The organism is Microtetraspora malaysiensis (genome assembly GCF_001528665.1).
Lineage (GTDB): Bacteria > Actinomycetota > Actinomycetes > Streptosporangiales > Streptosporangiaceae > Microtetraspora_A > Microtetraspora_A malaysiensis.
Map to the genome: position 1 here is coordinate 1 of NZ_BBYJ01000015.1, position 112,754 is coordinate 112,754.

Below are 112,754 nucleotides of genomic sequence, written 5' to 3' on the forward strand. Positions count from 1 at the left end.
CAGCTGCATCTTCAACTCCGGGTCGAGCAGCCCGCTGACGCGGCCCATCCCATCGGTGGTGTCGGAGATCGTCAGGTGCTGGCGTTCGGTCTTGGCCGCCGCCCGCGCCAGCCTCCCGCCCGGGTCGATCGTCTCGATGATGGTCTGACCGGCGCGGGCCACGTCCTCCACCGTCGACGCCGACGCTTGTGCCAACTGGACCAGGATCGGTTCCGCCAGTTCGGTTTCGGCGTCATCCAGATGCCGGGTGGCGGACGCGATCGTCGCCGCATACCCGAACGACAGACGGCCCGAGGCGAACAGGCGGGCGGTGTGCGGCAGGCGCGGAAGTTGCCGGGAGAGTGTGACACGTTCTCCAGCGCGGGCGGTGCGTGACCCGGTGGCGGCTGCCAGCCATGCTCCGATCGACCGCCGCCCGAACAGGTGCTGACCTTTACCCGCTTCGGCTATCGGGAGGCGGGTAGCGATCGCGGCTTCGGCCAGATCGATCGCCCGGGCCAGGGCGACGATCTCTGCCATCGCCACCTCAACCTCGGCACCGGAGCCAACCCCGGAACTGGTCCCTGCACCAGTCTCAGTCCCAGCCCCTGCCCCAGCACCGGCACCGGCGTTAACACCGGCCCCAGCGCCAGTCTCGGTCTCGGCTCCAGCCCCGGTCTTGGTTTCGCCTGGAACCCTTCCCGCAGCCGCGGCCAGCCGCTCGGCACGGGCGAGCAGGTCGATGACGTCGCGTCCGGCCAGGTTCAGGTCGGGCCAGTCCGCTACCCGGCTATCACCACCAGTGGCCGGGCCCGCACCGTCCTGCCCAGCACTGCCTGCACCAGCGCGTCGGCGGTCGGTGGCAGCGCCCCGGTCAGCTGCGTCCTGGTCATCCCAACCAGCGCTCCGGCGGTCACCACCAGCGGCCGGGTCAGCATTACCGACACCCCGGTCATCAGCGCCCCGGCCATCGGCGGCGGCATCGCCACCGGCCCACCAGTCACCGCCACGCCGACCCGATCCCTGTGCGTTTGTGTCCTGCGGGGCGCGGCCCGGACGCTGCTCGTCCTCGCGAACGCGGCCCACACCCAGCTGATCCCGGCCCCGCCGGTCCTTGCCCTGTCGGCCCGTGTCGTTCTGCTGCCGATCATCCCGACCAGCCCGCAGGGGAGGGCTCGCGGGCGACTCATCGAGGGTGGGGCGGCGGCCTTGCCAGATCCCGTCCCAGGCCGACAGGTCGTCACGGCCGTACCCGGGCCGCGGCTCGTCTCGACCGGAAAGAGCGCCGCCATCGTTCCCGGGATGCTGCGGCTCGTCCCCGCTGTTGGCCTCTTCCCTTGGGTCGGCCGTCTTCGCGCGGGACCGGGTGGGATCTGCGGGAGCGGGCGCGATCGGCGATCGCGCTGGATCTGACGGCCCTCCGCCGCTGTCAGGCTTCTGGTCTTCCGCAGCATCCGGGAGGCCGAGCAGCCGCCGCGCCCAGGGCATCGTGGGCGACCTCTGACCCCAGGCCACGCTGCCTGGCCACGACGTCTCGCTCGGCTCGCCGCGTCGCCCATCTCGCCCGTCAGAGCGTGCCGTGGCGTCCGGCTGGCCGCGTCGCACGGCTCGCTCGTCAGGGTGGGCCGGGTCGTGTGGGGCGGGATGAGTGGCTCCTTCGCGGCCGCCGGAGCTGCGGCCGTCATCGAGGAGCCCGGCACTGTGAGCGCGGTCGAGGAGCACCGCTCCGTAGGAGTCGCCGGAGAAACGATCCGATCCGATGAACGGCGTGTGCCGCCTGGACCCGCGCCGCCGCCGCGGGGATGCGGAAGGCGCGTCGGACGGTCGGGACGGAGGTGTGTCCTCCGGTCGGCATGACAGCAGCACGCCACCCGAAAGCATCATCTCTTCGCACCTCCCTTCCCGGTCTGGCGGTCGAGCCTCTGCGAGGATATCGTTCACGCGTTCGATAGGCAACTCTAAGTAGTCACGCTTGCACTATTTGTGAGAACTGTGTGCGACATTCCGTTTGGTGGGTGTTCGCGAGAGGCGCCGCCGCACCGCCCGAACGGGGCCTGCGGCTGGGGCGCGCAAAGGCCGGCGTCTCCGGCGTCAGCGTCATCGCTATTGGTGGGTGCCGCGTCAAGGATCGCCGACCGCTTGTTTTCGCCATGGCCCACTCCATTGCCTGGAGGTAGTGCTGCGCAATGCCTTGCGCGGTCAGTTGGCGCAATTGTTCGAGAGGGGTGATTTGTGTGCGGACGCCCTGGGGGGCGGCGGCGCGGGACTTTCCCGGAGTGTCAAGAAGGCCTTGACGGCGAGGCGATGTCAACGAATCCTTGACAGTATGACTCGTCGCATCTCGCCGGCCCAAGTCGCCGGGCTCGTGGCCGTCTCCATCCTGCTGCCGCTGTCGGGCGTCCTGGCCCTGCTGCAGGCCACGCTCGACAGCACGCTGCTGTGGGCCTTCTCCGTCGTCACCGGCTTCACCGTCGCCGTCCTGGCGGTGGTGACGGGACTCTCCATCGCGAAACGCCTGGCCGAGTCCGCCGCCGACGCCGCCCTTCCGAACGGGCCCGCCGAGTCGAACGGGCCCGCCGAGCCGAACGGGCCCGCCGAGCCGAACGGGCCCGCCGAGTCGCAGTCGTAGCCGGTCCGGCGGAGCGACCACCGAGTCGCGGCCGTAGCCGGTCCGGCGGAGGGGCCGCCGAGCGGCGAACCGCGCGCCGGCCCACCGCTGCGTCGACCTCGGCCGTTGCCGTCAGAGTGTCGCTGCCGTCGGAGTGGGACCGTCGGAGTGGGGTGGGGCCGTCGGAGTGCCGGGGCTGTATCGCATGGTGAGCGGGGTCCCTGGTCAACGGGGGAGTCTTTATGGTTCACTCAACGGACCATTTTCCCTTTCCGGAACTTCCCCCGTTAGGAGTGCCTCGTGGAGGTGTCCTTCTCCCCGCACGCGCCCGCCGAGGTCCGTGCCGATCTCCTCGTCCTGCCCGCGTCCGCCGGCCCGGACCTGGGCATCGAGATCCAGCTCGCCGGCTTCGCCGGACGGCCGGGCGAGGAGCTCCTGCTGCCGCGCCGGGCCGGGGACCCGTTCCAGGCGGGCGCGGTCCTGCTGGTCGGCCTGGAGCCGGACGCCGACGAGCGGGCGGTACGGCGGGCCGTCGGCCACGCCGCGCCCAGGATGGCGGGCTTCGGCACGGTCGCGATCGCGCTGCCGTACCCGGAGGCGGTCGTCGAGGGCGTCCGGCTGGGCGGCTACCGGTTCGACCACTACAAGAGCGCGCCGGAGAACCGGGCGGTCGAGCGGCTGCTGCTGCTCGCCCCCGAGGACCGGGACGCGGTGGCCCGGGCCGAGGTGGTGGCCGAGGCGGTGACGTTCACCCGCGACCTGGTCAACACGCCGGCCGGGGACCTGGTCCCGATGACGCTGGCCCGGCGGGCCGTGGAGATGGCGGAGGAGGCGGGCCTCGACGCGCGCGTCCTCGCCGCCGACGAACTGCGCGAGGGCGGCTTCGGCGGCATCCTCGGCGTCGGCGCGGCCAGCGCCAACCCGCCGTGCCTGATCGAGGTGAGCTACCCCGGCGACGGGAAGAGCGGCGTCGTCGGCCTGGCCGGCAAGGGCATCACCTTCGACGCGGGCGGCCTCGGCATCAAGAGCCAGAAGGCCATGGCGACCATGAAGAGCGACATGGCGGGCGGCGCGACGATGCTGGCCGTGGTCCGGGCCGCGGCCCGGCTCGGCCTGCGCACCGGCGTCGTCGCGGTGGTCCCGGCGGCCGAGAACATGGTCAGCGGCTCGGCCACCCGCCCCGGCGACGTCCTGCGGCACCGCAACGGCATCACCACCGAGGTCGTCGACACCGACGCGGAGGGGCGGCTGGTCCTGGCCGACGCCCTGGCCTACCTCGCGGAGCGTCGTCCGGACGCGATCATCGACGCGGCCACGCTCACCTACTCGGTCATGCACGCGCTCGGTGAGGACATCACCGGCGTCCTCGGCAACGACCGCGCCCTGCTCGGGGCGCTCGCGGAGGCCGCGGAGACGACCGGCGAGCCCGTGTGGGAGATGCCGATGTGGCGTCCCTACCTGGAGCGCATCAAGTCGGATGTGGCCGACTTCAAGAACGACGGCGGCGCGCACGCCGACGTGATCCTGGCCGCGCTGTTCCTGGAGAACTTCACCGGCGGCGTCCCCTGGGCGCACCTGGACTTCGCGACCACGGCCTACCTGGACAAGGCGACCGACCTCGGGCCCGCGGGAGCCACCGGGGCGATGGTCCGGACCCTGATCAGCTATCTCGCGAGTCGCTGAGACCGCGTTCGAGCATCGCCCTGATCACGTCCGCGGTCAGGGTGAAATGGCGCTCCGCGATGGACCCGGCCCGTTCGGCGTCCTTCGCGGAGATCGCCTCATACAGCGCGCGGTGCTCGTTCAGGGCCTGCTGGTACGTCTCCGGGTCGTCGTCGCCGTACGGCTCGGTCGGGAAGCCGAGGCTGACCCGCATGAGCAGGTCGCGGCTGAGCGCGTTGATCTGGGGGTTGCCCGCGGCCGTGACCACGGCCGTGTGGAACGCCGCGTCGGCCTCCTGCTCCTCGCGGAGGCTGGCCGCCCCGGCGTAGGCGTCGAGCGCGACCCGCATCGCCTCCAGGTCCGCGTCTGTACGGCGCAGCGCCGCGGCGCGGGCCGCCATGCCCTCGACCAGGCCGCGCAGGTCGAAGAGCTGCTCCAGCTCGGGCCAGCGCGGCACCAGGGTGCGCCGGACGGCCGCGGCGGTCGCCTCGGTCCAGCTTGTGCGGACGTAGGCGCCGCCGGTGCGGCCGCGCCTGATCTCGACGATGCCGACGGCCTGCAGCCGTCCGATCGCCTCGCGGATCGTGGCGCGGCTGACGTCGAGCAGCCCGGCCAGCTCGCGCTCGCCGGGCAGGCGCTGGCCGGGTAGGTAGTCGCCGATCGCGATGGCGGTCATGAGGCGGTCGGCCACCTCGGTCGCCACGGACGGCACCCGTACCGGGCCGAGCACGCCCGACGGGCGGCCGCCGTCGAGCACCTGGCCGAGGACGCGGGTCAGGTCGTCCGCGGGGGGAGCGGCGGCAGGCGCCTGCGGAGGGAGCCGGCGGGGCGGCTCGCGGTGCGCGGGCGACGGTTCCTCGGCGGGGGTCCGGGGAGTCAGCGAAAGGTCCTTTCTGCGGGCATGGCGTGGACCGCACCTTACTCGACCGGCGGATTTCAAAAAAGGTCTTGTGTCCAGGCCATTTATCCATATGCTGTCCAGACAACGGACATCTGTCTCATCTGGCGACATCTCGTCTCCCCTGTACCCCCTTGGAGCTGCGCCTTGGCCATCCCCGAACCGACCGCGCAGGGCTTCGCGCCCTTCGGCGAGTGGCAGACCTGGTACCGGGTCACCGGCGACCTGGACTCCTCCAAGGCGCCCCTCGTCGTGCTGCACGGAGGGCCGGGCGCGGCCCACGACTACACGCTGCGGATCGCCCGCCTCGCCGAGCGCGACCGGCCCGTCGTCCACTACGACCAGATCGGCGTCGGGCTCTCCACGCACCTGCCGGAGAAGGGCGCCGGCTTCTGGACGGTGGGACTCTTCCTCGACGAGCTGGACAACCTGCTCGCCCACCTGGGCATCGCCGACCGATACCACGTGCTCGGCCAGTCCTGGGGCGGCATGCTCGGCGCGGAGCACGCCGTACGCGTGCCGTCCGGGCTGCGCGGCCTGGTCATCGCCAACTCGCCGGCATCGATGGAGCTGTGGCGCGAGGAGTGCGACCGGCTGCGGTCCGAGCTGCCCCCGGACGTGGAGCGCACGCTCCGCGAGCACGAGGCGGCGGGCACCACGGACAGCGCCGAGTACCGGGCGGCGGAGAAGGTGTTCAACGCGCGGCACGTCTGCACGATCGTGCCGAACCCGACCGAGGTGCTCGCCAGCGACGCCAAGACCGCCGAGGACCCGACGGTTTACCACACCATGAACGGCCCGACCGAGTTCCACGTCGTCGGCACACTGAAGGACTGGTCGGTCGTCGACAGGCTCGACAAGATCGCCGTCCCCACCCTGCTCGTCTCCGGCCGGCATGACGAGGCGACCCCTCGCACCGTCCAGCCCTTCGCGGACCGCATCCCCGACGTCCGCTGGGAGCTGTTCGAGCACTCCAGTCACATGCCGCACATCGAGGAGGAAGAGCGCTACCTCCAGATCGTCGGCGACTTCCTCGACTCCACCGACTGATCGTGAGGGATCCCCGCATGAAGCGCATCACCGCCATCGCCGGCGCCGCACTGCTGGCCGTCGGCGTCGCCGCCTGCTCCGGGGGCGGCGGCGCCGCCACCTCCGGCACGGACACGGCCGGACAGCCCGCCCAGACCGCCTCCGCCGCCGGGTTCCAGGAGCAGCACAAGGGAGGCACGCTCCGCCTGCTGGCCAAGTCGGGCGACGGCACGCTCGACCCGCACATCAACTACAGCAACGGCAACTGGCAGGTCTTCCAGGCCCTCTACGACGGCCTGGTCTCCTTCCGCAAGGTCGGCGGCAATACGTCGTACGACATCGTCCCCGACCTCGCCGAGGAGATGCCGCAGGTCAGCGCGGACGGCAAGACGTACACCTTCAAGCTGCGCAAGGACGTGAAGTTCACCACCGGTGAGCCGGTCACGGTGGACGACGTCGTGGCGTCGTTCCAGCGGATCTTCCGGGTCTCCGGCCCGACGTCCGGCACCTTCTACTCCGGCATCGTGGGCGCCGCGGACTGCGTGAAGAAGCCCGCGGGCTGCACCCTGGACAAGGGCGTCGTCGCCGACGCCGCGGCCGGCACCGTCACGGTCAACCTCGTCGCGGCCGACTCGGAGTTCCTCCAGAAGCTGGCGCTCCCGCACGCCGCCGTGCTGCCGAAGGGCACCCCCGACAAGGACCAGGGCACCACCCCGATCCCGGGCACCGGGCCGTACAAGGTGGAGTCGTACAACCCCAACAAGCAGATGAAGCTGGTCCGCAACCCGAACTTCACCGAGTGGTCGCGGGACGCGCAGCCGCAGGGCTACCCCGACGAGATCGACTACAACTACGGCCTCACCCCCGAGGCCGCGGTCACCGCGGTGCAGAACGGCCAGGCCGACTGGATCTTCGACCCGCTGCCCGCCGACCGGCTCACCGAGATCGGCACCACGTACGCCGAGCAGGCACACGTGAACCCGCTCGCCGCCTTCTGGTACATCCCGGTCAACGTCAACCTCGCGCCGTTCGACAAGCCCGAGGCCAGGGAGGCGCTCCAGTGGGCGTTCGACAAGAACGCCCTGGTGAAGATGTTCGGCGGCGCGAACGTGGCGCAGCCGGCCTGCACGATCCTGCCCCCGGCCTTCCCCGGTCACGCCGACGTCTGCGATTTCCCGCAGCAGGACCTGGCCAAGGCCAAGGATCTGGTGCAGAAGTCCGGCACGTCCGGCCAGGAGGTCTCCGTCGTGGTCTCCGACGACGACGTGAGCAAGCAGATCGGCGAGTACGTCCGGAGCACCCTTGAGCAGATCGGCTACCAGGCCAAGCTGAAGGTGATCTCCACCAACATCCACTTCACCTACATCCAGAACACGAAGAACAAGGTCCAGCTCAGCGTCTCCCAGTGGTACGCCGACTATCCCGCGGCCTCGAACTTCATCAACGTCCTGCTCTCGTGCGCCTCGTTCCGCGAGGGGAGCGACGCCAGCATCAACATCTCCGGCTTCTGCGACAAGGACGTGGACGCCAAGATCGCCGAGGCGATGAAGCTGGACCAGAGCGACACCGCCGCCGCGGGCAAGGTCTGGGGCGAGCTCGACCGCGAGCTCATGAAGCGGGGCCCGATCGTCCCGCTGTTCAACCCCAAGCAGATCGACTTCGTCTCCAAGAACGTCGGTAACTACCAGTTCCACGCGCAGTTCCACGCGCTGCTCGACCAGATGTGGGTCAAGTGACCTCCCCGGTCAGGGCCACAGCCGAGCAACCGGCGGCCGGCGCACCGGCCGCCGGGCCGCCGGCACGGCCGTCCGCCGGGCCCTGGCGGCGGGCGCTCGGCCGGCTGCGGCACAACCGCTCCGCGATGATCGCCGGGGCCGGGCTGCTGCTCATCGTGCTCGCCTGCGTGCTCGCGCCCGTCTACGCGAACGCGATCGCGCACACCGACCCGTTCACGTCCAACGCCTCCGGCACCGTGGTCGTGAACGGCGAGCGGGTGCCCGTCCTCGCCCAGAGCACCGAGGGCCTCGGCCTGGGCGTCACCCCGGTCGGGCCGACCTGGGATCCCGGCAACTACTTCCTGGGCGCGGACAACCAGGGCCGCGACGTGATGGCGCGGCTCCTGTACGGCGGGCGCAACAGCCTGCTGATCGGCCTGTCCTCCGCGGTGGTGTGCTGCGCGCTGGCCACGGTGCTCGGCGTGCTGGCCGGATACTTCGGCGGCTGGATCGACGCGGTGCTCTCCCGCTTCTTCGACGTGATCTGGGCCTTCCCGGTCTACCTGCTGGCGATCTGCCTGTCGGTGGTGCTGCTCACCAGCGGACTGCATCTGGGGCCGATCCACATCGACGCGGGCAGCCTCGCGCTCCCCGTCGTCATCATCGCGCTGATCTACGTGCCGTACGTGGCCCGGCCGTTGCGCGGCCAGGTGATGGCGCTGCGGAACAAGGAGTTCCTGCACGCCGCCGTCGGCCTCGGCGCGTCCGACCTGCGGATCATGCGGCGCGAGGTGCTGCCGAACGTGCTGCCCACGGTCGTGGTGTTCCTGCCGCTGATGACCGCGCTCAACATGCTGACGGAGTCGGCCCTGTCGTTCCTGTCGGTGGGCGTGCAGTCGCCGGACGCGAGCTGGGGGACGATCATCAACGACGGCCTCGCCCTGCTCTACACCCGGCCCGCGATCACGATCGCGGCCGGCCTCTGCGTCGGGCTGACCGCCGTCGCGCTCAACGTCCTCGGCGACGGCGTGCGTGACGCGCTCGACCCGAACGCCCGGCTGCGGGGAGGCGCCTGATGATCGGTTACATCCTGCGCCGGTTCGGCGCCGCCCTGCTCGTGCTGTTCGCGATCAGCGTGCTGGTCTTCCTCATCTTCTTCGCCACACCCGGCGTGGACCCGGCCGCCCGCATCGCGGGCAAGAACGCCGACCCGGCCACGCTGGCCCAGGTGCGGGCGTCGTTCGGGTTCGACCGGCCGCTGCCCGTGCAGTACGCGCTGATGATGAAGCACCTGTTCATCTCGCACGACCTGACCTCGTTCGTGAACCGGGGCACCCTGGTGATCCCGCAGATCATCGAGGCGGTCCCGGTCACGCTCTCGCTCGTCGTGGGCGCGGCGGTGATCTGGATGGTCCTGGGCGTGGGCATGGGCACCCTCGCCGGGGCCATGCGCGGCACGCTGGTCGACCCGCTGGTCATGCTGCTCGGCGTCTTCGGCGTCTCGCTCCCGGTCTACTGGCTGGGCGAGGTCGTCAACCTGATCACCCAGAAGCAGCTCCACGACTCGGTCTTCTCCTGGGTGCCGCCGCTCGGCTACGTGCCCATGTCGGAGGGCATCGGCCAGTGGGCGCTGCACCTGCTCTTCCCCTGGCTCACGCTGGCCCTGCTGTACGCCGGGATCTACGCCCGGCTGCTGCGCGGCGAGCTGATCAACGCGCTGAACGAGGACTACGTGCGCACCGCCCGCGCCAAGGGCCTGTCGGAGCGGCGCATCCTCGTCAAACACGCGCTGCGCTGCTCGCTGATCCCGATCGTGTCGCTGTTCGGCCTGGACTTCGGGGCGCTGGTCGGCGGCGCGGCGCTGCTGACCGAGGTGGTCTTCGGCCTTCCGGGGGTCGGCAAGCTCACCTACCAGGCGCTGCAGAACCTCGACCTGCCCGTGATCATGGGCACGGTCCTGTACGCCGCCTTCTTCGTCGTGCTGGCCAACGCCGTGGTGGACGTCCTGTACGCCCGGCTCGACCCGAGGGTGCGCCGTGCCTGAACCGTTGCTTGAGGTCAGCGACCTGCGGATCCGCTTCGGCGGCTTCACGGCCGTCGACGGGTTGTCCTTCTCCGTACGGCCCGGCGAGGTGCTGGGCGTGGTGGGGGAGTCGGGCTCGGGCAAGAGCGTGTCGATGCTCGGCGTGCTCGGCCTGATCCGCACCCCGGGCGCCGAGGTCTCGGGGCAGGTCGTCTTCCGCGGGCGTGACCTGCTCGCGCTGAAGAACGCCGAGATGCGGGCCGTCCGGGGACGCGAGATCGCCATGATCTTCCAGGACCCGATGACCGCGCTCACCCCCGTGTACACGATCGGCTGGCAGATCGCCGAGCAGATCCGCGCCCACGAGAAGGTTTCCCGGCGGGCCGCCCGTGAGCGCGCGATCGAACTGCTCGGCGAGGTCGGCATCCCGGCCCCCGAGCAGCGCGTGGACGCCTACCCGCACGAGTTCTCGGGCGGCATGCGGCAGCGGGCCGTCATCGCGATGGCGCTGTCCTGCAACCCCGCCCTGCTCATCGCCGACGAGCCGACCACCGCCCTCGACGTCACCACGCAGGCGCAGATCCTCGATCTCATGCGCCGCCTGCGCGCCGATCACGGCTCGGCCGTCGTGATGATCACCCACGACATGGGTGTGGTGTCGGAGATCGCCGACGAGGTCCTCGTCATGTACGGCGGGCGGGCCGTCGAGCGGGGGAGCCGCCGCCAGGTCTTCCACGCCCCGCGCCACCCGTACACCTGGGGGCTGCTCGACTCGGTGCCGCGCGTCCGCGGCGCCCGGGCGCGCCGCCTGCCCACCATCCCCGGCACCCCGGGCGCGTCCGGACAGGGGTGCCCGTTCGCCGACCGATGCGCGCACAGCTTCGCCGCGTGCGCCGAGGTCCCGCCGCTGACCGGCGGGTCCGGCCACCTCGACGCCTGCTGGCTGCCAGAAGAGAAGAGGACGCGTTGAGCACCCTGCTGAAGGCCACGGACGTGGTCAAGCACTTCCGCGCGGGCCGCGGCCGCGTACACGCCGTGAACGGGGTCTCGCTGGAGGTCCGCGCCGGCGAGACGCTCGGCGTGGTGGGCGAGTCCGGGTGCGGCAAGTCCACGCTCGGCCGCTGCCTGGTCCGGCTCACCGACCTCACCTCGGGCACGGTGGAGTTCCAGGGGCAGGACATCACCACGCTGTCGCGCCGCGCGCTGCGCCCGCTGCGCCCGGCCATACAACTGGTCTTCCAGGACCCCTACGCCTCGCTCAACCCGCGCCGCACGGCCGGCGACGCCGTCGCCGAGCCGCTGCGCATCCACAGGTACGGCGACGCCGCCGCGATCAGGAAGCGGGTCGCCGAGCTGTTCGACCTGGTGGGCCTGGCCCGGGCGCACCTGGACCGCTACCCGCACGAGTTCTCCGGCGGGCAGCGCCAGCGGGTCGGCATCGCCCGGGCCATCGCGCTCAACCCCAAGCTGGTCGTCGCCGACGAACCGGTCTCGGCGCTGGACGTCTCGGTGCAGGCGCAGGTGCTCAACCTCTTCGCCGACCTGCAGGAGGAGCTGGGCCTCACCTACGTCTTCGTCGCCCACGACCTGGGCGTGGTGCGGCACGTGTCCGACCGGATCGCGGTGATGTACCTGGGCGAGGTCGTCGAGGTGGCCGAGGCCGAGGAGCTCTACGCGAGCCCCGCCCATCCGTACACCAACGCCCTGCTGTCGGCCGTCCCGGAGATCGACGACGGGTCGGACGCCCCGCGTCGCGAGCGCGTCGTGCTGACCGGGGACGTCCCGAGCCCCATCGACCGGCCGAGCGGCTGCTCCTTCCACCCGCGATGCCCGCTGGCGCGGGAGCGGTGCCGCACCGAACGGCCCGCCCTGCGTACGGCGGACGCCGCGGGCCGCCAGGTGGCCTGCCACTTCCCGATTTCCCCGCCGGCTCGCGGTTAGAGATGTTTACACACCTCTCCAATCGCTTGGGGCTGTCTGCCACAATGATCGGCGATTGCCCCCCTTGATGTGGAGATCGTGATGACTTCGCCAGAGTCGCGTCCCGGGCTCACACGTGAGCGTGTCAGCGCCTTCGCCGACGCCATCCTGGCGATCGCGATCACACTTCTCGCGCTGGAGCTGCCCCGGCCCGCGGCCGAGGACTTCCGGGATCTGGGCGGGTTCCTCGGGGGCCACGTAAGCGCGTTCGTGGCGTTCGCCGTCGCCTTCCTGATGCTGTGGTCCATCTGGCGGGTGCACCACTCCCTGTTCGACCAGCTCGACCGACTGTCACCGGCAGTGCTCCTATTGCATCTCCCGATGCTGCTCCTGGTGGTTCTCCTGCCGTACGCGACATCGATCTTCGGAGAGGCGAGCGCGCTGGCGGAAGACGCCGCGGCAGGGCATGCGCTGGCGGTGGCCATGTTCGCCGGCACCGAGGCCGTTCTGCTGCTGTGCCAGGGATTCATGATCGTTCTTGCGCTCAGGCAGCGTCTCCATCGACCGGACACCGACGTGGACCGCCTGGCCACCAACGCCTGGGTCTACCTGGGGATCGGGATCTTCTGGGTCTTGACCGCCGTCATGACCGCCTGGTCCGCCGACCTGGTCCCGTTCCTGTGGCTGGCGACCCCGCTCATCGGCGTCGGCATAGCCAGGGCCGTCAGGATTCGGCGCACCCTCGCGGCACGTTCCTGACGGCAGGTGAGTCCGCACGCGGTGTCGCCACCCGCACTGTCGCGGCGAGCACGTAGGCCCACTCACGACGGTGCGCGTCGGTGACCGCCCGCTCGACAGGGGTCAGCGCTCCTCCACGACGTCGAAGCCGATCAGCGGCCTGATCTCGACACCACCGTTCATGATCGGTGTCAGCTGGGCCAGCGTCAGCGCGTGGTCGAGGTCGCGCGCCTCCAGGACGAAGACCCCGGCCAGCGCCTCCTTGGTCTCGATGAAGGGACCGTCCGTCACCAGGTCGCCGCGGATCGAGGTCGCCGTACCGGACTGCTCCAGGGCCAACCCGGCGACGATCCGGCCGCCTCGCTCGGCGACCCGTGCCGGCAGTTCCTCATGGGCCCGCGTGACCTCCGGCGGGATGTCGGTCACGCCACCGGGCGTCTCGCGCTCGTAGATGAGCACCGCGTACTGCGCCATCACACCCGCTCCTCGCTCGTGAACACCTCTTCCAGCCACGCGCCCCACCCTTGCCGGGCCGCCGCCGCGTCGGCGTCCCCGGCGAACAGGTGGTGCGCCACACCGACCGGTCACCCCCACGCGTCCCGGCCGTAGAAACGGTAGAGCGCGTCAGCGGACCGTACGCCGAGGAAGACCGGGGTGGCGTAATCGACCACACCTTCGATCGGCGTGAGACCGGCCGGCGGCAACCTCACCTCGTCGCCCACTTCTACCCGGTCGGAGACGCCCAACGCCCGGCGCGCCTCGCGAAGCCTCCGGACGCGGAGATCCACCATCGCCAGGTCGCCCCGGCTCCGCAGCATCAAGGACCCGTGACCGCGATCAAACGCCGACCGCGTTCGTGGATCCGCGCGGGCTCGGCCATCGGGGCCGGCGTGACATGGCCGGCCGGATCAGGCGCCTCGCACCGCGGCGCGCCGCACGATCCGCGCCACCGGAGGAGATGTCCCAGGTGGCCCGCGGGATCGTCCGGCGCGTCCCGCGATGCGGAGGTGAGGGACGCCTCAGCCGGCTGTACCGGCTACCGGCTAGTTCTCCCGGCCGCGTGTCTCCCGTTCGAGCCGGGCCAGATCAGACTCCATCCGCCTGATCACCCGCTGGTAGCCGTCCCATCCGTACATCCTGATCAGTTTGGCCTTCACCCTGCGGGTCTCCTCCGCGACCATCTCCGGGCTCCGCTGCTTCAAGCCGAGCAAGGGATGGTGGGGGCGGTTCATGATGGCGATGTCCTTCCATGGCAGCGACAACGTCGTACCTATCCAGGACGCGCCGGGCGGCGAATCGGGTGACCGCCACCAGAACCTGAAGAAAACCTGGAAGAAAACCTGGAGAAAACGCCGATCAGCCCATGCCGGCGTACTGCCGAGGCCGCAGTGCCTGCGAGCGCAGCGCGGCGAGCGCGGCCGCCCGGCCCACCGTCGTGAGCTGCCACGGCTCCCGCCACGAGCAGCTGGTACGCAGATCGAGCGCGTCGAGCCGGCGCTGCAGCTCGCCCAGCGGGGCGGACAGGTCGAGCGGCGCCACCTTGGATCCCGTGGCCGAGCGCCAGCCCTCGCCGTTGACGACCTCCAGGATCCGGTCCCGCAGCTCCTCGTACGGCAGGGCCGCGCCGTCGGCGAGCAGCATCAGCGCCGCCTCGCGGACCGAGATCTCGAAGTCGTGCTCGCCCTTGGCCGGGAGCAGCAGCGTGGACGTCGCCGCCGCCCACAGGTTCTCCGGTCGCTGGACCAGCCCGCGCCCCGACGAGGTGAGCACCAGCTTCCTCCCCGTACGGCGCAGCGCCCGCAGGTCGTGGACGGCGATCTCCCTGAGCGTGGTCAACGTCGGCACGTCGGCTTCACCGCGGACCGAGCCGGTGGTCATGGCGTCCCAGCCGAACCTGTCCAGCGACTCCGTCACCATGGCACGGGACACGTTGAACTTCTCGGTCAGCTTCACGCCCTCGACCGCCATGCCGAGCAGCCACCACAGCGGTTCCAGGTACGGCTCGGCCGGCATCGGGATGGGCGCGTGCAGCCGCACCTCGAAGGGCTGGGCCAGCTCGCGGCGGGCGTTGCCCCGGCCGAGGACCCAGCGGTTCAGCCGCTCGCCGTGGACCCGGTGCAGCCAGCAGTCGCCGCCGAGCTCGGGCCGGGGCGAGGTCAGCCAGCGCCGGGTCAGCGCCTCGCGGCCGACCGGCTCGCCCGACATGATCGCCAGTTCGAGCGCGGCCGCGCAGGCGACGTGCGCGCCCAGCTCCTCGGGCCCCATGATCGAGCTCCAGGCCAGCTCGGGGACGTCCGGCGGCAGTACGCCGGTGGCCTCGAGCGCCTCCTGGTAGGCCGCGGTCCCGGCCTCCTCGCCGTCCTGGGCGTACGCCTGCAGGATCTCGGTGGTCGCCGATGAGTCACACAGCGCGGCGTAGCGGTTCATGCCGCCCAGCCGCAGTAGCCGTCCGAGCGCCCGCGCGATCACCGGGCGGTCGCCCGTGATCTTGACCGGCAGGGTGTACCAGAGGAACTCGCACACGTCGAGCTGGCTGATCGTCTCCAGCGCCTCACCGCCCGTCAGCCACTCGACGGCGACACGGGCCGGCTCTGCGGCCTCCGGCTCGGAGCGCTCCAGCTCGGCGAGGAGCGCCGCCACGTCAGGTGCGGGCATGACTCGCAGTCTGCCGTATTGCGCCCATCGTCCGCGACGACCCATGGTCACTCGCCGCCATCCCCTCGGACCAACCATATGAGGGCCTAGATCCAGCCCTTCGAGCCGCGGATGAGCATGCGGGCGAGCCAGTCGGTGTACGGGATCACCTCGGCGGCGATCACGGGGTAGAGCCAGGCGAAGTTCGCCAGCGCGAGCAGCGCGAAGACACCGACGCCCACCGACCCGGCCAGCCGCCGCCACTGTGGCGCGGCCGCCGGCCCCAGGATCAGTCCGCAGGCCAGCACGATCGCGAGGATCATGAACGGGACCACCGGGATCATGTAGTACAGGAACATCGTCCGGTGGTCGGCGATCGCGTAGTAGAACCACGGCAGCCAGCCCGCGACGTATGACAGCAGGACCGCGCCGGCTCGCCAGTCGCGGGTCGCCACGTACCAGGCGATCATGCCGATCAGCGCGGCGAGCCCGCCGTACCAGATGATCGGGGTGCCGGTGCCGAGAATCGCCTGGGAGCAGCTGTCGGCGCCGCAGCCCTTCGGCGACTCGTAGAAGAACGCCACCGGGCGCAGCAGCAGCGGCCAGCTCCACGGCTCGGACTTGTAGTTGTGCGTCTGGTCCAGGGACGTGTGCGAGCTCAGGGTCTGCACCTGGTAGGCGATCCAGGAGCGCAGCGAGTCGAACGCGAAGAAGAAGGGGTTCCCCTGCGACGTGGCCTGGTCCCAGTGCCGGTTCCAGCCCTTGTCGGTGAAGAACCAGCCCGCGAACGAGACGATGTACACCACCCCGGGCACCACGGCCGTCCAGGCGGCGGCGAGCGGCAGCTCCCGCTTGAGCGTCTCGACGTACGGCCGGTCCAGGCCGATCGCGCGGCGCGCGCCCGCGTCCCACATCAGCGTCATGATGGCGAAGGCGACGATGAAGAAGACCGTCGTCCACTTGGTCGCCAGGCCCGCGCCGAGGCACAGCCCGGCCGCGAGCCGCCATGGACGCCACCCGAGCCGGGGGCCGATGTCGAGCGAGGCGGCGGACTCGCGCCACTCGACCAGTGCCTGCCGCGCCCGGTCCCGGTCGACGACCAGGCAGGCGAAGCCGGCCAGGATCCAGAACATCAGGAAGATGTCCAGCAGCGCCGAGCGGGACAGCACGAAGTGCAGGGCGTCGAGGGAGAGCAGGAGCCCGGCCAGGCAGCCGAGCAGGGTGGACCGGGTCATCCGGCGGGCGACCCGGGCGATGATGAAGATCGACAGCGATCCGATCAGCGCGGCGGCGAACCGCCAGCCGAAGGGGTTCAACCCGAAGATCGCCTCACCGGCGCCGATCATCCACTTGCCGAGCGGCGGGTGCACCACGTACGCGGCGCAATCGCTGACCTGCGCACAAGTCTTGAAGATGCCCGTCTTGCCGGCGACCATCAGGTCGTTGGCGTTGTCGACGAACGACCGCTCGGTGCCGAACTTGATCGTCGAGAAGGCGTCCTTGGCGTAGTACGTCTCGTCGAAGACGACCGCGTTGGGCGTCCCGAGACGATAAAAACGCAGGAACGCTCCGAACGCCGCCACGATCAACGGCCCGAGCCAGCCCCACAGAGGGCTGCCGGGCATCGGCGGCACCAGCCGCTCCCGCAAGGACACCGGCGCCGCGGCATCCCGATCGGATTCGGGCTGCTCGAACGCCTGATGTGAGAAGTCGGTCACGGCCACCTGGACAGACTACTGTCGAGTCCTCGTGGTGACCATGAAGTTCGGGTCTATTACCGGCATCCAACTCTTCAATGATGAACCTTTCATATGGTGGGAAACGTGCTAATTCTGGCGGGAGCTCCGATCGGCCAAGTGGGGGACGCGTCCCCCCGACTGCGGGAGGCCCTGGAGACGGCCGGTGTGATCGCCGCCGAGGACACGCGCCGGCTCCGGCGGCTCGCGTCCGACCTGGGCGTGACCCTGACCGGGCGGGTGGTCTCCTACTACGACGCCAACGAGGCCGCGCGGTCCAAGGAGCTGCTTGACGAGCTGCTCCAGGGTGTGACCGTCCTCGTGATCACCGACGCGGGGATGCCCGGCGTGTCCGACCCCGGATACCGGCTCACCCGGCTCGCCGTGGAGGCGGGCGTCCGCGTCACCGCGCTGCCCGGCCCGTCCGCCGTCACCACCGCCCTCGCGATCTCCGGACTGCCCAGCGACCGGTTCTGCTTCGAGGGCTTCCCGCCGCGCAAGCAGGGGGAGCGCGCCCGCCGCCTGGAGAGCCTGGCCCGCGAGGAGCGCACCATGGTGTTCTTCGAGGCGCCGCACCGCCTGCACGCCTGCCTGGCCGCCATGGCCGAGGCGTTCGGCCCCGACCGCCCCGCCGCCGTCTGCCGCGAGCTCACCAAGACCTACGAGGAGGTACGCCGGGGGCCGCTGGCCGAGCTGGCCGACTGGGCCGCGGGCGAGGTCAGGGGAGAGATCACCCTCGTCGTCGCCGGGTACGCCCCCGAGGCCACCGAGCCGGACATCGACGACCTCGCCGAGGAGGTCGCCCGGCGCGAGGACGCGGGCGTCCCCCGCAAGCAGGCCATCGCGGACGTCGCGAAGGCCGCCGGCGTCCCCAAGCGCGACCTCTACAACCGCGTCCACGGCATTACGTGATCGCCGCGCCGCCGCGGGGTCACGAGGCGGGTTCGGGCCTCCTGCGCGGCAACCGCAGGTGGCGCAGCGAGATCGCCGCCGCGAGGCACGCGACCGGTACGGCCGGCAGCAGGTAGCGGTAGTCGAACTCCGCCGTCGCGGCCGGGGCCAGGATCATCCCCACCGCGGCGAGCCACGGCAGCAGCACCGGCCCGCCGAGCCTGCGCCACCGGACCGCCACGCCGTACAGGCCGGCGAGCAGCAGCAGGCCGAGCACCGTGCCGGGCAGCCGCACGACCTTCTGGTAGCCGATCATGATGTCGGACCACGGCTTGACCTCGCGGGTGGCCGCCGGGCCGTTCTCGTACCGCTCGGCGTCCTTGTCCGTCGTGCCCTTGTACGACGTCCAGGTGGGCAGCCGCTGCGTGTAGTAGTTGCCGAACTGGTACTGCAGGTACGTCTTGGCGTCCGGGAACAGCGGGCGCCCCCAGCCGAAGGCACGGAAGAAGTCCTTGCCCACGGCGGCGAGGTAGTCCCCCGGCTGCGCGAGGATCGCCTTCTTGGCGAACGCGCTCGCGTTGGCGTTGATCTCCGGGGTGAACTTCATGCCCGAGCCGAAGACGTGGAGCTGGTTCTGGTCGTCCCACCACAGGTACGCCTGCGCCGTACGGCCCCGCTCGGCGGGTGGAGTGTTGATGCACAGGAGGGCGAGCTCCAGCTCGTCGCGCTTGTCGAGCTTCATCTTGTGGCAGTCGGCGAAGAGGGCGGTCCGCATGTAGAGGATCACCCCGTCGCTGTTGGTCATCGCGAACTGCCCGTTGACCGCCTTGAACCACCCCATGTACGCCAGGACGGGCAGCGCGCAGACCGCGATCATCGCCGAGATCGGTTTCCACCCGGCCCGCTTGATCAGCAGGTAGGCCACGACCAGGGCGAGGATCGGCAGGCCGATGCTGCGGGTCAGCGCGGTCAGCGCGAGCAGCGCCCCGACCGCGGCGCCCACCGGCCAGGACATCTTCCTGTGCCACAGGACGAGCGTGACCGCCGCCGTCACCAGCAGCGTGAACATCGCGTCCGACATGACGAGCTGTTCGAGCTGGATCTGGTACGCGTCGAACAGCACGGGCACGGCCGCGAGCGTCGCCCCCCAGCCCGGCAGGCCGAACTTCCTGGTCAGCAGCAGGTAGACCAGCAGGCCGGAGGCCAGGCCCATCAGGTGCTGCGTGAACACCACGAACGCGAAGCTGTGCAGCGGTTGGAGCAGCAGGAGCCAGAACCCGTAACCGTCCGGGCGGATCGAGTGCGGGCGTGGGTGCAACGCCACCGAGACGTAGTCGAAGGAGTCGTTGAACCACATGGCCGGGCCGAAACCGACCATGGTGACGACGCGCAGGAGCGCCCCGACCCCGAGGGCCACCGCGAACACCCGGTGGCGGACGAGCGCGGCCAGAAGGCGCTTCCACCTGCTAACAGGGGGGGCGTCTAATGACGAAGGCTCCGCAACCGCGACCATGGGTACAGAATGCCAGCCGTTTCGGAGACTTGCCCCGGGCACCTCCGGACAGAGGGCATCATGTTAGGGCGATCACAAATGTAGACGAAGGGTTGCGACGTGGAACTGACCGTAGTCATGCCCTGCCTCAATGAGGCCGAGACCGTCGAGACCTGCGTACGCAAAGCCCTCGCCTGCATGCGTGAGAACGGCATCGACGGCGAGGTGGTGATCGCCGACAACGGCAGCACCGACGGGTCGCAGCAGCTCGCCCGCGACGCCGGAGCCCGTGTGGTCCACGTCGACGCCAAGGGGTACGGCAACGCCCTCATGGGCGGCATCCGCGCCGCGCGTGGCAAGTACGTGATCATGGGCGATGCCGACGACTCGTACGACTTCACGAACCTGATGCCGTTCGTCGAGCAGTTGCGGAACGGCGGCGAGCTGGTCATGGGCAACCGCTTCAAGGGCGGGATCGCCCCCGGCGCGATGCCGCCGCTGCACCGCTACCTCGGCAACCCCGTCCTGTCGTTCATCGGGCGGCTGTTCTTCCCCAGCGCCATCGGCGACTTCCACTGCGGGCTGCGCGGTTTCCGGCGCGACTCGATCCTGCGGCTCGGCCTGCAGACCGGCGGCATGGAGTTCGCGTCCGAGATGGTGGTGAAGGCCACCCTGCAGGGGCTCGACGTCCGCGAGGTGCCGACGACGCTGTCGCCGGACGGCCGCTCCCGCCCGCCGCACCTGCGCTCCTGGCGGGACGGCTGGCGCCACCTGCGCTTCCTGCTCCTCTACAGCCCGCGCTGGCTGTTCTTCATCCCCGGCCTGGTGCTCACCGCCATCGGCCTGATCATGGGCGCCGCGCTGACGTTCGGCCCCGTCTACATCGGCAAGCTCGCCTTCGACGTCGACACCCTGGTCGGGGCCTCCGCCATGGTGGTGATCGGCTTCCAGGCGGTGCTGTTCGCCCTGTTCACCAAGGTGTACGCCGCCGAGGAGGGCTTCCTGCCGGAGGACAGGCGGGTCCGCAAGCTCGTGGACATCGTCAGCCTGGAGAAGGGCCTCGTCGCGGGCGGCCTGCTCGCCCTCGCCGGTCTCGTCGGCCTGGTCGCGTCGCTGGCCCACTGGGGCGGCAGGGGCTTCGGCGAGCTGATCCCGGCCGAGTCGCTGCGCCTGGTCGTGCCGTCCGCGACCGCGCTCGTGATGAGCTTCCAGACCATCTTCGCGTCGCTGTTCATCAGCATCCTGGGCATCCGCCGCTCGAAGGAGACCCCGGTGGACATCGCCGCCTCCGCCGCCGAGGAGGCCGCCGAGGCCGTCAGCCGCGAGTCCTCCGAGCCTGCCGCGAAGCCCACCGCCCACTCCTGAACGATGCGCCCCGAACGGGACCGGCCCGCGGAGTCGATCGCGACTCCCGGGCACGTCCCGAGGCTGTGGCCGACCGAACCGGCCGGTCGAATATTTGAGGGAGGCATCGTCGAGGGGCCGATAGGATTTCGGCATGGCGGCTACAGGATCGAATGCATCTGAGGAGTCGGCGTTCTACGTCTCGACGCCGATCTACTACGTCAACGACGCTCCTCACCTGGGCCACGCCTATACGACCGTCGCAGGCGACGTGCTCACCCGCTGGCATCGCCAGCGCGGCGAGAAGGTGTGGTACCTCACCGGCACGGACGAGCACGGTCAGAAGATCATGCGCACCGCCGAGACGAACGGCGTGTCCCCTCAGGAGTGGTGCGACAAGCTCGTCCAGGACGCCTGGAAGCCGCTCTGGGAGCACCTCGAGATCGCCAACGACGACTTCATCCGCACCACCGAGCCGCGCCACACCGAGCGCGTGCAGGAGTTCGTGCAGGATCTCTACGACAAGGGCGAGATCTACCGCGGCGGCTACAAGGGGCCTTACTGCGTCGGCTGTGAGGAATACAAGGCGCCCGGCGATCTGCTCGACGGCGACCTGTGCCCCATCCACAAGCGGCCCGTCGAGTGGCTCGAAGAGGAGAACTACTTCTTCCGCCTCTCCGCGTACGGCCCGCGGCTGCTGGAGTTCTACGAGCAGAACCCCGGCTTCATCCAGCCCGCGTCCGCGCGCAACGAGGTCCTCCAGTTCGTACGTCAGGGCCTGCAGGACCTCTCGATCTCCCGCTCCACCTTCGACTGGGGCATCCCGATCCCCTGGGACTCCAAGCACGTCATCTACGTCTGGGTCGACGCGCTGCTCAACTACGTCTCCGCCGTGGGATACGGCTCCGACCAGGCGAAGTTCGACTCCACCTGGCCGGCCGACGTGCACCTCGTCGGCAAGGACATCCTGCGGTTCCACGCGGTGATCTGGCCGGCCATGCTGATGGCGAACGGCCTGCCGCTGCCGGGCAGGGTCTTCGCGAACGGCTGGCTGATGGTCGGCGGCGAGAAGATGAGCAAGTCCAACCTGACGGGCATCTCGCCGCGCCAGCTGACCGAGCACTTCGGCGTCGACGCGTACCGCTACTACTTCCTGCGGGCGATCCCGTTCGGCCAGGACGGCTCGTTCTCCTGGGAGGACTTCTCCGCCCGCTACACCTCCGAGCTCGCCAACGACTTCGGAAACCTGGCGTCCCGGGTCGCGGCCATGGTCGGCAAGTACTACGACGGCACCCTGCCGGAGGCCACGGACGCGGGCGCGGCGGAGCAGGCGGTCGCCGAGGGCCTCGCCCGGGCGGTCGCCCAGGCCGACACCATGATCGGTGACAACCTCGACTTCGCGGGCGGCATCGGCGCGATCTTCGACTTCACCAGGCAGGTCAACGGCTACCTCTCGGAGCAGGCGCCGTGGAAGGTCGCCAAGGACGAGTCGCCGGAGGGCCGGGCCCGGCTGGGCACCATCCTCTACACGGCCGCCGAGTCCCTGCGGGCCGTCGCCGTCCTGCTCAACCCGATCATGCCCGGCACCGCCGAGAAGCTGTGGGCGTCCCTCGGCGCGGAGCCGCACCTCGGCCCGCTCGCCGAGCAGCGGATCGCCGACGCCGGGACCTGGGGCCGGCTGCCGGCCGGCGCCGATGTCGTCAAGGGCGAGATCCTCTTCCCGCGCCTTGAGGAGGTCAAGAGCTGACGGGCGGTAGGTTGACGGATATGTCCCGAGAGCTTCCCGTGCTGCCTGAGCCGCTGCCCGCTGAGGTGTTCGACAGCCACTGTCACCTCGACATCATGGTGGGCGACCGCAAGGCGTCCTCGGGCGACCAGGTCGCGCTCGCCGCGCAGGCGGCGGGCGCGTCGGTCGAGGCCATCCTGGCCGACGCCCGCCTGGTCGGGGTGACCCGGCTGGTGACCATCGGGTACGACCTGCGCTCGTCCCACTGGGGCGCCGAGATCGCCGCGCGGCACGCCGACGTCTACGCGGGAGTGGCGATCCACCCCAACGAGGCCCACGCGGCCACGCCGGAGACGCTCGCCGAGATCGAGGAGCTGGCGCGGCTGCCGCACGTGCGGGCCGTGGGGGAGACCGGGCTCGACTACTTCCGCGACCGGGCCTCCCGGGACGACCAGCACGCGAGCTTCCGCGCGCACATCGAGATCGCCAAGCGCACCGGCAAGGCGCTGGTCATCCACGACCGCGACGCCCACGACGACGTGCTCGGCGTGCTGGCCGACCAGGGCGCGCCGGACGTCGTGGTCTTCCACAGCTTCTCCGGTGACGGTGAGATGGCCAAGAAATGCGCCGACGCCGGCTATTTCATGTCGTTCTCCGGGCCGGTGACGTACAAGAACGCGGAATATCTCCGTGCGGCGGCCCGGGTGGCGCCCGCCGAGCTCATCCTCGTGGAGACCGACGCGCCCTACCTTCCGCCCACCCCGCACCGGGGCAAGCCGAACGCGCCCTACCTCATCCCGCTGACCCTGCGCTGCCTGGCCGAGGTCAAGGGCGTGGACGTCACCGACTTCGCCGGCGCGATCATGACCAACGGCGAAGCCGCCTTCGGCGCGTGGTGAGGAAACGGACATCATGAGCCTGCTCGGCCCTGTTGAGGTGCGCGCGCTCGCGGAGAAGCTGGGCATCCGGCCGACCAAGAAGCTCGGGCAGAACTTCGTCATCGACGGCGGCACCGTCCGCCGCATCGTCCGCGTCGCCGAGGTGACCCCGGACGACGTGGCCATCGAGATCGGGCCGGGCCTCGGCTCGCTCACCCTCGCCCTCCTCCCCGAGGTGGCCCAGGTCGTGGCGGTCGAGATCGACCCGGCGCTCGCCACCCAGCTCCCCCTGACCGTCGCCCAGATGGACCCCGAGCACGCCGACCGGCTCACCGTCGTGCACGCCGACGCGTTGAAGGTCGGCGCGGACGACCTGCCCGTGCTGCCCACCGCATTGGTGGCCAACCTGCCGTACAACGTGTCGGTGCCGGTGCTGCTGCACCTGCTGGAGATCCTGCCGTCCCTGCGCCGCGGGCTCGTCATGGTGCAGGCCGAGGTCGCCGACCGTCTCGCCGCCGCCCCCGGGTCGCGCATCTACGGCGTTCCCTCGCTCAAGGCCGCCTGGTACGCCGACGTGCGCCGCGCCGGGCCGGTGGGCCGCAACGTCTTCTGGCCCGCGCCCAACGTCGACTCCGGCCTGGTCTCCCTGGTACGACGCGAACCGCCGGAGACGTCCGCCACCCGCAGGGAGGTCTTCGCGGCCGTGGACGCCGCCTTCGCGCAGCGCCGCAAGACGCTCCGGGCCGCCCTGTCCTCCTGGGCCGGTACGGCCGCCGCCGCCGAGGAGGCGCTGGTCAGGGCGGGCGTCGCGCCGTCCGCGCGCGGGGAGCAACTCGGCATCGCCGATTTCGCCCGCATCGCCGAAAACCGCCCGCGCCGCTAGGCGACGCGACGGGGCAAAGGCTGACGGGAGGGGCACTAGGCTCGGCTGCTGTGACTGCTACGCAGAGGGTGACGGTGCGAGTCCCGGCCAAGGTCAACCTGCAGCTCGCCGTCGGGCCGCTGCGTGACGACGGCTACCACGACCTGGTGAACGTCTTCCACGCCGTCTCGCTCTTCGACGAGGTGACGGCGACCGAGCCCGGCGCCGCCGGCGCGTTCACCGTACGCGTCGAGGGCGAGGCCGCCTCCCAGGTGCCCGCGGACGCCACCAACCTCGCGATCCGCGCCGCCGAGGCCCTCGCCAAGCACGCCGGGCAGATCGGAGCCGACGGGCGTCCGTACGGCGTGGACCTGCTGATCCGCAAGGCGATCCCGGTCGCGGGCGGCATGGCCGGAGGCAGCGCCGACGCGGCGGCCGCCCTCCTCGCCTGCGACGCCCTCTGGGGGCTCGGCCTGTCCCGCGAGGAGCTCATGGAGATCGGCGCGGGCATCGGCAGCGACGTGCCGTTCGCCCTCCTCGGCGGCACGGCCGTCGGCACCGGGCGCGGTGAGCGGCTCACCCCCGTCCCGGCGACCGGGGCGTTCCACTGGGTGTTCGCTCTGGCCGACGGCGGCCTGTCCACTCCCCGGGTGTACGGCGAGTGCGACCGCATCAGGGCCGAAGCGGGCGAGGAGGTCGCGTGGCCGTCCGCCGACGAGGCCCTTATGGCCGCCCTGCGGGACGGGGACGCCCGCGCGCTCGGCGCCGCCCTCGCCAACGACCTGCAACCCGCCGCGCTCGCGCTCCGTCCGTCGCTCGCCCGGACGCTCGACGTCGGCCGGGACGCCGGGGCACTGGGGGCGCTCGTCTCCGGTTCCGGGCCCACCTGCGCCTTCCTGGCCGCGTCCGCCGGCCACGCCCGCGAGCTCTCGGAGGCGCTGACCTCCGCCGGTGTGTGCCGGGCCGCCGTCACCGCGGACGGGCCCGTCCCCGGCGCCGAGATCGTCGCGTAGGGGCCGCCCGTACCACCCCGGATCCGGGGCATGGGGCTGAAGCCGTTCCGCGAGACCGCCCTGACCTGAACGCTCTGTCCGGGCTTCGTCGCACGGCCCCGCACGGAGGGCCGCCGGTGCTAACGTGATCTTCATGCATCGTCTTTCGCGCGTGGTGTTCTGGTGGCCGGAAAGGAAACGGCCATAGCGCACGCGTGATCAGGGCCGTCTCGGAGATCGGCCTGCCACCTCTCGGTTCTGGACCGGCTTCCGCGGCCCCGACCCGACAGGAGGATCCCCCGATGTCCGACCCCACTTCTCCGGCCCAGGCCCCCATGATCGCCGATTTCGCCGATCGTGAACCGGCCGAGCACCGAGCCGGTGCTTCCTTTCGGGCCGCCGGCGACGGCCAGGACGGAGAGCGCTGATGGTGACCGCGGGACAGGTGATCGCGTTCGCGGCGGTGATACAGCTCGGCGCCATGTCTCCCGGCCCCGACTTCGCTGTCGTCGTACGGCAGGCGGCCGTCACCGGACGGCGGGGCGGGATGGCGGCGGCGCTCGGCGTGGCCGGCGGTGTGTTCGTGTGGGCCGCCGCTGCCGCCCTCGGCGTGGCGGCCCTGCTGGCCGCGTCGGCGACCGCCTTCACGATCACGAAGATCGCAGGTGCCGCATACCTGCTCTATCTGGGCGCAAGATCGCTGCAGGCGGCGTACCGGGGTTCCGAAGCACCGCTGGAGACGATGACAGAAACGGTCACCGGTGGCGGCATCCTCGACGGATTCCGTCGCGGGCTGCTGTGTAACCTGCTCAATCCGAAGGCGGCGGCGTTCTTCGTCGCGTTGATGCCGCAGTTCCTCGGGAACCACCCGGCGACCGCCGACACTCTTGTGCTTTCGGCGATCGCCGTGCTGGTCACCGCGATCTGGTTCGTCGTCCTGGCCAACGTGGTCGGCTCGCTCCGCGCGTTCTTCACCCGGCGACGGGTCCGCCGCGCCCTCGACGCCGGGAGCGGAGCGGTGCTGATCGGACTGGGAGTGCGTCTGGCCGCCACCTCCAGCTGAGCGCGCTACCGCCTCCGCTCGGGACGGCGGGCTCAGGCGTACGAGGGATTTTGGGGAATCGGTAGGCTGGGCAGGCGATGAATCTGGTCAACCTTGAATCGGTCTCCCACGCCTTCGGGCCCAAGCCACTGCTCACCGACGTCACGCTCGGCATCGGGCAGGGCGAGCGGATCGGCGTCGTCGGACGCAACGGTGGCGGCAAGTCCACGCTGATTTCGATCATCGCAGGGGAGCTGAAACCCGACAGCGGACGCGTCACGCACAACCGCGGCCTGCACGTCGGCCTGCTGTCCCAGCGGGACGACTTCGATCCCGCGGCGCCGGTCGGCGACCTCGTGCTGTCCGGCCGGGCCGAGCACGAGTGGGCCGGCGACGCCACGATCAGGGAGATCCTCGCCAACCTCCTCGGCGACATCGACCTGACGACGCAGGCCGGCGCGCTGTCGGGCGGTGAGCGGCGGCGCACCGCCCTCGCGAAACTACTCATCGACGAGCACGAGCTGATCATCCTCGACGAGCCGACGAACCACCTCGACATCGAGGCCATCGCCTGGCTCGCCGGGCACCTCGCCCAGCGCAAGTCGGCGCTGCTCGTCGTCACGCACGACCGGTGGTTCCTCGACGCGGTCGCCACCCGGACCTGGGAGGTCGTGGACGCCTCTGTCGAACGCTACGAAGGCGGGTACGCCGCGTACGTGCTGGCCAAGGCCGAGCGCGCCCGCATCGCGCAGGCCGCCGAGGAGCGCCGCCAGAACCTCATGCGCAAGGAGATCGCCTGGCTGCGGCGCGGCCCGCCGGCCCGGACGTCCAAGCCCAAGTTCCGCATCAACGCCGCCGAGGCGCTGATCGCGAACGAGCCGCCGGCCCGCGAGACCGTCGAACTGATGAAGTTCGCCTCCGCGCGGCTCGGCAAGACCGTCTACGACCTGGAGGACGTGACCCTGCACGCCGGAGGGCCCGGCGCGGGTCCGGTCGTGCTCGACCACTCCACCTTCCAGTTCGGCCCCGGCGACCGCATCGGCCTGATCGGCGTCAACGGCTCGGGCAAGTCGTCCGTCCTGCGCCTGCTGTCCGGATCCGTCACGCCCGACTCCGGCCGGGTGGTCCGCGGCAAGACCGTACGGCTCGCGCACCTTTCCCAGGAGCTGGCCGAGCTCGACCCGTCCCGCCGCGTGCTGGAGACCGTCGAAGAGATCCGTAAGTACATCCAGGTCGGCAAGAAGGAATGGTCGGCCTCGCAGCTCCTCGAGCGCCTCGGCTTCAAGGGCGAGGCGCAGTGGAAGGTCATCGGAGACCTGTCCGGTGGCGAACGCCGCCGCCTGCAGCTCCTGCGGCTGATCATGGACGAGCCGAACGTGCTGCTCCTCGACGAGCCGACCAACGACCTCGACATCGAGACGCTCACCGAGCTGGAAGACCTGCTCGACGGATGGCCGGGCACGCTGGTCGTGGTCAGCCACGACCGCTACTTCCTTGAGCGGGTGTCCGACCGCTGTGTCGCCCTCCTCGGTGACGGCAAGCTCTCCATGCTGCCCGGTGGCGTCGACGAATACCTCGCGCGGCGTGCCACCGGCGGCGCCCTGTCCGCCCGTGCCGCGTCCTCGGGTACGGCGCTGGCTGTACCGGCCGGGGCGGGCGCGGCGTCGGAGACGGCCGCCGGCGGCTCCACCGGGGCTGCCGCTTCCGGAGGGTTGTCGGCCAAGGAGCAGCGCGAGCTGCAGAAGGAGCTGGGGCGGCTGGAGCGGCAGCTCGACCGGCTCGGCGAGCGCGAGGCGAAGCTGCACGCGCAGATGGCCGAGGCCGCAAGCGACTTCGAGCGTCTCGGCGCGCTGGACGCCGAGCTGCGCGAGGTCGCCACGCAGAAGGAGGAGGTCGAGCTCGAATGGCTCGACCTCGCCGCCCGCCTCGACAGCTGACGAAACCGACCCCCGGTCCTCGTTCCCGCCTGCTCCGCTCTACTGGGCAGGGCGGCGAAGCCGATCAGGCAGGGGCGGCGGTGAATTCCGCTGAACGTGGCAGCGGGGAGACGCGAAAAAGGGGCCCGGCTGGCTGCCAGGCCCCTTTCCCGTCGCGGAGGGGTGCTGAGGTGTTACCTCAGCTCAGATCGTTGACAGATGGTCAGACGATCTTGCCGGACCAGAGGTTGGCCGCGGCCTTGTAGACGCCGTAGGTCTCACCGTCGAAGTACGGGGAGAGGCTGGTGTCGATGCGGCCGTTCTTGTCGGTGTCGGCCAGGCCGATGGTCACACCGTTCAGGTAGCCGACGCGACGGGCGCTCTGGTAGTTCAGCAGCCAGGACGAGCCGATGGCGCCCTCACCGGTGAACGACGACTTGATGCCCTGCAGCTCCTCGCCCTTGATCTCGGGGGCCTGAGCGGCGAAGGTCTTGCCGTAGGCGTACTTGAGGGTCTTGCCGGTGAAGGCGTTGTTGCCGTCCGGGTGGACGCCGCTCGGGTAGCCGAACACGAAGACGGGCTTGCCGAGCTTCTGGTTGTAGGCCAGGCCCTGCCCACCCACGTTGTCGCCGAGGCGGCCGACGTCCTTGAGGCCGATCGCGAGCTTCTTGCCGACGATCTTGTAGCCGCCCACGCCCTGCTGCTGCTTGGTGGCCCAGAAGGTCCGCTTGAAGTACTTGTAGACGCGCTCGGGACGCCCGTGGTCGCCACGGTCCGCAGTCGCCTCCGGCGAGGCAGTGGGGGACGCGTCCGTGACCGGAGAGGGGCTCGGGCTGGGGGCCAGGTCGCGGCGGCCGTTGTGGTCGCCACCCCTGCCGTCGCCCTTGCCGCCGCCCTTGCCGCCACCGTGGTGGCCGTCGCCGTCGCCGGGGCGCGTGTCGACCGCCGTGCGGAAGTACAGCGTGCTGCCGTCACGGCTGACGTACGTGTCCCGGTCGGAGCGGTAGTCGCTCTTGCTGATCTCGACCGCGGCGTCGGCGCCGGTGCCCAGGGCCCACGGGCCGTTGCCGGTGAGGTCCTTGCCCGGGTTCAGCTTGGCGAACTCGGACACGGTCACGGCGACCTTGTAGCCACGGTCGTGGTCGCGGCCACGGTCGTTGTCGCGACCACGGCGGTCGTCACGGCCGTGGTGGTCGCCACGGCCGCCACGGACCTCGACGATCTTGAGGTCGGACCAGCCGGTGCTCTTGTCCGCCTGGAGCCTCCGCAGCTCCTTCTCGGCCTCGGCGCGGGTGCGGAAGACCTTCGACTCGTAGTTACGGTCGGCGCTCACGCTCTCGGGCAGGACGCCGTTGTAGACGGTCACGAACGCGTAGTCGCGGTCGCCGTCCTCGTAGACGTCGTAGTCGTAGTGCGTGAAGGCCTGCTTGCCGACGTAGATGCCCCAGGGGGTCTTGCCCTGGTAGTAGCCGGGCACGAAGACCCAGCGGTCCAGCGTGGCGGCGTTCGCACCGGTGTCGTACACGCAGTGGCCGGCGGTGGCGACCAGGTTCTTGTACCCGGACTGAACCGAGGTCGCGGTGCACCAGTGCGGCTTGTTGTCCGCGCCGATGAAGAACACCTTGCCGGAGGTCTTCGGCAGGTTCACGTTCTTCGACTTGGCGGCGACCTTCTTCTCGTCGCCGATCGCCGGCACGACGCCCGGCTTCGTGTCGGCAGAAGGACCGCCGGTCGAGACATGCTTGGCGGTGACCTTGGTCGTCTCAACGCCGTAGGGGGTGGCGTTGATCAGGTTGGCCTTGGCCTCGCCGTACCAGAACGCGGCGACTTCCTGGGCGGCCAGGTTGGTGTTCGCCAGGGTGTCGCTGGACACGGTGTTGGTCGCCTGGGCCGGAGTGGCCAGGCCGGCGGCCAGGAGGCCGGCGGTGGCGACGAGGCCACCGAAAGCGAGAGAGCGCTTCAAGGGTCTTCTCCTTGGTCTGTCGTGGGACGCCGTCTGCGTCCCATGCGTCAGTAAAGGGATGACCAAGAAACTACCTAAGTGATTGCTGTGAGGGAAGTCGAATGAAAAGTGTGAGATCGGTGGAACCGATACGAGTGGTCGGTACGTCCTAGATATCCCGGAGGCTTTCCGATCCGTTTCTGCTGATCAACATGCGGATCCGAGACCAAGCGGCAAGTAGGTCAGGCGGATCGATTCACCCGCCGAATGTGACATGAATCACAGTTTGGGAACGGGCTTTTCGTGTCCGGGGCGTCACGGCGGCGACGCGCTTGAGTGGTTCGTCTGATTTACGGGGATATGCGGCGAAAGCTGGGTGAGTCTTGCCTGGTTCCGGATTTGGGGCTGCTGTGGTCGGCCTACGGGAGCGTGGCCGCTCGTCAGGGCCTCTTCGTCGCCGGCAAGTGCCACGTTTGGCCTGGTCCCCGCCCCTATTGGGCTCGTGAATCCAGACGTGGACGGCATCGATACGGAGGCGGGGTATATACGGGCCCGCCTTCATCGCGGTGTCGCGACTCTCCGTGGGCATCAGGTGCCCGTTGCCCGAAATGCCGTAGTTCTGGTCGGCGGGCGGTCGTATACGAATCGGCCCGCGCGGGCGGGTAAATGTAACGCTCGCCGGCTTGCTTCCCAAGAAGGGGAAAAGCCGGAGCGAGGAAGGCCGTGGCCGATAGCGGACAATCCGCCGTATGCCGGTGATCTCCCACGAACATGCGAGATCCGGCGGCGTTCGAGGCGTTCTAACGAGGACCCATGCGGCCGTCGGCCATTTCGTGGTGTGAGGTGGGACGGATCCGTGCCCGGTGGGGGACCTGATCACCGAGGGCCGCACCGCGTGGCCGGCGGCAATCGGCCCCGAATAGGGATTTGAGCGATGTCGAGAGGGCCCACAGATCACCTGAGGCCGCTCGGCGTCCCCGCCGTCCGCCGGGTTACGGCCGTACGTGCCGCGCGGTCAGGAGTCATGTGGAAAGCCGCGGAGAACGTCTCTCACGGGCTTTGCCGCCCGCCGGCCGCCATTCTGATTCTTCTCGGACGGGGCGCCCCCGTCCGGGGCGCGGATACGAAAGAAGGGACCCGGCTGGATGCCGGGTCCCTTCTTCGCTGCGGTTGGGCTGAGGGGTTACCTCAGCTCAGATCGTTGACCAGAAGGTCAGACGATCTTGCCGGACCAGAGGTTGGTCGCAGCCTTGTAGACGCCGTAGGTCTCACCGTCGAAGTACGGGGAGAAGCTGGTGTCGTAACGGTTGTTGTTGTCGGTGTCGGAGACGCCGATGGTCACACCGTTCAGGTAGCCGACGCGGCGGCCGTTGTTGTAGTTCACCAGCCAGGAGGAGCCGATGGCGCCCTCACCGGTGAACGACGACTTGGTGCCGATGAGCTCCTCGCCCTTGATGGCCGGGGCCTGGACCGCGAAGGTCTTGCCGTAGGTCCACTTGAGGGTGTGGCCGGAGAAGGCGTTGTTGCCGTCCGGGTGGGTGCCGCTCGGGTAGCCGAACACGAAGACCGGCTTGCCGACCTTCTGGTTGTAGGCCAGACCCTGACCGCCCACGTTGTCGCCGAGGCGACCGACGCTCTTCAGGCCGATCTGGAAGAACTTGCCGCTGACCTTGTAGTCCAGGTCGTAGTTCGCCCAGAAGGTCCGCTTGAAGTACTTGAACGTCGGCTTGTTGTTGACGACACCACTCTTCACACGGAAGAAGAGGGTGGTCCCGTCCTCGCTGACGTACGAGTCCTTGTCGGACTTGTAGTCCTTGTCGGTGATCGCGACGGCGGCGTCGGCGCCGGTGCCCTCGGCGAACGGGCCGTTGCCGGTGAGGTCCTTGCCCTTGTTCAGGGCCTGGAAGTCGGCGACCTTGACGGCGACCTTCTTGGACTCGGCGGTGCCGACGGCGACGACCTTGTCGGTGACGACTTCGGTGATCTCCATCTTGGCGCCGACGGTGGCGGGCGTGCTGTCCTTGCTCGCCTTGTCCGCCTGGGCTTCCTTGAGGGTCGGCCAGACCTTCTCGTAGTCGCGGTCGGCGCTCACGCTCTCCGGCAGGACGCCGTCGTAGACGGTCACGAACGCGTAGTCGCGGTCGCCGTCCTCGTAGACGTCGTAGTCGTAGTGCGTGAAGGCCTGCTTGCCGACGTAGATGCCCCACGGGGTCTTCGCCTGGTAGTAACCCGGGATGAAGACCCACTTGTCCATCGTGGCGGCGTTGGACTCGGTGTCGTACACGCAGTGGCCGGCGGTGGCGACCAGGTTGCGGTAGTTCGACTGCACCGAGGTGGCCGAGCACCAGTGCGGCTTCTTGTCCGCGCCGATGAAGAACACCTTGCCGGTGGTCTTCGGCAGGTTGACGTTCTTCGACTTCGAGGCGACCTTCTTCTCGTCGCCGATGGCCGGCACGATGCCGGGCTTGCTGTCGGCCGTGGGCCCGCCCTTGGAGACGTGCTTGGCGACGATCTTGGTCTCAACGCCGTAGGGGGTGGCGTTGATCAGGTTGGCCTTGGCCTCGCCGTACCAGAACGCGGCGACCTGGCGGGCGGCCATGTTGGTGTTCGCGAGGGGGTTGGTGGCGACGTCACCGGTGGCCTGGGCCGGAGTGGCCAGGCCGGCGGCCAGGAGGCCGGCGGTGGCAACGAGGCCGCCGAAGGCGAAAGTGCGCTTCATGGAGGGGAACTCCTTGGTCTGTCGTGGGACGTCAATTCGCGCCCCATGCGTCAGGAAAGGGATGGCAGGACGCTATCTGAGGGCTTCCTGTGAGGGAAGTCCGGAAAATGTCACGGACCGGTGGAACCGAATCGGGCGGTGGGGGCGTCAGATCCATAGGAGTCGTTGTTTTCCCTGATCAACTTGGGCTGATCGACGCTCGCTGGAGCCCCAAGACGGCTCGCCACTTACCGCCCACTGTGAGCTAAATCACAGTCTCTTCCGAAACCTCCCCCTGGCATATCGTCATGTGACGTCGCGATTGTCCGACTTTGTGTGGAAAAAGTGGGATATAGGGGCAAGAGGAATTCAGTGCGGCCCACTGTCCGAAGTGCCGAAGGGGGCGAGCGGGGGGGTAACGGGGGCGCAGGAGTGCGCCCCCGTCGCGCTTTTCGGGGGAGAAGCCGCCCCGCGAGTGTCCCGCTGACGCGCTGGGACACGGGAACACAAAAAAGAGACCCGGCTGGATGCCGGGTCTCTTCTTCGCTGCGGTTGGGCTGAGGGGTTACCTCAGCTCAGATCGTTGACCAGAAGGTCAGGCGATCTTGCCGGACCAGGAGGCGGCCGCGGCCTTGTAGACACCGTAGGTCTCACCGTCGAAGTACGGGGAGAAGCTGGTGTCGTAACGGTTGTTGCCGGTGGTGTCGGAGACACCGATGGTCACACCGTTCAGGTAGCCGATACGGCGGGCGCTCTGGTAGTTCAGCAGCCAGGACGAGCCGATGGCGCCCTCACCGGTGAACGACGACTTGATGCCCTGCAGCTCCTCGCCCTTGATGGCCGGGGCCTGGACCGCGAAGGTCTTGCCGTAGGCGTACTTGAGGGTCTTGCCGGTGAAGGCGTTGTTGCCGTCCGGGTGGGTGCCGCTCGGGTAACCGAACACGAAGACGGGCTTGCCGAGCTTCTGGTTGTAGGCCAGACCCTGACCGCCCACGTTGTCACCGAGGCGACCGACGCTCTTCACGCCGACCTGGAAGGTCTTGCCGACGACCTGGTAGCCGTTGGCAGCCTTGGTCCAGAAGTTCCGCTTGAAGTACTTGAACTCCGGCTTCTGGTGGTCGTGGCGCTTGCCCTTGCCCTCGACCTTGGTCCGGAAGTACAGCGTCTTGCCGTCCCGGCTGACGTAGGAGTCCTTGTCCGAGCGGTACTCCCGGGCGTCGATCTCCTGCGCCTTGCCGGCGATGGTGCCGTCGGCGAACGGGCCGTCGCCGGTGAGGTCCTTGCCCTCGTTCAGGGCCTGGAAGTCGGCCACGGTGGCGGGCTTCGCCCGGTTGTCGCCCTTGACCTCGACGATCTCCAGCTTGGACCAGACGGTGCTCTTGTCGGCCTGGAGCTTCGCCTTCGCGGCCTCAGCGTCCGCCTTGGAGGCGAAGACCTCGGACGTGTAGTCCTTGTCCGCCGTCGCGCTCTCCGGCAGGACGCCGTCGTAGACGGTCACGAACGCGTAGTCGCGGTCGCCGTCCTCGTAGACGTCGTAGTCGTAGTGCGTGAAGGCCTGCTTGCCGACGTAGATGCCCCACGGGGTCTTGCCCTGGTAGTAACCCGGGATGAAGACCCACTTGTCCATCGTGGCGGCGTTTGCGCCGGTGTCGTACACGCAGTGGCCGGCGGTGGCGACCACGTTCTTGTACGTGGACTGCACCGAGGTGGCGGAGCACCAGTGCGGCTTCTTGTCCGCGCCGATGAAGAACACCTTGCCGGAGGTCTTCGGCAGGTTGACGTTCTTCGACTTGGCGGCGGCCTTCTTCTCGTCGCCGATCGCCGGCACGACGCCCGGCTTGCTGTCGGCCGACGGCCCGCCCTTGGAGACGTGCTTGGCGACGATCTTGGTCTCAACGCCGTAGGGGGTGGCGTTGAGCAGGTTGGCCTTGGCCTCACCGAACCAGAACGTAGCGACCTGCTTGGCGGCCAGGTTGGTGTTCGCCAGGTTGTCGCTGGACACGGTGTTGGTGGCCTGGGCCGGAGCGGCCAGACCGGCGGCCAGGAGGCCGGCGGTGGCGACGAGGCCACCGAAAGCGAGAGTGCGCTTCATGAGGGGGTACTCCTTGGTCTGTCGTGGGACGTCAATTTGCGTCCCATCCGTCAGTAAAGGGATGACAGGGACGTTACCAAGGGGCGGCCGCGATCAAAGCTGAAAAAATCTTGTGAATCGATGGAACCGGATGGATGGTCGGGGCCGTCAGAGATGTAGCCAGCGGTATATCCGCTGATCACCTTGCTGTGTCCAGATTTCGACGCCCGTCGCTGCGGCACGCCCATGTCCTTTTCGTGTGACGTAAATCACACTTCTGGGCTGCCATTTCGGCATAATTCATCGCATGGCGAATAGGGCGGTTTGTCCGCTTTGTCGTAATAAGTGGGGATTTGTCGACGCGGTAGTTCTAGTGCGCTCCGCCATCTGAGGCGTCGAAAGGGACGAGCAGGGTGTGGAGCAGGGTGGCGAGGGCGCGCTGCTCGCGCTCGCCCAGGCCGACGAGCAGTTCGCGCTCGCGCCGCAGCAGGCCGACGAAGGCCGCGTCCACCCGCTCGAGTCCCAGAGTGGTCAGCCGTACGAGGACACCGCGCCGGTCCTCCGGGTCGGGGTGCCGCGTGACCAGCCCGGAGGCGGTCAGCCGGTCGATGCGGTTCGTCATCGTTCCCGAGGTGACCAGCGTCGCCCGCAGCAGCGCGCCCGGGCTCAGCTCGTACGGCTTGCCGGAGCGCCGTAGCGCGGTGAGCACGTCGAACTCCCAGGATTCGAGATCGTGCTCGGTGAACGCCGCCCGTCGCGCGCGATCGAGGTGGCGGCTGAGCCGTGACACCCGGCTGAGCACTTCGAGGGGAGAGACGTCCAGGTCCGGGCGCTCCTGTCGCCAGGCGGCGACGAGCCGGTCCACCTCGTCTTCGCTGGCCCTGGAATGCGACATGGCGTTGATTTTAGCTCTCTTGACATCGAGAAACCGAGGCGGAGAATATCTCGACATCAAGATAAATTGGAGGATCTTCATGGGATCGGACATTTGGGACCCCGCGGTCTACCGCGCCTACGCCGACGAGCGGTCCCGGCCCTTCCGTGACCTGCTCGCCCGGGTGGCCGCGCGAAATCCCGCGTACGTGGTCGATCTCGGCTGCGGCACCGGGGAGCTGACCGCCGAACTCGCCGGGCGTTGGCCGACCGCGACCGTGCACGGCGTCGACTCCTCCGCCTCGATGATCGAGAAGGCTCCCGGCGGCGAGCGCCTCGGGTTCGAGGTCGCCGACGTGCGCGACTGGCGTCCGTCCCGCCCCGTCGACGTCCTCGTGTCGAACGCGGTCCTCCAGTGGGTGCCCGAGCATCGCGAGCTGCTCGCCCGCTGGGTGACCCACCTGACCCCTGGCGGATGGCTCGCCTTCCAGGTGCCCGGCAACTTCGACGCGCCCAGCCACACCCTGATCCGCGGGCTCTGCCGTACGCCGGCCTGGCGTGACGAACTGGGAGATCTCGTACGCGACGCGCCGGTCGGCGAACCGGTCGAATACCTGGAACTGCTCGCCGGGCTCGGCTGCGCCGTGGACGCCTGGGAGACCACCTACATCCACGTGCTCCCCGGCGCGGACGCCGTACTCGGCTGGGTCAAGGGGACCGCGCTGCGTCCCATGTTCAACCGGCTCTCCCCGGACCGCCACGCGGCCTTCCTCGCCGAATGCGGACGGCTGCTCGCCGAGGCGTACCCGCGCCGCCCGTACGGCACGGCCTTTCCGTTCCGCCGGATCTTCGTCGTGGCCCGGAAGAAGGAATAGGAACCGGGGGCGCGATCGGCCGAGGGCGTGATGTCACGAACGAGCTCGCGGGAGAAGCTCGCGAGACGTTCAGATGGCCGGTCAGAAGGGCCGGTGGGCGGCCCCCGGCCGAATCAGAGGGCTCAGCTTCCGTCCGCCCGCTCGGGAGCGCCGGCCTTGCTCGCCCGGCGCGCCTGCCGCTCCAGCACCTTCTGCTGCTCGCGCTGGGCCTTCTCCTGCTCCTTGAGCTCGCGTTCGCGGGCCTTTTCGCGTTCTCTCTGTTCGCGTTCGCGAGCTTTCTCCTGCTCGCGCTGGAGCTTCTCCTGGTCCTTGAGCTCGCGTTCGCGGGCTTTCTCGCGTTCTCTCTGTTCGCGTTCGCGGGCCTTCTGCTGCTCGCGCTGGAGCTTCTCCTGCTCCTTCAGATCGCGCTCCCGCGCCTTGTCCTGCTCCTTGGCGTCCCGCTCGGCGGGCCGCGCCGTACGGGTGTCCGGGGGAGGGGAGAGCACCAGGCCGCGGGTGGCGGCCGTGAGCTGCGGATTGGGATCGAGACCGGTCAGGCCGTTCCAGGAGAGGTTGACCAGGTGCGCCGCGACCTCCTCGCGCCGGGGCTTGCGCACGTCCAGCCACCACTGCCCGGTCAGCGCCGTCATGCCGACCAGCATCTGCGCGTACATCGGCGCGAGCTTCGGGTCGTAGCCGCGCTCCTTGAACTCGTCGGCCAGCACGTCCTCGACCTGGCTGGCGATGTCGCTGAGCAGGCTCGCGAACGTGCCCGTCCCGGACGCGGCGTGCGAGTCGCGGACCAGGATGCGGAAGCCCTCGTTGCTCTCCTCGATGTACTGGAGGAGGGCGAGGGCCGCCCGCTCCAGCTTGACCAGTGCGTGCGAGGCCGACAGCGCCTGCGTGACCAGGGTCAGCAGCCGCTGCATCTCCCGGTCGATGACGACGGCGTAGATGCCCTCCTTGCCGCCGAAGTGTTCGTAGACGACGGGCTTGGAAACCTTGGCGCTCGCCGCGATCTCCTCGACCGAGGTTCCGTCGAAGCCCTTCTCGGCGAAGAGCGCGCGGCCGATCTGGATCAACTGCTCGCGTCGCTCCGCGCCCGTCATACGTCGTCGAGATCGGGAGGAGTCGTTCACACGTCCCATCATGGCCTGTTTAGGTGCGTTGACGGATTCCGGCTTCGCCGTCGCCTTGCCGTTCGGCGGGGCCGGGCGGGTCCGTACGGCTGTCGCCGGCGCCTGCGCGGAGGCGAGGGGCAGGGCGACAGCCGATGCGTGTGGAGAGGGGGTATCGGCGGGATCACCCAAGTCGTTTCGCCGCCAGCCGCTCCTCATTGGGCCAGCGCACATCGTGGGCCCATCCGGCCTTCTCGAACCAGCGGATCAGGCCCGCGCTGAGGTCGATCTGCCCCTTGAGCACGCCGTGCCTGGCGCAGGTGGGGTCGGAGTGGTGCAGGTTGTGCCACGACTCGCCGAACGACGGGATCGCCAACCACCACACGTTGCGCGACTTGTCGCGGACCTCGAACGCCTCCTCGCCGAAGACGTGGCAGATCGAGTTGATCGACCAGGTGACGTGGTGGAGCAGGCCGATCCGGATCAGGGTGCCCCAGAAGAACGCGGTGAGCGCTCCCTGCCAGGACCAGGTCACCAGCCCGCCGAGCACCGGCGGCAGCAGCATCGACGTGGCGGCGAGCGCCGGGAACCACCGGTGCAGCTTCATGATGTCCGGGTCCTTGACCAGGTCCGGAGCGTACTTCGCACGGTTGGTGCGCTCGGATTCGAACAGCCAGCCCATGTGCGCGTAGAGCAGCCCCTTGGACATGGACTTGAAGCCGGGGCCGAACCGCCACGGCGAGTGCGGGTCGCCCTCCTTGTCGGAGAACTTGTGGTGCTTGCGGTGGGTGGCGACCCAGTCGAGCACGGACATCTCGAGCGAGAGGCTGCCGGCGATCCCCAGGATGAACTTCATCGTCCGCGTGGACTTGAACGAGCCGTGCGTGAAGTAGCGGTGGTAGCCCACTGTTACTCCGAGGCCGGACACGACGTAGAAGACCGCGAAGATTACGACATCGCTCCAGCCCAGACCCCATCCCCAGGCGAACGGCACGGCGGCGATCACGGCGAGGATGGGAGCCCCGACGACGATGCCGAAGGTGATCAGTTCGGCTCTGGTTTTCGGTTCTGGCTCGAACTCCGGCTTGGGCTGCGGTGCAGGACGCTCGGTGAGGACAGTCATGGGCTACCTCGCGAAGAAGTGGGGAAGATGTCCGGCTACGCCACCGTAACCTACGCCATCGTAAGTTAGGACTTTCGAGGCGGCGAATGTAGGGAAGGTGACTCAATCCGACCCCAACTCGTGGTGCATCCATGCCTTGTGAAAGTGCCATTAGATCTGCTAAAAGCATGCGTCCGCGACGGTCGGGGGCCAGGGTGCCGGGACAACCTTTGTCGCAGGTTAGACGCCCTCTGGCCGTGTTCCCGGGAGTGTGCGTGTGCGCGATGGGTAATTGAATTGCGACAATGGGTAATCAGAACTAGCGTTCTATCCATGACGAGAACCTCCCAGCAGCTCGCCCGGTTTGAGGCGCTTCGCGGTCAGGCTGTCGCCCTCAGGGCGTCCGGCAAGTCCCGCGCCCAGATCAAGGACCTCCTCGGCATCGGCAGCGACGGCACTCTCAACGAGTTGCTCAGAGACGTGATCCCACCCGGATCCCCGCTGCGGGCCAACGCCAAGGACGATCTGAGGACGCGGGCTCGTGAACTTCGCCTGGCGGGTCGGTCCTACGGCGAGATCGTGAGCGAGCTGGGCGTTTCCAAGTCCTCGGTGTCGCTCTGGGTTCGCGACCTGCCCGAGCCCCCGAGGCTCGGCCCGGAGCAGCGCAAGCAGCGGGCCGCGGAAGGTGCGCGACGCTACTGGGAGAGCGAGCGAGGCGAGCGCGAGGCCCGCAGGCAAGAGGTTCGGGACGACGCGGCCGCGATGGTGGGCCAGCTCTCCGAGAGAGACCTCCTCATCGCCGGTGCGGTGGCCTATTGGTGTGAAGGAGGGAAGAACAAGCCGGGTCGTCGCTATGACCGGGTCGTCTTCATGAACAGCGACCCCGGCCTGATCCGCTTCTTCCTTCGATTTCTGGATGTGGCCGGGGTGGATCGCGCGGATGTGGTCTTCCACGTCTGTATCCACGAGACGGCGGATCTCGTCGAGGCGGAGAAGTTCTGGCTGGGGCAGACCGGTGGCACGGAGGATCAGTTCGGCAATCCCGTCATCAAGCGGCATAGGCCCGCGACCGTGCGGAGCAATGTCGGAGAGGAATACCACGGCTGTCTCCGGGTTGAGGTCCGCCGTGGCGCCCGGCTCTACCGAAAGATCGAGGGATGGGTCGAAGGGATCTTTCGTGCCGCATCAATCGAATCGGCAGAGCCTGCCCTCGATCGGTAAGCTAGGGCGAGGCTCCGAACCTTCACCCAGGGTTCGAGACCATCCCGGGTCGTCTAACCAGGCAGGACAACGTCTTTTGGTGTCGTTTGTAGGGGTTCGAATCCTCTCCCGGGAGCAGTGACAACAGGTTCGAAGCCTGGGCCGGTGAATCCGGGCCAGGCTTCTGCTTTTGGGTCGCCCACGGTCCCAGGGTGGGCGCGTGGGCGGCCTTGGGCGGGGGAGCCGGGGTCTCGGCCACTGGGTCGGTCCCGTGGAGGACCGGCATCCCTGTTGCGGTGATTTCGGCTGATCAGGCGGGTCTTGTGGTCACTGTCCGGAGTGTCCGGCAACGTGAATATCGAGACCGCCGGCCCGATGCGGCCATCCGGGCGCTCCGCGCCACCCCGGGAGGGGCGTTCCGCGGTCACGCTGAGTGACCGTCGCGAGGGGTTGCGTTCCAGGTGGGGGCTGGATTCCGCCTTGGGGGCGCCAGGTAAGCTCACCTTGTCGAGTGGGTGACCGTGCGACGCCTCGGCGGTAGCCGTACGTGATCCTCAGGCCGACCTGTTTCAATCGCGGATCCGAGGGAGCCCCCGCAAGTGAGTGTGCCGCGCCCTGCCGCTGTCATCGTCCTCGCCGCGGGCGAGGGAACCCGGATGAAGTCGAGAACCCCCAAGGTCCTCCACGAGCTGTGCGGTCGCGCCCTGGTCGACCACATGCTCGGCGCGGCGCGAGGGCTGCGGCCCGAGCGCCTGATCGTCGTGGTCGGCCACGCCCGCGAGCGGGTCGAGGCCCACCTGGCCGAGAGCGCGCCGGACGTGCTGACGGTCGTCCAGTCCCGGCAGAACGGCACGGGCCACGCGGTGCGCACCGTCCTGGAGGCGGTGGGCACGATCAACGGCACGGTCCTCGTCACGTACGGCGACACGCCGCTGCTGCGTGAGGAGACCCTGCGTGAGCTGGTGGAGCGGCACGCCGGGGACGGCAACGCGGTCACCGTGCTGACGGCCGTGGTGCCCGACCCGACGGGGTACGGCCGGATCATCCGCGACTCCACCGGAGCGGTCCTGGAGATCGTCGAGGAGAAGGACGCCACGCCCGAGCAGCGGGCGGTCGCCGAGATGAACTCGGGCGTCTACGCGTTCGACGGGCTGCTGCTCGCGGACGCGGTCAAGCGGGTGGGGGTGGCCAACGCCCAGGGCGAGGAGTACCTCACCGACGTGTTGTCGATCCTCCGTGAGGACGGCCACCGGGTGGGCGCGCACATCGCGGCCGACTACGTCGAGGTCGAGGGCGTCAACGACCGGGTCCAGCTCTCCTTCGCCCGCCGCGTGCTCAACGACCGCATCCTCAGGGACCACATGCGCGCGGGCGTCACGATCGTCGACCCGTCCAGCACGTGGATCGACGCCGGGGTGGTGATCGAGCCCGACGCGGTGATCCATCCGGACACCCAGCTCCACGGCGCGACGTCGGTGGGGGCCGGCGCGGCCATCGGTCCGGCGAGCACCCTGACGGACACCGTCGTCGGCGAGGACGCCGTGGTGCGCAACGCGGTCTGCGAAGGCGCGGAGATCGGCGCGCAGGCGTCGGTCGGCCCGTACGCGTACCTGCGTCCCGGCACGCGTCTCGGCCGCAAGGGGAAGATCGGGACGTACGTCGAGACCAAGAACGCGTCGATCGGCGAGGGCAGCAAGGTGCCGCACCTGACCTATGTCGGTGACGCCACCATCGGCAGCGGGTCCAACATCGGCGCCGCGTGCGTGTTCGTGAACTACGACGGCGTCGAGAAGCACCACACGGTGGTGGGCGACCACGCGCGCGTGGGCAGCGACAACATGCTGGTCGCTCCGGTGCGGGTGGGCGACGGCGCCTACACGGCGGCCGGTTCTGTGATCACCAATGACGTCCCGCCCGGGGCCATGGCGGTGGCCCGGGGCAGGCAGCGCAATATCGAAGGGTGGGTCACGCGCCGCCGCGCGGGGACCTCTTCGGCCGAGGCCGCGCGGCTCGCGCTGGCGGCTCAGGAAGAGGCCGGTCAGGAATAGCCACACACGGGGCGGCGAGAGGGCCGTCCGCAGCAGTCAGCAGCAAGAGTTCGAGGCGCGGGAGACCGCGTAACTTCCCGAGGGGAATCAGCCGCCGTGGGCGTGCACAGCGAGCGAGCAAGGGGGCACAGCGAGGTGCCGCGGGTACGGATGACGAGTTGCCGGATGGTGGCCGCGTGTTCGGCGAGGAGAGCGTCGTGAGTGGAATTAAGGCGGCGGGCGAGCGGAACCTGATGTTCTTCTCGGGCCGGGCGTTCCCTGAGCTGGCCGAGGAGGTGGCGTCGAACCTGGGGGTGGAGATCACCCCGACGGCGCTGCGTGACTTCGCCAACGGCGAGATCTACGTTCGCTATCTGGAGTCGGTCCGGGGTTGCGACGCGTTCGTGATGCAGTGCCACACCGCTCCGATCAATAAGTGGATCATGGAGCAGCTCATCATGGTCGACGCCCTGAAGCGGGCCTCGGCCAAGCGCATCACCGTGATCCTGCCGTTCTTCGGGTACGCCCGGCAGGACAAGAAGGGCCGGGGCCGCGAGCCGATCACGGCGCGGCTGATGGCCGACCTGTTCAAGCAGGCGGGCGCCGACCGGTTGATGTCGATCGATCTGCACACTTCGCAGATCCAGGGCTTCTTCGATGGCCCGGTGGACCACCTGTTCGCGTCGCCGGTGCTGATCGACTATCTGCGGGACAAGCTCGACCCGGCGACCACGACGATCGTCTCGCCGGACACCGGCCGGGTGCGGCTGGCCGAGCGCTGGTCGGACGCCCTGGGCACCCAGGTGGCGTTCATCCACAAGCGCCGGGACCTGGACGTGGCGAACCAGGTCAAGGTGCACGAGGTGGTAGGCCGGGTCAAGGGGCGCACCTGCGTCCTGATCGACGACATGATCGACACCGGTGGCTCGATCTGCAAGGCCGCGGACGCGCTGTACGAGCACGGCGCGACGGACGTGGTCGTCGCGGCGACGCACGCGGTGTTCTCCGACCCGGCGGTGGACCGGCTGAAGAACTCGCGGATCTCCGAGGTGGTCGTCACCAACACGCTGCCGCTGGCGGAGGACAAGCGGTTCGACAGCCTGACGGTGCTGTCGATCGCGCCGCTGCTCGCCCGGGCCATCGAGCAGGTCTTCACGGACGGCTCGGTGACCAGCCTCTTCGAGGGCGAGAGCTGATCGCCTCCTGACGGGCCGGCCCCCGCCGAAGGAGTGGTGGGGGCCGCGATTCGGGTAGGCTGCACAAGTTGCGCTCGTAACGCCTTCCGCTAGGGCGGGTGAGGGGGAGCGCGCCATCCGTAGACGATCCTCCCTAGGAGATGTGCCGTGTCCGAGGTTCTCATCGCCGCCGAGCTCCGCACCGAGTTCGGCAAGGGCGCCGCTCGCAAGATCCGCCGCGCCAGCAAGGTTCCCGCTGTCCTGTACGGCCACGGCACGGAGCCGCGGCACCTGACCCTGCCGGGTCACGAGCTGCTGCTGGCCCTGCGCACCGCCAACGTGCTGATCCACGTCCAGGGCGACGGCGTCGACGAGCTGGTGCTGCCCAAGGGTGTCCAGCGCGACCCGATCAAGGGCTTCGTCGAGCACGTCGACCTGCTGCTGGTCAAGCGCGGCGAGAAGGTCACCGTCGAGATCCCGGTCACCGTGGCCGGTGAGGTCATCGGCGGCGCTCTCGTCGACCAGCAGCTCGTGACGGTCTCGGTCGAGGCCGAGGCGACCCACATCCCGTCCGGCGTCGAGGTCGACGTCGACGGCAAGGACGTCGGCTTCGTGGTGACCGCGGGCGACCTGCAGCTGCCGAACGGCGTCACCCTCGCGGGCGACCCGGAGGCGCTGGTGCTGCACGTCGTCGCGCCGCAGGCGGCCGCGCTGCCGGCCGAGGGCGCGGAGGCCGCCGAGGGCGAGGCCCCGGCCGAGGCTGCCGCCGAGTAAGGAACGTTTCGCGGGAGCGGGTCCTCCACAGGATGTCCTGTGGGGGACTTCTCCATATAAGGAGACGGTGATGGAGGATCAGCGCTGGCTGGTCGTCGGCCTGGGCAACCCGGGGCCGGATTACGCCGGGAACCGGCACAACGCGGGTTTCATGGTGCTGGACGAGCTGGCCGCGCGGGCCGGTGGCCGGTTCAAGGTGCACAGGTCGCGCGCGGAGATCGTCGAGGGGCGGCTGGCGGGGGCGCCCGCGGTGCTGGCGAAGCCGCTGTCGTTCATGAACCTGTCCGGCGGCCCGGTGAAGGCGCTGGCCGACTTCTACAAGGTGACCCCGGCGCACGTGGTCGTGGTCCATGACGAGCTGGACATCCCGTACGGCGCCCTGCGGGCGAAGCTGGGCGGCGGCGACAACGGGCACAACGGCCTGAAGTCGATCACAAAGTCGCTGGCGACGCGTGACTACCTGCGGATCAGGTTCGGCATCGGCCGGCCTCCGGGGCGGATGGATGCTGCGGCGTTCGTGCTGAAGGACTTCGCGACGGTGGAGCGCAAGGATCTGCCGTTCCTGGTGGACCGGGCGGCGGACATGGTGGAGTCGCTGGTCAGGGCGGGGCTGGAGGCCACGCAGAACGCGTTCCACGCGGCCGATCTGAACCCGGTCAAGCCTCCTCGGTGACGGGGTGCGCGGCGGCGGAGCGCTCGCCGCCGCGCCAGAGCATGAGGTTCTGGAAGAGCTCGGCCTGCTCCATGGCGTCGTCGAGGGCGTGGTGGGTGTGCCGGCGGGTCGATCGCACCTCGCGGGGCATCTGCCGCTTTGTGGACCAGGCGACGGGGACGCCGGCTTTGGCGGCGTAGAGCGTCTTGATGTCGATGCACCGGGAATGCCCGAACGGCGATTGCCCGGTGAATTTCATGAAATACCAGTAAATCCACATCCAGTCGTAGGAGAGCGGGAACGCGGCCAGGACGGGCAGCGTGTTCCCGCAGACCTCGGCGATCCAGGCGGCGGCGGCGTTCATCGCCTCGGCCGGGAGCCGGCCCTCCCGGAGCAGCACGTCGCGGTCGAGGCCGCTCACGGCGAGGGCGGCGGGGTCGTACTCGTCGCTGATCGGGCGCAGTTCGGCGTAGAACGTCGCCGCGTCCGGCGCGCACCTCTCGAACGTCCTCCCCTTCATCCGTCCGGCGACCGTCATGCCGAAACTCACCATTGAATACGGGCCGGGAATGGGGCCGTCAGCTTCGATATCGACGGATATATACGTTTCGGCTTTCACGGATTCTCCTCAAGCGTGGCCATACGGCCGATAGCATTCCGTCACTCTAGGTATGCGTTCGGTGACGGACTGATCACGGTGGGGGCGAGGCGTGCAGGAGGGCGAGCTGGCGGCGGCCGTGGGCGCGCCGGGTAACGCGCCGGGGAGGTCGTCGGCCTCTCCCGTCCCGCGGCCGCCGAGATGGGCCCTGCGGTACCGGTTCCACGCGGCCCTCCTCGACGTCGGCTGCGCCCTCCTCGCCGGGACCGCCGCGATGGCGGCCCGGTTCGGCGAGGTTACTCCGTACGTCACCCCCTATGTCGTGATGAGCGGGCTACTGCCGCTGTTGTGGATGTGCTCGGTCGGCATAAACCGGGCGTACGAGCCGCGCCTGATCGGGGTGGGGTCGGAGGAGTTCCGCCGCATCGCCCAGTCGGGCTTCACGCTGATCGCCGCCGTCGCGATCGCCGCGTACGTGACGAAGACCGATGTGGCCCGCGGCTATGTGGTGCTCGCCCTGCCCACGATGACGGTGCTCACCCTCTGCGCCCGGTACGTGCTGCGGCGCAGGCTGCATCGCCGTTGGGCGAGGGGCGGCTGCATGCGCAGGGTCGTGGCCGTCGGCCACCGGGCCGCGATCACCGACCTGACCCGGCGATTCCGGCGCGAGCGCTACCACGGGATGGAGATCGTCGCGGCCTGCGTGCCGTACGACGCGTTCGGCGAGGTGGAGGGCGTGCCGGTGCTCGGCGACTTCACCGACGTCCCGCTGGTGGTGGAGCAGGCGGAGGCGGACACGGTGGCGGTGCTGGCCTGCCCCGAGCTGGACGGCACGGCGCTGCGGCGGCTGGCGTGGCGGCTGGAGCGCAGCCGGACCGATCTCGTGGTCGCGCCCGCGCTGATGGAGGTGGCGGGCCCGCGCACCACGATCCGTCCGGTGGCCGGGCTGCCATTGCTTCACGTGGAACATCCGGAACTGGCCGGAATCCGGCAGCTCATCAAGAACGTCTTCGACCGGGTGGTGGCGGGGACGGCGCTCGTCGTGCTGTCCCCGCTGCTGATCGCCGTCGCGGTCGCCGTACGCGTGACGAGCCCGGGGCCGGCGCTGTTCCGCCAGACGCGGGTCGGCAAGGACGGCGTCGAGTTCACCATCCTGAAGTTCCGCACGATGTGGCAGGACGCGGAGGCGCGCAAGGTCGATCTGGTCAGCGACGCGGGCGGGGTGCTGTTCAAGATCCGTCAGGACCCGCGGGTCACGCCGATGGGGAGTTGGCTGCGCCGCCGCTCTCTTGACGAGCTGCCCCAGTTGATCAACGTTGTTAAGGGACACATGTCGCTCGTGGGGCCGCGACCGCCGTTGCCGGAGGAGGTCGCGCGGTACCGTGACGACGTCCGCAGGCGGCTCGTGGTCCGCCCGGGCATGACGGGCCTGTGGCAGGTGAACGGGCGATCGGACCTGTCGTGGGAGGAATCGGTGCGGCTTGACCTGCGTTACGTCGAGAGCTGGTCTCTCATGCTGGATCTGCAGATCTTGTGGAAGACGTGGTCGGCCGTGATACGCGGGGCGGGAGCTTACTGAATGGCGATGCGGGACGACCACAACCTGGCGGGCGAGCTGGCGTCGGAGGCGGGTGAACTGCTGCTGCGGCTGCGCGCCGAGCGGGGTTTCGCCGATCCGAAGGCGTTGAAGGACGCGGGAGACCGCGGGGCGCACGACTATCTGATGGAGGCGCTGCGGCGGCTGCGACCGGACGACGCCGTCCTGTCGGAGGAGGCCACGCGCGAGGAGCGGCTGGACCCCCGGAGGCTCTCGGCCGAGCGGGTGTGGATCGTCGATCCCCTGGACGGCACCCGTGAGTTCGCCGAGGAGGGCCGCTCCGACTGGGCCGTCCACGTGGCGCTGTGGGAGCGCGGCGCGCTGACGGCGGGCGCGGTGGCGCTGCCGGCGCAGGGCCGGACGCTCACCACCGCCGAGCCGCCCACACTGCCGGACCGGCGGGGGCGCTTCCGCATCGCGGTCAGCCGGACCCGGCCGCCGGAGTTCGTGGCGAAGCTGGCGCACGAGCTGGGCGCCGAACTGGTGCCGATCGGCTCGGCCGGAGCCAAGATCGCGGCGGTGCTGACGGGCGAGGTCGAGGCGTACGTCCACGCGGGCGGTCAGTACGAATGGGACTCGGCCGCGCCGGTCGCGGTCGCGCTGGCGGCCGGGGCGCACGCGAGCCGGATTGACGGCTCGCCGCTCGTGTACAACCAAGCGGACCCCTTCCTGCCAGATATCCTGGTCTCCCTATCGGATGTGGCGCCAACGTTGCTCGCCGGCATCCGTGACCTGCACCGCTAGCCGTCGAAGGAATCCCTATGCTTCAGCGCGACTACACGACGTCGCAGCTCGACGTCCTGGAGGCCGAGGCGATCCACATCATGCGTGAGGTCGCGGCAGAATTCGAGCGCCCCTGTCTGCTCTTCTCCGGTGGCAAGGACTCCATCGTGATGCTCCGCGTCGCCGAGAAGGCGTTCTGGCCGGCGCCGATCCCGTTCCCTCTCATGCACGTGGACACCGGGCACAACTTCTCGGAGGTCATCGAGTTCCGCGACCGGCGCGCCGTCGAGCTGAACGCCCGGCTCGTGGTGGCCAGCGTGCAGGCGTCGATCGACGCCGGGCGGGTGGCCGAGGAGACCGGGCGGCGCGCCTCGCGCAACCGGTTGCAGACCACCACCCTGCTCGACGCCATCGAGGAACACGAGTTCGACGCCGTGTTCGGCGGCGCCCGGCGTGACGAGGAGAAGGCCCGCGCGAAGGAGCGGGTCTTCTCCTTCCGTGACGACTTCGGCCAGTGGGACCCGAAGAACCAGCGCCCCGAGCTGTGGAACCTGTACAACTCGAAGATCCGCAAGGGGGAGCACATCCGGGTGTTCCCGCTGTCGAACTGGACCGAGCTGGACATCTGGGACTACATCCGGCGCGAGGGGATCGAGATCCCGTCCATCTACTTCGCGCACACCCGCAGCGTGTTCGAGCGGGACGGCATGCTGCTCCCGGACCACGAGGTGGTGCGGCGCGACGACGACGAGCCGCTGTTCGAGGCCACCGTCCGGTACCGCACGGTCGGTGACATGACGTGCACCGGCGCCGTGGCGTCGAACGCCGTGACGGTCGAGCAGATCATCGAGGAGATCGCGGTGACGCGGCTCACCGAGCGCGGCGCGACGCGCGCCGACGACCGGGCATCGGAGGCCGCGATGGAGGACCGCAAGAAGGAAGGCTACTTCTAATGGACATCCTTCGTTTCGCCACCGCGGGTTCGGTCGACGACGGCAAGTCCACGCTGATCGGGCGGCTGCTGTTCGACTCCAAGGCGATCTTCGAGGACCAGTTGGAGGCGGTCGAGCGGACCTCGCGCGACCGCGGCACCGAGTACACGGACCTGTCGCTGCTCACCGACGGCCTGCGCGCCGAGCGGGAGCAGGGCATCACGATCGACGTCGCGTACCGCTACTTCGCGACGCCGAAGCGGAAGTTCATCATCGCCGACACCCCCGGGCACATCCAGTACACCCGGAACATGGTGACCGGCGCATCCACCGCCGACCTGGCGATCATCCTGATCGACGCGCGCAAGGGCGTGCTGGAGCAGTCGCGGCGGCACGCGTTCCTGACGACGCTGCTGCGGGTGCCGCACCTGGTCCTCGCTGTGAACAAGATGGACCTGGTCGACTACGCCGAGGAGCGGTTCGAGGAGATCCGTGAGGAGTTCACCTCCTTCGCGTCCAAGCTGAACGCGGCGGACCTCACGTTCATCCCGATCTCGGCGCTGCATGGCGACAACGTGGTCTCCCGCTCGGAGAACATGCCGTGGTACCAGGGGTCCTCGCTGCTGCACCACCTGGAGAACGTGCACATCGCCTCCGACCGGAACCTGGTGGACGTGCGTTTCCCCGTGCAGTACGTCATCCGGCCGCACAACGCGACCAGCCAGGAGCTGCACGACTACCGCGGATACGCCGGCCAGGTGGCCGGCGGCGTGCTGAAGCCGGGCGACGAAGTCACCCACCTGCCGTCGGGGCTGTCCACCCGGATCTCGGCGATCGACACGTTCGACGGGCCGGTGGAGGAGGCGTTCCCGCCCATGTCGGTCACCCTCCGGCTGGAGGACGACATCGACATCTCGCGCGGCGACCTGATCTGCCGGCCGAACAACCAGCCGGCCGCCGCCCAGGAGATCGAGGCGATGGTGTGCTGGATGGCCGACACCACGAAGCTGCAGCCCCGGTCCAAGCTGGTCATCAAGCACACGACGCGTACGGCGCGGGCCCTGGTGCGCGACCTGCAGTACCGGCTTGACGTCAACACACTGCACCGGGACGAGTCGGCGACGGCGCTCGGCCTCAACGAGATCGGCCGGGTGTCCCTGCGCGTCACCCAGCCGCTGTTCGTGGACGACTACGCGCGTAACCGGCTCACCGGCGGCTTCATCCTCATCGACGAGGCCACGAATGGCACGGTCGGCGCGGGCATGATCGTCGACGCCCGGTAGATCCTTCGCCGTTCCGTGAACGGATAAATACCCAAAGCGCTAGGGTCGTCACGTTCCGTATCCACGTGGTGGAGGGGGATCGTGACAGACGCGCAGCCGGTGATCTTCGTGGGAGGGCTTGGCCGCAGCGGCACCACGTTGCTGGAGCGGCTGTTGGGCGAGTTCCCCGGGGCCGTGCCGCTCGGGGAGCTCGTCCATCTCTGGGCGCGTGGCGTCCACGCCGACGAGCCGTGCGGGTGCGGCGAGCCCTTCTCCCGCTGTCCCTTCTGGGGCAAGGTGGGTGATCTGGCGTTCGGGCACTGGAGTGCGGGTGAGGCCGACCGCGTGCTCCGGCTGCGGGCCCGGGTGGACCGCACCCGCCGGGTCCCGTCGCTGGCTCTCCGTGGCTTCCCGGCCTCCGGGAGCGGTCGCCGGGCGGCCGAGCTGCGCGCGTACGTGTCGGCCTACACGGCGGTCTACGCCGCGGCCGCCGAGGTGGCCGACGGCCGTTGGATGATCGACTCCAGCAAGCACGCCTCCTTGGCGTACTGCCTGGCCGCGGCGCCGGAGACACGGCCGCGGCTGCGGGTCGTCCACGTCGTGCGCGATCCGCGCGCGGTGGCGGCGTCGTGGCGCAGCGACGTGACGCGGCCGGAGGACGGCCGCCCGATGACCCGGTGGGCGCCGGGGCGCACGGCCGTCCACTGGCTCGCGCAGAATCTCGCCTTCGAGCTGCTGCGCCGCCGGGGCGTGCCGGTCGTCCGGGTCCGGTACGAGGACCTGTTGCGGCGTCCGGCCGAGACGCTGCGCGACCTGACCGCGGCGCTGCGGGTGCCGTCAGGCGCGCTGCCGTTCCTCGGGGACGGCGAGGCGCTGCTCGGCGTCGCGCACACCGTGTCCGGCAACCCGATGCGGTTCGCGGTGGGGCGGGTGCCGTTCAGCGAGCGCAGGGTCACGCTGCCGCTCGGTCGCCGGCTGCTGGTCACCGCGCTCACCTGGCCGCTCCTGCTGCGCTACGGCTATCGCGTGGCGTCGCGGGCGGAGGCCGGGGCATGAAGCCGTCCGTCGGCGTCGTGATCCCGACGCGCGGCGAGCGGCCCGAACTGCTCGCGGCCGCGGTGGCGGGCGTGCTCGACCAGGAGTACGACCGGCGGGTCCGGGTGGTCGTGGTGGTCGACGGTGGCGGCGGCGTGCTGGGCCCGGCGGAGCAGATCGCCGACGTGGTGGCGGCGACCCGGGGGAGCGTCCGGGTGGTCGCGAACCGGCGCGCTCCCGGTTTGCCCGGCGCCCGCAACACCGGGATCGACGAGCTGGACACCGATCTGGTGGCGTTCTGCGACGACGACGACCGGTGGCTGCCCGGCAAGCTCGCGGCCCAGGTGGCGGCGCTGGAGGGCGAGCCGGAGGCCGACTTCGCGAGCTGCTCGATCGAGGTCGCGTACGGCTCCCGCCTGGTTCCCCGGCAGGCGGGCGCCGAGCGGGTCACCCGGGCCGATCTGGCCAGGTCGCGGATGGTGATGGTGCACTCCTCGACGTTCCTCTTCCGCGCGTCGGCGGGTTATCGGGCCGACGAGGGCGCTCCCGGCGGGCAGAACGAGGACTGGGATCTGGCGTTGCGGGCGGCGGCCCGGCATCCGATCGTGCACGTCGACCGGCCGTTGGTCCGGGTGCGCTGGGGCGGGTCCGGATATGTCGCCAGATGGGCGGATCGGATCGCCGGGCTGGAGTGGATGCTCGCCCGGCACGCCGACCTGGAGACGGACCCGCGCGGCGCGGCCCGCATCTACGGCCAGATGGCGTTCCACCACGCCGCGCTCGGCCGCCGCAGGGCCGCCGGCCGGTGGGCCTGGAAGGCGTTCTCGGCCCATCGCCGCGAGCCGCGCGCCGCCGTGGCGCTCGCGGTGGCCACCGGTCTCGTGCCCGCGCGGGCCGTGCTCGGCCTGCTGCACACGCGCGGCCGGGGCATCTGATGCGGACGAGGCTGGAACAGCCGGGCCGGGTCACGCCGCCGTCCCGGCAGCGCGTACGCGTCGCCGCGGTGGAGCTGGATCCGCTCACCGAGCACGAGGTCGTGGCGCGAGTGTTCGCGGAGCTGCGCCACGGCAGGGGCGGCCACGTGCTCACTCCGAACGTGGACATCTGCCGGCTGGCCGCGCGCGACCCGGAGCTGCGCGCCCTGGTCGGGCGGGCGGACCTCGCCGTCGCGGACGGCATGCCGCTGGTGTGGGCGTCCCGGCTGCTCGGCACGCCGCTTCCGGAGCGGGTGACCGGCGCCGACCTGATCTGGGCGCTGTCCGAGGCGGCGGCCCGGCACGGCGTCCCCGTCTACCTGCTGGGCGGCCCGCCCGGAGCGGCCGAGGGGGCGGCGGTGGCGCTGCGGGCGCGCTGCCCGCGCCTCGTCGTCGCCGGGACCCAGGCCCCGCCGTACGGGTTCGAGTCGGCCCCGGGAGGCGTGGCCGCGATCCGGGACGCCCTGCGCGCCGCGGCGCCCGGGCTCGTCTTCGTCGGGCTGGGTTTCCCCAAGCAGGACCGGCTGATCGAGGTGCTGCGCGCAGATCTGCCCGGCGCGTGGTTCGTCGGCTGCGGGTCCGCCGTCGTCTTCGCGGCCGGCGCCGTACGGCGTGCGCCGGAGTGGATGCGCGGCGCGGGTCTGGAGTGGCTGTTCCGGCTGTTGTCCGAGCCGGGCCGGTTGGCGCGCCGCTACCTCGTGCACGACGTGCCGTTCGCGCTGCGGCTGCTCGCCGGGTGCGCGGTCAGACGGGCGGTCAGACGGGCGGTCAGACTGGCGCCGACGTCAGCTCCCGGATCCGGGACACCTCGTCGGGGGTGAGCCGCTCGCGGTAGCTCGACACGGCCGCCCGTGAGTCCATGGGGCGGAACGCCGTCCTGGACAGGCCGTTCCAGGCGAACCCGGACGCGGGGGCCGCGGCGGGAGCCGTACAGGCGGCGCCGATTCGGTGGGCCGCGCGCGGCGTCCAGGGGAGACCGCACCAGGCGTATAGGTCGCGGAATCCCTCCAGTGGCTCGGAGGCGAGCGCCTCGTAACCGACGACCCGGATGCCGGGGTCGGCGGCAGCGAGGTCGGCCGTGACCCGGCGGGCCACCCGCCACAGGGCCGCCGCCTTGGCGATGCGGTCCTGCGAGCCGACGAGCGGGCGCAGCTCCTCGACGCAGGGGTGGTCGCGGACGAGCAGCGGCTGTTCGAGCAGTTCGTGGAAGTAGACCGTCCAGCCGAGCCGCTGCCAGCTCCCGACGAACGCCACCGGATCCCGGACCATGATGACGACCCGGCAGCCGAGCCGCCGGGAGAACCAGGCGGCGGAGAAGAGCGCGAACGGGTCGTCCAGGAGGGCGCGCCGTCGCAGCAGCCGGCCGAGCCGGAAGGCCGTGCCGTACTTGGCCATGCGGGCGAGGTCGCGTGGGCGGCGGTTGCGCCGGAGCTCGGCGAGGTGGCCGTAGCGCAGCGCGACGGTGCGCGAGAACGCCGTCAGCCAGGGCTCCTCGTCGTCGGGGCAGATGTACTGGAAGCGATGCGTCACGGAGGCGTTCAGCACGCCGGGGCAGCGTCCCGGCGGGTGCTCCGGGTTGAGCGGCTCGTTGACGTAGACGAGGCGGCCGCTCGCCGCGAGCATCTTCCCGGCCCAGCTCGTGCCGCTGCGCGGCAGCCCGGTCACCAGCAGCGGTGGGCCGTCCCCGCTCACGCGGCCATCCTCAGACTGAAGGCGGCGAGACTGTGCCGCCCGAAGGGACGCAGCCCGTAGCGGAGCGAGATCTGGGCGAGCGGCAGCAGGTTCTTCACCAGAACGCCGCCGGACCAGCCCAGGACGGCTCCCAGGGCGCCGTGCCCGGGAACGAGGAGCACGTCGAGGACGACGGTCGCGGCGACCGCGCAGGCGGTGTTGACCAGGCTCGCCGTGGTGTGCCCCGAGGCGATCAGCATCACGTCGACCATGCCGCACGCACTGGCGATCATCATGGTGGCGGAGAGGACGAGCGCCACGGAGGTTCCCCGGGCGTACGACGCGCCGAAGATCCGCAGCAGCCACGGCGCGAGGGCCGCGTAGCCCAGCCAGACCGGCCAGGTGACCATGACCAGCCACATCGTCGCCGTCTGGTAGAGCTGTCTGGCCCGGGCCAGATCCCCGTGGGCGAGGGCCCGGACCAGCCCCGGCTGTACGGCCTGGGCGAGCCCCTGTCCGGCGAGCTGGCCGACCACCTTGAACCGGGTGGCCGCGGTGTAGACGGCGGCGGGCGCGGGGCCGGCGAGCGCGGCGACGATCACGATGTCGAGCCGCTGGAACACCGCCTGGAGCGCGGCCGCCGCGGAACGGGGCGCGGTGTACCGCCAGAAGCGGTCCCACCGGACGGTGGAGGTGCGGCCCTTGAGCCAGCGGGCGGCGATCGCGCCGACCGGAAGGGCGGGCAGCGCCCACGCGGCGGTCAGCACGGGGACGGGCGCCCCGGCGAGCAGCCCGCCGGACAGCAGTGCGACCTGGCCGAGCGGCTGGGCGACCCCGGTCAGGAACAGGGTGGGCCGCATGGAGCCGAGCCCGCGCGTGGCCGCGATCAGGACGTCGGCGACGGCGACCGCGGGCAGCGTCGCCGCGAGCACCGGCCACACGCCCGCCGGGACGCCGGTGAGCGGGGCGAGCGCGCCGCCGAAGACGGCGACGGCCACGGCGGCGAGGAGCGAGAGCACCGCGACGGGGGCGAGCGCGACCAGCAGCACCGGCCGGCCGCCCGGCGCCGGATCGCGGGACGCCCGGGCCAGGACGTAGACGAGCCCGTTGCCGGTGTCCAGGCGGATGATCCCGGCCAGCATCAGGCACAGCGCCGTGGCGGCGAAGAACGCCCCGGCGTGCGCGGGCGAGAGGGACCGGGTCACCACCAGGACGACCAGGAACTGCGCCGCCGCGCCCGTGGCGGCGCACAACAGCCCGGCCGCGCTCTTGCGGGCGAGCGGCAGATCCCGCCGCCGGGTCACCGGAGATCCGCCTCCCGGACGCCCGAGTGCCAGGACGGCTCGGCGCCCAGCCAGGGGGTGAGCAGGGCGTCCCAGGGGGCGAAGTGCTCGGACAGGCGGCGCCGTACGGACTCGGGCATGTCGGCGGCGCGCGGCCGGGCGTTGTGCCGGTCGAAGACGGGGTCGCCCATCCGGGGGAGGCCGAGGAAGTCGACGGCCCGGTCGTAGACGGGGCGGGGGTCGCGGAAGAACCTCCCGCTGTCCAGGACGAGCACCTGGTCGCGTCCGACGAGCAGTTCGAGGCGGGCGAGCTGCTCGGCGTACCGGCCGCGCGTGACGTAGGCGTGGTGCCGGTGGCTGTGGCTGGCCGAGTTGGGCGAGACGCGCAGGCGGTGGGCCTCACCGGCGAGGCGCTCCTCCTCCAGCTCCAGGGCGCGCTCGAAGGACGGCTCGGTCTCGAAGCCCCTGGCCAGCTCATGGGCGTAGGCGGAGTAGGCGCGCTCCACCGGGTCTCTGACCAGCACGATCAGCTTGGCCCCCGGCAGGTCCCAGGCGATCCGCGCGGGGGCGAGCGGGTGGAACAGGTAGTACGGCGAGGACTCGAACGCCTGGGCCTGGTGGCCGTGCCGGCGCTCCAGCCGCCGGGCGGCCGCCTTGCGGGGAAAGTGCGCCTGATACCAGCTCAGGCCCTTCTCGTACGCCATGTCGAAGTAGTGGACGCCCTTGTGCAGCACGGGCTTGAGGATCAGCGGATGCCGGGAGAGCGCGCGGTACAGCGAGGTGGTGCCGCACCGCTGCGCGCCGATGATCAGGAACGAGGGCAGCATCCTGCCTCCCACGGTGAGTCTGCCCGTGGTCAAGGAGACGGCGTGCGCCGAGCGCTTGAGGGTGGACTTCACAGCAGGGGCTCCAGGTAGTCGACGAGTGGGTTGAGCCAGGTCGATGCCGGGCCGAGCGGTTCGTGGCCGTCTCGGTCGTGCCGGTCGGCGAGGGTGATCAGGTAGCACGCCGCGGTGCGCCGGGCCTCAGCCGCCGAGAGCCCGAACGGCGCGAGGAGGGGGACGGCCCGGGCCAGGCAGGCGCGGGTGGCGTTCACCGGCCCCATCCGCCGCAGGGTCCGGTGCAGGAAGTGGTGGAGCGCGTCGAAGCCGAGAGGCACGCCGGTGCCGAACCGTTCCCAGTCCCAGACGAGGAGCCGCCCGTCGGTGGCCGGGGAGACGTTCCAGGGGGCGAAGTCGCCGTGCCAGGCGTGGCCGCCCGGAGGGAGCGGCGCGCCCCCGGGCGGGGCGTCGTCGCCGAGTGAGGCGATCTCGGCGACGGCCGCGGCGAGCAGGGCGGGCGGCGCCGCCGCCGACGTGACCGGCAGCGGCGAGAGGACCAGCACGTCCATGCCGTGCCAGAGGCCGTGGTGCAGCACGACCGGCACCGCGATGGTCTTCAACGGGCGGTCGGCGAGCATGCGCAGGGTGGCGCTCTCGTGCCGGATCAGCGCGCGGGCCCGCTCGGAGTCGCCGATCTTGACGAAGCCGAGCGGCTCGCGTGTCGTCCGGTCCGTCGAGGCGTGGGCGGAGAGGATCGGCTTCCGGTTGGCCCGGCGGGCGGGCCGTACCCGCAGCACGGCGCGGATCGGGTGGCCGAACACCTCGCCCAGGTACGTCTCGATCGTGTCGGGGCCGTCGGGCACCGGCACCCGCCCGCCGCGCCCGAGGACGGCGTGCCAGCGCGTACGCGGGACGAGCCGCCGGGGGACCAGCCGGTGCGGCAGGACCGTCCGCTCGGTCGTGGTCGCGGACGGCGGGTAGAGCAGGCCGATGACCTCGTGGAGGTAGCGCAGCCGGGTCTCGGCGTCACTCATGCGCCCGCCTCGCCCTCCGCGGCGCCTGCCACTGGGCCGCGTTGCGCCACAGCAGCGCGAACGAGATCAGGTAGAGACTCAGCGCGCTGACCAGGCCGTCGTAGACGAACATGTAGAAGAGCACGAGGAACATGACGAGTGTGCCCGCCTGCCCGATCGGGGACTTGTCGCTCCAGTAGCGCCGGATGGCGCCGAGGAAGAACGCGACGTACAGCGCCGCGCCGGTCAGGCCCTGCGTGATGAGCGTGAGCCAGAGCTGGCCGTCGCTGCCGAGCGGCGGGTGGCCGCAGGTCGGGCACCACGCGGTCTTGCCCGTGGTGATCGTGGAGTAGTTGCCGTACGCGTTGCGGGTGTTGCCGTAGCCGATCACGGGGGAGGTGGCGGCGGCGCGGACGGTGGACGCCATGGTGAAGGCCCGGATGTCGTTGCTGTGCGGGTTGTCCAGCCGCTGCCCCACGATCGCGCCGAGCGGGGACAGCAGCAGCGCCCCGCCGGCCAGGGCGACGGCCACACCGACGACGAGGGGCCGCCAGCGGAAGGCGAGGTAGGCGGCCGACAGCGCGAGCCCGATCCACAGGCCGCGGTTCAGCGAGTAGACGATGGGGATCGCGGCCAGCGGCAGCAGCACGGCGACGGCCACCCGCCGCCATCGCCCGCCGTACGTCCACCAGCCGACCACGAACCAGACGAGCAGCACCGAGATGTTGCTGCCCCAGGCGTTGGCCCACTCGAACGGCGCCTCGGGCCGGGGGGAGGCGTGCCCCAGCACGTGCTGCACCTGGCCGGCGGTCGGATGGATCAGGTTCTTGACGAAGGAGTTCCCGCCGATCCAGTCGGGCAGCAGCAGCTCGACGGGGGCGGTGAACTGGAAGCCGGGGGCGAACACCCCGAGCAGCCCGCCGGCCACGGTGGTGATGAAGAGCACGCCGAGCAGCCGGACCAGGGTGAGCTGGGGCAGCTCGTCGAGGGTGAGGTTGCCCAGATAGAGCACGGTGATGGCGAGCGCGACGTAGATGGCCAGGCGCATCAGGTAGCCGAGGATCCGGCCGGTGGACAGGTCGCCGTACGTGCCGGGCGGGTTCGCGGCCAGGGTGACCGCGCTGATCGCGTATCCGGCCAGCAGCAGGAACCACAGGCCCATGCCCATCGGCACCTTGATCGGGCGTCTGCGCCACAGCACCACGGCCATCGGCACCGCGACCACGACGATCGACAGCCCGCCCAGGCCGAGCGCCCACCAGATCGGATAGCCGGCGAGCAGGGCGGCGATCGGCCACACCGCCGGTTTCATGCGTTCTGCCTCATGGAGCGCGACGTCATGGGCAGGGTGGGCGGCACGGTGACCGCCCCGAGCACGGTCGTGCCCTGCCTGGCCAGCCGCCGTACGGTCTGGGCGACCTCGGTCGAGGTCGTCCGGCGCAGGCCGAGGAGCAGGACGGCCGCGTCGGGCCGGTCGGCGGGGTCGGTGACCACGGCGACCGGCGCCAGGTGGGAGAGCGCGGCGCCGAGGCGTTCGGCGACCGGCGCCCCGGCGACCGTGCCGAGTTCGGCGACCAGCAGGCGGTGGTAGCCCTCGCCGAGGGAGGAGACCACGCCGGCCGCGAGCGAGCGGAAGGCCCCGGGATCGGCGCGCAGCGGGATGTCGGCGAGCAACGGGAGCGTGGTGAGGCGCTCGACGTCGGCGGGGGCGCGCAGCCGGGTGTCGAGGCGGTCGCGGGCGAACGCGGCGCCCGTCCCGGCGAGCAGGCCGAGGAAGAGGCCGCTGCCGAGGTACAGCGGGGCGCTCGGGGCGCTGGGGGACGACGGGGGAAGGGCCTGGCTGATCACCGATCCCGGGGTGATCGCGATGGTCTTGAGCGCGTCGTACTTGAGGCTGAGGCTGTAGACCTGCTTGCCGAGCACGGACTGCTGGTGCTCGGCGACCACGCGCGCCGCGGTGCCGTGGGGGAGCGTGGCGACGTTCTCCGCGGCCTTGCCGAGTTCGTCGTCCACCTGGTGCAGCTGGGTGGTCAGCGCCTTCATCTGCACGGCCAGGGTGCGCGTGGCCGACAGCGTGCGGTTCTGGAGGTACGCCTCGGCGAACGCCTGGGCGCCGGCGGCGGCCGAGACGGGGTCGTCGGCGGTGAACCAGATGGAGAGGATCGCGGAATTGGGCGGCACGTCCACGACGACCTGCTTCCGCAATTCCTCCGAATCCGTCTTTTTCAAAATTTCAGCGGCTTTGGCGGCAACTGTCGCAGAGTGGGCGATTTGTGCCTCGGTATCAAGGTTGAGTGGTTCACGCTGCCGCGAGGTCACCTGGTTGACCTGATCCTGAACGCCGGTCGGGAAGACCTGTACCTGGGCGATCGCCGCGAATTGCTTGGGTGTCACGACCAGCAGCCCGACGGCGCCCGCGACGCCCGTGAACAGGCATGACGCGACGAGCAGCCGACGGCGGCGGAGAACCGAACCGTAGTCGGCGAGATCCCTGGTGTGCGGCGGTGGAAAAGAAGATCTCACCATGTCCCCGAACTATAGGCGGGGTTGTGCTTTTCCCCATCGGATATTGAAAGATTTTCTTCCGCCGAATTGCAGCGCAATGGCGATCATTAATGCGAAATGTCCGATGGTGCGATATCACAAAGTTCCCCTCGATCTTCCCTCGAGTAATGGCAAGGTGGCCCCCAAGGCCGTTCCAGTGAAGGGGGAAAGGTGCGGCGAACAGCGCTGATCGGACTTGCGGTACTGCTGGCGGGATGCTCGCCCGCGCCGGGCGCCCCTGTGGCGGGCGCGCGGACCGGCCCCGACAACAGGATCGGCACCCGCGAGGCGATGTCCTGCACGGTCACCGCGAAGCTCATCCCGACCTGTGGTGCGTGGTGGGGTATCGCACCCGAGATCTTCACCGGGCGGCGGGTGGACGAGGCCACCCTGCGCGCCGAGCGGCGGATGGGGCGCCGCGCCGACATCGTGCACGTCTACCACCGGGACGGCGAGCTGTTCCCCACGCCGGCCGAGCGGGAGCTCGCCAAAGGGCGGCGGCTGCTCCTGATCAACTGGAAGCCGTCCATGACCGCGAGCTGGGCCGAGGTCGCGAGCGGCGCGGTCGACCACCGCATCGACGTCCTCGCGGCGTACATCAAGCGGACCTTCCCCGGCCGGTTCTTCCTCACCATTCACCATGAACCGGAGAACGACGTGCGGCTGGACGGCGGCTACTCCGCCGAGGACTACGTGGCGATGTACCGCCACGTCGTCACCCGGCTGCGCGGCAGGGGGGTGACCAACGCGGTCACCGTGATGACGTACATGGGCGCGCCCAACTGGGCCACCAAGCCGTGGTTCGACAAGCTCTACCCGGGCGACGACGTGGTGGACTGGATCGGGCTCGACCCGTACGCCGACGAGCGGGTCCACGATTTCGCCAGCCTGGTCAACAAGACCCGGCCCGACCACCCCCAGTGGCCGGGGTTCTACCGCTGGATCCAGTCACGCTTCCCCGGTAAGCCGATCATGCTCTCCGAGTGGGGGGCCTTCGAGCGGCCGGCCATGCCGCAGTTCAAGCCGCAGTTCTTCGCCTCGGTCGCGCGGCAGATCAACGACTTCCCGCAGATCAAGGCGCTGGTCTACTTCGACTCGCCGGCCGCGCCGCGCGGCGACACGCGCTTCGACGCCACCTCCGCGGCCGACCGGGCCTTCTCCAGCCTGGCCGGCGGCCCGTACTTCAGCGGGACGCAGGTTCCCACGCGCTGACCGGCCGGTCCCGTACGGCCCGCGCCTTGGCCGCCCGCCAGCCGAGGGCGGCGGCGACGCCGAAGCAGGCGACGACGACCAGCAGGGGGACGTTGCCCACGCCGAGGAGCTTGAGCGACGAGGCGAGCAGCACGACGGCCAGCGCCAGCCGGATCACCTGGTCCGGCGCCCACGCCGAGATCCGCGACCCGAGATAGACGCCGGGGATCGACCCGAGCAGCAGCGACGCGGTGAGATCGAGCTTGAAGTCGCCGAAGAGGATGTGGCCCGTGGCCGCGGAGGCGACGAGGGGGACCGCCTGGACGAGGTCCGTCCCGACGAGCTGGTTGGCGCGCAGGGTCGGATAGACCATCACCAGCGCGACGACGATGAGGGAGCCGGATCCGACCGAGGTCACCCCCACGATCAGGCCGCCGATCATACCGATCAGTACAGTCGGTATTGGGCGCACGACGACATCGTGCGCGGAGCGCGCGCCCACCTCCTGGCGCAGGCCCAGGAACGACTTCGCCAGCAGGCCGGTGAGCGCGAGCAGCAGGGCCACGCCCAGCGCGTACTTGACGGACTGCTGCATCTGCTCGCCCTCGCCGAACAACCGGGCGGCGAACACCCCCGCGAACGCCATGGGCACCGAGCCCAGGCAGAGCCAGCCCACCATGCGCAGGTTCACCGTGCCGTTGCGCAGGTGGACCAGGCCGCCCACGGGCTTCATGACCGCCGAGGCGACGAGGTCGCTGGAGACCGCCGCGAGCGGCGGCACGTTGAAGAAGAGCATCATCATCGGCGTCATCAGGGCGCCGCCGCCCATGCCGGTCAGGCCGACGATGATCGCTACCAGGAACGAGCCCGCCACCAGCGCTGGATCGATCTCCATGCGTCCCTCACCGCTCCTCGTTCCCGTCGTGAACGATCACCGCACCCAGCCTCCGGACGTCAGCAGGTTCAGCACGGCCGATATCGCGCGCTCCACCGGCATGCCGGTGGTGTTCAGGGTCAGATCGGCGTCGTCCGGCTCCTCGTACGGGTCGGAGACGCCGGTGAACTCGGGGATCAGCCCGGCCCGGGCCTTGGCGTACAGGCCCTTGCGGTCGCGGCGCTCGCACTCCTCCAGCGGCGTGGAGACGTGGACGAGCAGGAAGTCGGCGCCCACCTCCTCGGCCATCGCGCGCACCTCGTCCCGGGTGGCCGCGTACGGCGCGATGGGGGCGCAGACGGCGATGCCGCCGTGCCGGGCCACCTCGGCGGCGACGAAGCCGATCCGCCGGATGTTGTGGTCGCGGTCCTCGCGCGAGAACGTCAGCCCGGCGGACAGGAGCCGGCGGACGACGTCGCCGTCCAGGTAGGTGACGGTGCGGCCGCCCCGCTCCAGCAGGGCGTCGCGCAGCCCCCGGGCGATGGTCGACTTGCCGGAGCCGGAGAGGCCGGTGAAGAACACCACGAGGCCGCGGCGGTGCGGCGGCCCCGGGATGACGACCGGCGCGGGACCCGCGTAGTGCTCGGTCGCGCCGTAGTTCCGTGCCACGTGCTCGCGCAGCTCCAGGTCGATCTCGGCGTCCTCGCGCGGCGCGAGCGGCACCGCGACCACGGTCGAGCCGGGCAGCGCCGCGGACGCCTTGAGCGCCGCGCGGACCACGGCCGGGCCGCCCTCGCCGAACACGAGCGGGAGCAGCAGCACGGCGGCGTCCAGCTCCTGGGCGGTGGCGGTGACGTCGTCGATCGTGGCGGCGTCGAGCGGGCCCCGCATGGTGACCGCGAGGACCTCGCCGTCCGGCAGCTCCTTGCGGACGTCCTCGGGCGTACGGCGGAGCCGGGCGAACGGCCCGTACGCGGGGGCGTCGAGCGCCTCGACCGGCCCGGCGGCGTGGTGGCCGTCCCGCTCGCGCACCGTCATGACGGCGATGGCCGCGCCCTCGGGGTCCCGGAGCGTGACCCGCTCGCCCACCGGGATGTCGTCGGGGAGGGCGATGGTGATCGGGTCGGGCCACGGGGTGCCGTCGGTGAGCCGCCCGCGTGCGATGACCTCGGCCACGTCGGCGGCCGGGAGGAAGCCGTCCAGCGGCGCGTACGCCCCCGAGAGCAGCAGTTCCAGGTCGGCGAGCTCACGCGCGTCGGGGGTCCACTCCGTCATAGCTTCCATTTCCGATCGAATTAGTTGGATACCTACCTTAACCCGCGGTCGGGGCATAGCGCAGCCCCCGGCGCGGCGTCCAAGAAGGTGACATTAACCCTTGGAGGTGGTCGTGGACGCCGCAGACGAGCGACGTTTCCGCGAGTTCGTGTCGGAGTCGTCCCCGGCGCTCATGAGACTGGGCTTCCTCCTGACCGGAGGAGATCAGCACTCCGCGGAGGATCTGGTGCAGACCGCCCTGGTCAAGGCGCTCGCCAAGTGGAGTCGCATCGACGATCCCGGGGCGTACGTCCGCCAGATCATGTACCGGCAGCGGATCAGTTGGTGGCGGGCGGACCGGAGACGGCGGGAGACGATCGTCGCCGAGCCGCCGGACAGGCCGGGAGCGGACGACATCCATCCGGCGGAGCTGCGGATCGCCCTGCGCCACGCGCTCGCCCGGCTCACGCGCCGGCAGCGGGCGGTCCTGGTCCTGCGCTATCTCGAGGACCTGCCCGAGGCCGAGGTGGCGCGGATCCTGGGCTGCTCGGTCGGCACCGTGCGGAGCACCGCGCACCGCTCGCTCGCCCGCCTGCGCGGCGTCGCGCCGGAGCTCGCCGATTTCCGTCTTTCCGTAAGTGAGGTGAGGTCATGACGTCCCGAGTGCTCAAGGAGGCCCTGGAGGAATGGGCGGGGGAGGCGCATGTTCCAGGGGATCTGGCCGACCGCGCGCTGCGGAGGAGCAGGCGACGTCGACTCGGAGTGTTCCTGGTCCCCGCCGTCGCCACCGGGATCATCGTCCTGGCGGTCACGCTGGCGGTCTCGCGGCTGGGCCCGGCCGGGCAGGCGGGGCCGGTGGCCGTACAGCCATGGGACGAGGTGATCCGGCTGGCGCCGGTTCACGAGCCGCCCGACAAGGTGACGACGGGCAGGACGAGCGCCGGCAGCGTGCTCACGGACACCCGTGACTCCCCGCCGCGGAAGATGATCGCCGCCGGGCGGTGGGCGGTCTCGGCGTACTGGACCGGCGAGTGGCGGAAGTCGGGTCCGGACCTGCGGGTGCGCGAGCGGACGTGGTACCTGCTCGATCCGGTGACCGCCACCTATGACGAGACGGAGTGGGGATTCCTCGACGTCTCACCCGGACTGCGCTACGCGGCGGTGCTGGAGAAGGGTCTCCCCGTAAGGAGGATCGGCGTCTTCGACATGGAGACGCGCCAGGTCCGGGCCTGGATCCCGATGGACAGGCCCGTCGGCGGAGTCGCCTGGTCGCCCGACGGTAAGAGCCTTGTGGCCACCGCCTACACGCGGCACCCGGACGAGGAGGCGGTCCCGGACGGCGCCGGTCAGCGCGTGATCGAGAGCTCCAGGACCGGCTTCTACGTGATCGACGTGGCCACCGCCACCGCCGGGGAGTTCCACCCGATGGCCCTCGACTTCGTCGACAACTCGAACCCGCGCCGCGACTTCGGGTGGAGCGACGACGGCATGCTGATCTACGAATGGGACCTCTCCCCGCGGCACAAGGTCTTCTACGACCTCAACGGGACCCCGCACGCCGCCCCGTCCGACTACGTGGTGACGGAGTCCAAGGCCGGTGTCTCGCCCGACGGCATGCTGCTGGCCGGAAGGGACGGGCTGCCGACCAGGGTGACCGAACGCGCGACGGGCAAGGTCGTCGGACGCCAGCAGGTGTTGCAACTGCTGGCCTGGGCCGACGACGACCATCTCATCGCGCTCGGCTGCGCGGGCTCGTGCGGGAACGAGTTCGCCAACGGGCTGGTGCTGGTGACCGTCGACGGCAAGGAGACCGTGTCGCTCGGTGCCACCCCGCCGCGGACCCGATCGTGGGAGCCCCTGTTCACCCTCAGGTGAGCCCGCCCCGGTGAGCTGCGCCGGTGAGCGCGTTCCGGGCGGAGCGGGCCGCGACGGGATCGGTCAGATCAGGCGGGCGAAGTGGTTCTGCGGCTTGCGCACGACCAGGGTGACCTCGTCGTGGCCCGCCGGCAGGCGGCCGCCGGAGAGCCGGTCCACCATCCGGCAGACCGTCTCGACCAGGCCCGCGCGCGGGCCGCGGCGCGCCGCCCCGCTCGTCCTCGCGTAGTCCTCTGTGATCATCAGGCCCCGCATCAGGCAGTACGCCTGGATCCCCTCGCGCGAGCTGACCGGCTCGTACACGGCGGGCAGCGGGCCGACGGTCTCGGCGGGGACGAAGCCCTTCCACAGCATCCGGCGCAGCCATCCGGGCGCCATGCGGTCGCAGAAGCCGTACGCGGAGCTGCGGTCCCGCAGCCGGATCAGCATCAGGCCGCCGGGACGCAGCCCCCCGGCCATGCGGTCCAGCACGAGCTCGGCGTTGCGGATGCGTTCGAGCAGGAAGTCCACGAAGATCACGTCGTAGGAGCGCGCGGCGATCGTCGCGTGCCGCAGGTCACCCAGCGTCCAGGAGTCCAGATCCTTGCGCGCGCTGGCGTGGGCCCGCAGCGTCGGGAGCTCCTCGTCGATGCCGGTGACGCGCGAGCCGAACCGCTCCATGTCGCCGTCGCCGAAGATCGACGTGCTGGCGCGGCCGCAGCCGCCGACGAGGATGTCGAGCCGGCGACCGAGCTGCTCGGTCCACTGCTCGCGGATCTTCTTGCTGAAAACGTCGTCGTGGTCGGCCGAAGGCGGACGAACATCGGTCATGTCACAGATAGTAATCAATCCTGTTCAGAGCGTCGCGCACCCGGGGTGCGGCCAGCGGTTTGTCCGGGCGCGCCGGCGGGCGGGCGTAGCCTTGAGCACGTGCCCCCCGGCTCGCATCGACCGGGGGTTCGACCCGTGCCATCGTGGGGCTCTTCATGTCACTTTCCGGCTTGCTCGACCTGGTCGCCGCAGAACCGACCCTTGTGGCGGCGCTCGACCAGTCCGACCACGGCGCCGATCTGATCGCGCCCGCCGCGCTGCGGCCGTTCGCCGTCGCGACGCTCGCGCGCGCCCGGCCGGTGCTCGCCGTGACGGCCACCGCGCGCGAGGCCGAGGACCTGGCCGCCGGGCTGACGAGTCTGCTCGACGAGACCTCGGTGGCCGTGTTCCCCGCCTGGGAGACACTGCCGCACGAGCGGCTCTCGCCGCGCAGCGACACCGTCGGCCAGCGCCTCGCCGTACTGCGCCGTCTGGCCCACCCGGTGCCGGGCGACCCGACGGCGGGGCCGTTGCGCGTCGTCGTGGCGCCGGTGCGGTCCCTGCTGCAGCCGATCGTGTCCGGCCTCGGCGACCTCGCGCCCGTACGGCTGCGCTCCGGCGACGAGGCCGAGCTGGACGACGTCGTGACCCAGCTCGTGGAGAACGGCTACCACCGCGTGGACATGGTCGAGAAGCGCGGCGAGGTGGCCGTGCGCGGCGGTCTCCTCGACGTCTTCCCGCCCACCGAGGAGCACCCGCTCCGGCTCGAATTCTGGGGCGACACGATCGAGGAGATCCGCTGGTTCCGGGTGGCCGACCAGCGTTCGCTGGAGGCGGCCCAGGACGGCCTGTTCGCCCCGCCGTGCCGCGAGCTGCTCCTCACCCCCGACGTACGCGCCCGTGCCCGCGAGCTGGCCGACGAGCACCCGGCGCTGAAGGACGTCCTCGACCAGCTCGCCGAGGGGACGCCGGTCGAGGGCATGGAGGCGCTCGCCCCGGTGCTCGCCGGCGGCATGGACCTCCTGATCGACCACATGCCGGTCAGGTCGGCTGTGTTCGTCTGCGACCCCGAGCGCATCCGGGGCCGGGCCGTCGAGCTGGTCCACACCAGCCAGGAGTTCCTGGAGGCGTCCTGGGTCACCGCCGCGGCGGGTGGCGAGGCGCCGATCGACCTCGCGGCCGCGGCGTTCCGGACGCTGGAGGAGATCCACGAGCACGCCCGGGAGCTGGGCCAGCCGTGGTGGAGCATCGCCCCCTTCGGCGAGGGCTCGGTGGTCGGCGCACAGGACGTCGAGGCGTACCGCGGCGACACCCAGCGCGCGCTGGGTGACATCAAGGGCTGGCTGGGCGGTGGCAAGGCCGTGGTGCTCCTCAGCGAGGGACACGGCCCGGCCGAGCGCATGGTCGAGCTGCTCAAGGGCGTGGACGTCCCGGCCCGCCTGGTGCCCTCCTTGGACGCCCCGCCCGTTCGCGACCTCGTCCAGGTCACGACCGGCCGCGTCGAGCACGGTTTCGTGACCGACGAGGTGGCCGTGCTGACCCACCTCGACCTGGTCGGCCAGAAGGCGTCGACCAAGGACATGCGGCGGCTGCCGTCGCGCCGCCGCAACATGGTGGACCCGCTCCAGCTCAAGGTCGGCGACCACGTCGTGCACGAGCAGCACGGCGTGGGCCGCTACATCGAGATGGTCCAGCGGACCATCCAGGGCGCCACCCGCGAATACCTCGTGATCGAGTACGCCAAGGGCGACCGCCTCTACGTCCCGACCGACCAGCTCGACGAGGTCACGCGGTACGTCGGCGGCGAGGCGCCCACGCTCAACCGCATGGGCGGCGCCGACTGGGCCAAGGCCAAGACCAAGGCCAGGAAGGCCGTCAAGGAGATCGCGGGCGAGCTGATCCGCCTCTACTCGGCCCGCATGGCCTCGCCCGGCCACGCCTTCGCCCCCGACAGCCCCTGGCAGCGCGAGATGGAGGACGCCTTCCCGTACGCGGAGACCGGCGACCAGCTTGAGGCGATCGACGAGGTCAAGCGCGACATGGAGCGCGCGGTCCCGATGGACCGGCTGATCTGCGGCGACGTCGGCTACGGCAAGACCGAGATCGCGGTGCGCGCGGCGTTCAAGGCGGTGCAGGACGGCAAGCAGGTGGCGGTGCTGGTCCCGACGACGCTGCTCGTCCAGCAGCACCTGTCCACCTTCGGCGAGCGTTTCGCCAGCTTCCCCGTCACCGTGCGGCCGGTCTCCCGGTTCCAGACCGACGCGGAGGTCAAGGAGGCCCTCGAAGGGCTCAGGGCCGGCGGGGTCGACGTCGTGATCGGCACCCACCGGCTGCTTTCGCCCGAGGTCAGGTTCAAGGACCTCGGCCTGATCATCGTGGACGAGGAGCAGCGGTTCGGCGTCGAGCACAAGGAGGCCATGAAGCACATGCGCACCCAGGTCGACGTGCTCGCCATGTCGGCGACGCCGATCCCGCGCACCCTGGAGATGGGCCTCACCGGCATCCGCGAGATGTCCACGATCCTCACCCCGCCCGAGGAGCGGCACCCGATCCTGACCTTCGTCGGGCCGTACGACGAGAAGCAGATCGCGGCGGCGATCCGGCGCGAGCTGATGCGCGACGGGCAGACGTTCTTCGTCCACAACCGGGTGCGCAGCATCGACAAGGTCGCCGCGCGGTTGCGCGAGCTGGTCCCGGAGGCGCGCATCGCGGTCGCGCACGGCCAGATGAACGAGCAGCAGCTCGAAAAGATCATGGTGGACTTCTGGGAGCGGAGCTTCGACGTCCTCGTCTCCACCACGATCGTCGAGTCCGGGCTGGACGTGCCCAACGCCAACACGCTGATCGTGGACCGGGCCGACAACTACGGCCTGTCGCAGCTCCACCAGCTCCGCGGGCGCGTCGGCCGGGGTCGCGAGCGCGGGTACGCGTACTTCCTCTACCCGCCGGAGGCGCCGCTGACCGAGACCGCCCACGAGCGGCTGGCCACGATCGCCCAGCACACCGAGATGGGCGCCGGCATGTACGTCGCGATGAAGGACCTGGAGATCCGCGGCGCGGGCAACATCCTCGGCGCCGAGCAGTCGGGCTTCATCGCGGGCGTCGGCTTCGACCTGTACGTGCGGATGATGTCCGAGGCCGTGCAGGAGCAGCGGGCCAAGCTCTCCGGCGAGGCCCAGGTGGAGGAGCGTCCCGACGTCAAGGTCGAGCTGCCGATCAACGCGCACGTGCCGCACGCGTACGTGACGTCCGAGCGGCTGCGCCTGGAGGCGTACAAGCGGATCGCCGCGATCGGCTCGGAGGACGACATCGCCGCCGTGCGCGACGAGCTCACCGACCGGTACGGCCGGCCGCCGCGGGAGGTCGACAACCTGCTGGAGGTGGCGCGCTTCCGCATCCGGGCGCGCAAGGCCGGGCTCACCGACGTGACCCTGCAGGGCCAGCAGATCAGGTTCGCCCCGGTGGTGCTGAGGGACTCCCAGCAGGTGCGGCTCCAGCGCCTCTATCCGAAGTCGATCATCAAGCAGGCGACGGAGACCCTGCTGGTGCCGGTGCCCAAGACCAAGCCCATCGGCGGGCAGCCGCTCCGTGACCTGGACCTGCTCAAATGGTGCGGGGACCTGGTCGAGGCCATGTTCCTCGAGCCCCTGCGGGTACAGTGACCCGCGGATCTGTGAAAATCGGCACAATTCCCTGGCCCGCTCGCCGGGAGGATCCCAACCTCAGGAGGATCGGAACGTGAAGTCGTATCGTGTGCGGATCACCGTCGCCGCGGGCCTGGCGGTCGCGGGTCTCGCCCTGAGCGCCTGCGGGCCCGTTCAGGCCGGCGCCGCGGCCATCGTCGGCAAGGAGCGCATCTCGTCCAGCGACCTGGACGCGAAGGTCCGCGAGTTCCGGGAGGACCTCGCCGCCCACAAGCTGTCGGAGGATCAGCTCCAGCTCGGGATGTCGGCCCCGCAGGTGATCCTTTACTACACGGCCAACGCGCGGCAGTACGCCGAGCTGGCCCAGCGCAAGAACATCTCCGTCCCCGAGAGCGAGATCGACGGCTACATCGCCGCGCGCGGCGGCCAGGCCAAGGTGGACGAGATGCTGCTTTCCGGCGGCATCCCGCGCTCCATGGGCCGCGACACCATCCGGACGGTGATCACCCAGCAGAAGCTGATGACCCAGGTGGCCGCCGGCAACGACGAGCAGAGCATGCAGGCCGCGCTGGTCAAGGTCACCCAGGAGGCCGACGCGGCCGTCCCGGTCACCTTCAGCCCGCGGTACGGCAAGTTCGACCTCCAGCAGGGATTCGTCCCCGACGACCGCCTCGGCGCCGTCGAGGCCGCCCCCGCCCAGTAGGCCGGTGCTCTCCACGGCATGGCACTGATCATCCTGACGACGTCGCCCCGGGTCGCCCCGGGGCTGCTGACCGGGCAGGCGTGGGCCGCGCTCGGCCGGCACCCGGTGCGCACCGGCACCGCCGACCACCCCTACCTGCCCTTCCTCACCGAGGCGGGCATCCCGGTGGAGACGGTGACCCCCGACCCCGCCGCCCTCGCCCGTGACGCCCGTACGGACACGATCGTCTGGCTGGCCGCGCAGGACGGCGAGGAGGACTTCATGCGGGCCCTCGGGCACGCGGCGCTCGCCCTCGACGACCCGCCGGTGATCGAGGTGCTCCCCGGCTCGTACGACCTGCCGGGAGCGCGGCTGCTCGACCTCGTCCGGGTGATGGACCGGCTGCGCCGCGAGTGCCCGTGGGATCGCGAGCAGACGCACGAGTCGTTGGTGCCGTACCTCGTCGAGGAGTCGTACGAGGTCCTGGAGACGATCGAGGAGGGCGACCGGGCGGCGCTGCGCGAGGAGCTGGGCGACCTGCTGCTCCAGGTGATGTTCCACTCCCGCGTCGCCCAGGAGCGGCTGCCGGACGACGACGGCTTCGACATCGACGACGTCGCGGCCGGCATCGTCGAGAAGCTGGTCCGCCGGCACCCGCACGTCTTCGCGGACACGCGCGTGTCCGGCGCGGAGGACGTGAGCGACAACTGGGAGGTCATCAAGGCCGCCGAACGCGCGGCGAAGGGGACGCGGGAGTCGGTGGTGGCCGGTGTGCCGATGGGGCAGCCCGCGCTCTCGCTCGCCGCGCAGCTCCTGCGCCGCGCCGAGCGGGCCGGAGTCCCGGCCGATCTGGCCGAGGGGCTGCCGTCCGAGCTGGGCGCGCGGTTGTTCGATCTTGTCCGGCTCGCCGCGGAGGGCGGCCTGGACCCGGAGGCGGAGTTGCGCGCGGCGGCCAGGGCGTACCGGTCCAGGGTGGAGCAGTGGGAAGCCGACCGGCGGGACGAGCGGGGCGGTCGCCGTACCGAGCAGTAAGGGCCGATAGGCTCGTGAGGCAAACTGCCCGCGACATTGCTAGGAGCGATCCGTGGCTGCCATCGAGGCCGTTACCGCCCGCGAGATCCTGGACTCCCGTGGCAACCCCACGGTCGAGGTCGAAGTCCTGCTCGACGATCACAGCACCGGCCGCGCCGCGGTCCCGAGCGGCGCCTCGACGGGCCAGTTCGAGGCCGTCGAGCTGCGTGACGGCGACGAGAGGCGCTACCTCGGCAAGGGCGTCGAGAAGGCCGTCCTCGGCGTTACCGACGAGATCGCCGACGAGATCATCGGCTTCGACGCCGAGGAGCAGCGGCTGATCGACCAGACGATGATCGACCTGGACGGCACGCCCAACAAGGCCCGCCTCGGCGCCAACGCCCTCCTCGGCGTCTCGCTGGCCGTCGCGAAGGCCGCGGCCGACAGCGCCGGCCTGCCGCTCTTCCGCTACGTCGGCGGCCCCAACGCGCACGTCCTGCCCGTGCCGATGATGAACATCCTGAACGGCGGCGCGCACGCCGACACGAACGTGGACATCCAGGAGTTCATGATCGCGCCGATCGGCGCCGAGACGTTCTCCGACGCCGTGCGCATGGGCACCGAGACGTACCACGCGCTCAAGAGCGTGCTGAAGGAGAAGGGGTACGCCACCGGTCTGGGCGACGAGGGCGGCTTCGCGCCGAACCTCCCGTCGAACCGTGACGCGCTCGACCTGATCCTCGTGGCGATCGAGAAGGCCGGGTACACCCCGGGCCAGGACATCGCCCTCGCGCTCGACGTGGCCGCCTCGGAGTTCTACTCCGAGGGCGTCTACACCATCGACGGCAAGGGCCTGTCGGCCGCCGAGCTGATCTCCTTCTACGAGGACCTGGTCCGCTCGTACCCGCTGGTCTCGATCGAGGACCCGCTGAACGAGGAGGACTGGGACGGCTGGCGGGCCATCACCGCCGCCCTCGGGGCCAAGGTCCAGCTTGTCGGCGACGACCTGTTCGTCACCAACCCCGAGCGGCTCGGGCGCGGCATCCGCGAGGGCGCGGCGAACGCCCTGCTGGTCAAGGTCAACCAGATCGGCACGCTGTCGGAGACGCTGGACGCGGTCGACCTGGCCCACCGCAGCGGCTACCGCTGCATGATGAGCCACCGTTCCGGCGAGACCGAGGACACCACGATCGCCGACCTGGCGGTGGCGACGAACTGCGGCCAGATCAAGACCGGCGCCCCGGCCCGTTCCGACCGTGTCGCCAAGTACAACCAGCTCCTGCGCATCGAGGAGCTGCTCGACGACGCCGCCCGTTACGCGGGCCGGGCCGCGTTCCCCCGGTTCCAGGGCTAAGGTCGTTTCTGGACGAACGCCGCCGGCCGTACGCGTTTTGGCGCGGGGCGGGCGGCGTTCGGCGCGATGAGCCCGCATCGGGACGGTGCCCCGCTGCCGGGGCGTTCGGGAGGTGGCCGGAGTTGGCGAAGCGACCGCAGTTGACGGGACGCGCGGCGATCCTCGCGGTCGTCGTGTGCGCGATCGCGATGAGCCTCGCCTACCCCTTCCGGGAGTACATCGCGCAGCGCCGGCAGATCGCCGAGCTGGAACAGGAGCAGTCGCGGGCGCTGCAGCACCTGCGCAATCTGGAGGACCAGCGCCGCAAGCTGGAGGATCCGGAGTACATCAAGCAGCTCGCCAAGAGGCGGCTGCACTACTGCGAGCCCGACGCCAAGTGCTACGTCCTGCTCGACGGCAAGAAGGGCACGGTACCGGCGAAGGCCGAGCGCAAGCAGGCCGGCGTCGCCCCGTGGTACGAGACGATCTGGAAGTCCGTCCAGGCGGCGGACACCGCCGACGGCCAGCGGGCCGCTTCCTGAAGGAGTGTCGAGGGTGGTTGATCCGGCCGATCTGGCGGCCGTCGAGGCGCAGCTCGGGCGCCCGCCGCGCGGTGTACGCGCGGTGGCGCACCGGTGTCCCTGCGGCCTGCCCGACGTGGTGGAGTCCGCGCCCCGGCTGCCCGACGGCTCGCCGTTCCCGACGCTGTTCTACCTGACCTGCCCCAAGGCGGCGTCCGCGATCGGCACGCTGGAGTCGTCGGGGCTGATGCGCCGCATGCAGGCCAGGCTGGCCGAGGACCCGGATCTGGCCGCCGCCTACCGGGCCGCGCACGAGGACTACGTCGCGCGCCGGGACAAGGCGGCCGAGGAGGAGGGCATGGAGCCGCTCCCGCGCGACATGCAGAGCTCCGGGGGCATGCCGGAGCGGGTCAAGTGCCTGCACGCCCTCGTCGGCCACGAGCTGGCCGTCCCGGGGATCAACCCGTTCGGGCGGGAGGCGCTCGACGCGCTCCCCGACTGGTGGGCGGACGGGCCCTGCGTGAGCCCGTGCGTCGAGGAGCGGTCATGATCCGGGTCGCCGCGATCGACTGCGGCACGAACTCGGTGCGTCTGCTCATCGCCGACCTGCCCACCGGCCCCTCGGGCGGCGCCGCGCTCGGCGAGCCGGTCGACGTCGAGCGCCGGATGGAGATCGTACGGCTGGGCCAGGGGGTGGACCGCACGGGCAAGCTCGCGCCCGAAGCCCTGGAGCGGACCTTCGCCGCGATGCGCGGCTACGCGAAGCTGATCGTGGAGCACGGCGGGGGCGCGGCCGGCGTCCGTCCCGCCGATGTGATGCCGGTCCGGGTCGTGGCCACCAGCGCCACGCGGGACGCGTCCAACCGCGAGGACTTCGCGGCGGGGGTGCGTGAGATCTTCGGGGTCGATCCCGAGGTGGTGACCGGCGCCGAGGAGGCCCGCCTGTCGTTCACCGGCGCCACGCGCGGCCTGGCCGCGCTGGGGCCCGAGGCGCCCTTCCTCGTCGTGGACATCGGCGGCGGCTCGACCGAGTTCGTCGTCGGGGCGGACGCGGTGGACGGCGCCCTCTCGGTCGACATCGGCTGCGTCCGGCTGACCGAGCGCCACATCCGGCAGGACCCGCCGGAGCAGCCGGCCGTACAGGCCATGATCGGCGACATCGAGGCGGCGATGGACCGGGTCGAGGAGGCCGTGCCGGTCCGCGAGGCGCGCAGCCTGGTCGGCCTGGCCGGATCGGTCACCACGGTCGCGGGCATCGCCCTCGGCCTGCCGGAGTACGATCCGGCGGCGATCCACCACTCGCGGATTCCGGCGGAGCGGGTTCACGAGGTGAGCGCCCGGCTGCTCGCCTCCACGCACGAGGAGCGCGCCGCGATCCCGGTGATGCACCCGGGCCGGGTCGACGTCATCGGCGCGGGCGCGCTCATCCTGGACCGCATCGTGCGCAGGTACGGCTTCTCCGAGGTCGTGGTGAGCGAGCACGACATCCTCGACGGCATCGCCTGGTCGCTCGTCTGACCCTTTCCTCCCACGCGCGCGGGGTCATGCGGTTGCAGCTATTGCGCATTGCACAGTACTGTGCGGTGCGTGGACAGTAGCCAGCTCCTCAAGGGCGTCCTCGATCTGGCCGTGCTCGCGGTGCTCGACGGCCGCGACAGCTACGGATACGACGTCGTGCGCCGCCTGCGCGAGGCCGGCCTCGACGACGTCGGCGACGCGTCGGTGTACGGCACGCTCCGCCGGCTGTTCAAGGCCGGGGCCCTCACCTCCTACGTGGTGGCCTCCGACGAGGGGCCGCACCGCAAGTACTACGGCCTGAACGACGTGGGCCGATCGCTTCTCTCCGACTCGGCGAGGACCTGGACGTCCTTCGCCGCCACCATGGATGGCCTGCTCAAGGAGGTAGGTGCCGGATGACCCCCCGGACGGATCCGGAAGAGTACGCCCGCGCCGTTCGCGCGGAACTCGACGACCTGCCCGCGAAGGACAGGGACGAACTGCTTGAGGACCTCGACGACCACCTGGCCGAGGTGGCGGCCGAATCCGACGTGCCGCTGGAGGAACGGCTCGGTTCCCCCGCCGCGTACGCGGCCGAGTTGAGGGCCGCCTACGGGGGCCGCCCCGCCCGGCCGCGAAGATCGGTCGTCGGCCGGGCCGGCGCGGTGCCGGGCGCGGTCCATCGCCGGCTGCTGGGGCTCCCGCCGTACCGGCAGGTCGTGGCCTTCCTGCCGGAGCTCCGTCCGGCGTGGTGGGCGATCCGCGGTTACGCGCTGGCCCTGGTCGTGCTGTCGGCCATCGGGCGGGGTGGGGTGGTCCCCGGCGATCCGGTGTCCTGGGTGTTCACGCTCATGGTGATCTGGGCGTCGGTGTGGCTCGGCCGGCGAACCGTCGCGGGGGCCGGGTCGGGCTGGCGGCGCACGCCCCTGATCCTGGCCAACGCGGGGGCGGCGTGGGCCGTGCTCGTCGGCGTCGCCGCGGCCGGCCACACGGGGGTGTACGAGACCGCGAGTGGCTCCCCGCAGCCGGTCGAGGTCAGGAACGTGGGGTCGTTCGACGGCGGCGAGATCTACAACATCGTGCCGTACGCCGCGGACGGCACCGCGCTGAGCGACGTCCGGCTCTACGACCAGGACGGCAGGCCGATCATCCTCGAACCGGAGATGTACGGCAAGCGGATCGTCCGGTCCTGCGCGGGGGAGCCGCCGATGGCCAACTCCTATCCGCTGCCGCTGGAGAGCGCCTTCGACGAGAACGGCAACCCGGTTCTCGCGGCCTGCGATTCCGACACGGCGCAGCCGTCCGCCACCCCGGAGGGCTCCGCCGAGCCGTCTCCCGAGTCGTCGGCGGGCCCGTCTCCTGAGCCGTCCGGCAAGCCCGCGAAGAAGGCCGCGGAGCCGTCGGCGCGCCCGTCGGAGCGGCGCTGACCGGGGAGAACGGCCCGAGCAGGGGCGCGGAGCTGGCACGATCGATGGCATGAGCTTCGTACCGCCTGGATCGGGTTGGCCGGGCGACCCGGCGCGGCCCGACACGCCGGTCGCCCAGGACGCCGCCGACGTCGTACGGCTCGCGGGTGAGAGCCGTACGGTCACGGAGCTGACGGCGCGGGAGTCGGTGTGCCGGGCCTGCCCGTCGCTGGTGAAGTGGCGGGAGGAGGTCGCGGACGTCAAGCGGAAGTCCTTCGCCGACCAGACCTACTGGGGGCGGCCGGTCCCCGGGTGGGGCGACGACCACCCCCGCGTCCTCATCGTCGGGCTGGCCCCGGCGGCCCACGGGGGCAACCGTACGGGCCGGATCTTCACGGGGGACCGTAGCGGCGACTGGCTGTTCGCCTCGCTGCACCGGACGGGGCTGGCCGCGCAGGAGACCAGCACGTACGCGGGGGACGGGCAGCGGCTGATCGGGGCGCGGGTGATGGCGGCGGTCCGCTGCGCGCCTCCGGCGAACAAGCCGACCACGCAGGAGCGCGACACCTGCTCGCCGTGGCTGGTCAGGGAGCTGGCGCTGGTCGCGGAGTCCACCCGGGTGATCGTCGCGCTCGGCGGGTTCGCCTGGCAGGCGATGTGGCCGGCGCTGCGCGCCGCGGGGTACGCCCTGCCCCGCAGCCGCCCTCCGTTCGGCCACGGGCGGGAGACCGCGGTGTCGTACGGCGAGCGCACGGTGCACCTGCTGTGCTGCTATCACCCGAGCCAGCAGAACACCTTTACCGGCCGAGTCACGGCCGAGATGCTCGACGCGGTGTTCTCACGGGCGGCGTCCCTGAGCTTGTGAACGGATTCACGAATGTGAACTCGGTCACCCCTGAAAGTTCCGCCGTTTTTGCCCAGAGAAGATGGTCCCGATCCACTCAAAATCGGAAAAAATGGACAGATTCTTCCGGGGTGGATTGGTATCGATCAAGCGGTGTGACGTAGCCTTGTGAATGCTTTCACAAGCGATCTACACACGAAGGGCACCCGTGGTGAACCGCAAGTCAAAGCACATCCTCATCGTCGGCGGTGGATACGTGGGTCTTTACACCGGCCTGCGACTCCAGCGAACGCTCCGTCGTGAGCTGCGCGAGGGGACCGTGCGGATCACGCTCATCGACCCCCGGTCGTACATGACCTACCAGCCGTTCCTTCCGGAGGCGGCGGCCGGGAACATCTCCCCGCGCCACGTCGTCGCGCCGCTGCGCCGGGTCCTGCCCAAGATCCGCATCCTCAACGGAATGGTCTCCAAGATCCACCACGAGGCCAAGACCGTGACGTTCGAGCCTCCCGCGGGCCAGCACCAGGAGATCGAGTACGACGTCATCGTCATGGCGGTCGGCTCCATCTCGCGGACGCTGCCCATCCCCGGTCTCGAGGACGCCGCGATCGGCTTCAAGACCGTCGGTGAGGCGATCGCGCTGCGCAACCGCGTGATCGCGCTGCTCGACCGGGCCGAGACCAGCGACGATGAGGACGTGCGCCGCCGCGCGCTCACCTTCGTCGTGGTCGGCGGCGGCTTCGCGGGCATCGAGGCCCTCGCCGAGCTCGAGGACATGACCGAGGACGCGATCAAGTACTACCCGAGCATCGAGAAGAAGGACCTGAGGTGGGTCCTCATCGAGGCGTCGGACCGGATCCTGCCCGAGGTCGGCCCGGAGATGGGCAAGTGGACCGCCGAGCAGCTCCGCGAGCGCGGCATCGAGCTCAAGCTGGAGACGTTCCTCCAGTCGTGCGAGGGCGGCCTGGTCAAGACCTCGGACGGTGACGAGTTCGAGTCGGCCACGATCGTGTGGACCGCCGGCGTCAAGCCGAGCCCGGTCGTCAACTCCTGCGACCTGCCCCTCGACGAGCGCGGCCGGATCAAGACCACCACCCGGCTGACGGTCGCCGCCACCAAGGACGCGTTCGCCGCCGGTGACGTGGCGGGCGTGCCCGACATGACCAACGCCGGCCAGTACTGCGCCCCGAACGCCCAGCACGCCGTACGGCAGTCGAAGGTCCTCGGTGACAACATCACCGCGTACCTGCGGGGCGGGCAGCTCGCGGACTACCGGCACAGGTACGCCGGGTCGGTCGCCGGCCTCGGCCTCTACCGCGGCGTGGCCAACGTCTACGGCGTCAAGCTGCGCGGATTCCCCGCGTGGTTCATGCACCGGACCTACCACCTGTCCCGGGTGCCCACGGTGAACCGGAAGGTCCGCGTGGTGGCCGACTGGACCCTGTCCCTCTTCTTCCGCAGGGAGACGGTGTCGCTCGGCGAGATCGAGCACCCGCGCGACGACTTCAGGGCGGCTGCCGCCACGATGCCGAAGAAGAAGTAAAACTCGCTCACCCGTACGGCGTGCGCCCCCACCTGGGGACGCGCGCCGTACGGCTTTCCATGTCCGGAAGAAGGGGAAGCGGCGTAAGGTCCAACCAGTTACAGATGAGTGATCCGTGACGTATGATCGCGGCGCCCCCGTAGCCCAATGGCAGAGGCAAGCCCCTTAAAAGGGCTCCGGTGTGGGTTCGAGTCCCACCGGGGGCACTTCTGCCTCCCCCGGGTGACGGCCCTCCCGACGGTGTCCCCACGACCTGCGGGAACATGATCGCGGCCGCCTGCGACAGCAGCTCACGGGTTGCGGGCGTCCGCCGGCTCGCCGGTGAGCGAGGAGGACAGCGGCGGAAGGTCCCACTCGTCGTTCGAGGTGCGCAGCGCCCGGATGCCGAAGAAGAGCATCCCCAGCGCGGTACATCCCCAGGCCACGAGGTCGAGCCATGGGTTGACGATGACGATGGCCACGAGATGCGTGGGCTGGGACAACAGCAGCAGGATGGCGGCCCATCGGGGCATGAGCCGCGCCCGCCAGGCGAGGACTCCCAGCAGGACGGTTCCGACGATGTGGCCGACGACGAAGACGAGGCCTTCGAACAGCGTCAGGCTCAGGATCTCGTCGCTCAGCCTGGTCACGGTCGCCGGCTCCAGGCCGATGTCGGTCGCGGCCAGTACGGCGGTGTCCCCGGCCGCGAGCACCGTCATGGCCAGGTAGCCGGGGATCAGGAACGCGGCGGTCCACACGGTCAGCGTGGGACGGTGCCTTCGCCCCAGGCGTAGCGCCGCGAACGCCCCGGGCAGGAGGGTGAACAGCGCCGGGATGGCGAGGAGCAGCACGAGCCGCTGGGCACCGGGGTCGGCGGCGACCTCGGCGCCGACGTCGCCCGACCCACCGGGGATGATCAGCCGGATGACGGCCACGCACGCGGGGCCGACCGGCATGAGGACGGCGGAGAAGATCCTGGTTGCTGTACGAATGTCCCGTCCCGCGCGGCGGGCGACGAGGGCCGAGCCGGTCATCGCGCCGACCTCGGCCGGGCGAGCAGGAGCACGACGACCAGGAGTTCCAAGACGATCCCGACCGCGGCCGCGACGACCCAGCCCGCGGGAACGTCCGGATACAGGAACGCGGGCACCGCGCCCAGGGCGGAGAGCACCCGGGTCACGATGATGGTGAACCGCGCCCAGGCGGCGCCGCCGCCCCACGCGAACGGGGTCAGCGCCAGCGCGACCACGCTGATCACGATGTAGGCGACGGGGACGATGGGGTCGTCGGCCAACTGCGGGATCGAGGTGGCGATGTCGCCGACGGCGAGCAGTCCGCCCAGCACGAGGCCGATGCGGAGGGGAAGGCCGGCGCGACGGGCCGGCGTGGCGGCTTCGGCGGTGGACATGGGGATGCTCCTTCTATCGGGGGCGTACGCTGCGATCGCAGCCGGTGCCACTGTCCGATTTCGGCCGCCGGTACCGCTTGAGGCGATCCCCCTTTCTCGCATAGGGGTGGCCGGGAAAACTTCCCAGCGACAGTAGGGTCACGCCCCTGGACCGGAGCGCCGGGCCGATGCCGATAATGCGTTCATGACCTCCCCCACCGTCGGCGAGACCCCGTCGATCCGGGTGCTCCTCGCCGACGATCACCCGGTCGTCCGGCGCGGCCTCGCCGCGCTGCTGGCCACCCTCCCGGGCATGGAGGTCGTCGCCCAGGCCGGTACGGGCCGCGAGGCGCTGCGCGAGATCGGGATAAACCGGCCGGACGTGGTCATCATGGACCTGCGCATGCCCGTCCTGGACGGCGTGGAGGCGACGCGCCGGATCAGCAAGGAGTACCCCGGCACCGCCGTCCTCGTACTCACCATGTTCCAGGAGGACACGCTGGTGGCCGACGCGTTGAATGCGGGCGCCCGCGGTTACCTGCTGAAGTCGGCGGAGCAGGACGAGATCGAGCGGGCCATCCGGGCCGTCGCCGCGGGCGGTGCGATCTTCAGCAGCGCTGTGGCCGGGCCGGTGCTGGGCAGGATCGCCGCGGGCAGGGACGAACCCGCGCTGCCCGCGCTCTCCCCACGTGAGCGGCAGGTGCTCGACCTGATCGCGACCGGGGCCACGAACGGGGCGATCGCCCATCGGCTGGGGTTGTCCCCGAAGACGATCGGCAACCACATCTCGGCGATCTTCCTCAAACTCGGGGTCGCCTCCCGCGCGGAGGCCATCGTGATCGCCAAGGACGCCGGGCTCGGCCGCCGTGCCTGACGGCGACGCCCCGCCGTCGGGCGCGTCCGGCGTGGCGGATCTCCACGACGCGGACGTCACGGGGCCGCGCCGTGCGCGGTGGGGCGTGGGCGGCGCGCTGGCGGCCGGAACGGGCCTCACCCTGTGCGCGGCCGCCTCCGCCGTGGCCGCACGCACCACCTGGCCGATCTTCGTTCAGTCGTACTCGCTGACCAACCTCACCATCGGGCTCGGCTTCCTGGCTTCGGGCGGGATCGTCACGTGGTTCCGCCCCCGCAACGTCATCGGGGTGTTGTTCCTGGTGAGCGGGCTCGGTCATCTGACGACCGCGGCCGCGGGCATGGCCCAGCTGTACGCCATCCACTCGGGCGCGCCGACGCCGCTGGTGCGCGGCCTGTCCGCCGTGTACACGGCGGCGTGGCAGGTCGGCATCGGGTGGCTCTTCCTGCTGGCGCTGCTGCTCTTCCCGGACGGCCGCCTGCCGAGCCGGCGCTGGCGGCCGGTGGCCTGGCTCATCACGGTCAACGGCGTCTACCAGCTCGGCACCGGAGTGCTCTCCGATGGATCGCCCTTCGGGGATGGGCGTGATGTCTCCTCGATCCTCTCTGCGGGGCTCGTCGTCCCCGAGTTTGTCGACATCGGTCTGGCCGTCGCCGGCGCCGCCACCATATTGCTGGTGATCGCCTCTCTCGTGCTGCGCTACGTACGCGGGGACGAGGGCACCCGCCGGCGGTTGCTCTGGCTGATCCTCGCCGTGCTGGCGATGCTGGTGCTCAACGGGCAGCGCTGGATCACCGGTGACGGGCCGATCCTGTTCCTGCTGTCGTTCGTGCTGATCCCGGTCGCGATCGGGATCGCGATCGTCCGCTACGAGCTGTTCGACATCCGGCTGGCGCTCTCCAGAACGCTGCTCTATGGCATGATCATCGCCATGTACGCGGGGATCGTCGCGGGATTCTCGTTGCTCGTCCCGGAGGGCGCGCTGCGCGGCGCGTCGGTCGCCGCGGCGATCGTCGTGGCCATCGGATTCACGCCGCTGCGGCTGTTCCTGCAGCGCCTGGTGGACCGGGCCTTCCACGGCACCCGATCCGACCCGGCGCGTACGGCGTGGCGGATCGGGCAGGGGCTCAGAGACGACGACGATCTCGCGGGCGTCCTGGAGAGGACGGGCTCCGCGCTTCGCCTGCCGTGGCTCGCCCTGCGGCGGGAACCACAGGGCGACCGGTTCGCCGTGACCGGCACGACGGACGGCGGCCCGGCGGCCGAGATCGAACTCGGGTATCGCGGAGACCTCGTCGGCACCCTCGTCGTGGGGTTGCGCCGCGGTGAGTCGCAGCTTCACGAGGCCGACCGCAGGACGCTGGAGCTCATCGCCACCCCGCTGGCCGTCGCCCTGCACGCCATAACCCTGCGGGAGCAGGTACAGCTCGCCCGCACGGCCACCGTCGAGGCCGCCGTGGCGGAACGGGCCAGGCTGCAGCGGGAGCTTCATGACGGGCTCGGCCCCACGCTGGCCAGCGTCACCTTCCGTGCCGATGCCGCGTCCAACCTCGTCCGCTCCGTCCCCGACGAGGCCGTGCGCCTGCTCGGCGAGGTGCGCGCCGATCTGCGCGCCACCCTCGACCATGTCCGGCGCGTCGTCTACGGTCTGCGCCCCATCGAGCTGGACGACCTCGGTCTCCTCGGCGCGATCAACCAGCAGGTGGCCGCGTTGCGCGGTGACCACGGCGAGCGCGTCGCCATCGACGTCCAGGCGCCCCCACGGCTTCCCGTGCTCTCGGCGGCGGTCGAACTCGCGGCCTACCGCATCACCAGCGAGGCGCTCGCCAACGTGCTGCGGCACTCCGACGCGACACGGTGCCGGGTCACCGTCTCGTGCGACCGCGAGCTCGTCGTGACCGTCCAGGACGACGGCGGCCCTCCGGACCCCTGGAGCCCGGGGCTCGGTCTGCGTTCCATCTCCGATCGCGCCGAGGAACTCGGCGGGTCGGCCGCGGCCGGTCCCACGGCCACCGGCTGGGAGGTGGTCGCCCGGCTACCGGTGGGTGCTGCGGGGAACCCTGTTTCTCCGAGGGGGTGATCGGGAGGCCGCTTCGTCCTCGCGCCGCCGGATGAGGTCACGGCATCAGTACGACAGCGGGATCTTTACGGCGATCCGGGCACCCGGCGCTGTCGCGGATCCCGATGCGTATCGATGAAAGGGGGCGAACGACGGGCCGTCCGGGCGCGGGTCACTCGGCGCGGACGTCGAGACCGAGGGCGGTGGCGAGGATGACGGCCTGCTGGAAGTCGATCACGGCGCCCTTGAGGTCGGCGGAGAGCGGGTCCACGGAGGACAGATCGCTGCCGCGCAGGTCGCACCGGGAGAGCGTGGCCGCGCGGAGCCAGGCGCCGGACAGGTCCACCTTGCGGAGGGTCGCCCCTTCCAACCGGGCGCCGCTGAGATCGGCCTCGCGCATCCGCAGGTCGGTGAAGGTGGCGCCGCGCAGGTCGGCGCCGGGGAGGCCGGCGAAGGACCAGTCCCCGCCCTCGACCTTGAGCAGGTCGAAGGTGCAGCCGTCGAACACGCTGCCCACCATCTTGCAGCCGGTGAAGGTGGAGTCGAAGAACGAGCACCGGACGAACGTGCAGTTGGTGAAGGCGGCGTCGGTGTGCGTGGACGCGTTGAACTTGACGCCGCGGAAGGTGCACTCGGAGAAGACGGCGCCGTGACCGAACGCCTCGGTCATGTCGACGTCGACGAAGAGGACCTGGTTGTGCTCGTGGCCCGACAGGTCCTCACTGTCCCAGTCCGCGCCGTGGACGGTGGTGAAGGTCGGCGCGGCCGGCCGACCGTACTTGCGCACGGCCACGGGTGGGCTCCTGACGTCGGGTTCGGTGGCGGGCATGATTCTGCCCCCGGGGTACGACAAAAATCGCGGGCGGCCCGGGGGCGTCGAGACAGTCGATTCAGCTGGTTGTGTGATGCCCGAAGGGGACGGCCCTGACCAGCGTCACCTTCATCGTCCGGCCGTTGGGCAGCGCGTACGTCCGCTCCTCGCCCTCCCTGGCGCCCGTCAGCGCGACGCCCAGCGGGGAGTTGGGCGAGTAGACCGGGATGTCGCCACCCACGGACTCGTCCCTGAGCCCCATGAGGAAGGTCTCGGTCTCCTCCTCGCCCTCGTAGCGGACGGTCAGCACCATGCCCGGCTCGGCGACCCCGTCGTCCGGCGGGTCCTCGCCGACCACCGCGTTCTTCAGGAGGTCCTCGATCTGGTGGATGCGCGCCTGCCGCCGCTCCCGATCCATGATCTCTTCATTGCTGTCCGGGTCGTGCGGCGTGGCGTCGTCGCCGTCGCCCGTGCGGTGCCCGAGCAGCTCGGCCAGCTCCTCTCGCAGCCGGTCGTACGCATTCTGGGTGAGCCATGTCCGCTGTGTGCTGGTCATGTCGCGCCTCCTTATCCACATAACACAAAGACACAGCCCCGGTACGGACTGTGCCCAGTGCAATTATATCTAGCTGTCAAACAAATTAAAGGTCCGATCTGGGCTACCGTTGGAGGGAATGTCGGCGTCCGGTGACTCTGCGAGCGTGAGCGATGGTGGTCCTGGGGCAGCTCCTGGACATCCTCGGCACCCTCGGCGTCCGCGAGTGCCGGGGCCCGGTCGACCGGGGTGCCATGCTGCGCGGTCTGGCCCTGTACGACCCGTCCGACCCGGGGACGGCGGCGGGTGATCAGGTCATGCTCGGCGTCGGCATCGACAGCCCGGAGCGGGCCGTCCGCGTGCTGGCCGACACCGACGCCGCCGTGCTGGTGCTGCGCGCCGCCTTCTCCCTGGACGAGGGGGTCGCCCGTGCGGCTCGCGACGCCGGGGTCCCGGTGGTCCGCGTCGATCCCGGCGTCTCCTGGGGACAGCTCGTCGCGGTGATCCACACGCTGGTGTTCGGCGAGCGCGCCGCGGCTAAGGCGGCCGCGCCGGGAGGCCTGTTCGACCTGGCCGACACCATCGCCGGAGCCGTCGGCGGCCCGGTGACCATCGAGGACGTCCAGGCCCGCGTGCTCGCCTACTCCCACCGGCAGCAGGACGTGGACCAGGCACGGCTGCGCACCATCCTCGGCCGTCGCGTGCCGGACGAGACCCTGGAGGCGTTGCGCAGCCAGGGCGTGTTCGCCCACCTGGACGAGTCGGACGAGCCGCTGTTCGTGCCCGAGCTCAGCTCCGAGCTGACCGCGCGCGTCGTCGTGGCCGTGCGCGCCGGCCGCGAGCTGCTCGGCTCGGTCTGGGTCGAGGTCGACGGCCCCCTCACCCTGGGGCAGAACGCGGCGCTGGTCGCCGGGGCGCGGGTGGCCGCGACCCACCTGCTGACCACCCGCGCGAGCGCCGACCTGGAGCGCCGGGTGGAGGGCGACCTGGTGCAGAGCCTGATCGAGGGCGGCACCGACGCGCCGGCCGCGCTGCTACGGCTCGGGCTGCCCGCGACCGACCTGCGGGTCGTCGCGCTGCGCGCCGACGGAGGAGCGGACGCGATGCTGCTCGCCGCGCGCCACGCGACCATCGGTTTCACCTGGTCGCGGCCCGGCCGCAGCGCCCTGGTCGGCGACGTGCTGTACACCGTGCTGTCCGGCGGCAAGGAGGCGGAGGCGGCGTGTGCCTGGGTGCGCGCGCTCGCGCGCGAGCTTCCCTCGGACGCGCGGGTGTGGGCGGGGGTCGGCGGTCCCGCCGACGTCTCCCAGCTCCCGGCCAGCCGCAGCGAGGCGGACGAGAGCCTCGCCGTCCACATGTCGGATCCGGACGCCGAACTGCCCGTCACGTACGACGCCGTCTGGGACCGGATCCTGCTGCGCCGCCTGGCCGGCGCGGCCGCGGCGGGGCGGATGCCCACCACGGGCCCGGTCGTGGACCTGGCCCGCCACGACGCCGAGCACGGCAGCGAGTACGTTCCGACCCTGCGCGCCCTGCTCCGTGCCCAGGGCGACCTGCGGGAGGCGTCGGCGCGGCTGGCGGTCCATCCCAACACGGTCCGGTACCGGCTGCGGAAGATGTCCGAGATCACCCGGCTGGACCTGGACGACCCGCGCAAGCGCCTGGCGATGATGATCGCACTTGAAGTCGGCGCGGTCATGTTCGGATAGGACAACCGCAGCCTGATCCATTGTTCGAATTTGGCAGCTCGTATCTCCTTAACGGCATCCATCCTGAATATGTCGTCTCATGAAAGGGAGAGTTGTCGTGGCGGAGGAAAAGTCACCGCGCAGCGTCGTGGTGGTCGGGGCCGGCATGGTCGGCCTGTCGGTGGCGTGGTTCCTCCAGGAGCGAGGAGTCGAGGTCACGGTGGTCGACCGGGCCGGAGTGGCCGCCGGTGCGTCCTGGGGTAACGCCGGTTGGCTGTCGCCCGGCCTCGCCATCCCGCTGCCCGAGCCCAGCGTTCTCCGGTACGGCATGCGCTCGCTGCTCGACCGTGATGCGCCGTTGTACATTCCGACCAAGCCGGACCCGCGGCTGTGGGCCTTCCTCACCAAGTTCGCCACCCACTGCACCATGCGGCAGTGGGAGCGCGGCATGCAGTCCTACCGCCCGATCAACGCCCTGTGCCTGGACGCCTTCGACGTCCTGACCTCGAACGGCGTCGAGGCCCCCACGATCGAGGCGCCGATCATGGCCGCCTTCGAGAAGGCCGGCCAGGCGGACGACCTGCGCCGTGAGCTGGAACTGATCCTGCGTTCCGGCCAGGAGATCAGCTTCACGGAGATCCCCGGAGACAAGGTCGCCGCGGAGGTCCCGCAGATCTCGTCCAACGTCGAGCTGGCGATCCGGCTGGACGGCCAGCGCTACATCGACCCCGGTGCCTTCACCCAGTCGCTCGCGGACGCCGTGGTCGCCCGCGGCGGCCGGATCCGTACCGGCTTCACGGCGCGGAACCTGCGCCACGGCGCGCGCGGTGTCACCGTCGAGGCGTACGCGGGAGACCCGGAGCACGCGGACGCGGTCGTGATCGCGACGGGAGCGTGGCTGAACGACCTCGCCCGGCCGCTGGGCGTGCGCACCCCCGTCCAAGCCGGCCGTGGGTACTCGTTCACCGTGCCGACCGAGCAGACCGTTCCGTGCCCGATCTACTTCCCCGCCACCCGCGTCGCCTGCACGCCGTACCAGGGCCAGCTCCGGGTGGCCGGGACCATGGAGTTCCGCTCGCCCGACCACCCGCTGGACACCGGCCGGGTCGCCTCGATCATCAAGGCCAGCCGGCCGCTGCTCACGGGAGTCGACTGGTCGAAGCGGACCGACACCTGGGTCGGCCCCCGTCCCGTCACCCCCGACGGGCTTCCGCTCATCGGCGGCACTCGGGTGCCCAGCGTCTACATCGCCGGGGGCCACGGTATGTGGGGCGTCACCCTCGGCCCGGTGACCGGTCAGCTGCTCGCCGAGCAGATCGTCCTCGGCAAGCAGCCCGCCGAGCTGCGCGCCTTCAGCCCGACCCGCTGACGCGGGAGGGCCCACCCCACCGGAGCTTCCTTTCCCGGGAACTCCGGTGGGGAACTCCGCCCGTCTGACGATCGTTGTAAACGCCAGTGGACTGGCGTGGCGCCGGCTTGGGATGCTGGCGTCGCACGCTGATCGGAGAGTCGGAGGCCAGAGGTGGAGAGCAGAAACCCCATATTCAGCCAGCGGGGCGCCGCCGGAGGTCAACCGGCCTGGGGCGGTCCGACGCCCAGCGTCCAGCAGCTCAACGAGATGTACACCGCGCCCTCGTACGCGCCGCCGGCTGAGCGCGCGATGACGATCGACGACGTCGTCGTGCGCGGTTTCATGACCCTCGGCACGCTCGTCCTCTCGGCGGCCGTCGCGTGGTACCTGGGCCTCGGCTGGTCCGTCGCGGCCCCCGCGATGATCGTCGGTCTGATCCTCGGGCTGATCGTCTCGTTCCGGCAGAGCACCAACCCGGCGCTCATCCTCGGGTACGCCCTCTGTTACGGCGTCGCCATCGGCGTGCTCAGCCGCACGTACGACTACGTCTTCCACGGCATCGTCCTGCAGGCCGTGCTCGGCACGATGCTGGCCTTCGGCGGCACGCTCGCCGTCTACACGCTGAAGATCTTCCGTCCCACGCCGAAGTTCACCAAGTTCGTCATCGGCGCCGCCATGGCCGCCGTCGGGCTCATGCTGGTGAACTGGATCGCCGGCTTCTTCGTGACCGGCGGCCTCGGTCTGCGGGCCGACAACCCGATCGGCTGGATCTTCAGCATCGCGATGATCCTGCTCGGCTGCTTCTTCCTGCTCCTGGACTTCGACGAGATCGAGAGCGGGGTGCGCGCGGGCGCCCCGGCGAGGTACTCCTGGTTGATGGCCTTCGGCCTGACGCTGAGCCTGGTGTGGCTATACCTGGAGATCCTTCGATTCATCAGCTACTTCACGGACAACGACTAGTCCATATGATCAAGATTTCATAACGAAACGATTTCCGTCGAGGTCTTGTCAAGCCGGGACGGGTGAGGCAGTGTCGAGCCCAAAGGAGCCTTATCCGTGGAGGTGCTCATGACGTTGAACCACTCACCGGAGACCCAGACCAAGCTCATCGCCCGTGTCCCGACGATAACCGGACGCGACCTCCCCGAGTGGTTCCAGACGATCGACAACGGCCCGTCATTCCTGCGATGCGACGAGCGGGCCAACTGGCTCGCCGACGAGCACGGGCTCACGCACGGCTACGCGGTCGCCATCGTGCTGGAGCACGAGCGGCGTCGCAGGGGTCGGCAGTTCTGATCTCTCGCCTGCGCCCGCGCCGTCCCGGCGCGGGCGCATCATTGTGTCCATGGATGTGGACAAGGCACGCGAGTTCCTCAAGAACAACCACCAGGCGGTAATGCTCACCTGGCACGCCGACGGGCGGCCGCAGATGTCGCCCGTCACCGTCGGCGTCGATCGCGACGGGTACGCCGTCGTCAGCAGCCGTGAGACGGCCGTCAAGACGCGCAACCTGCGCCGGAACCCCCAGGTGTTCCTCACCGTCACCACCGACGCCTTCTACGGCGAATGGGTACAGATCACAGGCACCGCGGAGATCATCTCGCTCCCCGACGCGATGGAGCGGCTGGTGAACTACTACCGCGACATCAGGGGCGAGCACCCCGACTGGGACGAGTACCGCGCCGTGATGGAGCAGGAACGGCGGGTGATCATCCGCATCGCGATCGACCGCGCCGGTCCCGACTTCCAGGGCTGACGCTCAGCTCAGCCGCTCGACGATCATGGCCATGCCCTGGCCGCCGCCGACGCACATGGTCTCCAGCCCGATCGTCTTGTCGTGGAAGCGCAGACTGTTGAGCAGCGTGGAGGTGATGCGGGCACCGGTCATGCCGAACGGGTGGCCGACCGCGATCGCGCCGCCGTTGACGTTGAGCCGGTCGATGTCGATGCCGAGCTCGCGATAGGACGGGATGACCTGGGCGGCGAAGGCCTCGTTGATCTCGACGAGGTCGACGTCGCCGATGGACATGCCGGCCCGGGTGAGCGCCTGCCGCGACGCCTCGATCGGGCCGAGGCCCATGATCTCGGGCGAGAGGCCGGTCACGCCGGTGGAGACGATCCGCGCGAGCGGCGTGATTCCGAGGGACGCCGCCTTGGTGTCGCTCATGATGACGACCGCGGCGGCGCCGTCGTTCAGCGGGCAGCAGTTGCCCGCGGTGACGGTGCCGTCGGGGCGGAAGACCGGCTTGAGCTGCGACACCGCCTCGTACGTGGTGCCCGGGCGCGGCCCGTCGTCCTTGCTCACCACGGTGCCGTCGGGCAGCGTGACCGGGGTGATGTCCGTCTCCCAGAAGCCGTTCGCGATCGCCTTCTCGGCCAGGTTCTGCGAGCGGACGCCGAACTCGTCCTGCTCCTGCCGTGAGACGCCCTTGAGGCGGGCCACGTTCTCGGCGGTCTGCCCCATCGCGAGGTAGACGTCCGGCAGTGCGCCGTCCTCGCGGGGGTCGTGCCAGTCCTGGCCGCCCTCGGCCAGCCGTGCCGTACGGGCGGCCGCTCCCGCGAAGAGGGGGTTCTGCGTGTCGGGCAGGCTGTCGGAGCTGCCCTTGGCGAACCGGGAGACGCACTCCACCCCGGCGGAGACGAAGACGTCGCCCTCGCCGGCCCGGATCGCGTGCATCGCCATCCGGGTGGTCTGCAGGGACGAGGAGCAGTAGCGGGTGATCGTGGTGCCGGGCACGCCGTCCAGCCCGAGCAGCGTCGCGACGACGCGGGCCATGTTGAAGCCCTGCTCGCCGCCCGGCAGGCCGCAGCCGAGCATCAGGTCGTCGATGTCGTTCGGGTCGAGCTGGGGGACCTTGGCCAGCGCGGCGCGGACCATCTGAACGGTGAGGTCGTCCGGGCGGATGTCCTTCAGCGATCCCTTGAAAGCGCGTCCGATCGGCGAGCGGGCCGTCGCGACGATGACTGCCTCGGGCATGGGGCTCTCCTGCCTGCGTCGCGTCTGACCAACCAAGCCCTGAGCGGCATTCGTCAGACGCTCCTAGTCCTTTTCTGCGGAGGTTACCCCGGGGTAGGGCGGCTGCCATCCCCCGGGGGGCCGCAAAACAGAACTTTCTACGGTCAGCCGTACATGCCGGGAGACGTGGTCGTCCCGTCCTTGATCGCGTGGAGCCCGCCCTTCTCGTCGCGCCAGATCCGCCAGCCGCTCTGGCTGCCGGTGAACCACGTGGGCGGGGTGTCGGCGGAGTCCATCCGCTTGCCGGTGGCCAGGTCGAACTCGCACAGCGCGGCGATCGAGTAGAAGCCGGGGGAGACGCCGGTGAGCTTCAGCGGCTGCGGGTCGGTCACGCAGAACGACCACCCCTTGGCGCCCTTCACGTCCGACGGCTCACCGTTGATCATGTTGAAGGCGGTGCCGGGAGCGCTGTGCTTGAGGAAGCCCAGCGTCTCCATCTTCGGCGGGAAGGCGAGCCACCAGCCCGTTCCGGGCACCTGCGCCGCGGTGATCTGGCCGACCACCCGCCCGGACTCGCCGTCCAGCCGGGCGAAGCCGCCGTACTGGCCCTGCTGATCGACGGGGCGGACGACGGGCGAGCGCGCCGGGTTGCCGCTGGGGTAGACCCGCACCACCGACGGCCGCATCCACTCCAGGACGCCGTCCGTGAGCCGGACCGAGAACAGCCCGAACGGCGAGGTCTTCTTGGTGCGCGCGTCGGTGTACGGGGCGACGTAGCCGACCAGGGTGGTCCCGGTGGAGCCGAAGGACCAGCCGCCGGACATGTTGACGCCCTCGCCGAGCGCCTGCTCGACCGGCAACTGCCACAGCGACTTGCCGGTCTTCATGTCGTGCGCCTCCAGCACGGGGTGGGATGCCAGACGCAGCAGCACGACGCGGTTCGGATCCGACCACTCCACCTCGGCGATGCCGGGGAGCCGCCAGATCGTCTTGCCGGTCAGGGGGTCCAGCACGACGAGCCGGGCCGTGCTGAGCGCCGTGTGCTCCGACAGGCAGATGTACGGCCCGCACTGCTGGGGCCCGAACGTCGAGTGGACGGGCCTGGTCCATTTCTGCCGGCCGGTGTGGGCGTCCCTCGTGACGAGGGTGGCGTTCCACTGGCCTTGCTTGACGGGGTCGATCGCGGCGACGACGGTCTGGCTGCTCCCGGCGTCGACGATCGCGGGGGGCTGGACTCCCATGCCGGGCAGCCGGCCGGTCATCGTCGCCGGCGTCGACCAGAGCTTCCTGCCCGTCTCCTCGTCGAGCGCGACGGTCTCCAGGGTGCCGTCCGGCTTCATCGAGGTGGTCGCCGCCACGCCCGCCCCGGTGGTGATGCGGCTGACGGCGTTGACCTCGGAGTTCTGCCAGGTGGGGTACTTCTTCGCGGCGGCGGCGTCGCTCTGGGAGCAGCCGGCCAGGGCCCCGCTGGTCAGCAGGGCGGCGGAGGCGATTGTGAGGGTGACTTTCGCGTGGGGCCGGTTCATATCACTCCTACTGGGGGTGACGGCCAGGTCGCGAAAGGTGACCGGCTTCAGGCGCTCTCGGACATCGGCCCGGGACGTCGGCGGAGCAGCGTCGCCCACCGTCCCTGGGGGCCGACCGCCCGGCCGGCGACCCGGGTCGCGCTGACCTCGGTGCCGGGTTCTTCCACGGCCATTGCCGCCAAAAGGTATTGCGAACCTTCGACGCGCTGGGGCTCGGGCTCGGGCCACAAATCCAACGCGGCGCATACAGACGGTAGCACTGTGTATGCGGCCTGTAGGTAACCTCTGGCAGATGGGTGATAGCGATCGGGGCCGAACATCTCGGCAGGGTTCGTGTCGAACTCGGGTCCGAGCAGGTCGGCGAACGCGACCGTCCGGCCGCCCGCCTCCACCACCGCCACAGTCTGCGCCGCGGCGAGCTGCCGGGACCACCGGCGCGTGACCCAGCGCAGGGGCTGCGGGATGGGCCGGATCGAGCCCAGGTCCGGACACGTCCCCACGACCACCTCCACCCCGGCCTCGCGCAGCCGGCGCACCGCCTTCTGCAGGTGCCGTACGGCATGGGCGGGGAGCGTGGCGGTGGTGACGTCGTTGGCGCCGACGAAGATGACCGCGATGTCGGGGTGGGCGGCGAGCGCGCGGTCCACCTGGGGGCCGAGTTCGGCGGAGGCCGCGCCCGACTGGCCGACGACGGTGAGACGCACCGGGCGTTCGGCGACGGCGGCCAGGCCGTTGGCGAGGTTGACCGCCGGGGTTTTTTCAGGGTGGGTCATACCGAGCCCGACGGAGGTCGAGTCGCCCAGCATGACCATGGTGATCGGGTCGCCCTCGAAGCCGCCGTACACGCCGTCGGACGCGGGGCCGTCCATGCCGTGCGGGTTGCCGACGATCCGGCGGGCGATCAGCGCCTCCGCCATGAGCAGGCCGTATGTCGCGACTCCCAGTGCCGTCAGGCCCCCGCCGCCCATCGCGGCCGCGGTGGCGATCCGGCGCGCGGCACGCGCCGCTCCCGGCGTCCAGAGCACCTGCTCTCCCGTTTGTGACGGTACCTTTTGGTAGAGAAACTAGCCCAGTTCCGGCCACCCCCTCGGGATGACGGCTTCAGGCAGGCTGACAAAGCTTCGGTAAACCAAGGTGGTCTTCGCGGTGCGCGTACACGATTCACTGATCGAGCTCATAGGTGACACCCCGCTCGTCCGGCTGCGCAAGGTCACGGCGGGGCTGCCCGCGCAGGTGCTCGCCAAAGTCGAATATTTCAACCCCGGTGGGTCGGTGAAGGACCGGATCGCGCTGCGGATGGTCGAGGCCGCGGAGCGGAGCGGCGCGCTGAAGCCCGGCGGCACGATCGTCGAGCCGACCTCCGGCAACACGGGCGTCGGCCTGGCCATCGTGGCGCAGGAGAGGGGCTACAAGTGCCTCTTCGTCTGCCCGGACAAGGTCGCCCAGGACAAGATCGCGGTGCTCCGGGCGTACGGCGCCGAGGTCGTGGTCTGTCCGACGGCCGTCTCGCCCGATCACCCCGACTCCTACTATTCGGTGTCGGACCGGCTGGCGCGTGAGACGCCGAACGCGTGGAAGCCCGACCAGTACTCCAACCCGGAGAACCCGGCCAGTCACTACCTGTCGACCGGTCCGGAGATCTGGGAGCAGACCGAGGGGCGGATCACCCACTTCGTCGCCGGCGTCGGCACGGGCGGCACGATCAGCGGCACCGGTCGCTACCTCAAGGAGGTCTCGGGCGGCCGGGTCAAGGTCATCGGGGCCGACCCCGAGGGCTCGGTCTACTCCGGCGGCACCGGCCGGCCGTACCTGGTGGAGGGCGTGGGCGAGGACATCTGGCCCGCCACCTACGACACGACGATCTGCGACCAGGTGATCGCGGTCTCGGACCGCGACTCGTTCGCGATGACCCGCCGCCTCGCCCGCGAGGAGGCGCTGCTGGTCGGCGGCTCCTGCGGCATGGCCGTGGTGGCCGCGCTGCGGGTCGCCCGCAACGCCGGGCCGGACGACGTCGTGGTCGTGCTGCTGCCCGACAGCGGCCGCGGCTACCTCTCCAAGATCTTCAACGACGAGTGGATGGCCGACTACGGCTTCCTCACGACGTCCACGGACGAGGGCCTGGTCGGCGACGTGCTGCGCCGCAAGAGCGCGGGGCTGCCCGAGTTCGTCCACGTCCACCCGCACGAGCCGGTCGGCACGGCCATCTCGATCATGCGCGAGTACGGCGTCTCCCAGCTTCCCGTCATGAAGGAGGAGCCCCCGGTCATGGCGGCCGAGGTGGTCGGCTCGATCATCGAGCGCGACCTGTTGGAGGGCCTCTACCGCGGGAAGGTCTCCTCCGACGACCCGCTGGGCGACCACATGTCCGCGCCGCTCCCGATGATCGGCTTCGGTGAGCCGGTCTCGCGGGCGGTCGAGGCGCTGGAGAAGGCGGACGCGGCCGTGGTCCTCGACGACGGCAAGCCGGTCGGCCTGCTCACCCGTCAGGACCTGCTCGCGTTCCTCGCGTCGAACTGACGCGTCCGGCCGGGACGACGAGATCGAGCCGGACGAACGAGTGGGACGTCGGGCTGAACTACTTGGGAAGGTTGCGTTCGCGATGAACGAGGGTTTCGAGACGCTGGCCATTCACGCCGGCCAGGAGGCCGATCCGCACACCGGGGCCGTCGTGCCGCCGATCTACGCGGTCTCCACGTACAAGCAGGACGGCGTGGGCGGGCTGCGCGCGGGCTACGAGTACAGCCGGTCGGCCAACCCGACCAGGACCGCGCTGGAGGAGTGCCTGGCCGCCGTCGAGGGAGGCGCCCGCGGGCTGGCGTTCGCCTCCGGGCTCGCCGCCGAGGACACCCTGCTGCGGACCGTGTGCGCCCCCGGCGACCACGTCCTGATCCCGGACGACGCCTACGGCGGCACGTTCCGGCTGTTCGCCAAGGTCCTGGAGCGGTGGGGCGTGTCGTACGAGCCGGTGTCGATCGGCGACGTGGACGCCGTCCGCGCCGCGGTGCGCCCCGAGACCAAGGTGATCTGGGTGGAGACACCCACCAACCCGCTGCTCGGCATCGCCGACATCGCCGGGCTGGCGTCGGTCGCCCACGACGCGGGGGCGCTGCTCGCCGTGGACAACACGTTCGCCTCGCCGTACCTGCAGCAGCCGATCGGGCTCGGCGCGGACGTGGTGATCCACTCGACCACCAAGTACGCCGGGGGCCACTCGGACGTGGTCGGCGGCGCGCTGGTGGCGGCGTCGGCCGAGCTGGGTGAGCGGCTCGCCTACCACCAGAACGCCATGGGCGCGGTGGCCGGGCCGTTCGACGCCTGGCTGACGCTGCGCGGGCTCAAGACGCTCGCCGTACGGATGGAGCGGCACTGCGACAACGCCGAGCGGGTGGTCGAGCTGCTGGCGTCCCACCCGAAGGTGACGCAGGTGCTCTACCCGGGGCTGCCCGAGCACCCGGGCCACGAGGTCGCGGCCAAGCAGATGCGGCGTTTCGGCGGGATGGTGTCGTTCCGGGTCGCCGGAGGCGAGCAGGCCGCGGTCGAGGTGTGTAACCAGGCGAAGCTGTTCACGCTCGGTGAGTCCCTCGGCGGCGTCGAGTCGCTGATCGAGCACCCGGGACGGATGACGCACGCGTCGGCCGCCGGGTCGCCGCTGGAGGTGCCCGCCGACCTGGTCCGCCTGTCGGTCGGCATCGAGACGGCCGACGACCTGCTCGCCGACCTGTCCCGGGCGCTCGGCTGACGATCAGAACCTGTTTCGTGGATCTCTGCCGTAGCGAGGATCGGCCGGATGGACGCCTCGCAGTAGGCCGAAAGGATCCACGAAGCACTCCCTAGTGTCGTGACTGAGGCACTAGCGAGTCGAGGCGAAGAAGACCATCAGGAAGAGGATCACCAGCCAGATCACGGCGGCGATGCCGCCCATGGCGGCGATCCTGCCGATCTGCACCCTGGCGTCGTCCTTCGGGCTCTCGCTTGACAGAGCCCGGAGGGCGGCGCCCTGGTCTCGCTCGATGAAGACCATGAGCACGGCAGCGACGACGAAGAGCGTCATCGACGCCGAGAGCCACGGCGCGCCCAGGTCGCTGCCGCCGAGGATCAACCCGGTGATGAACACGCCCAGGGTCAGCACCCCGAATAGCCGGGTGCTCCGCCGCAGGTAGCGCAGGACCGCGACGTCACGCTTACGGATATAGCGCGGGACGGAGCTGGTCACCGCGGTCAGCGGACCGATGGCGAAGATCGCGAAGCCGATGTGGAGCCACAGCACCACCTTGTCGAGAAGCGACATGCGCCTGAGGCTATCCCCTCATTGATCCCACCGGGAGAACTGCCGCGCTCGCCGGTGGATTCCACCCGTCGGTGGCGCGGTTGTCACTGGTCGGCCGAAGTACGTTGGCACTTGGCGCAGTCATGCTCCAGGTTGCTCACATACCGGCAGGCGGTGTGGTCGACGTAGCGGCCGAGGAACCATCGCGTACCGGATGCGAGGTAGCCCGATTTGGGGTCCGTGATGGATCCGCGCCGGTCCTCGACGTGGATGCCGATCACGATGACCGCGAACACGCCGATGATCCCGCCCGCGATGACCAGCACTCCGATGAGCAGCACCTGGGACATCCCGCCCTCCCTTCCCCGTGATCTCGTGACTCTTGACGCGGAAGCGGTGGCAGCCGACGTCCGTCCTCCACTAGGGTGTGTGCCTTCTGACACTGCTCACAGGTCTCATACCAACGAGTGGCCTATGTACAAACGGGTAGGGGCATGGTGAGTGGAACTTCTAACCGGTGAGTAACAAATCGAGGGAAAGGGGAGGTGCGACGTGCCCCAGCCGCTGTACCGGCAGGTGGCCGAAGCGCTCCGCCAGAAGATCACGAGCGGTGACGTGCCGCCCGGCGCCCAGCTTCCGTCCGAGCCGGAGTTGGAGAAGCGATACGGCGTCTCACGCAACACCGTCCGGCTGGCGCTCACGGCGCTGGCGAACGAGGGGCTCGTGGAGTCGCGCCAAGGGCGTGGGACCTTCGTGCGTGACCGCATCACCTTCACCGTGCTCGCCTCCGCGGAGGAAGGGGGCTCGGCGGGGCACGGCAAGGACGCGTTCGTGGCCGCGGTCACCGTCCACGGCCGCAAGGCGGAGCAGGTCGACTTCCGGATGGAGGTCCGCACCGCGTCGCCCGAGGTGGCCGCCCGCCTCCAGGTGGACGAGGGGTCCCTTGTGGTCGTACGCAGGATGCGCCGCCTGATCGACGGCCGCCCCTGGTCGATCCAGGAGTCCTTCTACCCGATGGACGTCGCGGAGGGAACGCGGCTCATGTCGCCCACCGATATCTCGTACGGGACGATCACGGAGATGGCGCGGCACGGCCACACGCAGGTGGGGTACCGCGACGAAGTGCTGAGCAGGATGCCCACTCACACCGAGGCCGCTTTCCTCGGTGTTGGGACGGGTGTCCCGGTGCTGGAGATGTTCCGCACCGCCTATTCGACGGAGCGCGCGATCCGTCTCACCATCAATGTCTACGCCGGTGACAGCACGCAACTCGCGTATGAGATCGGCGACGTCGTTGCCGGGCAGGAAGCGGCGCAGTCCACGGAGGCGTCGTGAGTTTCGGCCTGCGACTGGCCCGCCGCGACGACGTCGACGAGCTCATCTTCCTACGGGATGAGGCGGCCACCTGGCTGCGCAAGAAGGGGTCGGACCAGTGGGCCTCGACGTGGCGCGGGGACGCCGACCACCGTCGCCGGCTTCTCGTGGGCGTCGATCTGCGCGCCACGTGGATGGTGACATGGCGGGGGCGGCCGGTCGCGACCGTCACCGTCTATGACGAGGACCATCCAGGGATCTGGCGGCGCGCGCCGCACGGTCACGAGCCGGCGCTCTATCTGCACCGGCTGATCGTCTCCCGTCGTATCGACGGTTGCCGGGGGCTCGGTGGCCGGATTCTCGACTGGGCGGTCGCCTGCGCGGAGTTGGGTGGCGCTGGCTGGCTCCGGGTGGACGTGTGGACGACCAACACCCGGCTGCACGACTACTACAAGGGCAAGGGATTCGTCCCCGCCGGACTGATTCCGATGGACGTGCTCCACGAGCTGGACTGGGACGACTATCCGTCCCGGGCGCTTTTCCAGCGGAAGCTCGCCCCCCGGAAGGACCCGGCGTTCGTCATGGACGAGGCAGCGGCTGGCCGGCTCTGGAACCAGATGGTTTCAAATACCTAATACCGGGATAAAACGTCATTCAGACAGTGATGTCTGGCTTGGTAATGGCCACGGGCAGATCGGGAGGCCTGCCGTGACACGAACCCCAGAGCCGTACAGCCAGGAGTGGCTGAGGCTGCCCGTTCCCTATGTCCGCCAGGTGGCCGAAGCGCTGGGGGAGCGCGTCGCCCGCTGGTGGGACGATCCGTTCGATCCCCGTGACGCGACCGTCGTGCTTGCCGACGGCACCGCCCTCGTCTGGGACGAGGAGAGCGGATGGCGGCACGGCCGCTTCGTCTCCGGCGAGCGGGGCACGCGCACAGAACTGGCCGATGGCCGCTATCTCGGCGGTGGCGTGCTGCCGTCGGCCGAGCGGGTGACGGCCCTCCTCGACGACACGACGTACGGGAGCCCCCGGCGTCCCATCTACCGGCACTACACCGATCTGGACGACGGCTTCGACCGGGCGCTCGCCGGTTTCGCCCCGATCACCGTCTAACTCGCCGCCGCCGGGACCGTCGCGCTGTCGCTATCGGGCCCGGCGGCGGCGCAGGAAGTCGCTGACCACGTACTCGCCGAGGCGGTCGGCGCCGGGGGAGAAGACCCGGCCCCCGTTGCGCCGCGCGACCTCGTCGACGAAGTCGCGCAACCGCTCGTCGGCGGCCAGCATGAACACGTTGATGGTCGCCCGCCGCCGGGTCATTTTGTCGACCTCGGCGAGGGTGAGTTCGAGGGTCTCCGGGGACGGCGGCCAGTCGAAACGGGGGACGCCGTTGCGCATCAGGTGGGCCGTGGGCTCGCCGTCGGTGACGACCAGCACGACCGGCTCGAAGTCCGGGTGCCGGTCCAGGTGGCGGCCGGCGATCAGCAGCGCGTGGTGCAGGTTCGTGCCCTGGACCATGTCCCATTCCAGCCCGGCCAGTTCGTCGGCCCGCAGCACCCGCGCGTAGTTCGAGAAGCCGATGATCTGCACGGCGTCCTGCGGGAACTTCGAGGTCACCAGCGCCTGCAGGGCCAGCGCCGTCTGCTTGGCCGCCGCCCAGGTGCCCCGCAGGGCCATCGAGTACGACAGGTCCACCAGCAGGCAGACCGCCGCCGCCGACCGGCGTTCGGTCTCCACGACCTCGAAGTCGTCCACGGAGAGGGAGATCGGGGTGCCGCCGCCGCGCCGTACGGCGTTGACGATCGTGCGGACCACGTCGACGGGCTGCTCGTCGCCGAACCGCCAGGGGCGGGTGGAGCCGGTCAGCTCGCCGGCGGCACCGGCGTCCCGCTGGTCGTGGTCGCCGCGGCGGCTGGACTCCAGCGAGGAGAAGGCGCGGCGGAGCGCGGTCTCGCCGAGGCGGCGTACGGCCTTGGGAGTGAGTTCGAGTTTGCCGCGGTGGCGGCGGAGGTATCCCTGCGACTCCAGCTCGCGCTCGATCCGGCGGAGGGCCTCCAGGTCGTCGACCGCGGACCGGCCGAGCGCGCGGCGGACCGCCTCCTCGTCGACGTCGTCCAGCCGGGCCCCCGGGTAGTCCTGCCGGAGGGCCGACTCCAGCTCGCCGAGGTCGGCCAGCTCCTGCAGGGCCGTCACGGCGTCGCCCATGCCCATCGGAGTCTCGCCGGAGAACCGTTCGGGGGTGTCCCAGGCGAGGTCGGGGCGGCGGGCGTAGAGGCTCTCGCCGAGCCGGCGCATCTGCTCCGACAGTCCGGCCTGCTCCAGGGTCTGCTCGATCAACCCGGACAGCTCGGCCCGCTGCTCGGGGGTGAGCGACGCCAGCAGCCGTTGCGCCGCCGCGGCCCGGCGGGCGAGTTGGTCGACGAGCTCCTCAAGGTTGCGCGGGTTCTCCGGGAACATGTCCCCGTATTTCCGCATAAATTCCGCGAAGTCCTCGGGGGTGTGTTGTCCGCGGGCGTCCCGTTCGAGCATGTCGGTGAGGTCGGCCAGCATGTGGCGGACCCGTTCCATGGCGGCGGGGTCGGGGTTCGCCAGGGCGTCGCGCATGCCGCGGAACCGGCTGTCGAGGATCTCCCTGCGCAGCAGGTCGCGCAGTTCCTCGAAGGTGCGCCGCGCCTCCGGCGAGCGCCAGTCGTAGGAGGCCAGCTCGCGGATCGCCCGCGAGGTGTCCGAGGGCAGCGCGTCGAGGAGCGCCTCACGGAAGCCCGTGTCCTCCGAGGGGGCGGCGCCGGGCTCTCGCCGGAGCTCGGCCCGCTCCTGCCCGATCGCCTTGTCGAGCAGGGCACGGGCCTGTTCCAGCGTCCCGTCGAGCCGGGACCCCGAGCGCAGCTCGCGACGGCGGTGCCGCACCTGGCGGAGCAGGTCGTCGAGCCCGCGCCGCTCCGGGGCGCCGGGCAGGCCGCGCCGCAGCAGGTCGCGCAGCGCGTCGAGAGGCGTGGCCCCGGAGAGGACGGCGTCGCCCATCTCGTCCAGGGCCTCACGTACGTCGTACGGCGGAGCCAGTGGATCAGGCCCGTCGTGATACTCCCCGTACCGGTAAGCCACGCCACCACGCTACCCGCTGCGCGGCCGGTTCTCCGGTCCCCGGATCGGCAGAGAAGCCTCGGAGACCGACGGCCTGGCCGCCCCTTGCGGCACAGGAGAGAGCGGAGCGGGCGGGAGTGAGGACCGCGGCGAAGGCCCGGCGAAGCGGGCTTTGTGAGGACCGGAGCTTCCGGACGGCGCAGCGAACGCCCATCACGGGAACCGCGTCTGTCCGGGAGCGGGTCACCCGCAGGTGTCGCCCTGGCAGGGGTAGATCTCGCGGATCTCCATCAGCTCGCGGCTCGCCTTCATATAGTCCACCTTCACCTGGATCGTCTTGAGCGCGCGCAGCGCGCGGGTGAGGTCGGCGGCCGTGCAGCGCCGCGTGCCGACGCCGTTCCGGTCGGTCGTGGTGGGCTGCTGCGAGTTGTCGGCGCAGGACCGCCCGGTGCGGTAGAAGACCACCGTCCCGTTGTACGGCAGCGCGATCGGGGCACCCGCCTTCTTCATGAAGGAGTAGCCCATGTTCGGCACCCGCTTCACCTTGTAGGGCGTGAACGTCACGGCGCCCCGCCCTCCGGAGGCCATGCCGAACGCGTTCGTGGGGGCGTCCGGCGGGTTCAGGAGCTCGCGTACCCGGGTCGCGGCGCCGGTGGCGGGGTCATACGTGACCATGACCGGGACGGTGCCGAGGCTGAGCGTGAACGACAGGTCCTTGCCGGTGCAGCGGGTGGTGCCGATTCCCTTGGCGTCGATCGCGACGGAGCCCTCGGTCTCCTTGAGGTCGCAGGCGGTGGTGACCCGGCGATAGTCCAGCGACGATCCGTACGTCATCCGTAGTTCCTTGGCGGAGGCGATCGGCAGGAGGCGGTGCCGCGTGCCTGTACGCGTCGCCTTCCTCGGGCTGACGATCATCGCGCCCGCGCCGTCGGGGCGGGCGAAGCCGTAGACGGTGCGGGTGGAGGCGGCCTGGACGGCGCCGGCCGCGCTCGTGGCCCGCTGGGCCGTGGCGCCCTCGGCCGCCTGGGCGCCGGAGGTCAGGGCGACCGCGACCAGGGCGGCGATCGAGAGCGGGACGCGACCTTGGCTGATCATGATGGGGGCTCCTCTGCTCTTCAGCGATCGATGCGCTGATTGAGATGGCCCCGTCGCCGGAAAGGTTGTGCGGCGAAGGTCACGATCAGGTCATGTCCGGTAGACGCTGCCCCCGGCCGACTCGTCCTTGGAGAGGCGGCGCATGAGATACAGGCCTTCGAGGGCGAACTCCAGGGCCGCCGCGGCGTGGCCGGGCGACTCGTCGCCCTCGCCCATGCCCAGCGCCGACATGATCCGCGACAGGCCCTCCACCCGGCCGATGCGGCGCAGGAGCTCGGTGGCGGGCACCAGCTCGCCGGACTCCACCTGCGCGCCGTCCGAGAACCGGGTGAGCAGCGCGGACAGGTCGATCCCGCCCAACGTGCCGCGGAACGTTTCGGCGGTCGCCCGGCGCAGCAGGTGGGCGAGGATCTCGACCTCGCGCCCTTCCTCGCTCACCTCGAACTCGACCTTCCCGCGCAGCGTGTGGACGACGCCGGGCAGGTCGCACACCCGGGCCACGGCTCGCTCCTCGCCCGCCAGCGCGGCCCGCCGTACGGCCGAGGCGGCGGCGGTCTCGGCGGCGGCGATCGAGAAGCGCGCGGAGACGCCGGAGCGGGCGTCCACCGCGGTGGACTCGCGTACCAGCCGGGTGAAGCGGGCGATGACCTCGACAAGATGGTCGGGGAGGTCGGCGCCGAGCTCGCGCAGCCCGGCCTCCTGCCGGATCAGGACCAGCTCGTCGGCGATCGTGCGCGGATAGTGCGTACGGATCTCCGCGCCGAACCGGTCCTTGAGCGGCGTGATGATGCGGCCGCGGTTGGTGTAGTCCTCGGGGTTGGCGCTGGCGATGAGCAGGATGTCGAGCGGCAGGCGCAGGTTGTACCCCCGGACCTGGATGTCGCGCTCCTCCAGCACGTTGAGCAGCGAGACCTGGATCCGCTCGGCGAGGTCGGGCAGCTCGTTGACCGAGAAGACGCCCCGGTTGGTGCGCGGCACGAGGCCGTAGTGGACGGTCTCGGGGTCGCCGAGGGTGCGGCCTTCGGCGATCTTGATGGGGTCCACGTCGCCGATGAGGTCGCCCACCGAGGTGTCCGGGGTGGCGAGCTTCTCGCCGTAGCGGTCGTCGCGGTGCCGCCAGGACACGGGCAGGTCGTCGCCGTGCGCGGCGGCCAGCCGCCGGCACCGTACGCAGACCGGGGCGTAGGGATGGTCGTTGATCTCGCAGCCCTTGACCACCGGCGTCCACTCGTCGAGCAGCCCGGCGACGGTGCGGATCAGCCGGGTCTTGCCCTGGCCGCGCTCGCCGAGGAGGACCAGGTCGTGGCCCGCGATCAGCGCGCGTTCCAGGTGCGGGAGCACGGAGTCGTCGAAGCCGACGATGCCGGGGAACCGCGGCTCGCCCGAGCGCAGCCGGGCGAGGAGGTTCTCGCGGATCTCGGCTTTCACGGTCCGATGGACGTGTCCACTCTCGCGCAGCTCGCGCAGAGTGCTGGGAGCAGGTGCGGGCGATTCGTGCACGGAGTCGAGACTACGTCGCGGCCGGGAGATCCGGCACCCGGGAAGGCGTCGGGATCTCGACTATTGCGTGACGCCTATTGTGCGTTGAACCCCCCGCAGTGGGGAGAATCGGGCAAGAGGGCAATTCGGGACACTATGGTGACCTGGGAGTGTCGACAGGAGGGGGCGAGACGATGGCGGTTTTGACAAGCCGATTCGCCGATGGTCTCGCCGTGGGCACGGATCTCGTGGAGACGGCCGAGGCCGCCATCCGGCAGGCCCTCGCCGGGCTGTCCGGACGGCCCGATTTGGTGTGTTTCTTCATCTGCGGGGACGATGCCGACGACGTCACGCGGGCCGGACAGCGCGCCATGTCCCTGGTTTCGGACGCGCACGTGATCGGGTGCAGCGCCACCGGCGTGATCGGAGACGCGCAGGGGGTGGAGCTCCGGCCGGCGGTGAGCGCGTGGGCCGCCTCCCTCGGCGACGCCGAGGTGACCACCTTCGCCCTGGAGACGCTCCGCACCGAGGACCGTTTCGTGGTCATCGGCCTGCCAGAACGCGGGCCGGAGGACAAGGTCGCCATCCTGCTGGCCGACCCCTACAGCTTCCCGACGGACGCGTTCGTCGAGCACTCGGCCGAGGTGCTCGGCAACCTGCCGATCACCGGCGGCCTCGCCAACGCCCTGGCCGGCCGTGACTCGGTACGCCTCTTCGCGGACGGTGAGACGTACACGGAGGGCGCCATCGGGGTCATCCTGGGCGGGCCGGTGAAGGTGAGCACCGTGGTGAGCCAGGGCTGCCGCCCGATCGGGCCGACGATGGTGGTCACCCGGGCCGAGGAGAACCTGCTGCTCGAACTCGCCGGCCAGCCGGCGCTCGCCCGGCTCGAGGACATCGTGAGCGGGCTCGGCGAGGCGGACCGCGAGCTGGTCGCCTCCGGGCTCCAGATCGGCCTCGCCATGGACGAGTACGCCGAACGCCACGAACGCGGAGACTTCCTCATCAGGGGCGTGCTCGGCATCGACCCCGAGCGGGAGGCGGTCGCCATCGGGGACGTCGTGGAGATCGGCCGGACCGTCCGCTTCCAGGTCAGGGACGCCGAAACCGCGGACGAGGACCTCTACCACACGCTCGACGAGCACGTGAACACCGGCGGCCGGGTGGACGGCGCGCTGCTGTTCTCCTGCAACGGGCGCGGGTCGGCCATGTTCGGCTCGGCCGACCACGACGCCCTCGCCGTACGGGACACGCTGGGGCCCATCGGCGTGGCCGGGTTCTTCGCCGCCGGAGAGCTGGGTCCGGTGTCCGGGCAGAACCACGTGCACGGATTCACCGCGTCCATCCTGGTCTTCTCGTCGTAGGTCGTGTCTGGCGGACCGCGCCGACCTGCCGAAGGCGCGGCCGGGCGTTGCCGGGGGCTCTGGGGCGGCTTTCGCGGCGCGGCGGGCGTTTCGCGATGGCGAGACCGCCGGCCAGGCAGGTCAGCGGGATGGTGGGGATGACATAGCGGACATCTCCCCCCAGGCGCGAGGCGGCCGGAATCTTTACGCGGGACCTCATGTCTCGCGCCGGCCGGCACCCTCTACTCGCTCTTTCCGCTACTTGGCGAAAGGGTTCACGAGAGTTACAGCTGTGGGAGACCCGAGGTCACGCGCGGGCGAGCCGTTCCAACCGTTCGTGCAGGTGGTCCACGTAGTCCTCGGACTCGGGCTTCATCAGGACGCTGCGCAGGATCCGGGCCCCGTCGGCGTCCCGGACGATCTCCGGGTGCCGGGCCGCCATGGCCTCCGCGCCGACCCGGAGCGTGCTCACGAAGACCGGATCCTCGGCGTCCGCCATGCCCTCCTGGAGGATCCGGGCGCTTTCCGCGTCGATCCGGCTCAGCGCGGCGGGCTCGGTCACCGGGAAGTAGCCGACGATGTCCAGCTCCGGCCGCTGGTACAGCTCCAGGTGCGCGGACTTCTCGATCAGGTCGGCCCAGCGCAGCGCCGCGCGCCGTCCGGCGGCCAGGGCCGCGCCCAGCCCGTCCCGGGTGGGCGGGAGGAGCTGGAAGGTGAGCCACAGGGCGGCCGCGGCGGCGCCCGCCCGGGAGCACTCCAGGCTGATCTCCCCGAGGTGCAGCTCCTCCGAGGTGAAGTAGGTGTACGGCGAGTCGTGGAGGTAGAAGCGGCCCACCGACGGGTCGCGGAACAGCACCGCGCCGCAGCCGTACGGCTGGAGCCCGTGCTTGTGCGGGTCCACCACCACCGAGTCGCACTGGGCGATCGCCCGCCATGGGGCCTCGGGCAGGCCCTCCGGCCCGTCCGCGCCGGCCAGCAGGGTGAAGAAGCCGCCGTAGGCGGCGTCCACGTGGATCCGTACGCCGTGCCGCTCGCGCAGGGCGAGCGCCTCGTGGACGGGATCGACCGCTCCGAGCCCCGTCGTGCCCGTGGTGAGAACCACGGTGCCGACCCGCCCCTCGCGTAGCAGCTCCTCCAGGGCGTCGAGGTCCATCGCGCCCCGCGCGTCCACCGGGACCGGGTGCCCCTCGACGCCGAGGACGCCGCACATGCGGCTGTGCGTGTAGTGGGCCTCGGCGCTGTAGGCGACGCCCCGGCCGGGGTGCAGCTCCCTGGCCACGAAGAGCGCCTCCAGGTTGGCGATGGTGCCGCTGGTGGTGAGGTGCCCCAGATGGGTGTCGAACCCGAACATCGTCGCCAACTGGGCGACCACCTCGCGCTCCATGGCGGCGGTGGCCGGGCCGCCGTCCAGCGCGTGGTTGTTGGGGTTGATCAGCATGGCGGCCAGGTGGCCCACGACCGCGGCCGGGTGCGGCGGCTTGAGCATCTGCCCGGCGTACCGGGGGTGGAAGAACGGGTAGTTGTCCCGCAGCCGCTCGCTGAACAACGCGAACGCCGCGCCGAAGCGCTCGTCGTCGACCAGCAGCGAGGGATGCGGCGTGACCTGCCCGAAGGCGCGGGACCAGGTCTCGTTGGCGGTCACGGCCTGATCGAGCCAGTGTCGCAGGTCCATGGAGCGCTCCTGACGTGTCGGGTCCGGCCATGCCGCCGCGGCGGACCGTCCAGGTTCCTTGTAACGGTCGGTACGGCTTCGTCCAAGCATGGTGGTATTCGGACGGACGACCAAGGAGAGACACCGGTGCGCCTGAAACAGAAGGGATTGGCGGACATCGCCGACGATCCCGAGGCCTTCGAAGTCTTCTACCGGCGCCATTTCGAAGCCGTGACCCGGTTCCTCGCGAGGCGGGTGGGGGACCCGCACACGGTGGCCGACCTCACGGCCGAAGTGTTCCTCGCGGTGCTCGACTCCGCGCACACCTACCGCCCGGGAAAGGGCAGCGAGATCGCCTGGCTGTACGGCGTGACGCGCAACACCCTGCTGGCCGAGCGGCGCCGCTCGGCCAGGGAACTGCGCGCGAACAGCCGGATCGCGGGGCGCCGGCTGCTCCAAGGCGACGACATCGCGCGCCTGGAGGAGCGGATCGACGCGGAGTCGCCGGCCCGGCGCGCCATGGACGCCATGGCCGGGCTGCCGGAGAACGAGCGGGCCCTCATGGAGCTGGTGGCCGTGGACGGCCTCAGCCCGGCGGAGGCGGCGGCCGCCCTCGGCATCCGCCAGGGAACGGCCCGTGTCCGGCTCCACCGCGCGCGCCGCGCGCTCCAGAAGATCCCCGGCGTCGTGCCGCCACTCGTCATGGAAGGACAGCGATGAACGACACGTTCGAAGACCGCCTGCTCGCGGAACTCAAGGCCGAGATGGCCGTGCGGCGGCAGGCACGGTTCGTCCCCGCCGCGCGCCGGACGACCGGCCGCCGGTTCTTCGCCGCCGCCGGAGTCCTCGGGGTCGCCGCGGCCACGGCGGTCGCCGTGCCGATGGTGATCGGCTCCGGCACCCCCGCGTACGCGCTGACGCAGCACCCCGACGGCACGATCAACCTAAAGATCCACGAACTCCGGGACCCGGACCAGGTCGAGAAGGACCTGGCCAAGATGGGCGTCACCGCCGATATCACCTACCTGCCCCTGGGCAAGCAGTGCGGCAACACCCGGGTCACGCCGGTGAAGGGCGACGATCCCTCGTTCACACCGGAGGAACTCGCGAGCAAGGACCCGGTGGTTGAGGCAAGCGTCCGGAAGAAGATGGAGGGCACGCCCTCCTACAAGGCCATCCAGCCGAAGGACGGCATCACGATCCATCCGGAGTACATCAAGCCCGGACAGGTCGCGGTGATCGAGGTGGCGGAGAACCAGGTGAAGCCGACCGGCAAGCCCGGGGTCGAATGGCAGATGAGAGGCCAGCTGTCGGACGGTCCCGCCAAGCCGTGCCAGGTGGCCGACCAGCCCGACGCGTTCGAGGTCGGCGACGCCACCCCTCCGCCCGGGAGCTGACCGTAAGACGCGGCGCCGCCCGGCCCGCGTGAGCCCTGTGCGACACGGGGTGGGTGGGCCGCATGGCGACCGGTGTCCGAATGGCAGACTTCCGCCATGGGTGTCCCACAGGTGTCGTACGACGACGTCGTCGCCGCACGCAAGGTTCTCGACGGGGTGATCGTGCAGACCCCGGTCGTACAGTCCCGGGTGCTGTCCGAGATGCTCGGCGGCCCGGTCCGTCTCAAGTGCGAGAACCTCCAGCGCGCCGGATCCTTCAAGGTGCGCGGCGCGTACGTCAGGATCGCGCGGCTCACCGACGAGGAGCGGGCCAGGGGGGTGGTCGCCGCCAGCGCGGGAAACCACGCCCAGGGGGTCGCGTTCGCCTCCGGGCTGCTGGGGGCGAAGTCGGTCGTCTACATGCCCGAGGGCGCTCCGCTGCCCAAGATCGAGGCCACCCGGGCGTACGGCGCGGACGTCGTCTTCGCGGGGCAGACGGTGGACGTGGCGCTCCAGGCCGCCAAGGAAGACGCGGAACGGTCGGGGGCGGTGTTCATCCACCCCTTCGACCACCCCGACGTGGTGGCCGGGCAGGGCACGATCGGCCTGGAGATCCTGGAGCAGTACCCCGAGGTCGGCACGATCGTGCTGCCGATCGGCGGCGGCGGCCTCGCGGCGGGCGTGGCGCTCGCGGTGAAGTCGCTGCGCCCGGGCATCAGGATCGTCGGCGTCCAGGCGGAGCGGGCGGCGGCCTACCCCGAGTCGCTCGCCGCCGGCCATCCGGTGATGGTGGAGCCCATGTCCACGATGGCCGACGGCATCGCGGTCGGCCGTCCGGGGGAGCTGCCGTTCGAGCTGATCCACTACCTGGTGGACAGCGTTGTGACGGTCACGGAGGAGTCCCTGTCCCGGGCGCTGCTGCTCTGCCTCGAACGCTCGAAGCTGGTCGTGGAGCCCGCGGGGGTCGCCGGGGTGGCCGCCCTGCTCGACCACCCGCACGCGTTCGAGCCGCCGGTGGTGGCGGTGCTGTCCGGCGGCAACATCGACCCGCTGCTGCTGGCCAAGGTCTTACGGCACGGCCTCGCGGCGGCGGGCCGCTATCTCGCGTTCCGGATCCGGCTGACCGACCGGCCCGGCGCCCTGGCGGCGCTGCTGACCCGGCTCGCCGACCTCGGCGCGAACGTGCTCGACGTGGTGCACGAGCGGGTCGCGCCGCGCCTGCACCTGGACGAGGCCGAGGTCCTGCTCCAGTTGGAGACCCGGGGGCCCGCGCACTGCGACGAGGTTCTCGCCGCGCTGCGCCGCGACGGCTACAAACTCACCTTCGGCTAGCCGAACCGTGGCTGGGCCGGTGAACGTTTGCGAACAGCGCACCGGGCACGAAGACTCCCGGGCAGGTGATGGCGCCCGGGAGGTCTCCGCCGATCAGCCCTTGTTCGTGACCATCTTGGCGGTGAAGTCCTTCAGGAACTCCAGCGCGGCGAGGCCGCCGGAGCTGTTGTTCCACAGGTCGTTGCGCACGGTCAGGACGCGGTTGTTCTTGACGGCGTCCAGTGACCGCCAGGTGGGCGATGACTTGGCCTGCGCGAGCGCGGTGTCCGCCTCGGGATTCAGCGCGCTGATGAAGACGTGGTCCACGTCGATCTCGTCCAGGCGCTCCATGCTCAGGGTCGCGCCGTGGCCGCCCTTCTCCACATCCACGATCTTCGGGAACCCGTAGCCCAGCTCGCCGAGGAGCTGCGCGGACTGCAGGCCGCGATACATCGGGGTCGGGCCGTCGGTGCCCCAGCGGATGAGCACCACCTTGCGCCCGGCGACGTCGCCGAGCGATGACTTGACCGTGGCCAGCTCGGCCTCCAGGTCGGAGACGAGCTTGGTCGCCACCTCGGGCCGGCCGAACGCCGTGCCGGCCTCGGTGACCACGTCGCGCCAGGGCCGGAACTGCGCCGCGGGATCGCCGATCACGACGGTCGGGGCGATGCGGCTCAGCTCCTTGTACGCCGCCTCGTCCACGCCGGTCGCGCTGCCCACGATCATGTCGGGGCCCGTCTTCGCCAGGGCCTCGTAGTTGACCTCCCGTACGTTGCCGACGACGGGCACGTCCTTCACCTTGTCGGCGAGGTAGGGGTTGGGCGTCTCCAGGCCGCGCGTCGTCGTGACGCCGACGGGCGTGATGCCCGCCGCGATCGCGAAGTCGAGCGCCTCGTCGCCGAGCACGGCCACGCGCTTGGGCGCGGCCGGGACCTGGCTGGTGCCGTACGCGTGGGCGGCCTGGCGGGTGTCGCCCGCGCCGGCGGCGCCGGACGTCTCGCCGCCACCGCACGCGGTGAGCGACAGCGTCGCCAGCGCGCCCGTCGCGAGCGCCGTCCGCATTCTGGTGGCCTTCCACATTTTCATCAGAAACCTCCGAGGAGACCTCCGCCTTCAGGCGGAGGAGGAATCGAGCTCCATGCGGAGCAGGGCAAAGGTGGACGATTCGCTGTAATTCGAACATGCGTGCGGTTGCTGGCTGATCTTGTGGCAGGGTGTGCGGCATGGCGCAGACCGTGAAGCGGGCCTACAAGTACCGCTTCTCCCCGACCCCCGGGCAGGCCGCCGAGCTTGCCCGGACATTCGGGTGTGTGCGCCTGGTCTACAACAAAGCTCTTCAGGAGCGGGCCCGCGCCTACGAGCTGGACGGCCACCGCGTCTCCTACGAGCAATCCTCGGCTGCGTTGACGGTGTGGAAGCGGACGCAGGAACTCGGCTTCCTCAGCGAGGTGTCGTCGGTGCCGTTGCAGCAGGCCCTGCGCCACCTTCAGGCCGGGTTCGCGAACTTCTTCGCCAAGCGCGCCAAGTATCCGGCGTTCAAGTCCCGCAAGAAGTCCCGCGCGTCGGCGGAGTACACCCGCTCGGGTTTCCGCTGGCGGGATGGCCGGCTGTGGCTGGCGAAGATGGACGACCCGCTCGACATTGTGTGGTCGCGCCCCCTGCCGGAGGGCTCGGAGCCGTCCACCGTGACCGTGTCGAAAGACGCGGCCGGGCGGTGGTTCGTGTCCATCCTGGTCCAGGAGAAGATCCGCCCGCTCGACCCGGCCGGCAGCGCGGTGGGGGTGGACGCGGGGATCACCGCCCTGGTCACCCTCTCGACCGGGGAGAAGGTGACCAACCCCCGGCACGAGCGGACCGATCGACGCAGACTGGCCAAGGCGCAGCGGGCGCTGGCCCGCAAGGCCAAGGGCAGCGCGAACCGGGCCAAGGCCCGAATCACGGTCGCCCGCGTGTACGCCCGGATCGCCGACCGCCGCCGGGACCACTTGCACAAGCTGTCGACTCGGCTCGTCCGTGAGAACCAAACGGTCGTGATCGAGGACCTGACCGTCCGCACCATGGTCAAGAACCACAGCCTGGCCCGCGCCATCTCTGACGCGTCGTGGCGCGAGCTGCGGTCGATGCTGGAGTACAAAACCCAGTGGTACGGGCGGGAACTGGTGGTCGTGGACCGGTGGTTCCCCTCCTCCAAGCTGTGCTCGGCCTGCGGGGCGTTGCAGGAGGCGATGCCGCTGAACGTCCGCACCTGGGAGTGCGCCTGTGGCGCGGTCCATGACCGGGACGTGAACGCGGCGAAGAACATCTTGGCCGCCGGGCTGGCGGACAAGTAAAACGCCTGTGGAGCTGGTGTAAGACCTCAACGGAGACCTCCGAGCGGGCAACTGGCGGTGAAGCAGGAAGCCTGACCGGCGACGGTGGGAATCCCCCTCGTTTACGAGGGGGGAGGACGTCAACAGGTCGTCTCCTCAGCTCGTCGGTTGGGCGGCGCGGCGTACGGCCGGCGGCACGGAGGCGGGGATGACCAGCGGCGCGCCCGAGTGCGGGTCGGCCACCACGTGCGCCTCGACGCCGAAGACGGCGCGCAGCGTCTCGGCGGTGATCACCTCGTCGGGCGTCCCGTCGGCGGCGATCCGGCCCCGTTCCATGGCGATCACCCGGTCGGCGTACCGTGCGGCCTGGTTGAGGTCGTGCAGGACGAGCACGATCGTCCGCCCGGCCGAGACGTTGAGCTCGACGAGGAGGTCGAGCACCTCGGCCTGGTGGCCGATGTCGAGGTACGTCGTCGGCTCGTCGAGCAGCACCGTGTCGGTCCGCTGCGCGAGGGCCATCGCGATCCACGCCTTCTGCCGCTGGCCGCCGGACAGCTCGTCGATCGGCCGCCCGGCGAACGCCGTCATGTTGGTACGCTCCAGCGCCTCGCGGACGGCGGCCTCGTCGGCCTCCGACCACTGCCTGAGCCACTTCTGGTGCGGGTAGCGGCCCCGCGCGACCAGGTCGGCGACGGTGAGCCCCTCGGGCGCCGACGGCCCCTGCGGCAGCACGCTGAGCCGCCGGGCGATCTCCCGGGTCGAGAGCGTCGCGGTGTCCCGGCCGTCCAGGACGACGGTGCCCTCGCTGGGCAGCAGCCGGGACAGCGCCCAGAGCAGGGTCGACTTGCCGCAGCCGTTGGCGCCGATGATCGCGGTGATCCGGCCCCTCATCAGGGCGAGGTCCAGCCCGTCGATCACCTCGTGGCCCCGGTAGCCCACCACCAGGCCGCGCGCGCCGAGCGCTTCCTCATCCATCGGTACTCCTTGAGCCGCGCTTCATCAGCAGGTAGACGAGCCAGGGGCCGCCGGCCAGGGCGGTGACGATCCCGACGGGGATCTCCGCGTCGCCGGCGAGCTGCCGTCCGGCGAAGTCGGCGGCCACCGCGAGCAGCGCGCCGAAGATCGCGGACGTGACCAGGCCGCCGTCGGGCCTGCCGATCAGCCGCCGGGCGATCTGGGGTGCGACGAGTGCGATGAACGCGACCGGCCCGGCGACCGCGACGGACGCGGCCGCGGCCAGCACGCCGGTCCCGACGAGCAGGAGCCGGGAACGTTCCAGGGGCAGTCCGAGCGCGCGGGCGACGCCGTCGCCGAGCGAGAGGGTGCGCAGCCGGGCGGCGAGCCCGGTCGCGAGCGGCAGCGTCACGGCGAGTCCGGCCGCGAGCACCGCGACCTGCTCCCAGCCGAGGCCGTTGAAGCCGCCCAGGGTCCAGTTGTGCGCCCGCTCGGCGGTGTGCACCTCGGCGAGCATGAGGACGTACGACGTGCCGCCGGTGACGCACGCGTTGACCCCGATGCCGACCAGGATCAGCCGCATCCCGTTGATCCCGCGCCGGTACGCCAGGACGTAGACGGCGGCGGTGACCACGGCGGCCCCGGCGAACGCGCCCCCGGTCAGCGCCGCCGTACCGGTGAGGCCGAGGGTCATCAGGATGACGGTGACGAGCGCGGCGCCGGTCTCGACGCCGAGGACGTCGGGGCTGGCCAGCACGTTCCTGGCGAGCGTCTGGAAGACGGCGCCGGAGAGCCCGAGCAGCGCGCCCGCCAGCGCCCCGCCGACCGCGCGGGGCAGGCGGAACCGCTGCACGATGTACGACTGGCCGCCCGAGCCGCCGAAGATCGCGTCCACGACCTGGTCGAACCGCAGCGGATAGTCGCCGAAGCAGATCGACGCGACGGCCAGCGCCAGCAGGACGGCCAGCGCGGCGGAGGCGACCAGTAGGGCGCGCGGGGCCAGCCGGGCGGAGAACCCGGGCCCGCGTACGGCGCGGCCCAGGGCCCGATCGAGAGCGCGGTCAAGGGCGCGGCCGAGGGCCGGGTCCGCGGCGGGGCCCATCGCGCCGCGGTCGAGGGACGCCGTCACAGCTCGCGCACCGTCCTTCTGCGGACGAACCAGATGAACACCGGAGCGCCCACCGCGGCGGTGATGGCGCCCACCTGAACCTCCGAGGGGATCGCGACGACCCGGCCCACGATGTCCGCCCCGAGCAGCACGAGCGGCCCGAGCAGCGCGGAGTACGGCAGGACCCGGCGGTGGTCGGGGCCGGCCAGCGCCCGGGCGACGTGCGGCACGGTCAGCCCGACGAACCCGATCGGCCCGACGGCGGCGACGGCCGTGCCGGAGAGCAGGACGACGGCGAGCGCGGCGGCGCCCCGGACCAGGCGCACCCGCTGCCCGAGGGAGCGGGCGACGTCGGCGCCCATGGACAGGGCGTTGAGGCCGCGGATGACGCCGAACGCGAGCAGCGCTCCGCCCGCGAGGAACGGCGCCGCGGCGAGCAGCAGGTCCGCCTTCGCCCCGGCGAGCGAGCCGACGCTCCAGAAGCGGAACTCGTCGAAGGCCGTCGAGTCGGCGTAGAGCACCAGCGAGGTGGCCGAGCCGATGAAAGCGCTGATCGCGGCGCCAGCGAGGGCCAGCTTGACCGGCGTGGCGCCGTCCCGGCCGCGTGAGCCGACCAGCCAGACGGCGGCGCTGACGAGAGCGGCCCCGGCGAACGCGAACCCGACGTGGGCCCGGAAGTCCAGCAGCCCGAAGACGTAGATCGCCACGACGACGCCGAAGGCGGCGCCCGCGTGGACGCCGAGGATGCCCGGGTCGGCGATCGGGTTGCGCGTCAGGCCCTGCATGACCGCCCCGGACAGCCCGAGCGCGGCGCCGATGACGAGGCCGGCGACGGT

General features: G+C 70.6%; 103 protein-coding genes, 2 tRNA genes and 1 pseudogene (1 of these 106 running past the window's edge). 64 read left to right on the forward strand and 42 right to left on the reverse strand.

Translation table 11 applies throughout. From position 1 onward, the window contains the following. Together AWQ71_RS19590 and AWQ71_RS41745 are read right to left on the reverse strand one after the other, a co-directional pair. The coding region (locus AWQ71_RS19590; RefSeq protein ID WP_084259067.1) for a DUF222 domain-containing protein at positions 1–519 on the reverse strand (519 nt) is incomplete at its 3' end. A gap of 242 nt (positions 520–761) precedes the next feature. Continuing rightward, the gene (locus AWQ71_RS41745; protein ID WP_157570445.1) at positions 762–989 is read right to left on the reverse strand and encodes a hypothetical protein; all 228 of its coding nucleotides are present in this window, start codon (positions 987–989) and stop codon (positions 762–764) included. Between the two features lie 1,316 nt (positions 990–2,305). On the opposite strand from AWQ71_RS41745, the gene AWQ71_RS19600 reads away from it, so the two are divergent. Both AWQ71_RS19600 and AWQ71_RS19605 read left to right on the forward strand, forming a co-directional pair. Further along, positions 2,306–2,608, forward strand: a complete 303-nt coding sequence (locus tag AWQ71_RS19600; RefSeq protein ID WP_067135258.1) for a hypothetical protein — start codon at positions 2,306–2,308, stop codon at positions 2,606–2,608. A gap of 279 nt (positions 2,609–2,887) precedes the next feature. Beyond that, complete coding sequence (locus tag AWQ71_RS19605) at positions 2,888–4,270, forward strand: leucyl aminopeptidase (RefSeq protein ID WP_067135261.1); 1,383 nt, start codon at positions 2,888–2,890, stop codon at positions 4,268–4,270. On the opposite strand, the gene AWQ71_RS19610 is transcribed toward AWQ71_RS19605, so the two are convergent. Then, positions 4,248–5,006 carry a FadR/GntR family transcriptional regulator gene (locus AWQ71_RS19610; protein WP_067135262.1) on the reverse strand — a complete coding sequence of 253 codons (759 nt, stop codon included), beginning with the start codon at positions 5,004–5,006 and terminating at the stop codon, positions 4,248–4,250. The genes AWQ71_RS19605 and AWQ71_RS19610 overlap by 23 nt on opposite strands. 288 nt (positions 5,007–5,294) lie before the next feature. Between AWQ71_RS19610 and AWQ71_RS19615 the strand changes: the two genes are divergently transcribed. From AWQ71_RS19615 to AWQ71_RS19645, 7 genes are all read left to right on the forward strand, one after another. After that, positions 5,295–6,197: a proline iminopeptidase-family hydrolase gene (locus AWQ71_RS19615; protein ID WP_067135264.1), complete on the forward strand. Its 903-nt coding sequence runs from the start codon at positions 5,295–5,297 to the stop codon at positions 6,195–6,197. A gap of 17 nt (positions 6,198–6,214) precedes the next feature. After that, positions 6,215–7,912, forward strand: a complete 1,698-nt coding sequence (locus AWQ71_RS19620; RefSeq protein ID WP_067135267.1) for an ABC transporter substrate-binding protein — start codon at positions 6,215–6,217, stop codon at positions 7,910–7,912. Continuing rightward, positions 7,909–8,967 (forward strand): ABC transporter permease, encoded by a 1,059-nt coding sequence (locus AWQ71_RS19625; protein WP_067135269.1) that lies wholly within the window; start codon positions 7,909–7,911, stop codon positions 8,965–8,967. The genes AWQ71_RS19620 and AWQ71_RS19625 overlap by 4 nt, the downstream gene beginning before the upstream one ends. Next, positions 8,967–9,935: an ABC transporter permease gene (locus tag AWQ71_RS19630; protein ID WP_067135271.1), complete on the forward strand. Its 969-nt coding sequence runs from the start codon at positions 8,967–8,969 to the stop codon at positions 9,933–9,935. Before AWQ71_RS19625 ends, AWQ71_RS19630 begins: the two co-directional genes overlap by 1 nt. Further along, positions 9,928–10,884: an ABC transporter ATP-binding protein gene (locus AWQ71_RS19635; RefSeq protein WP_067135570.1), complete on the forward strand. Its 957-nt coding sequence runs from the start codon at positions 9,928–9,930 to the stop codon at positions 10,882–10,884. The genes AWQ71_RS19630 and AWQ71_RS19635 overlap by 8 nt, the downstream gene beginning before the upstream one ends. Then, positions 10,881–11,855: an ABC transporter ATP-binding protein gene (locus tag AWQ71_RS19640; protein ID WP_245658369.1), complete on the forward strand. Its 975-nt coding sequence runs from the start codon at positions 10,881–10,883 to the stop codon at positions 11,853–11,855. The genes AWQ71_RS19635 and AWQ71_RS19640 overlap by 4 nt, the downstream gene beginning before the upstream one ends. A gap of 81 nt (positions 11,856–11,936) precedes the next feature. Beyond that, positions 11,937–12,593 carry a TMEM175 family protein gene (locus tag AWQ71_RS19645; RefSeq protein WP_157570447.1) on the forward strand — a complete coding sequence of 219 codons (657 nt, stop codon included), beginning with the start codon at positions 11,937–11,939 and terminating at the stop codon, positions 12,591–12,593. Positions 12,594–12,695: 102 nt separating this feature from the next. Here the strand turns inward: AWQ71_RS19645 and AWQ71_RS19650 are convergent, their stop codons facing one another. From AWQ71_RS19650 to AWQ71_RS19670, 5 genes are all read right to left on the reverse strand, one after another. After that, a complete protein-coding gene (locus AWQ71_RS19650) occupies positions 12,696–13,046 on the reverse strand; it encodes a YciI family protein (RefSeq protein ID WP_084259070.1) in 351 nt (116 codons plus the stop codon). Between the two features lie 110 nt (positions 13,047–13,156). Further along, positions 13,157–13,390 carry a hypothetical protein gene (locus AWQ71_RS19655; protein WP_067135277.1) on the reverse strand — a complete coding sequence of 78 codons (234 nt, stop codon included), beginning with the start codon at positions 13,388–13,390 and terminating at the stop codon, positions 13,157–13,159. A 225-nt stretch (positions 13,391–13,615) separates the two neighbouring features. Then, positions 13,616–13,804 carry a hypothetical protein gene (locus AWQ71_RS19660; protein ID WP_157570448.1) on the reverse strand — a complete coding sequence of 63 codons (189 nt, stop codon included), beginning with the start codon at positions 13,802–13,804 and terminating at the stop codon, positions 13,616–13,618. 124 nt (positions 13,805–13,928) lie between these two features. Further along, positions 13,929–15,227, reverse strand: coding sequence for a hypothetical protein (locus AWQ71_RS19665; protein WP_067135281.1), 1,299 nt, complete (start codon positions 15,225–15,227; stop codon positions 13,929–13,931). A gap of 86 nt (positions 15,228–15,313) precedes the next feature. Then, a complete protein-coding gene (locus AWQ71_RS19670) occupies positions 15,314–16,930 on the reverse strand; it encodes a dolichyl-phosphate-mannose--protein mannosyltransferase (protein ID WP_067135283.1) in 1,617 nt (538 codons plus the stop codon). 87 nt (positions 16,931–17,017) lie between these two features. Here AWQ71_RS19670 and rsmI point away from each other — a divergent pair, with 87 nt between their 5' ends. Further along, positions 17,018–17,854: a 16S rRNA (cytidine(1402)-2'-O)-methyltransferase gene (gene rsmI, locus AWQ71_RS19675; protein WP_067135285.1), complete on the forward strand. Its 837-nt coding sequence runs from the start codon at positions 17,018–17,020 to the stop codon at positions 17,852–17,854. A 19-nt stretch (positions 17,855–17,873) separates the two neighbouring features. Here rsmI and AWQ71_RS19680 read toward each other — a convergent pair whose 3' ends face one another. After that, positions 17,874–19,250: a glycosyltransferase family protein gene (locus AWQ71_RS19680; protein ID WP_245658370.1), complete on the reverse strand. Its 1,377-nt coding sequence runs from the start codon at positions 19,248–19,250 to the stop codon at positions 17,874–17,876. A gap of 195 nt (positions 19,251–19,445) precedes the next feature. Between AWQ71_RS19680 and AWQ71_RS19685 the strand changes: the two genes are divergently transcribed. The 7 genes from AWQ71_RS19685 to AWQ71_RS19715 all read left to right on the forward strand — a co-directional run bounded on the left by AWQ71_RS19685 (position 19,446) and on the right by AWQ71_RS19715 (position 28,106). Beyond that, positions 19,446–20,690: a glycosyltransferase gene (locus AWQ71_RS19685; RefSeq protein WP_067135290.1), complete on the forward strand. Its 1,245-nt coding sequence runs from the start codon at positions 19,446–19,448 to the stop codon at positions 20,688–20,690. Positions 20,691–20,823: 133 nt separating this feature from the next. Then, positions 20,824–22,416, forward strand: a complete 1,593-nt coding sequence (gene metG / locus AWQ71_RS19690; RefSeq protein ID WP_067135292.1) for a methionine--tRNA ligase — start codon at positions 20,824–20,826, stop codon at positions 22,414–22,416. A gap of 20 nt (positions 22,417–22,436) precedes the next feature. Beyond that, positions 22,437–23,294, forward strand: a complete 858-nt coding sequence (locus AWQ71_RS19695; RefSeq protein ID WP_067135294.1) for a TatD family hydrolase — start codon at positions 22,437–22,439, stop codon at positions 23,292–23,294. Positions 23,295–23,307: 13 nt separating this feature from the next. Beyond that, entirely contained in the window at positions 23,308–24,156 is an 849-nt protein-coding gene (rsmA, locus tag AWQ71_RS19700; RefSeq protein ID WP_067135296.1) for a 16S rRNA (adenine(1518)-N(6)/adenine(1519)-N(6))-dimethyltransferase RsmA, read from the forward strand. Positions 24,157–24,206: 50 nt separating this feature from the next. Beyond that, the gene (locus AWQ71_RS19705; protein ID WP_245658371.1) at positions 24,207–25,148 is read left to right on the forward strand and encodes a 4-(cytidine 5'-diphospho)-2-C-methyl-D-erythritol kinase; all 942 of its coding nucleotides are present in this window, start codon (positions 24,207–24,209) and stop codon (positions 25,146–25,148) included. Positions 25,149–25,554: 406 nt separating this feature from the next. Further along, positions 25,555–26,190 (forward strand): LysE family translocator, encoded by a 636-nt coding sequence (locus AWQ71_RS19710; protein WP_067135300.1) that lies wholly within the window; start codon positions 25,555–25,557, stop codon positions 26,188–26,190. 77 nt (positions 26,191–26,267) lie between these two features. Beyond that, complete coding sequence (locus AWQ71_RS19715) at positions 26,268–28,106, forward strand: ABC-F family ATP-binding cassette domain-containing protein (protein ID WP_067135302.1); 1,839 nt, start codon at positions 26,268–26,270, stop codon at positions 28,104–28,106. A 202-nt stretch (positions 28,107–28,308) separates the two neighbouring features. Here the strand turns inward: AWQ71_RS19715 and AWQ71_RS43905 are convergent, their stop codons facing one another. The 4 genes from AWQ71_RS43905 to AWQ71_RS19735 form a co-directional block, all read right to left on the reverse strand. Continuing rightward, positions 28,309–30,048 carry a trypsin-like serine peptidase gene (locus tag AWQ71_RS43905; protein ID WP_245658372.1) on the reverse strand — a complete coding sequence of 580 codons (1,740 nt, stop codon included), beginning with the start codon at positions 30,046–30,048 and terminating at the stop codon, positions 28,309–28,311. A 1,192-nt stretch (positions 30,049–31,240) separates the two neighbouring features. Then, positions 31,241–32,746, reverse strand: coding sequence for a trypsin-like serine peptidase (locus tag AWQ71_RS43020; RefSeq protein ID WP_067135304.1), 1,506 nt, complete (start codon positions 32,744–32,746; stop codon positions 31,241–31,243). Positions 32,747–33,320: 574 nt separating this feature from the next. Beyond that, positions 33,321–34,817, reverse strand: a complete 1,497-nt coding sequence (locus AWQ71_RS19730) for a trypsin-like serine peptidase (RefSeq protein ID WP_067135306.1) — start codon at positions 34,815–34,817, stop codon at positions 33,321–33,323. A 349-nt stretch (positions 34,818–35,166) separates the two neighbouring features. Next, complete coding sequence (locus tag AWQ71_RS19735; RefSeq protein ID WP_067135308.1) at positions 35,167–35,691, reverse strand: MarR family winged helix-turn-helix transcriptional regulator; 525 nt, start codon at positions 35,689–35,691, stop codon at positions 35,167–35,169. Positions 35,692–35,770: 79 nt separating this feature from the next. Between AWQ71_RS19735 and AWQ71_RS19740 the strand changes: the two genes are divergently transcribed. Then, positions 35,771–36,544 carry a trans-aconitate 2-methyltransferase gene (locus AWQ71_RS19740; RefSeq protein WP_218001878.1) on the forward strand — a complete coding sequence of 258 codons (774 nt, stop codon included), beginning with the start codon at positions 35,771–35,773 and terminating at the stop codon, positions 36,542–36,544. 122 nt (positions 36,545–36,666) lie between these two features. Here AWQ71_RS19740 and AWQ71_RS40340 read toward each other — a convergent pair whose 3' ends face one another. Together AWQ71_RS40340 and AWQ71_RS19750 are read right to left on the reverse strand one after the other, a co-directional pair. Then, positions 36,667–37,671 carry a TetR/AcrR family transcriptional regulator gene (locus AWQ71_RS40340; RefSeq protein ID WP_084259095.1) on the reverse strand — a complete coding sequence of 335 codons (1,005 nt, stop codon included), beginning with the start codon at positions 37,669–37,671 and terminating at the stop codon, positions 36,667–36,669. A 154-nt stretch (positions 37,672–37,825) separates the two neighbouring features. After that, complete coding sequence (locus AWQ71_RS19750) at positions 37,826–38,764, reverse strand: acyl-CoA desaturase (RefSeq protein WP_067135310.1); 939 nt, start codon at positions 38,762–38,764, stop codon at positions 37,826–37,828. Between the two features lie 312 nt (positions 38,765–39,076). Between AWQ71_RS19750 and AWQ71_RS19755 the strand changes: the two genes are divergently transcribed. The 6 genes from AWQ71_RS19755 to pth all read left to right on the forward strand — a co-directional run bounded on the left by AWQ71_RS19755 (position 39,077) and on the right by pth (position 44,592). Next, positions 39,077–39,964: a hypothetical protein gene (locus AWQ71_RS19755; RefSeq protein WP_067135312.1), complete on the forward strand. Its 888-nt coding sequence runs from the start codon at positions 39,077–39,079 to the stop codon at positions 39,962–39,964. A gap of 42 nt (positions 39,965–40,006) precedes the next feature. After that, a tRNA-Gln gene (locus AWQ71_RS19760) sits at positions 40,007–40,079 on the forward strand. A gap of 463 nt (positions 40,080–40,542) precedes the next feature. Continuing rightward, positions 40,543–41,991 carry a bifunctional UDP-N-acetylglucosamine diphosphorylase/glucosamine-1-phosphate N-acetyltransferase GlmU gene (glmU, locus tag AWQ71_RS19765; RefSeq protein WP_067135314.1) on the forward strand — a complete coding sequence of 483 codons (1,449 nt, stop codon included), beginning with the start codon at positions 40,543–40,545 and terminating at the stop codon, positions 41,989–41,991. A 197-nt stretch (positions 41,992–42,188) separates the two neighbouring features. Further along, positions 42,189–43,166 carry a ribose-phosphate diphosphokinase gene (locus AWQ71_RS19770; protein ID WP_067135578.1) on the forward strand — a complete coding sequence of 326 codons (978 nt, stop codon included), beginning with the start codon at positions 42,189–42,191 and terminating at the stop codon, positions 43,164–43,166. Between the two features lie 147 nt (positions 43,167–43,313). Then, on the forward strand, positions 43,314–43,919 hold the full coding sequence (locus AWQ71_RS19775) for a 50S ribosomal protein L25/general stress protein Ctc (protein WP_067135316.1): 606 nt from the start codon (positions 43,314–43,316) through the stop codon (positions 43,917–43,919). A gap of 70 nt (positions 43,920–43,989) precedes the next feature. Then, positions 43,990–44,592, forward strand: coding sequence for an aminoacyl-tRNA hydrolase (pth, locus tag AWQ71_RS19780; RefSeq protein WP_067135318.1), 603 nt, complete (start codon positions 43,990–43,992; stop codon positions 44,590–44,592). Here pth and AWQ71_RS19785 read toward each other — a convergent pair. Continuing rightward, positions 44,576–45,109 (reverse strand): exonuclease, encoded by a 534-nt coding sequence (locus tag AWQ71_RS19785; RefSeq protein ID WP_245658373.1) that lies wholly within the window; start codon positions 45,107–45,109, stop codon positions 44,576–44,578. The two genes, pth and AWQ71_RS19785, sit on opposite strands and share 17 nt — an antisense overlap. Positions 45,110–45,308: 199 nt before the next feature. Between AWQ71_RS19785 and AWQ71_RS19790 the strand changes: the two genes are divergently transcribed. The 7 genes from AWQ71_RS19790 to AWQ71_RS19820 all read left to right on the forward strand — a co-directional run bounded on the left by AWQ71_RS19790 (position 45,309) and on the right by AWQ71_RS19820 (position 52,513). Beyond that, positions 45,309–46,748: a sugar transferase gene (locus AWQ71_RS19790; RefSeq protein WP_067135580.1), complete on the forward strand. Its 1,440-nt coding sequence runs from the start codon at positions 45,309–45,311 to the stop codon at positions 46,746–46,748. After that, complete coding sequence (locus AWQ71_RS19795; protein WP_067135322.1) at positions 46,749–47,510, forward strand: 3'(2'),5'-bisphosphate nucleotidase CysQ; 762 nt, start codon at positions 46,749–46,751, stop codon at positions 47,508–47,510. A gap of 17 nt (positions 47,511–47,527) precedes the next feature. After that, positions 47,528–48,442, forward strand: a complete 915-nt coding sequence (gene cysD / locus AWQ71_RS19800; RefSeq protein ID WP_067135324.1) for a sulfate adenylyltransferase subunit CysD — start codon at positions 47,528–47,530, stop codon at positions 48,440–48,442. After that, positions 48,442–49,704, forward strand: coding sequence for a sulfate adenylyltransferase subunit CysN (gene cysN / locus AWQ71_RS19805; protein ID WP_067135326.1), 1,263 nt, complete (start codon positions 48,442–48,444; stop codon positions 49,702–49,704). Before cysD ends, cysN begins: the two co-directional genes overlap by 1 nt. Positions 49,705–49,785: 81 nt before the next feature. Continuing rightward, positions 49,786–50,739, forward strand: a complete 954-nt coding sequence (locus AWQ71_RS19810; protein WP_245658375.1) for a sulfotransferase — start codon at positions 49,786–49,788, stop codon at positions 50,737–50,739. Continuing rightward, positions 50,736–51,653 carry a glycosyltransferase family 2 protein gene (locus AWQ71_RS19815; protein ID WP_067135328.1) on the forward strand — a complete coding sequence of 306 codons (918 nt, stop codon included), beginning with the start codon at positions 50,736–50,738 and terminating at the stop codon, positions 51,651–51,653. The genes AWQ71_RS19810 and AWQ71_RS19815 overlap by 4 nt, the downstream gene beginning before the upstream one ends. Continuing rightward, the gene (locus AWQ71_RS19820; RefSeq protein WP_067135330.1) at positions 51,653–52,513 is read left to right on the forward strand and encodes a WecB/TagA/CpsF family glycosyltransferase; all 861 of its coding nucleotides are present in this window, start codon (positions 51,653–51,655) and stop codon (positions 52,511–52,513) included. Before AWQ71_RS19815 ends, AWQ71_RS19820 begins: the two co-directional genes overlap by 1 nt. Here the strand turns inward: AWQ71_RS19820 and AWQ71_RS19825 are convergent. The 6 genes from AWQ71_RS19825 to AWQ71_RS19850 are packed head-to-tail and all read right to left on the reverse strand — an operon-like array spanning position 52,461 to position 58,685. Further along, complete coding sequence (locus AWQ71_RS19825) at positions 52,461–53,384, reverse strand: sulfotransferase (protein WP_067135332.1); 924 nt, start codon at positions 53,382–53,384, stop codon at positions 52,461–52,463. The two genes, AWQ71_RS19820 and AWQ71_RS19825, sit on opposite strands and share 53 nt — an antisense overlap. Next, positions 53,381–54,667, reverse strand: coding sequence for a lipopolysaccharide biosynthesis protein (locus AWQ71_RS19830; protein ID WP_067135333.1), 1,287 nt, complete (start codon positions 54,665–54,667; stop codon positions 53,381–53,383). Before AWQ71_RS19830 ends, AWQ71_RS19825 begins: the two co-directional genes overlap by 4 nt. Continuing rightward, positions 54,664–55,545, reverse strand: a complete 882-nt coding sequence (locus AWQ71_RS19835) for a sulfotransferase domain-containing protein (protein ID WP_067135334.1) — start codon at positions 55,543–55,545, stop codon at positions 54,664–54,666. Before AWQ71_RS19835 ends, AWQ71_RS19830 begins: the two co-directional genes overlap by 4 nt. Next, on the reverse strand, positions 55,542–56,501 hold the full coding sequence (locus AWQ71_RS19840; protein WP_067135335.1) for a hypothetical protein: 960 nt from the start codon (positions 56,499–56,501) through the stop codon (positions 55,542–55,544). The genes AWQ71_RS19835 and AWQ71_RS19840 overlap by 4 nt, the downstream gene beginning before the upstream one ends. Next, the gene (locus AWQ71_RS19845; protein ID WP_067135336.1) at positions 56,494–57,792 is read right to left on the reverse strand and encodes an O-antigen ligase family protein; all 1,299 of its coding nucleotides are present in this window, start codon (positions 57,790–57,792) and stop codon (positions 56,494–56,496) included. Before AWQ71_RS19845 ends, AWQ71_RS19840 begins: the two co-directional genes overlap by 8 nt. Next, entirely contained in the window at positions 57,789–58,685 is an 897-nt protein-coding gene (locus tag AWQ71_RS19850; RefSeq protein WP_067135338.1) for a hypothetical protein, read from the reverse strand. The genes AWQ71_RS19845 and AWQ71_RS19850 overlap by 4 nt, the downstream gene beginning before the upstream one ends. A gap of 57 nt (positions 58,686–58,742) precedes the next feature. On the opposite strand from AWQ71_RS19850, the gene AWQ71_RS43910 reads away from it, so the two are divergent. Both AWQ71_RS43910 and AWQ71_RS19855 read left to right on the forward strand, forming a co-directional pair. Continuing rightward, positions 58,743–58,919, forward strand: a complete 177-nt coding sequence (locus AWQ71_RS43910) for a hypothetical protein (RefSeq protein WP_245658376.1) — start codon at positions 58,743–58,745, stop codon at positions 58,917–58,919. 276 nt (positions 58,920–59,195) lie between these two features. Beyond that, positions 59,196–60,236 carry a glycoside hydrolase family 26 protein gene (locus AWQ71_RS19855; RefSeq protein WP_067135339.1) on the forward strand — a complete coding sequence of 347 codons (1,041 nt, stop codon included), beginning with the start codon at positions 59,196–59,198 and terminating at the stop codon, positions 60,234–60,236. Here the strand turns inward: AWQ71_RS19855 and AWQ71_RS19860 are convergent. Next, entirely contained in the window at positions 60,208–61,110 is a 903-nt protein-coding gene (locus AWQ71_RS19860) for a sulfite exporter TauE/SafE family protein (protein ID WP_067135340.1), read from the reverse strand. The two genes, AWQ71_RS19855 and AWQ71_RS19860, sit on opposite strands and share 29 nt — an antisense overlap. Before the next feature lie 36 nt (positions 61,111–61,146). Further along, entirely contained in the window at positions 61,147–62,373 is a 1,227-nt protein-coding gene (cysC, locus tag AWQ71_RS19865) for an adenylyl-sulfate kinase (protein ID WP_067135341.1), read from the reverse strand. A gap of 103 nt (positions 62,374–62,476) precedes the next feature. Here cysC and AWQ71_RS19870 point away from each other — a divergent pair, with 103 nt between their 5' ends. Together AWQ71_RS19870 and AWQ71_RS19875 are read left to right on the forward strand one after the other, a co-directional pair. Next, complete coding sequence (locus tag AWQ71_RS19870) at positions 62,477–62,998, forward strand: SigE family RNA polymerase sigma factor (RefSeq protein ID WP_067135584.1); 522 nt, start codon at positions 62,477–62,479, stop codon at positions 62,996–62,998. Continuing rightward, a complete protein-coding gene (locus AWQ71_RS19875; protein ID WP_157570449.1) occupies positions 62,995–64,218 on the forward strand; it encodes a hypothetical protein in 1,224 nt (407 codons plus the stop codon). The genes AWQ71_RS19870 and AWQ71_RS19875 overlap by 4 nt, the downstream gene beginning before the upstream one ends. Before the next feature lie 63 nt (positions 64,219–64,281). On the opposite strand, the gene AWQ71_RS19880 is transcribed toward AWQ71_RS19875, so the two are convergent. Next, positions 64,282–65,028 (reverse strand): class I SAM-dependent methyltransferase, encoded by a 747-nt coding sequence (locus tag AWQ71_RS19880; protein ID WP_067135343.1) that lies wholly within the window; start codon positions 65,026–65,028, stop codon positions 64,282–64,284. Between the two features lie 155 nt (positions 65,029–65,183). Here AWQ71_RS19880 and mfd point away from each other — a divergent pair, with 155 nt between their 5' ends. The 12 genes from mfd (at position 65,184) to AWQ71_RS19940 (ending at position 77,694) form a co-directional block, all read left to right on the forward strand. Continuing rightward, positions 65,184–68,669 carry a transcription-repair coupling factor gene (gene mfd / locus AWQ71_RS19885; protein WP_067135586.1) on the forward strand — a complete coding sequence of 1,162 codons (3,486 nt, stop codon included), beginning with the start codon at positions 65,184–65,186 and terminating at the stop codon, positions 68,667–68,669. A gap of 76 nt (positions 68,670–68,745) precedes the next feature. Next, positions 68,746–69,354 (forward strand): hypothetical protein, encoded by a 609-nt coding sequence (locus tag AWQ71_RS19890; RefSeq protein WP_067135344.1) that lies wholly within the window; start codon positions 68,746–68,748, stop codon positions 69,352–69,354. A gap of 18 nt (positions 69,355–69,372) precedes the next feature. Then, positions 69,373–70,365 (forward strand): nucleoside triphosphate pyrophosphohydrolase, encoded by a 993-nt coding sequence (locus AWQ71_RS19895; RefSeq protein ID WP_067135346.1) that lies wholly within the window; start codon positions 69,373–69,375, stop codon positions 70,363–70,365. A gap of 52 nt (positions 70,366–70,417) precedes the next feature. Beyond that, positions 70,418–71,698, forward strand: a complete 1,281-nt coding sequence (eno, locus tag AWQ71_RS19900) for a phosphopyruvate hydratase (protein ID WP_067135347.1) — start codon at positions 70,418–70,420, stop codon at positions 71,696–71,698. A 122-nt stretch (positions 71,699–71,820) separates the two neighbouring features. Further along, positions 71,821–72,219, forward strand: coding sequence for an FtsB family cell division protein (locus tag AWQ71_RS19905; protein WP_084259074.1), 399 nt, complete (start codon positions 71,821–71,823; stop codon positions 72,217–72,219). A gap of 13 nt (positions 72,220–72,232) precedes the next feature. Further along, entirely contained in the window at positions 72,233–72,748 is a 516-nt protein-coding gene (locus tag AWQ71_RS19910) for a DUF501 domain-containing protein (RefSeq protein ID WP_157570450.1), read from the forward strand. Further along, entirely contained in the window at positions 72,745–73,716 is a 972-nt protein-coding gene (locus AWQ71_RS19915; protein ID WP_067135350.1) for a Ppx/GppA phosphatase family protein, read from the forward strand. The genes AWQ71_RS19910 and AWQ71_RS19915 overlap by 4 nt, the downstream gene beginning before the upstream one ends. 69 nt (positions 73,717–73,785) lie before the next feature. Continuing rightward, complete coding sequence (locus tag AWQ71_RS19920; RefSeq protein WP_067135351.1) at positions 73,786–74,115, forward strand: PadR family transcriptional regulator; 330 nt, start codon at positions 73,786–73,788, stop codon at positions 74,113–74,115. After that, positions 74,112–75,122, forward strand: coding sequence for an HAAS signaling domain-containing protein (locus AWQ71_RS19925; RefSeq protein ID WP_067135352.1), 1,011 nt, complete (start codon positions 74,112–74,114; stop codon positions 75,120–75,122). Before AWQ71_RS19920 ends, AWQ71_RS19925 begins: the two co-directional genes overlap by 4 nt. Before the next feature lie 49 nt (positions 75,123–75,171). Then, a complete protein-coding gene (locus AWQ71_RS19930) occupies positions 75,172–75,966 on the forward strand; it encodes a uracil-DNA glycosylase (RefSeq protein ID WP_067135353.1) in 795 nt (264 codons plus the stop codon). A gap of 151 nt (positions 75,967–76,117) precedes the next feature. Then, complete coding sequence (locus tag AWQ71_RS19935; protein WP_067135354.1) at positions 76,118–77,488, forward strand: NAD(P)/FAD-dependent oxidoreductase; 1,371 nt, start codon at positions 76,118–76,120, stop codon at positions 77,486–77,488. Positions 77,489–77,621: 133 nt separating this feature from the next. Beyond that, positions 77,622–77,694: transfer RNA gene (locus AWQ71_RS19940), tRNA-Leu, on the forward strand. A gap of 84 nt (positions 77,695–77,778) precedes the next feature. Here AWQ71_RS19940 and AWQ71_RS19945 read toward each other — a convergent pair. Further along, positions 77,779–78,501, reverse strand: a complete 723-nt coding sequence (locus tag AWQ71_RS19945) for a DUF4386 family protein (RefSeq protein ID WP_157570451.1) — start codon at positions 78,499–78,501, stop codon at positions 77,779–77,781. Beyond that, positions 78,498–78,875: a hypothetical protein gene (locus AWQ71_RS19950; RefSeq protein ID WP_067135357.1), complete on the reverse strand. Its 378-nt coding sequence runs from the start codon at positions 78,873–78,875 to the stop codon at positions 78,498–78,500. The genes AWQ71_RS19945 and AWQ71_RS19950 overlap by 4 nt, the downstream gene beginning before the upstream one ends. Before the next feature lie 184 nt (positions 78,876–79,059). Between AWQ71_RS19950 and AWQ71_RS19955 the strand changes: the two genes are divergently transcribed. Next, a complete protein-coding gene (locus tag AWQ71_RS19955; RefSeq protein WP_174550731.1) occupies positions 79,060–79,728 on the forward strand; it encodes a response regulator transcription factor in 669 nt (222 codons plus the stop codon). Continuing rightward, the gene (locus tag AWQ71_RS19960; RefSeq protein ID WP_084259075.1) at positions 79,721–81,787 is read left to right on the forward strand and encodes a sensor histidine kinase; all 2,067 of its coding nucleotides are present in this window, start codon (positions 79,721–79,723) and stop codon (positions 81,785–81,787) included. The genes AWQ71_RS19955 and AWQ71_RS19960 overlap by 8 nt, the downstream gene beginning before the upstream one ends. Before the next feature lie 151 nt (positions 81,788–81,938). On the opposite strand, the gene AWQ71_RS19965 is transcribed toward AWQ71_RS19960, so the two are convergent. Together AWQ71_RS19965 and AWQ71_RS19970 are read right to left on the reverse strand one after the other, a co-directional pair. Next, the gene (locus AWQ71_RS19965; protein WP_067135358.1) at positions 81,939–82,559 is read right to left on the reverse strand and encodes a pentapeptide repeat-containing protein; all 621 of its coding nucleotides are present in this window, start codon (positions 82,557–82,559) and stop codon (positions 81,939–81,941) included. 97 nt (positions 82,560–82,656) lie between these two features. Continuing rightward, the gene (locus AWQ71_RS19970) at positions 82,657–83,133 is read right to left on the reverse strand and encodes a GreA/GreB family elongation factor (RefSeq protein WP_067135359.1); all 477 of its coding nucleotides are present in this window, start codon (positions 83,131–83,133) and stop codon (positions 82,657–82,659) included. Between the two features lie 152 nt (positions 83,134–83,285). Between AWQ71_RS19970 and AWQ71_RS19975 the strand changes: the two genes are divergently transcribed. From AWQ71_RS19975 to AWQ71_RS19995, 5 genes are all read left to right on the forward strand, one after another. Next, positions 83,286–84,821, forward strand: a complete 1,536-nt coding sequence (locus AWQ71_RS19975) for a PucR family transcriptional regulator (RefSeq protein ID WP_067135360.1) — start codon at positions 83,286–83,288, stop codon at positions 84,819–84,821. Positions 84,822–84,900: 79 nt separating this feature from the next. After that, positions 84,901–86,169 carry an NAD(P)/FAD-dependent oxidoreductase gene (locus tag AWQ71_RS19980; protein WP_067135361.1) on the forward strand — a complete coding sequence of 423 codons (1,269 nt, stop codon included), beginning with the start codon at positions 84,901–84,903 and terminating at the stop codon, positions 86,167–86,169. A 153-nt stretch (positions 86,170–86,322) separates the two neighbouring features. Then, positions 86,323–87,111, forward strand: a complete 789-nt coding sequence (locus AWQ71_RS19985) for a Bax inhibitor-1/YccA family protein (protein ID WP_067135362.1) — start codon at positions 86,323–86,325, stop codon at positions 87,109–87,111. Between the two features lie 108 nt (positions 87,112–87,219). Further along, on the forward strand, positions 87,220–87,447 hold the full coding sequence (locus tag AWQ71_RS19990; RefSeq protein ID WP_067135593.1) for a DUF4287 domain-containing protein: 228 nt from the start codon (positions 87,220–87,222) through the stop codon (positions 87,445–87,447). A 49-nt stretch (positions 87,448–87,496) separates the two neighbouring features. Further along, positions 87,497–87,907: a PPOX class F420-dependent oxidoreductase gene (locus tag AWQ71_RS19995; RefSeq protein ID WP_067135363.1), complete on the forward strand. Its 411-nt coding sequence runs from the start codon at positions 87,497–87,499 to the stop codon at positions 87,905–87,907. 3 nt (positions 87,908–87,910) lie between these two features. Here AWQ71_RS19995 and AWQ71_RS20000 read toward each other — a convergent pair whose 3' ends face one another. The 3 genes from AWQ71_RS20000 to AWQ71_RS20010 all read right to left on the reverse strand — a co-directional run bounded on the left by AWQ71_RS20000 (position 87,911) and on the right by AWQ71_RS20010 (position 91,658). Beyond that, complete coding sequence (locus AWQ71_RS20000; RefSeq protein WP_067135364.1) at positions 87,911–89,128, reverse strand: acetyl-CoA C-acetyltransferase; 1,218 nt, start codon at positions 89,126–89,128, stop codon at positions 87,911–87,913. Positions 89,129–89,271: 143 nt separating this feature from the next. Further along, positions 89,272–90,633, reverse strand: coding sequence for an outer membrane protein assembly factor BamB family protein (locus tag AWQ71_RS20005; RefSeq protein ID WP_067135366.1), 1,362 nt, complete (start codon positions 90,631–90,633; stop codon positions 89,272–89,274). A gap of 47 nt (positions 90,634–90,680) precedes the next feature. Continuing rightward, positions 90,681–91,658, reverse strand: a complete 978-nt coding sequence (locus tag AWQ71_RS20010) for an SGNH/GDSL hydrolase family protein (protein ID WP_245658377.1) — start codon at positions 91,656–91,658, stop codon at positions 90,681–90,683. A gap of 121 nt (positions 91,659–91,779) precedes the next feature. Here AWQ71_RS20010 and AWQ71_RS20015 point away from each other — a divergent pair, with 121 nt between their 5' ends. Continuing rightward, the gene (locus AWQ71_RS20015) at positions 91,780–93,150 is read left to right on the forward strand and encodes a cystathionine beta-synthase (RefSeq protein ID WP_067135597.1); all 1,371 of its coding nucleotides are present in this window, start codon (positions 91,780–91,782) and stop codon (positions 93,148–93,150) included. Between the two features lie 82 nt (positions 93,151–93,232). Then, complete coding sequence (locus AWQ71_RS20020) at positions 93,233–94,372, forward strand: cystathionine gamma-synthase (RefSeq protein ID WP_067135367.1); 1,140 nt, start codon at positions 93,233–93,235, stop codon at positions 94,370–94,372. Between the two features lie 111 nt (positions 94,373–94,483). Here AWQ71_RS20020 and AWQ71_RS20025 read toward each other — a convergent pair whose 3' ends face one another. Together AWQ71_RS20025 and AWQ71_RS20030 are read right to left on the reverse strand one after the other, a co-directional pair. Beyond that, a complete protein-coding gene (locus tag AWQ71_RS20025; RefSeq protein ID WP_067135368.1) occupies positions 94,484–94,921 on the reverse strand; it encodes a DUF2269 family protein in 438 nt (145 codons plus the stop codon). A gap of 83 nt (positions 94,922–95,004) precedes the next feature. Further along, entirely contained in the window at positions 95,005–95,250 is a 246-nt protein-coding gene (locus tag AWQ71_RS20030; protein WP_067135369.1) for a hypothetical protein, read from the reverse strand. A 202-nt stretch (positions 95,251–95,452) separates the two neighbouring features. Between AWQ71_RS20030 and AWQ71_RS20035 the strand changes: the two genes are divergently transcribed. From AWQ71_RS20035 to AWQ71_RS20045, 3 genes are all read left to right on the forward strand, one after another. Then, positions 95,453–96,235: a GntR family transcriptional regulator gene (locus AWQ71_RS20035; RefSeq protein WP_067135370.1), complete on the forward strand. Its 783-nt coding sequence runs from the start codon at positions 95,453–95,455 to the stop codon at positions 96,233–96,235. Continuing rightward, positions 96,232–96,849: a GNAT family N-acetyltransferase gene (locus AWQ71_RS20040; protein WP_067135371.1), complete on the forward strand. Its 618-nt coding sequence runs from the start codon at positions 96,232–96,234 to the stop codon at positions 96,847–96,849. The genes AWQ71_RS20035 and AWQ71_RS20040 overlap by 4 nt, the downstream gene beginning before the upstream one ends. A 73-nt stretch (positions 96,850–96,922) precedes the next feature. After that, positions 96,923–97,327, forward strand: coding sequence for a DUF6292 family protein (locus tag AWQ71_RS20045; protein ID WP_067135373.1), 405 nt, complete (start codon positions 96,923–96,925; stop codon positions 97,325–97,327). A gap of 30 nt (positions 97,328–97,357) precedes the next feature. Here the strand turns inward: AWQ71_RS20045 and AWQ71_RS20050 are convergent, their stop codons facing one another. The 3 genes from AWQ71_RS20050 to AWQ71_RS20060 form a co-directional block, all read right to left on the reverse strand. After that, a complete protein-coding gene (locus tag AWQ71_RS20050) occupies positions 97,358–99,313 on the reverse strand; it encodes a vWA domain-containing protein (protein ID WP_067135374.1) in 1,956 nt (651 codons plus the stop codon). Between the two features lie 222 nt (positions 99,314–99,535). Further along, on the reverse strand, positions 99,536–100,387 hold the full coding sequence (locus AWQ71_RS20055) for a hypothetical protein (RefSeq protein WP_067135375.1): 852 nt from the start codon (positions 100,385–100,387) through the stop codon (positions 99,536–99,538). Positions 100,388–100,477: 90 nt separating this feature from the next. Next, positions 100,478–101,887 carry a sigma 54-interacting transcriptional regulator gene (locus AWQ71_RS20060; RefSeq protein ID WP_157570452.1) on the reverse strand — a complete coding sequence of 470 codons (1,410 nt, stop codon included), beginning with the start codon at positions 101,885–101,887 and terminating at the stop codon, positions 100,478–100,480. 173 nt (positions 101,888–102,060) lie between these two features. Here AWQ71_RS20060 and AWQ71_RS20065 point away from each other — a divergent pair, with 173 nt between their 5' ends. After that, complete coding sequence (locus AWQ71_RS20065) at positions 102,061–103,230, forward strand: FIST signal transduction protein (protein WP_067135376.1); 1,170 nt, start codon at positions 102,061–102,063, stop codon at positions 103,228–103,230. A gap of 286 nt (positions 103,231–103,516) precedes the next feature. On the opposite strand, the gene AWQ71_RS20070 is transcribed toward AWQ71_RS20065, so the two are convergent. Next, positions 103,517–104,881, reverse strand: coding sequence for a pyridoxal phosphate-dependent decarboxylase family protein (locus AWQ71_RS20070; RefSeq protein ID WP_067135377.1), 1,365 nt, complete (start codon positions 104,879–104,881; stop codon positions 103,517–103,519). Between the two features lie 126 nt (positions 104,882–105,007). Between AWQ71_RS20070 and AWQ71_RS20075 the strand changes: the two genes are divergently transcribed. The 3 genes from AWQ71_RS20075 (at position 105,008) to ilvA (ending at position 107,568) form a co-directional block, all read left to right on the forward strand. Then, the gene (locus tag AWQ71_RS20075) at positions 105,008–105,580 is read left to right on the forward strand and encodes an RNA polymerase sigma factor (protein ID WP_067135379.1); all 573 of its coding nucleotides are present in this window, start codon (positions 105,008–105,010) and stop codon (positions 105,578–105,580) included. Beyond that, on the forward strand, positions 105,577–106,257 hold the full coding sequence (locus AWQ71_RS20080; RefSeq protein ID WP_067135381.1) for a hypothetical protein: 681 nt from the start codon (positions 105,577–105,579) through the stop codon (positions 106,255–106,257). Before AWQ71_RS20075 ends, AWQ71_RS20080 begins: the two co-directional genes overlap by 4 nt. Before the next feature lie 96 nt (positions 106,258–106,353). Then, the gene (ilvA, locus tag AWQ71_RS20085) at positions 106,354–107,568 is read left to right on the forward strand and encodes a threonine ammonia-lyase (RefSeq protein WP_067135383.1); all 1,215 of its coding nucleotides are present in this window, start codon (positions 106,354–106,356) and stop codon (positions 107,566–107,568) included. Between the two features lie 93 nt (positions 107,569–107,661). On the opposite strand, the gene AWQ71_RS20090 is transcribed toward ilvA, so the two are convergent. After that, positions 107,662–108,633, reverse strand: a complete 972-nt coding sequence (locus AWQ71_RS20090; RefSeq protein WP_084259078.1) for an ABC transporter substrate-binding protein — start codon at positions 108,631–108,633, stop codon at positions 107,662–107,664. Positions 108,634–108,770: 137 nt separating this feature from the next. Here AWQ71_RS20090 and AWQ71_RS20095 point away from each other — a divergent pair. Further along, positions 108,771–109,952, forward strand: a pseudogene (locus AWQ71_RS20095) (RNA-guided endonuclease InsQ/TnpB family protein). A gap of 60 nt (positions 109,953–110,012) precedes the next feature. On the opposite strand, the gene AWQ71_RS20100 reads toward AWQ71_RS20095, so the two are convergent. The 3 genes in view from AWQ71_RS20100 to AWQ71_RS20110 are tightly spaced (each overlapping or abutting the next) and all read right to left on the reverse strand, a layout consistent with a single transcriptional unit that may run on beyond the window. Then, a complete protein-coding gene (locus tag AWQ71_RS20100; protein ID WP_067135388.1) occupies positions 110,013–110,831 on the reverse strand; it encodes an ABC transporter ATP-binding protein in 819 nt (272 codons plus the stop codon). Then, positions 110,824–111,939 carry a FecCD family ABC transporter permease gene (locus AWQ71_RS20105; RefSeq protein WP_084259079.1) on the reverse strand — a complete coding sequence of 372 codons (1,116 nt, stop codon included), beginning with the start codon at positions 111,937–111,939 and terminating at the stop codon, positions 110,824–110,826. The genes AWQ71_RS20100 and AWQ71_RS20105 overlap by 8 nt, the downstream gene beginning before the upstream one ends. Continuing rightward, on the reverse strand, positions 111,936–112,754 hold the 3' portion of the coding sequence (locus AWQ71_RS20110; RefSeq protein WP_067135391.1) for a FecCD family ABC transporter permease. 192 nt of this gene lie beyond the right edge of the window; only the last 819 of its 1,011 coding nucleotides appear in the window; its start codon lies off the right edge, out of view — the gene reads right to left on this strand; it ends in the stop codon at positions 111,936–111,938. Before AWQ71_RS20110 ends, AWQ71_RS20105 begins: the two co-directional genes overlap by 4 nt.

What these genes read in the sequence shown, in the direction of transcription:
- AWQ71_RS19600 (WP_067135258.1), top strand. Translation starts at nt 2,306, where the DNA reads ATGACTCGTCGCATCTCGCCGGCCCAAGTCGCCGGGCTCGTGGCCGTC.
- AWQ71_RS19620 (WP_067135267.1), top strand. Translation starts at nt 6,215, where the DNA reads ATGAAGCGCATCACCGCCATCGCCGGCGCCGCACTGCTGGCCGTCGGC.
- AWQ71_RS19630 (WP_067135271.1), top strand. Translation starts at nt 8,967, where the DNA reads ATGATCGGTTACATCCTGCGCCGGTTCGGCGCCGCCCTGCTCGTGCTG.
- AWQ71_RS19645 (WP_157570447.1), top strand. Translation starts at nt 11,937, where the DNA reads ATGACTTCGCCAGAGTCGCGTCCCGGGCTCACACGTGAGCGTGTCAGC.
- AWQ71_RS19650 (WP_084259070.1), bottom strand. Translation starts at nt 13,046, where the DNA reads ATGGCGCAGTACGCGGTGCTCATCTACGAGCGCGAGACGCCCGGTGGC.
- AWQ71_RS19655 (WP_067135277.1), bottom strand. Translation starts at nt 13,390, where the DNA reads ATGCTGCGGAGCCGGGGCGACCTGGCGATGGTGGATCTCCGCGTCCGG.
- AWQ71_RS19660 (WP_157570448.1), bottom strand. Translation starts at nt 13,804, where the DNA reads ATGAACCGCCCCCACCATCCCTTGCTCGGCTTGAAGCAGCGGAGCCCG.
- AWQ71_RS19665 (WP_067135281.1), bottom strand. Translation starts at nt 15,227, where the DNA reads ATGCCCGCACCTGACGTGGCGGCGCTCCTCGCCGAGCTGGAGCGCTCC.
- rsmI (WP_067135285.1), top strand. Translation starts at nt 17,018, where the DNA reads ATGGTGGGAAACGTGCTAATTCTGGCGGGAGCTCCGATCGGCCAAGTG.
- metG (WP_067135292.1), top strand. Translation starts at nt 20,824, where the DNA reads ATGGCGGCTACAGGATCGAATGCATCTGAGGAGTCGGCGTTCTACGTC.
- AWQ71_RS19695 (WP_067135294.1), top strand. Translation starts at nt 22,437, where the DNA reads ATGTCCCGAGAGCTTCCCGTGCTGCCTGAGCCGCTGCCCGCTGAGGTG.
- rsmA (WP_067135296.1), top strand. Translation starts at nt 23,308, where the DNA reads ATGAGCCTGCTCGGCCCTGTTGAGGTGCGCGCGCTCGCGGAGAAGCTG.
- AWQ71_RS19710 (WP_067135300.1), top strand. Translation starts at nt 25,555, where the DNA reads ATGGTGACCGCGGGACAGGTGATCGCGTTCGCGGCGGTGATACAGCTC.
- AWQ71_RS19715 (WP_067135302.1), top strand. Translation starts at nt 26,268, where the DNA reads ATGAATCTGGTCAACCTTGAATCGGTCTCCCACGCCTTCGGGCCCAAG.
- AWQ71_RS43020 (WP_067135304.1), bottom strand. Translation starts at nt 32,746, where the DNA reads ATGAAGCGCACTTTCGCCTTCGGCGGCCTCGTTGCCACCGCCGGCCTC.
- AWQ71_RS19730 (WP_067135306.1), bottom strand. Translation starts at nt 34,817, where the DNA reads ATGAAGCGCACTCTCGCTTTCGGTGGCCTCGTCGCCACCGCCGGCCTC.
- AWQ71_RS19735 (WP_067135308.1), bottom strand. Translation starts at nt 35,691, where the DNA reads ATGTCGCATTCCAGGGCCAGCGAAGACGAGGTGGACCGGCTCGTCGCC.
- AWQ71_RS19740 (WP_218001878.1), top strand. Translation starts at nt 35,771, where the DNA reads ATGGGATCGGACATTTGGGACCCCGCGGTCTACCGCGCCTACGCCGAC.
- AWQ71_RS40340 (WP_084259095.1), bottom strand. Translation starts at nt 37,671, where the DNA reads ATGGGACGTGTGAACGACTCCTCCCGATCTCGACGACGTATGACGGGC.
- AWQ71_RS19750 (WP_067135310.1), bottom strand. Translation starts at nt 38,764, where the DNA reads ATGACTGTCCTCACCGAGCGTCCTGCACCGCAGCCCAAGCCGGAGTTC.
- AWQ71_RS19755 (WP_067135312.1), top strand. Translation starts at nt 39,077, where the DNA reads ATGACGAGAACCTCCCAGCAGCTCGCCCGGTTTGAGGCGCTTCGCGGT.
- pth (WP_067135318.1), top strand. Translation starts at nt 43,990, where the DNA reads ATGGAGGATCAGCGCTGGCTGGTCGTCGGCCTGGGCAACCCGGGGCCG.
- AWQ71_RS19785 (WP_245658373.1), bottom strand. Translation starts at nt 45,109, where the DNA reads ATGACGGTCGCCGGACGGATGAAGGGGAGGACGTTCGAGAGGTGCGCG.
- AWQ71_RS19795 (WP_067135322.1), top strand. Translation starts at nt 46,749, where the DNA reads ATGGCGATGCGGGACGACCACAACCTGGCGGGCGAGCTGGCGTCGGAG.
- cysD (WP_067135324.1), top strand. Translation starts at nt 47,528, where the DNA reads ATGCTTCAGCGCGACTACACGACGTCGCAGCTCGACGTCCTGGAGGCC.
- cysN (WP_067135326.1), top strand. Translation starts at nt 48,442, where the DNA reads ATGGACATCCTTCGTTTCGCCACCGCGGGTTCGGTCGACGACGGCAAG.
- AWQ71_RS19815 (WP_067135328.1), top strand. Translation starts at nt 50,736, where the DNA reads ATGAAGCCGTCCGTCGGCGTCGTGATCCCGACGCGCGGCGAGCGGCCC.
- AWQ71_RS19820 (WP_067135330.1), top strand. Translation starts at nt 51,653, where the DNA reads ATGCGGACGAGGCTGGAACAGCCGGGCCGGGTCACGCCGCCGTCCCGG.
- AWQ71_RS19840 (WP_067135335.1), bottom strand. Translation starts at nt 56,501, where the DNA reads ATGAGTGACGCCGAGACCCGGCTGCGCTACCTCCACGAGGTCATCGGC.
- AWQ71_RS19845 (WP_067135336.1), bottom strand. Translation starts at nt 57,792, where the DNA reads ATGAAACCGGCGGTGTGGCCGATCGCCGCCCTGCTCGCCGGCTATCCG.
- AWQ71_RS19860 (WP_067135340.1), bottom strand. Translation starts at nt 61,110, where the DNA reads ATGGAGATCGATCCAGCGCTGGTGGCGGGCTCGTTCCTGGTAGCGATC.
- cysC (WP_067135341.1), bottom strand. Translation starts at nt 62,373, where the DNA reads ATGGAAGCTATGACGGAGTGGACCCCCGACGCGCGTGAGCTCGCCGAC.
- AWQ71_RS19875 (WP_157570449.1), top strand. Translation starts at nt 62,995, where the DNA reads ATGACGTCCCGAGTGCTCAAGGAGGCCCTGGAGGAATGGGCGGGGGAG.
- AWQ71_RS19880 (WP_067135343.1), bottom strand. Translation starts at nt 65,028, where the DNA reads ATGACCGATGTTCGTCCGCCTTCGGCCGACCACGACGACGTTTTCAGC.
- mfd (WP_067135586.1), top strand. Translation starts at nt 65,184, where the DNA reads ATGTCACTTTCCGGCTTGCTCGACCTGGTCGCCGCAGAACCGACCCTT.
- AWQ71_RS19895 (WP_067135346.1), top strand. Translation starts at nt 69,373, where the DNA reads ATGGCACTGATCATCCTGACGACGTCGCCCCGGGTCGCCCCGGGGCTG.
- AWQ71_RS19915 (WP_067135350.1), top strand. Translation starts at nt 72,745, where the DNA reads ATGATCCGGGTCGCCGCGATCGACTGCGGCACGAACTCGGTGCGTCTG.
- AWQ71_RS19925 (WP_067135352.1), top strand. Translation starts at nt 74,112, where the DNA reads ATGACCCCCCGGACGGATCCGGAAGAGTACGCCCGCGCCGTTCGCGCG.
- AWQ71_RS19930 (WP_067135353.1), top strand. Translation starts at nt 75,172, where the DNA reads ATGAGCTTCGTACCGCCTGGATCGGGTTGGCCGGGCGACCCGGCGCGG.
- AWQ71_RS19935 (WP_067135354.1), top strand. Translation starts at nt 76,118, where the DNA reads ATGCTTTCACAAGCGATCTACACACGAAGGGCACCCGTGGTGAACCGC.
- AWQ71_RS19945 (WP_157570451.1), bottom strand. Translation starts at nt 78,501, where the DNA reads ATGACCGGCTCGGCCCTCGTCGCCCGCCGCGCGGGACGGGACATTCGT.
- AWQ71_RS19950 (WP_067135357.1), bottom strand. Translation starts at nt 78,875, where the DNA reads ATGTCCACCGCCGAAGCCGCCACGCCGGCCCGTCGCGCCGGCCTTCCC.
- AWQ71_RS19955 (WP_174550731.1), top strand. Translation starts at nt 79,060, where the DNA reads ATGACCTCCCCCACCGTCGGCGAGACCCCGTCGATCCGGGTGCTCCTC.
- AWQ71_RS19970 (WP_067135359.1), bottom strand. Translation starts at nt 83,133, where the DNA reads ATGACCAGCACACAGCGGACATGGCTCACCCAGAATGCGTACGACCGG.
- AWQ71_RS19975 (WP_067135360.1), top strand. Translation starts at nt 83,286, where the DNA reads ATGGTGGTCCTGGGGCAGCTCCTGGACATCCTCGGCACCCTCGGCGTC.
- AWQ71_RS19980 (WP_067135361.1), top strand. Translation starts at nt 84,901, where the DNA reads ATGAAAGGGAGAGTTGTCGTGGCGGAGGAAAAGTCACCGCGCAGCGTC.
- AWQ71_RS19990 (WP_067135593.1), top strand. Translation starts at nt 87,220, where the DNA reads ATGACGTTGAACCACTCACCGGAGACCCAGACCAAGCTCATCGCCCGT.
- AWQ71_RS19995 (WP_067135363.1), top strand. Translation starts at nt 87,497, where the DNA reads ATGGATGTGGACAAGGCACGCGAGTTCCTCAAGAACAACCACCAGGCG.
- AWQ71_RS20000 (WP_067135364.1), bottom strand. Translation starts at nt 89,128, where the DNA reads ATGCCCGAGGCAGTCATCGTCGCGACGGCCCGCTCGCCGATCGGACGC.
- AWQ71_RS20005 (WP_067135366.1), bottom strand. Translation starts at nt 90,633, where the DNA reads ATGAACCGGCCCCACGCGAAAGTCACCCTCACAATCGCCTCCGCCGCC.
- AWQ71_RS20020 (WP_067135367.1), top strand. Translation starts at nt 93,233, where the DNA reads ATGAACGAGGGTTTCGAGACGCTGGCCATTCACGCCGGCCAGGAGGCC.
- AWQ71_RS20025 (WP_067135368.1), bottom strand. Translation starts at nt 94,921, where the DNA reads ATGTCGCTTCTCGACAAGGTGGTGCTGTGGCTCCACATCGGCTTCGCG.
- AWQ71_RS20030 (WP_067135369.1), bottom strand. Translation starts at nt 95,250, where the DNA reads ATGTCCCAGGTGCTGCTCATCGGAGTGCTGGTCATCGCGGGCGGGATC.
- AWQ71_RS20055 (WP_067135375.1), bottom strand. Translation starts at nt 100,387, where the DNA reads ATGATCAGCCAAGGTCGCGTCCCGCTCTCGATCGCCGCCCTGGTCGCG.
- AWQ71_RS20065 (WP_067135376.1), top strand. Translation starts at nt 102,061, where the DNA reads ATGGCGGTTTTGACAAGCCGATTCGCCGATGGTCTCGCCGTGGGCACG.
- AWQ71_RS20070 (WP_067135377.1), bottom strand. Translation starts at nt 104,881, where the DNA reads ATGGACCTGCGACACTGGCTCGATCAGGCCGTGACCGCCAACGAGACC.
- AWQ71_RS20080 (WP_067135381.1), top strand. Translation starts at nt 105,577, where the DNA reads ATGAACGACACGTTCGAAGACCGCCTGCTCGCGGAACTCAAGGCCGAG.
- ilvA (WP_067135383.1), top strand. Translation starts at nt 106,354, where the DNA reads ATGGGTGTCCCACAGGTGTCGTACGACGACGTCGTCGCCGCACGCAAG.
- AWQ71_RS20090 (WP_084259078.1), bottom strand. Translation starts at nt 108,633, where the DNA reads ATGAAAATGTGGAAGGCCACCAGAATGCGGACGGCGCTCGCGACGGGC.
- AWQ71_RS20100 (WP_067135388.1), bottom strand. Translation starts at nt 110,831, where the DNA reads ATGGATGAGGAAGCGCTCGGCGCGCGCGGCCTGGTGGTGGGCTACCGG.